The sequence below is a fragment of the Streptococcus sp. 2_1_36FAA genome (genome assembly GCF_000161955.2).
Classification (GTDB): Bacteria; Bacillota; Bacilli; order Lactobacillales; family Streptococcaceae; genus Streptococcus; species Streptococcus gordonii.
The window spans coordinates 115,344-207,123 of sequence record NZ_KI391973.1; the positions used below are offsets into that span (position 1 = coordinate 115,344).

The following is a 91,780-nucleotide window of genomic DNA, read 5'->3' on the forward strand; positions in this document are numbered from 1 at the left end:
CTTTAATATTGCCGGATTGACAGTCGGTGCCGAAGAATCTGAAATCCGAATTGATATTCGAATACCTGTTTTAGCAGACAAAGAAAAATTAGTTCAAACATTGACCAACAAGGCATCTGATTATTGCTTGGCTTATGAGGAGTTTGATTATCTAGCACCTTTATATGTACCAAAAGATAGTGAGTTGGTCAGTACTTTGATGAGTATTTATCAAGAAAAAACTGGTGACGATAGTGCAGCTATGTCATCAGGAGGAGCAACCTTTGCTCGTACCATGCCAAACTGTGTTGCCTTTGGTGCTCTTTTCCCTGGTGCTGAGCAGACGGAACATCAGGCTAATGAACGAGCTAAACTAGATGATCTTTACCGAGCGATGGATATCTATGAGGAAACGATCTTCCGTTTGGCTGGAGAATAAAAATAAAAAGGAGTTGAAATTTTCAACTCCTTTTGCTTATTTACTAAAGAAAAATGGTGGGGCAAATTCTTTAAGCTTATCAAAACATTCAATGGCAGATGAATTGTCTTCGCAGATGATCAAACAGACATCATCTCCACAGACAGTTGCAACGATTTGAGGTAATTCCAGTGCATCCAGAATCGCGCCAAAAGACTGGGCTAGTCCGGGGAGAGTTTTCATGACCACTTGATTCTGAACCGGTCGTAGCATGATGAGGGCATCTTCCATATAAAAACGCAGGCGCTTCTCCCAGCGGGAAGGAGCAATACTATTTATAACATAGTAAGAAATATTGTTCTCAGTGACCTTGACCAGGTTGAGGGCCTTCATATCACGAGACAAGGTTGATTGGGTAACAATAACGCCGTTGGCTTCAAGGAGTTCCTGAAGTTCTTGTTGAGTATGGACTTTTTTCTCCATAATCAGGGAACGAATTAAACGATGTCTACTTTCTATTTTGTTCATAAAATTACCTACTATTTGATAAACATAGCGTCTCCAAAACTGAAGAAGCGGTAACGCTCAGCAATAGCGTGTTCATAAGCCTTTAAGGTTAGGTCTCGTCCAGCAAAGGCTGAGACTAGCATAACTAAAGTTGATTTAGGTAAGTGGAAATTGGTTGAAAAGGCGTCAACAATTTGCCACTGGTAGCCTGGTTTGATAAAAATATTGGTCCACCCAGAATCAGCTTGAATGTCGCCTTGGAACTTATTTCCGATGGTTTCTAGAGTTCGGATTGAAGTTGTTCCGACAGCGATAACACGGTGACCATTTGCCTTAACCTCACGGAGGGTAGCGGCAGCTTCTTCAGACAAAGTGTAAAATTCAGAATGCATTTCGTGGTCATCTAAATTGTCAACAGAAACTGGTCGGAAGGTGCCAAGTCCAACGTGAAGGGTCAGATAAACCAACTTAACTCCCTTGGCTTCAATTTGTGCAAGCAGTTCTTTGGTGAAATGAAGTCCAGCTGTTGGGGCAGCAGCAGAGCCATTCTCTTTAGCATAGACAGTTTGATAACGTTCGCGATCTGCTAATTTTTCATGGATATAAGGAGGCAGGGGCATTTCACCCAAGCTCTCTAGCACTTCTAAGAAGATCCCTTGATAGTCAAAGCGGACAATCCGTCCACCGTGTTCTAGTTCTTCTACAACTGTAGCTGTCAGTCGACCATCCCCAAAGGAAACTTGAGCACCAACTTTCAGACGTTTAGCTGGTTTTGCTAAGACCTCCCAATGATCTCCCTCAATGTTCTTTAAAAGTAAGAGTTCAACGTGACCACCAGTCCCAGGTTTCTCACCGTAGAGACGAGCAGGCAGGACCCGAGTGTTATTCATGACAAGGGCGTCGCCAGGCTGAAGTTGATCAATAATTGAGTCAAAATGCTGGTCAGAAAATTCTCCGCTTGATCGGTCTACAATCAATAAACGGGAGGCATCGCGTTTTTCAAGAGGAGTTTGGGCGATAAGCTCCTCTGGTAAGTGAAAGTCAAAATCGGCAGTGTTCATTATTTCTCCTTAAACAGTCCATATAATCCATAAAAAGTAAGCACAACATAAAATCGGAAGGCTAGTTAGTAAAATCCCAATACAAAGAGCAATCATTCTTAATGTTTTGATGGCTCTAAAAAATAGGCTGAGTACGAGAAAGACAACACCCAGTAAAAATAAAAGTAATAAATACAGTAACATTCTTATATTATATCACGATTTTATCTTTCTTTGCTGGCAAAATTTAAAATATGAAAATTTCTATCTTGACAAAAATTGGTCTATACCATATAATAATATTAGAGAAAAGTTCAGGAGGATTCTGATGAAAATTATTCAAGTAGCTGACCAAAATGAAGGCGGGAAAGTAGCAGTAGAAATCTTAAGAAGCAAGCTAGCAGAAGGCGCTAAAACACTTGGTTTAGCTACTGGTAGTAGTCCGCTTAGTTTCTATAAGGAATTAATTGAAAGCGATATTGATCTCTCTGATTTAGTCAGTGTAAATCTAGATGAGTATGTTGGCTTAGAGGCTGATGATCCCCAATCTTACCATTACTTTATGAATGAAAACCTTTTTTCTCATAAACCTTTTAAAAAGAGTTTTTTACCAAATGGCAAAGCTGAGGATGCTGAAGAAGAGACAGCAGCTTACAACAGAATTTTAGCGGAGAATCCAGTAGATTTCCAAATTTTAGGAATTGGAACTAATGGTCACATTGGTTTTAATGAGCCAGGAACAAGTTTTGAGAGTCAAACCCACCTGGTTGATTTGACTCCATCCACAATCGAGGCAAATGCTCGTTTCTTTGAAACAATCGACCAAGTTCCGACCCAGGCAATTTCCATGGGGATTGCAAATATTATGGCTGCCAAGTCAATTGTCTTGTTTGCTTATGGGAAAGGAAAAGCTCAGGCAATTGCTGGAACAGTAGCAGGACCTGTTACTGAGGAGTTGCCAGCCAGCGTACTCCAGAGACATGAGGATGTTACGATTATTGCAGATGCAGAAGCACTTAGCCTATTAGATAACTAAAAATTCCTGCCTGTTTATCAGGTGGGATTTTTTTGAAAAAATATATCTACTTTTCAGATGTATTTTCTAAAATATTTTCTATTTTGTTTGGGAAATATGATATACTAATTAGTAACGATGAAAAATTAGGAGGCTTCTGGTGAAGAAGAAATGGTTAGCACTTGTTTGCTTGGTAACATTATTATTTGGGGCAGCCACAGTTAGTGCAGATGAGCTCATGGATATTACTCGGAAAGCTTATCCAGACGTAAAAGATATCAACCGTCCCAGATCTTCACTGATTATAGATGGGAACACGGGAGATGTCCTTTGGCAGGATAACATTGATGAAGTTCGAGATCCAGCGAGCATGAGTAAATTGATGACACTTTATCTTTTGTTTGAGGCTATGGGGCAAGGAAAGCTTTCAGAAGATACCATCATCAAAGCTAGCCAGACAGACCAGAATATTGCTGGAATTTATGAAATTTCCAATAACAAAATTGTAGCGGGTGTAGATTATACAATATCTGAGTTGATTACTATGACAGTCGTTCCTTCTTCTAATGCAACGACAGTTATGATCGCAAATTACTTATCTAATAATGATCCAGACGCTTTTTTGGACCAAATGAATAGTAAGGCTAAAGAACTTGGAATGACCAATACACATTGGTACAATGCGAGTGGAGCTGCGGCTTCATCTTTTAAAGGCTTGTATACTCCTCAACGATATGATAATAATGCGGCCAACCAGACAACAGCTCGTGATCTAGCGATCCTTGCTTATAATTTTGTTAAGAAATATCCTGGTATTCTAAAATATACAAACAAGCCAGTAGTTACTGTCAAAAAAGGAACACCTTATGAAGAAACTTTTGAGACTTACAATTACTCAGTTCCAGGAGCCAAGTATGGATTGGAAGGAGTAGATGGCTTAAAAACAGGTTCCAGTCCTAGAGGAGCCTTCAACTATATTGCAACTGTCAAACGTGGTGAACAACGTATTATCAGTGTGATTATGGGGGTCGGAGATTGGTCTGATCAGGATGGTGAGTACTATCGTCATCCATTTGGAAATGCTTTGATTGAAAAAGCCTACGCAGATTACGAATATAAGAAACTCTTGACTGCAGGAGAGCACAAAATTGATGGAAAAACCTATAAGCTTGAAAAGGATTTTTATGGGACTGTCAAAAAAGGAACAAATCCAAAGCTAGTTGTGAAGGATGGCGTTTTGGAAGTTGATAATGGACTTTTAACCCTGTCTACATTAATTAGCGATGGAATGAAAGTAGAACTGGCTGACGATGGAGACTCACCAGTTATGGATTCTAAAAATGATCAAGGAGCAAATTCTTCAAATAAGGCAAAATCTGGACTTTTATTAGATCCCAAATTGCTTTTATTAGTTCCAGTCTTGGTACTTTTTGCGATTGTTTTTCTTGAATCTGGTCGAAGAAAAAAACGGAATCGACCTCTTGCTGGACGCGATAACCTGGAAGATGATTCTCAGAATTATTCGCGTCGAAATGGGCGATAATGTATAGTGGCTGGGATTTCCCAGCCCTTTTGTAATGTTAGAAATACACTCCAATGTTTTTTAATAAGATTTAATATTAGTAAAGAATGAGAGAACGATGTTTAAAAAGTTTTATAATAGCTATCTAGCTTATGTCCTGGTTTATACTTTTTATTTTTTATCCTTTGCCTTGTTTTCAAGCTTGATTTCAGTTTATATGTTGGGGTTGGGCTTTTCAGCTGGTCAGACATCTGTGGTCGTATCGGTCGCTTTTTTTGCTTCGATGCTGGCTCAACCGGTTATGGGAATTTTGAATGACCGCTTGAGTATCAAGAAGGTGACCCTGTTTAGCTTTGGAGCCATTATCTTTATTGCAATCTATTTTATGCAAGTCAGAGATTTGTTAGGCTTAACTATTGGATACAGTTTGGTGGTTATGCTGATTAATGGTGTCAATCCAGTTATGGATGTACTTGCTGCACGAAGTCCCTATACTTATGGAAAAATTCGAATCTGGGGAACGATTGGCTATGCTTTAGGTTCTCAACTGGCTGGTGTACTGTACCAGTATGTTTCTCCTATGGCTATTTTTATTGCTTTCATCGGAGCAATGATCATTACAATTGTCGGTGTCCTTTCCATTAAAATCCGCTCTGAATCTCCCAAATCAGATGAAGCCCCAAAAACCAAGAAAGACTCTTATATCAGTCAGATTTTGACCAATAAAACCTATCTCTACTATTTACTGATTGTTGCTCTTTATTCAGGAGTTGGAAATGCAGGTCATACTTATATTCCTGCCATGTTGCAACATAGTGGTTTGAGTGTTGGAATGGCCTCAACAGTTGTATCAATTTCTGTTATCTGTGAGTCACCTCTGATCTTTTATTCTTATCTTTTTATGGATAAGCTGTCTGCTAAAAAGCTCTTATTGTGTCCTTTACTGATTATGTTAGTCCAATATACAATTTATGGACTCAATCTGGGACTAGCCTCGAAAATCATTTTGACCTTGGCTTCTAAGCATGTTTCAGGTATGCTTCTCATTATGGTCACCTTAAAGATTGTTTCAGCCATTGTGGACTCTAAGTACTTAGTGACCGCTATTGCCTTAGTACAGACTGTTAGAAGCCTTGGCTCCATTTTTATTCAACATTTTGCTGGGGCTGTTATTGATGCAGCGGGATATGAGATGATGAGCTTCTTTCTAGCAGGTTTAATGGTCTTGGTAATAGTTTTAGCTTGGTTTTTAAAGGTACCCGAAAAAGAAGACCAGAAGTTGTTTAGTTGACATTAATTTTAAAAAAATTTTTTGAGCTTTTGATTAAGCTCTTTTCTTTTACGAATAAAGGAAGTAAATGTTTTAGGAGGTATTCATGTTTTCAGCACGTGATAAGGATGGGAAGGTTCTTCATCTATTAAAGGAGTCATCCGTTTCAAAAGGAGAATATTTTTGCCCAGGGTGTGGAGGGCCTGTCCGTTTGAAGCAGGGGAAAATCATGCAACCTCATTTCGCACATATTCGTTTATCAGACTGTCATTATAGTGTTGAAAATGAAAGTAGAGAACATCTAAACCTTAAGGCGGCCCTTTTTCGTTGGGCCAATCAAGCGACAAGAGTAGATGTCGAAGTGTTTTTGCCAGACTTGCAGCAGGTGGCGGATGTCTTAGTTGATGAGCGCCTTGCTTTAGAAGTTCAGTGTAGCAGTCTTTCCCAAGATAGACTTTGGGAGCGAAGTCATAGATATCGCCAAGCTGGCTATCAAGTTCTTTGGCTCCTGGGAAAGAAACTCTGGCTCAGGCAAACTCTGACACCCTTGCAGAAGCAATTCCTATATTTCAGTCAAAACATGGGTTTTCATATCTGGGAATTGGACGAGGAAAGAAAGATATTGAGGATAAAGTATTTGATTCATGAAGACCTTCACGGGCAACTCCAGTATAAAGAAAAAGAATTTCCTTTTGAAAGAGGAAAATTATTAGATATCTTACGATTACCTTTTAGCAAGCAGGAAATGAGTAGTTTCTTAGTGAAGTCAGATTCTGATATTTGCCATTATATCCGTCAGCAACTTTATTATCGAAATCCCAAGTGGATGAAAATACAGGCCAGCTATTATCAAAAAGGAAAAAATCTTTTAACCATGTCTAGAGAAGAATTCTATCCTCAAGTGCGCCCGGTTCGTTCAGACCAGCCCTTGTGTCAGATTTCCCAAGACCTATCTGCTTATTATAAAAACTTCCAGCGCTATTATCAACATTCTCCAGATAAAAAGTACCAGATTGTCTACCCGCCAGCTTTTTACGCAAGTTTAGATCAGTCTTGCTGAAATTTGGTGTAGCACAGTTGTCTATTTTTCTTGGTCAGGAATTAGCCTCAAAGATTTTTTTATGCTTTATCTATTGAAATATACAGTCATTTTCAAACTTGAGTTTTATATAAACAAGGAATTTGTGATAAAATAAAAGGAATGGAGGATTTTTTATGGCTAAACAAAGAAATGAAATTGAAGAAAAATATACTTGGGATTTAAGTACGATTTTCCCTACAGATGAAGCCTTTGAGACTGAACTTGCACAGGTTTCTGAAGAATTAAAAAATGCAAGCAATCTAGCAGGGCATCTGCTGGATTCGGCAGAAAGTCTTTTGACAACAACGGAAATTCAATTAGACTTGATGCGCCGTATTGAGAAACTTTATTCCTATGCTCACATGAAGAATGACCAGGATACTCGTGTGGCAAAATATCAGGAATACCAAGCTAAAGGAATGACAATTTACAGTGAGTTTGGCCAAACTTTTGCTTTCTATGAGCCAGAATTCATGGAAATTACAGAAGACCAATACCAAGCTTTTTTGGCTGAAAAACTTGAACTACAAACCTATCAACATTATTTTGATAAGCTTTTGCAGAAGAAGGAACACATCCTGACCCAGCGTGAAGAGGAGTTGTTGGCTGGTGCTGGAGAAATCTTTGGTGCTGCCAGTGAAACCTTTGCTATTTTGGACAATGCGGATATCGTCTTTCCAGTAGTTCACAATGAAAAGGGCGAAGAAGTCCAGTTGACACATGGAAACTATATTTCTTTAGTAGAGTCTAAAAATCGGGAAGTTCGTAAGGAAGCTTATGAAGCTCTTTATAGCGTTTATGAGCAGTATCAGCATACTTATGCTAAGACCTTGCAGACAAATGTTAAGGTTCAAAATTACAATGCGAAAGTCCGCAAGTTCTCATCTGCCCGTGAGGCTGCTTTATCGGCTAACTTTATCCCGGAAAGTGTATATGATAGCTTGGTTTCTGCTGTAGACAAACACCTTCCTCTGTTACAACGTTATATTGACTTGCGAGCAAAGATTTTGGGTATTTCTGATTTGAAGATGTACGATTTGTACACACCTTTATCAGAAACAGATTACAAGTTCACTTATGAAGAAGCCTTGGCTAAGTCTCAGGAAGTCTTGGCAATTTTGGGTGAGGATTATTTGAGTCGAGTGAAGACAGCCTTCTCAGAGCGCTGGATTGATGTTTATGAAAATCAAGGTAAGCGCTCAGGAGCATACTCAGGTGGCTCTTATGATACCAATGCCTTTATGTTGCTCAACTGGCAGGATACACTAGATAATCTCTTTACCTTGGTGCACGAGACAGGCCACAGTATGCACTCCAGCTATACTCGTGAGACCCAGCCTTATGTTTACGGAGACTATTCTATCTTCTTAGCTGAGATTGCTTCAACGACCAATGAAAATATCCTGACAGAGAAGCTCTTGGAAGAAGTGGAAGACGATGCAACCCGCTTTGCGATTCTTAATCACTTCTTGGATGGCTTTAGAGGTACGGTCTTCCGTCAAACTCAGTTTGCTGAATTTGAGCATGCTATCCACAAAGCTGACCAAGAAGGGCAAGTTTTGACCAGCGAGTTTCTCAATGAGCTCTATGCAGACTTAAACGAGAAATACTATGGACTGAAAAAAGAAGACAATCCACAGATTCAGTACGAATGGGCTCGGATTCCACATTTCTACTATAATTATTATGTTTTCCAATACTCGACAGGATTTGCAGCAGCTTCAGCCTTGGCTGAAAAGATTGTCCATGGTAGTCAGGAAGACAAGGACAAGTATCTGGACTATCTCAAAGCTGGGAACTCTGACTATCCGCTCAATGTCATCAAAAAAGCAGGTGTGGATATGGAAAAAGAAGACTACCTGAACGCTGCCTTTGCAGTCTTCGAACGTCGATTGGATGAATTTGAAGCCTTAGTAGAAAAGTTGGGATTAGCATAAGATGGTCGATACTTATAACCAAAACTCTAATCCCAATATGCGTCGGCCAGTGGTCAAGGAAGAAATTGTAGACTTTATGAGACAGAGACTCCAGCCGGTCACTGGTGGACTCAAGGAGCTTGAGGATTTTGCTAAAGCCGAAAATGTACCCGTGATTCCCCATGAGACAGTGGCTTACTTTCGCCTGCTTCTCGAAAGTCTCCAGCCAGAGAAGATTTTAGAAATCGGGACGGCTATTGGATTTTCTGCCCTTTTGATGGCGGAGCATGCACCTCAAGCTCAGATTACGACAATTGATCGTAATCCAGAGATGATTGAGCTAGCCAAGGCTAATTTTGCTAAGTATGATAGCCGTCAGCAGATCACCTTGCTGGAAGGTGATGCGATGGATCTGCTTGAGACACTAGAGGATTCCTACGACCTTGTCTTTATGGACTCTGCCAAGTCCAAGTATGTGGTCTTTTTGCCTCAGGTCCTCAAGCGCCTCAATCCTGGCGGTCTGGTCCTCATTGATGATGTCTTCCAAGGAGGAGACGTTGCTAAGCCTTTTGAAGAAATTAAACGCGGCCAACGGGCTATTTACCGGGGTCTACATAGTCTTTTTGATGCAACTTTGGACAGCCCTGATCTGACTGCTAGCCTATTACCGTTAGGAGATGGTCTTCTAATGCTTAGAAAATCAAAATAAGCTGTAGATTTATAGGATTTTATCTAATTTTTAGAAAAATTTAAGCCATCAAATTTAATTTGTGGTACAATAGGAAAAGTGAGTAAACCAAGCTGTGCAATTCATTTTTAAAGAATAAAGAACGCAGTAACTCAATCAAGAATAGAGACAATGGAATGAATTGTTTCAAGTCTAACATTTTACAAAGGAGTTTTCATTAAAATGAAGAAAAAAATTGTCGCTGGGGCAGTAACCCTTTTGTCAGTAGCTGTTTTAGCAGCTTGTGGAAAAACATCAGGTTCTGACAAGGACATTATTACTATGAAGGGCGATACTATTACAGTATCTGAGTTTTATGATAAAGTAAAAAGCAACCCTTCTGCTCAGCAAGTTTTGTTGAATTTAACAATTAAAGAAGTATTTGAAAAACAATACGGCAAGAAAGTGACTGATAAAGAAGTCGAAGAAGCTTATGAAAAGAGCTCAAAAGCTTATGGAGATAATTTTGCTCGTGTCTTGGCTCAAGCAGGTTTGACAGAAGATGCTTATCGTGAACAAATTAGAACCAATAAGCTTGTAGAGTACGCTGTTAAGAAAGCTGCAGAAAAAGAGCTTACTGATGAAAATTATAAAGCTGCCTATGAATCTTATACACCAGAGGTAACTGCGCAAATTATCAAGGTTGACAGTGAAGATAAGGCTAAGGAAGTGTTAGCAGCTGCTAAAGCTGAAGGGGCTGATTTCGCACAGTTGGCTAAAGACAATTCAACAGATGGCGATACCAAAGATAAAGGTGGCGAAATCAAGTTTGACTCTGCAGCTACTAATGTACCAGATGCTGTGAAAAAAGCAGCTTTTGGATTAGAAGCTAATGCAGTTTCAGATCTTGTAACTGTTCGTAGCAATCAAGGACAAGCAAGCTATTATATCGTTAAGTTGGTCAGCAAGACTGAGAAGTCTTCTAAGTGGGAAGATTATAAAGACAAATTGAAGCAAGTTATCTTAACCGCTAAGCAAAACAATACAAGCTTCATCCAAAGTGTTGTAGCAAAAGAATTGAAAGATGCAAACATCAAAGTTAAAGATGCTGCTTTCCAAAATCTCTTTTCTCAATACACCCAAACAAATACTTCGTCTTCTTCATCAAAATAAGTTGACGAAGAAAGCATAAGCAAGTATAATGAAATGGTGAGAATTGATTTTTCAAGTTCTTAGTACAGAGAATTGGCGGTGCTGCAAGCCATCTGAGACGAAAAATCATGCTACTCATCCTGCAAAATTGAATATGAAATGAGAATGACAAGTTCATTGAATGAAGGTGGTACCGCGGTTTTTCGCCCTTCGTGATATGGACTTGTCTTTTGATTTTTGGTGGTGTTTATGAAGACATTTCTTGTGAAACAAAAGTTTCGTTTTGGAGGCGAACGCTTCGATATCAAAGATGATAGAGGAGTAATAAACTATCAGGTGGAGGGATCTTTTTTCAAAATTCCTAAGACCTTTACCATCTATGACGCCCATGGGGAGCAAGTCAGTGAAATCAGTAAAGAAATTTTCACCTTGCTTCCTCGCTTTAATATTCAGCTACGTGACGGTTCGAATTTCTTCATTCGGAAGAAGTTGACCTTCTTGCGTGATAAGTATGAGTTTGATAGATTAGGGCTTCGAATTGAAGGCAACATCTGGGATTTAAATTTCAAATTGTTGGATGATCGTGATCAACTTGTCGCTGAGATTAAGAAAGAGATTTTCCATTTGACCTCGACTTACACTGTAACTGTCCTTGAGGACTCTTATGCAGATCTAGTCATTTCCCTCTGTGTGGCTATTGACTATGTCGAGATGCTGGAAAGTTCATCATCATAGGAAAAATATTGAAAAGATTTAAGGAGAAAAATAAATGAAACAAATGTCAAGTGCTCAAATTCGTCAAATGTGGTTAGACTTTTGGGCAAGCAAAGGCCACTCTGTAGAACCATCAGTCAGCTTGGTTCCTGTAAATGACCCAACTCTTTTGTGGATCAACTCAGGTGTGGCAACTCTTAAGAAATATTTTGACGGAACTATCAAGCCTGAAAATCCACGGATTACCAATGCACAAAAAGCCATTCGTACTAACGACATCGAAAATGTCGGAAAAACAGCTCGCCACCATACTATGTTTGAAATGTTGGGGAATTTCTCTATCGGGGATTACTTCCGTGATGAAGCCATCACTTGGGCATATGAGCTTTTGACAAGTCCGGAATGGTTTGACTTCCCGAAAGATAAACTATATATGACTTACTATCCAGACGATAAAGACTCTTACAACCGTTGGATTGAAGTAGGAGTGGATCCAAGTCACTTGATCCCAATCGAGGACAACTTCTGGGAAATCGGTGCTGGACCTTCTGGACCTGATACTGAAATCTTCTTTGACCGCGGAGAAGCATTTGACCCAGAAAATATTGGAATCCGCCTTCTTGCAGAAGATATTGAAAATGACCGTTACATCGAAATCTGGAACATTGTCTTGTCGCAGTTTAACGCGGATCCTGCTGTTCCTCGTATCGAATACAAGGAATTGCCACACAAGAACATTGATACGGGCGCTGGTTTGGAGCGTTTGGTAGCGGTCATCCAAGGAGCTAAGACAAACTTTGAAACAGACCTCTTCATGCCAATCATTCGTGAAGTAGAGAAGCTGTCTGGCAAGGTCTATGACCAAGATGGCGACAATATGAGCTTTAAGGTCATTGCTGACCATATTCGTTCGCTTTCCTTTGCTATTGGTGATGGAGCTCTTCCAGGAAATGAAGGCCGTGGCTATGTCCTTCGTCGTCTCCTCCGTCGCGCGTCTATGCACGGTCAAAAATTGGGCATCAACGAGCCTTTCCTTTACAAACTCGTTCCAACTGTTGGAAAAATCATGGAAAGCTACTACCCAGAAGTGCTTGAAAAACGTGACTTTATCGAAAAAATCGTTAAGAGCGAAGAAGAGTCATTTGCTCGTACCCTTCACTCAGGTCAACACTTTGCCCAAGGCATCGTTGCTGACTTGAAAGAAAAAGGTCAATCTGTCATTGCTGGTTCAGATGTTTTCAAACTCTACGATACATACGGATTCCCAGTAGAATTGACTGAAGAAATCGCTGAAGAAGCTGGTATGACTGTAGACCGTGAAGGTTTTGAAGCAGCCATGAAAGAGCAGCAAGAACGTGCGCGTGCGTCAGCTGTCAAAGGTGGCTCAATGGGAATGCAAAATGAAACCCTTCAAAACATTACAGTGGAAAGTGTCTTCAACTACAATGCCAGCCAATTGCCTTCTAAGTTGGTGGCTATCGTAGCGGACAATGCTGAAGTTGAAGCTGTTTCTGAAGGAACTGCCTCTCTTATCTTTGCAGAGACACCATTCTACGCTGAAATGGGTGGACAAGTAGCTGACCATGGTCAAATCTTGGACGCTACTGGAAACGTTGTGGCTACTGTGACAGACGTTCAAAAAGCGCCAAACGGACAAGCTCTTCATACGGTTGAAGTTCTTGCACCGCTTGCTTTGAACCAAGAATACACCTTGGCCATCGATACCAATCGTCGTCACTGTGTCATGAAAAACCATACAGCAACTCACTTGCTCCATGCAGCCCTTCACAATATCCTTGGAAACCATGCGACACAAGCAGGATCTCTGAACGAAGTAGAATTCCTTCGCTTTGACTTTACGCACTTCCAAGCCGTAACTCCTGAAGAATTGCGTGCTATTGAACAGCAGGTCAATGAGAAAATTTGGGAAGCAATTGCAGTGGAAACTGTTGAGACAGATATTGACACTGCTAAAGAAATGGGAGCTATGGCCCTCTTTGGTGAGAAGTATGGTAAGGAAGTCCGCGTTGTGACCATCGGCGACTACTCAGTGGAACTCTGTGGTGGTACCCATGTTGGCAACACTTCTGAGATTGGTCTCTTCAAGATTGTTAAAGAAGAAGGGATTGGATCAGGAACTCGTCGTATCTTGGCTGTGACTGGTAAGGAAGCCTTTGAAGCCTACCGTGAACAAGAAGATGCCCTTAAAGCAGTAGCAGCAACCTTGAAAGCACCTCAACTCAAGGAAGTGCCTCACAAGGTTGAAGGACTTCAAGAGCAACTCCGTCAATTGCAAAAAGAAAATGCTGAATTGAAGGAAAAAGCGGCAGCAGCAGCGGCAGGCGATGTCTTCAAAGATGTGAAGAAAGTCAAGGGCCACCGGTATATTGCAAGCCAAGTTTCTGTATCAGACGCAGGTGCCCTTCGTACCTTTGCAGATAACTGGAAACAAAAAGACTACTCTGACGTGCTTGTCCTAGTTGCAGCTATCGGTGACAAAGTTAATGTCCTTGTAGCAAGTAAGGCCAAAGACATTCACGCGGGTAACTTGGTTAAAGAATTGGCTCCAATCGTCGATGGACGTGGTGGTGGTAAACCAGACATGGCCATGGCAGGAGGAAGCAACCAAGCGAAAATCCAAGAACTCCTGGATGCAGTAGCAGGTAAATTGTAAGAAAAAAAGATCTATCCACTTGGATAGGTCTTTTTCCGTGCTCTCAGCTTCATCACTTCTCTGTATGAGAAGAAGATATTCTGCTTTTAGGAAAGAAAGTATGAATGTTTTTTCAAAAAACAATGTTATTTTCGAAGTTTTTTTGTATAAAAATACAAAAAACACTTGACAAAGCGAAGAAATATACGTAGAATATAACGCATATTTATACGGAGGTGTTATAAAAATATGCGAATTTCGATTGTAGGAATTACTGGTTACTCAGGAATGGAACTCCTCCGTATTTTACTGCAACATCCGCAGGTGGAGGTCGTTTCCCTTCATGCCAGCCAAGATATGGAGGCCCCTGTGTCAGAGCTTTATCCTCATTTAAAGGGTATATACGACTTGAAAATAGAAGCTTTCGACAGTCAGGAAATAATGCGACGAGCAGATCTTGTTTTCTTTGCAACGTCAAGTGGAGTGGCTAAAGATTTGTCAAAAGACTTTGTAGAAGCGGGATTTCCAGTCATTGACCTATCCGGCGACCATCGTTTATCAGAGAATATTTATAAAAAATGGTATCAGAAAGAGCCAGCTGAAGACTATGTCCAAAAAGAGTTTATTTATGGGCTGTCTGAGTTTACAGATGTCAGAGGGAAGCGATTTATTGCTAATCCCGGCTGTTATGCGACAGCTACAGAGTTGGTCTTGATTCCTTTGCTACAGGCTCAGGCTATTGAGCTGGACTCCATTATTGTCGATGCCAAGAGTGGTTTGACAGGGGCAGGGAAAAATCCAGCTGCATCCAGCCATTTTGTCCATGTGCACGACAACTATGTGACTTACAAGCTGAATCAGCATCAGCATATTCCTGAGATTGTACAGCAGTTGCAGCGTTTTGATGAGGGATTGCAGCAGATTCAGTTTTCAACATCCCTCATTCCTGTCAATCGTGGCATTGTAGCGACGGTTTACAGCAAGTTGAAAGAACCTTTGACTCGAGAAGAACTGACTGCTATTTACCAAGAATGCTATCAGGACAAACCTTTTGTCCGTATCCAAGCTTCTCTGCCAAATTTGCACCAAGTTGTCGGTACTAATTATACAGATATTGGTTTTGACTATAACCCTGTGACAAATATTTTAACTGTAGTGGCTGTGCTGGATAATCTGATTAAGGGGGCTGCTGGTCAGGCGATTCAAAATATGAATCTAATGCTGGGTTTTCCTGAAACAGATGGCTTGCTCAGTCAACCGTCCTATGTCTAGATGAGAAAGGGTTAGATATGAAGATTATTGATGGAACGATTGCCAGTCCGCTAGGCTTTTCGGCTGATGGTTTACACGCTGGCTTTAAGAAAAAGAAGTTGGATTTTGGCTGGATTGTATCAGAAGTACCGGCTAGTGTGGCTGGAGTCTATACAACGAATAAGGTCATTGCTGCTCCGCTTCTAGTGACCAAAGCATCAATCCAAAAGAGCCAGAAATTGCAGGCAATAGTGGTTAATTCTGGTGTTGCCAATTCCTGTACAGGCCAGCAGGGGCTGGACGCCGCCTATGAGATGCAGCGATTGACTGCCCAAAAGCTACAGATTGAGTCCGACTTGGTTGGTCTGGCTTCTACAGGAGTCATCGGCGAGCAGCTTCCAATGGATGCTCTGAAAAATGGTCTGTCACAGATTCTGGTGAGTGGTAAGGCAGAAGATTTTGCTGAGGCTATCCTGACGACAGATACTTGTACAAAGACCTGTGTAGTCACAGAAGAGTTTGGCTCAGACCTAGTGACGATGGCAGGAGTGGCTAAGGGATCGGGCATGATTCATCCGAATATGGCAACTATGCTGGCCTTTATCACCTGTGACGCTAATATTTCTAGTGCTACCTTGCAAAAGGCTCTCAGTCAGCATGTAGAGTCAACTTTCAACCAAATCACGGTGGATGGAGATACATCTACCAATGACATGGTGCTTGTCATGGCGAACGGCTGCCAGCAAAATGAAGAAATCCTGCCAGATACGGAAGAATTTGAAAAGTTTTCTAAGATGCTCCGCTATCTTATGGCTGACTTGGCTAAGAAAATTGCCAAGGATGGCGAAGGAGCGACCAAGCTGATTGAAGTCAATGTTCGGCACGCCAAGGATGAACGGAGCGGGCGTATGATTGCTAAAAGTGTCGTTGGCTCTAGCTTGGTTAAAACCGCCATTTTCGGCCAAGATCCCAATTGGGGCCGAATCTTAGCAGCTATCGGCTATGCGGGAGCAGATGTCTCAGTGGACAATATTGATATTTGGATTGCGGGGATTCCAGTTATGAAGGCATCTTCCCCTGTGACTTTTAATCCTGAGGAGACTAGTGATGCCATGGCTGGGGAGCTACTGATCTTGACCATTGACCTGCACGATGGGGATGCTGAAGCTCAGGCCTGGGGTTGCGATCTATCCTATGATTATGTGAAAATCAATGCCCTCTATAGAACCTAAGGAGAAATGCAATGAAAGATGTAATTGTTATAAAAATTGGTGGTGTTGCTGCGCAAAAGCTGTCTGATAAGTTTATCAAGCAGATGCAAGCATGGATAGCAGCTGGTAAGAAAATCGTGGTCGTTCACGGGGGCGGTCTGGTCATAAACCAACTCATGAAAGAGCGTCATCTACCAACTCGCAAGGTTAAGGGGTTGCGTGTGACAGCCAAGTCTGACTTACCCATCATTGAGCAGGCCTTGCTAGGTCAAGTCGGACGGACGCTGACACAAGAACTGAATGAATCAGATATTGAAAGCCTTCAGCTGGTTTCACATTTGGGAAAGACAGTTTCGGCAGATTTTATTGATAAAGATCTCTATGGCTATGTCGGTCAGGTGACGGCCATTCAAACTGCTTATCTAGAGCAGTTGCTGGCTGCGGATATGGTCCCGGTGCTGGCTTCGCTAGGACAAAATGCAGCTGGCGAGCTCTTAAATATCAATGCAGACTATCTGGCAGCAGCTGTTGCCAGCAGCCTGCAGGCAGAGAAGCTGATCCTGATGACAGATATAGAAGGGGTTCTGGAGGATAAAAAAGTCCTGCCCCAGCTTCTGACCAGTCAGGTGTCCAAGAAGATTCAGACAGGTGTCATCAAGGGTGGCATGATTCCCAAAATTGAGAGTGCTGTTCAGACTGTGCTTTCCGGTGTCGGGCAGGTTTTGATTGGCGATAATCTTTTGACGGGCACCTTGATAGCAGAGGGATAACGATGACTTATTTATTTGAAAACTACAAGCGGGCACCTATTGAGTTTGTTAAAGCAGAGGGCACCTATCTGATTGACAGTGAGGGAAAGGCTTATTTGGATTTTTCATCGGGGATTGGTGTAACCAATCTTGGCTTTCACCCACAGGTCCAGCGGGCTTTGATCCAGCAAGCAGGGCGCATCTGGCACAGCCCCAATCTTTATCTTAGCTCCCTGCAAGAGCAGGTGTCTCAGGAACTGGCAGGTTCTTATGATTATTTGGCATTTTTCTGTAATAGCGGAGCGGAAGCCAATGAAGCAGCTATTAAGCTAGCCCGCAAAGCTACTGGCAAGCAAGGCATTATCACTTTTCAGCAATCCTTTCACGGTCGTACCTTTGGCGCTATGGCCGCAACAGGACAGGATAAGATCAAGAAAGGATTTGGTGATGGGGTACCCCATTTCAGCTATGCGGTTTACAATGATCTGGCCAGCGTAGAAAAGTTGGTCAATCAGGATACGGCCGCTGTCATGCTAGAATTGGTTCAAGGTGAGTCGGGAGTTCGTCCAGCAGAAGCAAGTTTTGTCAAAGACTTGGCTGATTTTTGTCAACGGAGAGGGGATTTTGCTGATTGTTGATGAGGTACAGACAGGTATAGGGCGCACGGGTCGGCTTTATTCCTTTGAGCATTATGGGATTATACCGGATATTGTGACCCTGGCTAAGGGCCTGGCCAATGGCCTGCCCGTAGGCGCTCTATTAGGAAAATCCAGCTTGGCTCCCGCTTTTGGACCTGGCAGTCATGGTTCTACCTTTGGTGGCAATAAATTAGCCATGGCAGCTGCCTTGGAGATCTTGCATATCATGAAAGAGGCGGGCTTTCTGGAAGAAGTCAGGTCTAAGAGTGCCATCTTACTGGAGCAGTTGCAGCTTGCTTTTCAGGACCATCCAAAGATTTCTGCTGTTCGCGGTCTGGGCATGATGATTGGGATTGAGACAAGCGCCAGTCTGTCAAAGATTGTTGAAGCTGCTCGTCAGAAAGGCTTGATTATCCTGACAGCCGGAGAAAATGTTATCCGTCTCCTGCCGCCTTTGACTATCAGCAAGGAGGAAATCCAGCAGGGGATTGCTATTTTAAAAGAAGTATTTTCAGAAGTAGATGAGTAAAGGAAAAGGATTCAGTTTGAGCTGGATTCTTTTTTGTCTATGATAATAGAAAATTTGACAATGATTATCGTTTTTTTGACAAAGATGCTTGTCAAAAAGAAAAGAATCTGTTACAATACTTTTGAACAGGAAATGGAGGGACGCTTATGAATGTATTCTTATGGTTCTTGTTTCCGATGACTTTTATGGTTTTTATCTTTGGGATTGATTCTTCCAATAAGTTAAAACGGATGCAGGGACGGATAAAGTCTTTAGAAAGAAATAGAAAAGGAGAGAAAACAATGTCACGATTTTTAAAAGAGATGATTGGAAAGAAACCAATGATTACTAGTGAATTGATTGGGACAAATGATTGGCTTGTAGTGGATGTGGATGAAGACTGGGTTAAGCTTAGTAAAACAGATAAAAAAGGCCAGAAAAAAACGAAGCTTATGCGCATTGAAGATATTCGGTCTGTTGAATTGCTGGAGAATTGAGAGGAAATTTCATGAAATTAAAGAATCGTCTCAAGGAGTTGCGAGCACGAGATGGCCTCAATCAGACAGAGTTAGCAAGGAGAGCAGAAGTATCCAGACAGACTATCAGTCTCTTGGAACGAGGCGAGTACACTCCCTCTATCATCATTGCGTTGAAAATTGCTCATATTTTTGGAGAAACTGTCGAGAACGTTTTTAGAATCGAGGAAGAATGAAACAACTTAGAAATAATCGTCAACTTTTGCTTTTATCTTTGTTTATTGTTTATGTCTTATCTTATGTTTTAAAAGATGCAGGGCTACTTCAAATAGAATTGCCCCTGAGGTTAGAATGGGCTGTTGTGTTTTATCTAACTCTAGCAACTATCCTAGATAAAAGAATAAGCCATAAAAGAAAAGCTAGCGGTAAGTCGAGTATAAACTCTAGATTGAGAGATAGGAAAGGAAAATCATGACAACGAAAAAAAGAATAATGAGAAATGTAATTTTCTTAATTCTAGCCATAATCATAGGAGGAGCAATCGGCTTCTTTGCTGGTCGCATTGAACATGTCTCCTGGCCAAGTTTTTTGAATGTGGAACTATTACAAACTATTGGACGTGTCTGCTTGACCATTCTTTATCCTTTAACCTTTTATTTAATCTACCAAACAAATAAGTATCATGTGTCTATGGAGAAAGAAGAGGATGAAGATAAAGAATATGAGCTTTATCGTCGAAGCTTTAAAACGTTAGAATCTGTGACGATCTTATTTAATATCACCTCCGCCTTGACGCTATTTACTTTATTTGTTGGTGTGAAGTACGCCTTTTCATCGTTAGAGGCTGATTCGGTGTTTTGGATTAATCCATATAATGGAGTTATTCTTCTGGCCCTTATAATTGGCCAAATAGTGTTGCTCAAGACGACACAAAAAATCCGAAAATATAAACTATCCATGGCACCTACCGTTGAAGAAATGAAAAAATTTGCTTTTTCCTTTGACGAGGGAGAACTACAAGCTAACTATGAACAGAGCTTTTTGATCCTCTTTAACCTAAATCAGTGGGTCATTCCTAGCCTATATGTTCTTATATGGTTGGTGGGCTTACTGACTCCGATGAATGTCGTTTCAGCTTATATCGTACTGACCATTATCTTCATTTATATCAATGTCATGTTCTATCCTATGGTTAAAAAGTACTTTAAATAAAAGAAGAGAGGATTGACTATGAAATTACTGAGAAAGATTGATTTTTTAACGGATAAGAAAACGAACCTTTGGCTTAATATAGGAGCTCTTTTATTAATCCTTCCTTTTCTCTTTTTCTTTGCTTGGGTAGCACTTGAATTGTTAGAAGAAGACGAGGGGCTGTTCGTCTTTACAGACTTTTTATACTTGTTCGTCTTGCTGGTTGTACATGAGCTGATCCATGGCTTTTTCTTCAAGATCTTTGGTGAAGAAAAAACGAAGGTCAAATTTGGTTTTAAAAACGGTATGGCCTACGCGACTAGCCCTGGGAGTTTTTATAGCAAGGGTAAGATGCTGATCATTGCTCTGGCACCCTTTGTTTTGATCAGTCTCTTTTTAACAGTCTGTTGTGAACTTGAATGGTTAACAAGTCCTTCTTACATTGCTCTGGCTAGCATTCATGCAGCTTCTTGTATCGGTGATTTTTATTTGTCTTATATCCTTATTAGTCAGAAGGAAGAAATTCTTGTTGAAGATACCGAAGTTGGTCTAAATATTTATCGAAAGGATTAGAAATATGAAGAATACAAAAAACATCAAAACATTCCTTGCCCATTTAGGACTTTATTCATTAGTTATATTGTCTTATTTTGTTATTTTTTCAAGCGTCATTTCTAGTGTTTTAGAATCTCTGATGATGGGAATCTCTCAATATATTGCTCTTCCGATCCTTTTATTCTTATCGGCTTTATATATTATTCCTTTGTGGAAATGGTATCAGCATGATTTGAAATTAGAGGTGAAAAAAACAAGGATAATCTCTTCTGTTTGGCTACCGGTCATTCTTTTGATTGCTTTTATAATTTTCCAAGAATTAATGCCCACGAATCCGTCAGAAAATCAAAATAATGTAGAAATGCTGATTGCCTATCAGCCTGCATTTGCTTTTATTTTTGTGGTTTTCCTTGCTCCGATTGTTGAAGAGCTGCTGACTCGAGGTTTTATGGCTAAGTTCTTTTTCTCAAACCAAGTGACCTCCTTACGAAAGTTACTCTATATTCTTGTCTCCTCTACTTTATTTTCTCTACTTCATAGGCCAGCAACTCCAGGCCAATTTCTAACGTATTTTATTATGGGAGTTATCTTTGCCTTAGGCTATTTATGTAGAAAAGATTTACGCTATGCGATTGCTTTGCATATGGCTAATAATTTGCTTGCCTTTCTTCTTCTCATTTTCCTTCGTTAAAAGTGAGAACCAATACTATTGAATGTCCTTTTCAAGATTTGTTATTCAAAACAGTAGATAAAAATCCCATTCCAAAATTTGGAATGGGATTTGTTTTTATAAACCGTAATCATAGTCTTCGTCTTGCATAGCTTCCACTTCACCAAGTAGGTAGCCGTTACCAACTTGGGAGAAGAAGTCATGGTTGGAAGTACCAGTTGAGATACCGTTCATAACGATAGGGTTTACATCATCAGCGGTATCTGGGAAGAGAGGATCTTGGCCTAGGTTCATCAAGGCCTTGTTGGCATTGTAGCGTAGGAAGGTCTTGACTTCCTCTGTCCAGCCAACACCGTCATAGAGTGTTTCAGTATAGCCTTCTTCATTTTCATAGAGGGTGTAGAGCAGATCGTACATCCATTCTTTGAGTTTTTCTTGCTCGTCTTCTGGTAATTCGTTAAAACCTAGCTGGAACTTGTAGCCGATGTAGGTTCCGTGGACAGATTCGTCACGGATGATTAGCTTGATAATCTCAGCGACGTTAGCCAGTTTATTATTACCCAAATAGTATAGAGGAGTGAAGAAACCAGAGTAGAAGAGGAAGGTTTCCAAGAAAACGCTGGCTACTTTCTTTTCTAAAGCTGTACCATTTAAGTATATCTCATTGATGATTTCAGCTTTCTTTTGCAAGTATGGGTTTGTATTGGTCCAAGCAAAGATTTCATCGATTTCTGACTTGGTGTTAAGCGTAGAAAAGATAGAAGAGTAAGACTTGGCGTGAACGGACTCCATAAATTGAATGTTGTTGAAGACAGCTTCTTCGTGGGCTGTACGGACGTCCTTACGCAGGGCATCTACACCAGACTCAGATTGGAGGGTATCCAGCAGGGTCAGACCACCGAAGACCTTGCCGACCAAGTCTTTTTCCTTGTGAGACAGCTTTCTCCAGTCATCCAAGTCATTGGATAGGGGAATACGTGTATCCAGCCAGAATTGCTCGGTCAGTTTTTCCCAGGTGGACTTATCAATAACATCTTCAATAGCGTTCCAGTTAATGGCTTTGTAGTAAGTTTCCATTTGAAATCTCTTTCTATGTGTTGTGATGTGATAAAGAATCATTATTATTTTATCACAATTTTATAAGGGGATCGAACAAAAAGTCGGCGAACCGACTTTTGAGTTGCTAGCTGATGATGGTAATCAAGTCAGTAAGTAAAAACGAGCTGACTGATTCCTAGAAGAATTAGATCACACAGCTTTCACATTGGTTGGCACCTACTTCGCCGCCATCGTCAGTGAAGGTGCGGACGTAGTAGATGGATTTGATACCCTTGTTGAAGGCGTAGTTACGCAGGATAGAAAGATCGCGGGTTGTCTGCTTGCTTTCTTTTTTCCACTCATAGAGACCTTTAGGAATATCACTGCGCATAAAGAGAGTCAGAGAAAGACCTTGGTCCACATGCTCGGTTGCAGCTGCGTAAACATCAATAACCTTGCGCATGTCCATGTCATAAGCGCTGGTGTAGTATGGGATAGTCTCAGTTGACAGACCAGCGGCAGGATAGTAGATCTTACCGATTTTCTTTTCCTGACGTTCTTCGATCCGTTGAGTAATTGGATGAATTGAAGCAGAAACGTCATTGATGTAGCTGATAGAGCCATTTGGTGCAACAGCTAGGCGGTTTTGGTGGTAGAGACCATCAGCCTTGACCTTGTCGCGCAACTCTGCCCAATCCTCTGCAGACGGGATAAAGATTCCTGCGAAGAGTTCTTTGACACGGTCAGACTTAGGTACAAATTCACCTGTCAGGTACTTGTCAAAGTAAGTTCCGTTAGCATAGTCAGATTTTTCAAAGTTGTGGAAAGTCACGCCACGCTCGCGAGCGATATTGCTAGACTCAACCAAGGTCCAGTAGTTCATGAGCATGAAGTAGATGCTGGTGAACTCTACAGCTTCCGCTGATCCGTAATCGATCAACTGCTGAGCTAAATAACTGTGTAGCCCCATGGCACCTAAACCAAAAGTATGAGCTAGGCTATTTCCGTGATCAATAGAAGGCACAGCTGTAATGTGTGAACTATCAGTAACGAAAGTAAGAGCGCGAGTCATAGTTCGGATGGATTTTCCAAAGTCAGGAGAAGTCATCATGTTGACAACGTTGGTAGAACCTAAGTTACATGATACATCTGTTCCCAAGTGGAGATACTCTTGTGCATCATTCAAAAGACTAGGTTCTTGCACTTGCAGGATTTCAGAGCAAAGGTTACTCATGATGATTTTACCGTCAATTGGATTTGAACGATTAGCCGTATCGATGTTTACGACATAAGGATAGCCAGATTCTTGTTGGAGTTTAGAAATTTCTGTTTCCAAATCACGAGCCTTGATCTTGGTTTTAGTGATATTTGGATTAGCGACCAACTCATCATATTTTTCAGTGATGTCAAGGTAGGCAAATGGCACTCCGTACTCGCGTTCAACAGAATATGGGCTGAAGAGGTACATTTCTTCATTTTTGCGAGCTAATTCGTAGAATTTATCTGGAATGACAACACCGAGTGAGAGGGTTTTAACCCGAACTTTTTCATCAGCATTTTCTTTTTTAGTTGAAAGGAAAGCGATGATATCTGGGTGGAAGACGTTGAGGTAAACAACTCCAGCTCCTTGGCGTTGTCCCAGCTGGTTAGAGTAGGAGAAGCTGTCTTCAAAGAGTTTCATAACAGGCACAACCCCAGACGCAGCTCCTTCATAACCCTTAATTGGTGCTCCAGCTTCCCGTAGATTGCTGAGGGAAATACCGACTCCGCCTCCGATACGAGACAATTGCAGGGCAGAGTTGATGGAGCGGCCGATTGAGTTCATATCATCTGTTACTTGGATGAGGAAGCAAGATACCAATTCACCGCGACGAGCTCGACCTGCATTAAGGAAGCTTGGTGTAGCTGGTTGATAGCGTTGGTGGATGATTTCATTGGCAATATCCTTAGCAATGGCTTCATCTCCATTGGCAAAGTAGAGGGCGTTGAAGAGAACACGCTCTTCCATGCCTTCCAGATAGTATTCACCATCATTTGTCTTTAGTGCATACTGGTTGTAGAATTTGTAGGCCGCCATGAAAGATTTAAACTTGAAATCTTGTGCATGGATAAAAGCAGCCAGCTCTTCGATGTACTCAGGAGAATAAAGCTGGATAAATTCTTTTTCTAGATAGTTTTCTTCTATTAAATATTTAATCTTTTCTGTAATCGAAGAAAATTGTTTGGTGTTCGGTTCTACATTTTCTTTAAAGAAAGCTTCTAAGGCTTCTTGGTCTTTATGAAGCATGATTTGACCGTTGACAGGACGGTTAATCTCATTGTTAAGACGGAAGTATGTAACGTCTTCTAAGTGTTTTAAACCCATAATCGTTTCCTTTATAATTCTTTTCTACAAAAGAAAGTGCTCCTATATACTATAGAAGCTCCCCTTCTTTTTTGTCTTGCTATTCTTATGACAGTTGTTTTAATTTATTTGGTTGGAAACCAGAGAAAGCATCAGTTGCTGTTTGAATAACTGGAGCAGCATTGAAGCCTAGGCTTTTGACGTGCTCGATATATTCTGGCTGTTCGTCAAGATTAATTTCTCTATATTCCACATGATTTGTATCCAAGAATCGTTTGGTCATTTTGCATTGAACACAATTATTTTTTGAGTAAATCGTTACCATAAAAGGAACTCCTGTTTATTAAAATTTAATTCTTTCTTAGTATATCTCAAAGAAAAAATCTTGTCAATGGATTAGACTAAATATTGTGTTATGTTTTATTATAACACAGTATAGAATACAAGATATGGTGTTTTGCAGTGAAGGTAAAAAGAGAGAAAGTGTCTTGAAGATTGATAAATCAAGGTTTTTACATAGGTGGTAAAATTCTTTTCTAATTTTTTTGAAAATAGAGTTAACAATTCTCAAATAAAAAGTTATCTGGAGACATAGCTAGATAGAACTTATAAAATAAGGTGTCTGATAAGATTTTAGATTGAAAAATGCTGTTGAAATTTGAAAAAACTGATACTGATTCTTGAAAAAGATTTCAAAAAATGATATAATCAGAAATTGTAAGGGTTATCAAAATATCCTAAAAAAGAATTATTTAAAGGAGAGTCTAATTATGGCTTCTAAAGATTTCCACATTGTGGCAGAAACAGGTATTCACGCTCGTCCAGCAACTTTGTTGGTTCAAACTGCAAGTAAATTTGCTTCAGATATCACTCTTGAATACAAAGGTAAATCAGTAAACTTGAAATCAATCATGGGCGTAATGAGCCTTGGTGTTGGTCAAGGTGCAGACGTAGTTATCTCTGCTGAAGGTGCAGATGCTGACGACGCACTTGCAGCTATTGCAGAAACAATGGAAAAAGAAGGATTGGCATAATATGACAGAAATGCTTAAAGGAATTGCGGCATCTGATGGTGTTGCTGTTGCTAAGGCATATCTATTAGTCCAACCGGATTTGTCATTTGAGACTGTTTCAGTCGAAGATACGAATGCAGAAGAGGCTCGTTTGGATGCAGCTCTTGAAGCTTCACAGAACGAGCTTTCTGTTATCCGCGAGAAGGCAGTAGGTAGCCTTGGTGAAGAAGCAGCCCAAGTATTTGATGCTCACTTAATGGTGCTCTCTGACCCTGAAATGGTTGGTCAGATTAAAGAAACAATCCGTACGAAAAAAGTGAACGCTGAAGCGGGTCTTAAAGAAGTAACGGATATGTTTATCACAATTTTTGAAGGTATGGAAGACAATCCGTACATGCAGGAACGTGCAGCGGATATCCGTGACGTTACAAAACGTGTTCTTGCAAACCTTTTGGGTAAAAAATTGCCAAACCCAGCTTCTATTAATGAGGAAGTGGTTGTCATTGCACATGACTTGACTCCATCTGATACAGCACAGCTTGATAAAAATTTTGTTAAGGCTTTTGTAACAAATATCGGTGGACGGACTAGTCACTCAGCAATTATGGCTCGTACGCTTGAAATTGCAGCAGTTCTCGGTACTAATAATATTACAGAATTGGTAAAAGACGGGGATATCATTGCAGCGAATGGTATCACTGGTGAAGTGATTATCAACCCAACTGAAGATCAAATTTCAGATTTCAAAGCAGCTGGTGAAGCTTATGCAAAACAAAAGGCTGAATGGGAATTGCTTAAGGATGCCGAAACTGTAACTGCAGATGGCAAACACTTCGAGTTGGCAGCTAACATTGGTACACCAAAAGACGTTGAAGGTGTAAATGCAAATGGTGCAGAAGCTGTCGGTCTTTACCGTACTGAGTTCCTCTATATGGATTCTCAAGATTTCCCAACAGAAGATGAGCAGTATGAAGCATACAAAGCTGTTCTTGAAGGAATGAATGGAAAACCAGTAGTTGTTCGTACGATGGATATTGGTGGAGATAAGGAACTCCCTTACTTCGATATGCCACATGAAATGAACCCATTCCTTGGCTTCCGTGCTTTGCGTATCTCTATTTCTGAAACTGGTAATGCAATGTTCCGTACACAAATTCGCGCTCTCTTGCGTGCTTCTGTACATGGACAATTGCGCATCATGTTCCCAATGGTAGCTCTTCTGACAGAATTCCGTAAAGCTAAAGCGGTTTATGATGAAGAAAAAGCTAAGCTGCAAGCTGAAGGCGTTGCAGTAGCAGACAATATCCAAGTGGGGATCATGATTGAAATCCCAGCAGCAGCTATGTTAGCGGATCAATTTGCTAAGGAAGTAGACTTCTTCTCTATCGGTACCAATGACTTGATCCAGTACACTATGGCAGCGGACCGGATGAATGAGCAAGTCTCTTACCTCTACCAACCTTATAACCCATCTATCCTTCGCTTGATTAACAATGTTATCAAGGCAGCTCATGCTGAAGGTAAGTGGGCAGGTATGTGTGGAGAAATGGCTGGTGATCAAACAGCTGTACCATTGCTTGTTGGTATGGGCTTGGATGAGTTCTCTATGAGTGCGACATCTGTTCTTCGGACTCGTAGCCTCATGAAGAAGTTAGATACTAAGAAGATGGAAGAATTGGCTCAACGTGCATTGACAGAATGTGCAACGTTGGAAGAAGTCTTGAAGCTTGAAAAAGAATATCTGGACTTTGATTAATTAATTTTATAGAGCGGGAAACCGCTCTTTTTTAGAACCATTTTCAAAATGGTTCTTTCTTTAAATTTCGTTCGTCAAAATAGCGACTTATATATGGATGAAAATGAATCAACAGGAAATTGGTATATAAGAAAACGGAGAGAGGTCAATCGTTCGGTTTTTGGAAAAAATTGCCAATATTTATGAAATTTACTTGAAAAAATGTCGAAATTAAGATAAAATAGAAACATAGAAAACGCTTACAAAGAGGTGATTGCATGGACAAAAACGAAGCATTAAGAACCTTTACAACTGGTGAAAACTTTCATTTGCAACACTATCTAGGAGCACATCAGGAAGAAGTAGATGGTAAGGTTGGCTACTCTTTCCGTGTTTGGGCTCCCAATGCTCAGAGTGTTCATTTGATTGGTGATTTCACTAATTGGTATGAAAATCAAATTCCTATGGCACGTAATGAAGCAGGTGTATGGGAGGTATTTACAGACCTACCCAAGGAAGGGGATATTTACAAGTACAATGTCAAACGTAGCAGTGGTCAAGAAATTTTGAAAATTGATCCACTGGCTGTATATTTGGAAGAGCGACCTGGAACTGGAGCTGTTATCCGTACGATTCCTGAAAAGAAATGGAAGGATGGTCTCTGGCTAGCCCGTCGGAAACGCTGGGGTTTCTTCTCACGACCTGTCAATATCTATGAAGTGCATGCTGGCTCATGGAAGCGTAATGAAGATGGCAGTCCTTATAGCTTTGCCCAGTTAAAAGAAGACTTGATTCCTTATCTGGTGGAAATGAACTATACGCATGTAGAATTCATGCCACTTATGGCTCACCCGCTAGGACTTAGCTGGGGTTATCAGCTTATGGGCTATTTCGCCTTTGAACATACCTATGGTACACCTGAGGAATTTCAAGATTTCGTCGAAGAGTGTCACTTGAACAATATTGGGGTCATTGTGGACTGGGTGCCAGGTCACTTCACTATTAATGATGATGCATTGGCCTACTATGATGGGACACCAACTTTCGAGTATCAGGACCACGACCGGGCCCATAATTATGGTTGGGGTGCTCTCAACTTTGATTTGGGCAAGAATCAAGTTCAGTCTTTCTTGATTTCCAGCATTAAATTCTGGATTGATTTCTATCATCTGGACGGGATTCGGGTTGATGCTGTCAGCAATATGCTCTATCTGGACTATGATAGCGGACCTTGGCAACCAAACAAAGATGGAGGCAATCGCAATTATGAAGGGTATTACTTCCTGCAACGCCTCAATACGGTTATCAAGTTAGCCCATCCTGATGTCATGATGATTGCTGAGGAAAGTTCCTCAGGCACCAAGATTACGGGTATGAGAGAGCTGGGTGGCCTAGGTTTTGACTACAAGTGGAATATGGGCTGGATGAATGATATCCTTCGTTTCTACGAAGAAGATCCGATTTATCGTAAGTACGATTTTAATCTGGTAACCTTTAGCTTTATGTACGTATTCTCTGAAAACTTCCTACTGCCGTTCTCACATGATGAAGTGGTTCACGGCAAGAAGAGTCTCATGCACAAGATGTGGGGCGACCGTTATAATCAATTTGCAGGGCTCCGCAACTTGCTGACCTACCAAATCTGCCATCCGGGCAAGAAATTGCTCTTTATGGGATCAGAATTTGGTCAGTTCTTAGAATGGAAGTCAGAAGAGCAACTTGAGTGGTCTAATCTGGACGATCAGATGAACAAGAAGATGCAGGGCTTTACTGCTGCACTCAATGCCTTCTATAAAGACAATCGTCCGCTTTGGGAGATTGATCTGAGCTATGATGGCATCGAAATCATAGATGCAGATAATGTTGATCAAAGTGTCCTCTCCTTTATTCGTAAGACTGAAAAAGGAGATATGTTAGTTTGTGTATTCAATATGGCGCCGGTAGAGCGGAAGAACTTTACCATTGGTGTTCCAGTGGAAGCCATTTATGAAGAAGTATGGAACACTGAATTAGAAGAATGGGGAGGTGTTTGGAAGGAACATAACGAAACAGTTCAGTCTCAAGAAGGACTTTGGAAGGATTATCCGCAGACCTTGACCTTCACACTGCCAGCTCTTGGAGCCAGCATCTGGAAGATTAAGCGTCGTATTAAATCAAAGTCGACTAGAAATAAAAAATAGGGTTATCCCATTTGTTGTAATTGAACTTGTATTAAAATATCGGAGAAAAATACGCAATTTGCGAAATGAAATGAGCCATAAGTTCGGATGCTGTAAGGTATAAGTCTTCCTTGGAGTACCGTTCCGTCAACACATTTCCTGTTTTTGATGTTTAATGCACTCGAACCTTAGCAAGGAGTAGTCTATGAAGAATGAAATGCTAGCTTTGATTCTTGCCGGTGGGCAAGGAACACGTCTTGGAAAGCTTACACAGAGTATTGCAAAACCTGCAGTACAGTTTGGTGGACGATATCGTATTATTGACTTTGCCCTGTCTAACTGTGCTAATTCCGGCATTCACAATGTCGGTGTCATTACTCAATACCAGCCGTTGGCTTTGAATAGCCATATTGGAAATGGGTCCAGCTGGGGATTAGATGGCATTAATACAGGGGTGTCCATTCTTCAGCCTTATTCTGCTAGTGAAGGAAATCGCTGGTTTGAAGGAACTAGTCATGCAATATTCCAAAATATTGATTACATTGACAGCATCAATCCAGAATATGTCTTGATCTTATCTGGAGACCATATCTACAAGATGGATTATGATGATATGCTCCAGTCTCACAAGGACAATAATGCCAGCTTGACAGTTGCCGTTTTGGATGTGCCACTAAAAGAAGCCAGCCGTTTTGGTATCATGAATACAGATGCTAATAATCGGATTGTTGAATTTGAGGAAAAACCAGAAAATCCTAAGTCAACTAAGGCTTCTATGGGGATTTATATCTTTGATTGGCAACGCCTGCGCAATATGCTGGTGGCAGCTGAAAAGAGCAATGTAGATATGTCCGATTTCGGTAAAAATGTTATCCCTAACTACTTAGAATCTGGCGAAAGTGTTTATGCTTATGATTTTGAAGGCTATTGGAAAGACGTTGGTACGGTTGAGTCTCTCTGGGAGGCTAATATGGAATATATCAATCCAGAAAATGCTTTGGATAGCCGTAACCGTCGCTGGAAGATTTATTCTCGTAACTTGATTTCTCCGCCAAACTTCCTCAGTGAAAATGCCAAAGTAGAAGATTCTCTGGTTGTTGATGGTTGCTTAGTTGATGGGACTGTTAAACACTCCATTCTTTCTACTGGGGCTCAAGTTAGAAAGGATGCTGTTATTGAGGACTCTGTCATCATGAGTGGTGCTATTATTGGTCAGGGTGCTAAGATTAAGCGGGCTATTATCGGAGAAGGAGCCATCATTGCTGAAGGTGTAGAGATAGATGGCACAGAGGAAGTATTTGTTGTCGGATACAACGAGAAAGTGGGGGTACCAAAAGATGAAGATTGATAAATATTCAGCGATTTTAGGAAATACAGTCGGGTTCCACGATATGTCTACTTTGACAGATCATCGTCCAGTGGCCAGCCTTCCGTTCGGTGGGAAATACCGCTTGATCGATTTCCCGCTTTCAAGTCTGGCTAATGCAGGAATTCGTAGCGTCTTTGGTATCTTCCAACAGGATAATATCAGCTCAGTATTTGACCATATCCGTTCAGGTCGTGAGTGGGGGCTATCTACTCTCTTAAGTCACTATTATTTGGGAATCTACAATACTCGTGTGGAAAGTTCTACAGTTGGTGAAGAATACTATGAACAGCTCTTGATCTATCTCAAACGTTCTGGTTCCAATCAAACGGTTGCACTTAACTGTGATATCTTGGTCAATATTGACCTCAATCAAGTTTTCCACTTGCACAATACAACAGAACAGCCGATTACAGTTGTCTATAAGAAACTGCATAAAGAAAATATTTCGGATGTGAATGCTGTCCTAGATATTGACGAAACGGACCACGTCAGAGGTCATAAACTCTTTGATGAGCGGGAAGATGCAGAACTCTTCAACATGTCTACGGATATTTTTGTAGTGGATACTCCATGGTTAATTGAAAAGTTGGAGGAAGAGGCTAAGAAAGAACATCCTCAAAAACTACGCTATGTTCTGCGTGATTTGGCGGTTGAAGAAGGTGCATTTGCCTATGAATATACTGGCTATTTGGCAAATATCTACTCTGTAGAAACATACTATAGGGCTAACATCGATATGTTAGAAAGCAAAAAATTCTATTCACTCTTTAGTCCAAATCAAAAAATATATACCAAGGTTAAGAATGAGGAACCTACCTATTATGCTCCTTCGTCAAAAGTGTCTCGCGCCCAATTTGCGTCTGGAAGTATTGTCGAGGGGGAAGTTGCTAATTCAGTGATCTCACGTAATACAAATATCAAAGCTGGTAGCCAAGTGAAAAATAGTATTCTATTTCCTCGGGCTGAAATTGGTGCAAATGCAACAGTTGAATATGCCATTCTTGACAAGGGCGTTGAGGTTGCAGAAGGTGTTGTAATACGAGGAACAGAAGATAATCCAATTGTTGTTAAAAAAGGTCAAAAAGTAACAGAGGACATAATTCGATGAAGATTTTATTTGTAGCAGCAGAAGGAGCACCATTTTCTAAGACAGGTGGTTTGGGAGACGTTATCGGCGCTCTCCCAAAATCACTTGTTAAACATGGTCACCAAGTTGGTGTTATTCTTCCTTATTATGATATGACGGATGCTAAATTCGGCGATCAAGTAGAGGATCTCTTCTACTTTGAGGTCAGTGTTGGTTGGCGACGTCAGTATGTTGGGGTGAAGCGCCTGGTCTTGAATGGCGTTTCCTTCTATTTCATTGACAATCAGCATTATTTCTTCCGAGGTCATGTTTATGGAGACTTTGATGATGGTGAGCGCTTTGCCTACTTCCAACTAGCAGCAGTTGAGTTGATGGAGCGGATTGATTTCATCCCAGATGTCCTTCACGTTCACGATTACCATACTGCGATGATTCCTTTCTTGGTTAAGGAAAAATATCATTGGATTCAAGCGTATCGGAACATTAAAACCGTCTTGACCATCCATAATCTTGAATTCCAAGGTCAATTCCCGGACAGTATGCTCTGGGAGCTCTTCGGAGTAGGCTATGAGCGCTATGCAGACGGAACCCTTCGCTGGAATGACTGCCTCAACTGGATGAAGGCTGGTATTCTCTACGCAGACAGAGTGACCACTGTATCTCCTAGCTATGCTGGTGAAATTCGGACTCCAGAATTTGGTTGCAATTTGGATCAGATTCTGCGGATGGAATCTGGTAAGCTAGTGGGGATTGTTAATGGTATTGATACAGAGATTTACAATCCTGAAACAGATCCATTGCTAGCCCATCACTTTGACAAATCTGACTTATCTGGTAAACTAGAAAATAAGAGAGCTTTACAGGAACGTGTAGGCTTGCCTGTTAGAGACGATGTTCCACTTGTTGGGATTGTATCGCGTCTGACTCGGCAGAAAGGTTTTGACTTAGTGGTTGAAGAGTTGCATAGTTTTCTTCAGCAAGATGTACAAATTGTCCTTTTGGGGACAGGTGATCCAGCTTTTGAACAAGCCTTTGCTTGGTTTGGTCAAGCTTATCCAGACAAGCTTTCGGCTAACATTCTCTTTGATGTGGGATTAGCCCAAGAGATTTATGCTGCCAGTGATATTTTCCTAATGCCTAGTCGCTTCGAACCTTGTGGTCTATCTCAAATGATGGCTATGCGTTATGGAACCTTGCCTTTGGTACATGAAGTTGGCGGTCTACGCGATACAGTAGAACCTTATAATGTTTATACAGGTCAAGGAACTGGATTTAGCTTTAATAATTTTTCTGGTTATTGGTTGAGCTGGACTTTTAAAGAAGCTCTTAACCTCTATACCCACGATAAGGAGGCATGGAAATCCATGCAAGAACAGGCCATGGAAAGAGATTTTTCTTGGGACACGGCCAGTTTGGCCTATAGTGGTTTGTACCAATCACTTCTATAACATTTACTTTGGAATCAGTATAAGCAAATCCTCTCTTGACCATGGGACAAGGGAGGATTTCCGTGAGAATTACATTTTTATATATTATCATGCTGTTTTGGAGCTTTGTTTTTGGCTTGTAGCTGAAGCGAGTATTTCCCATCTTGATTGAAAAAAGTATTTCTACATTAAAAAACTGTTTCCTGCTATCAAGAAAGGGAGATTATCGTCCACAATGGAACTGACAAAAGAGCAATTTATCCGAGATTTTAAGGATATTTTACATGAAAGACAATTAATAAAAGTAGCTGATGCAACGCCGAGAGAACTCTTCCAAGCTCTGGCTAATACTGTTCGTAAGTATATTACTCCGCTATGGTTGGAACGCCGTAAGAAGTTGGTAGAACACCGCCAAAAAACAGCTTATTACTTCTCTATTGAGTTTTTACCGGGTCGTATGTTAGAAACTAACCTACTCAATCTTGGGATCCTTGATACTGTCAAAGATGCTTTTGCAGAAATGGGCGTGGATTTTACAGCTGTAAAAAATGCTGAGCATGACATGGCTCTGGGAAATGGTGGTCTCGGTCGTTTGGCTGCTGCCTTTATGGATTCTCTTGCTACAACGGGCTATCCTGGTTTTGGAAATGGGATTCGCTATCGCTATGGTCTCTTCAAACAGCGGATCGTAGATGGATACCAGATTGAAATTCCCGATGACTGGTTTGGAAGACTGGGGAATGTCTGGGAGACTCGAAAGGATCATGATATTGTAGACGTTAAAATTTTCGGTAATGTTTATCTCCGTGCTAACGAAGAAGGAAGAATTGTACCGGTTTATGAGAATTCTAAAACCTTGCGTGCGGTGCCTTATGATGTACCTCAGATTGGTTTTGGCAATGATAATGTCAATAATCTGCGGCTTTGGGATGTTGAGATTCCAGAAGAATATGAGCTAGATTATCCGACGATCGAAGCTCGTCGCCGTGTACAGGACATTACAGCTATTCTCTATCCAGATGATTCTAGTCATGAAGGTAAAGAACTACGTTTGATTCAGGAATACTTTATGACCAGTGCAGGTTTGCAGACTATTATCACTTCTTATTTGAAGCAAGGCCTACCTTTAAAAGATATTCATGAGAAGGTTTCTGTCCATATCAACGATACCCATCCAGCTGTTGCACCAGCTGAATTTATGCGTCTTTTGATGGATGAATATGGTCTTGAATGGGCAGATGCTTGGAATGCAACGGTTAAGACCATGAGTTATACCAACCACACTATTTTATCTGAAGCTTTGGAAAAATGGGATGCTGAACTCTTTAAGAATGTCCTGCCTCGGGTCTATCAAATTATCTTGGAAATTGATAACCGCTATGTGACAGAAATGGCTAGTCGCGGGATTGCTCCGCAAATCATTGAAAATACTCGGATCGTCAAAGACAATCAAATCCACATGGCTCATTTGGCGATCATTGGTGGCCATTCGGTAAACGGGGTTGCTAAGCTTCACACAGAACTGCTCAAAGAAGACACCTTGCGTGATTTTTATAGCATTTACCCAGAGAAGTTCAATAACAAAACCAACGGAATTATCCAGCGTCGCTGGTTGCAAATTGCGGATGAGCCTTTATCAGCTGAGATTGATAAGCTAATTGGTAAGGGCTGGAGAAGTGATATCCATGAGCTGCGTAAGCTTTTGGAATTCAAGGACAATCAGCAAGTGCTGGGTGATTTCTACCGAGTGAAGCAAGAAGCCAAGACTCGTCTGGCTGACTTCATCAAGGAATCAACAGGAGTAGAAGTCTCTACAGATGCTATCTTTGATGTCCAGGTGAAACGCCTCCACGCCTACAAGCGTCAGTTGCTCAACCTGCTTCATATCATCAAGCTTTACTGGGACCTCAAGGACAATCCTGACAAGGATATGGTGCCACGTGTCTTTATTTTCGGTGCCAAGGCTGCTCCGGGCTACCACTTTGCCAAGTCTGTTATCAAGCTGATCAATGAAGTGGCCAATCTGGTCAACAAGGATGAAAGCCTGCAAGGCAAACTCAAGGTTGTTTTCCTAGAAAACTACCGGGTCAGCCTGGCTGAGCTCATCATTCCAGCAGCAGATGTGTCTGAGCAGATTTCTCTGGCTTCCAAGGAAGCTTCTGGTACTTCCAATATGAAGTTCATGATGACAGGTGCCATTACCCTAGCTACTCTGGACGGGGCCAATATCGAAATCAAGGACGAGGTCGGTGATGACAACATTGTCATCTTTGGGATGGACAAGGACCAAGTTTACAATCACTATGCTCGCCATGATTACTACTCACGCGGTGTCTATGAGAGCAATCCAGACATTCGTCGGGTGGTCGACACCTTTGTCAATGGAACGATTCCAAACGTTCGTGAAGAAGGCTCTGAAATCTACGAAGCCCTCATCACCCACAATGATGAATACTTCCTCTTGGAAGATTTCCATGCCTATGTAGAAGCTCAAGAGATGATTGATGCTCTCTATCGTGACAAAGAAAAATGGGCTCGCATGAGCTTGATCAATATCGCTACATCTGACAAGTTCACCTCAGATGATACCATTGAGCAATATGCCAAGGAAATCTGGAACTTAGAGAAGTAGTACTCTTTGGCAATTATGAATATTAAGAGATTGAGACTTTGTGCTTAGTCTCTTTTGGTATTCAACTGGGCTCTCATTTTAAACTGCCAAAATTAAAACCGAAATTAGAAAGAACATATGAGCTTAACTTATTTGAAAAACGGTGATAAGTTTTGAAAGACTACACAATCTTCTATCAACAATTAACGGCTCCCTTTCGTAGTCGTCCTCAGTGGGTGAAGGGATTTGCTTGTTTTAATCGGGCGATGACACTTTTCATGCCCTTAGTCTATGGACTAGTCCTGCTTAGTACCTATCTAAATAAAGGGTGGAAAGGACTGCTTGCTTTTTTCCTCCTACCAGCTATTGGATTTGCTCTGTTATCAGCTATTCGAAAAAGGATAAATCAGCCTCGTCCTTACGAAAAATGGGCTATTCAGCCTTTACTGGACAAGGATACATCAGGTAAGTCTATGCCCAGCCGTCATGTTTTCTCAGCAGCCTTGATTTCTATGTGTCTGCTCCGCTTTTTTTGGTTGCCGGGGCTTATCTGCCTCTTGCTTTCAGCTGGACTTGCCATAGTGCGCGTGACTGGTGGGGTGCACTATCCAAAGGATGTGCTAGTAGGCTATCTTTGTGGCATTTGCTGGGGGAGTATTCTTTTCTTATTCTAAAATATCTAAGGGGCTTTCGCTTATTCTATCGCTAATTTAACTAAAGATACTTAGTAGCGGTTGTTGATTTGTTATTATTGAATTAAAAAAGAAGAACAGTTTTAGCACTTTTGTCCTATTTAAAAGCCATCTTTCAGGAAAAAAAGAGAAAGAAATAGCGAAATATAGCGGTTTTTATTTACTATATTTAATGAAGAAAAGGGTAATAAATTAAAATCGCTTACAATGTATAAAAACATTTGACAAAACAGTTTTTTAGGACTAAACTAAGGAAGTAATTTTAAAAACACAAAAGGAGAATTCATCATGAATTTAACATTTTTAGGACTTTGTTTGGCCTGTATGGGTGTTTCGATTGCAGAAGGAATGCTTATGAGTAATCTTTTCAAATCAGCCGCTCGTCAGCCAGAGATTATTGGACAATTAAGAACTTTGATGATTTTGGGTGTTGCCTTTATTGAAGGGACTTTCTTTATAACCCTTGCAATGTCATTCTTGCTCAGATAGAAGAAAGTTATCCTTAGAAAAGGAGGTGGAGTTCGTTGGAAGAAAGTGTAAATCCAACCATTCAGTTAGGTCCTGTGACCTTTAATTTAACTCTGCTTGCTATGTCGCTTTTAGCTGTTCTTTTGGTTTTTGCCTTCGTTTATTGGGCGAGCCGCAAGATGACCCTCAAGCCGTCGGGAAAACAAAATGCCTTAGAATATCTCTACGATTTTGTGATTGACTTTACCAAGGGAAATATCGGAAGCAAATATATGAAGAATTATTCTTTGTTTTTGTTTTCACTTTTCTTGTTTTTGGTAGTAGCCAATAACCTTGGTCTCATGGCAAAATTGCAAACGACCAGCGGTGAAAACCTGTGGACATCACCGACAGCCAATATTGCTTTTGACCTTAGCATGTCTTTCTTAATTACTTTGATTTGTCATGTGGAAGGCATTCGTCGTCGGGGCTTTAAAAAATACTTAAAAGCTTTTGTGACACCGGGCTTTATGACGCCAATGAATATATTGGAAGAGTTTACCAACTTTGCTTCTTTAGCCTTGCGGATTTACGGAAATATATTTGCAGGGGAAGTCTTGTCTGGTTTGCTGGTCACTCTTTCTCATCAAGCAGTATTTTACTATCCACTAGCATTCGGATTAAACTTAGTATGGACAGCCTTTTCTGTTTTCATTTCTTGCGTTCAGGCTTATGTTTTCACTATGTTGACATCCATGTACTTGGGCAAGAAAATTAATGGTGAGGAATAAAGAGAAAGGAGTCGAATAAATGAATATAACCATAGGTGAATTGATTGGAAACTTTATCCTTGTGGCAGGTTCCTTTCTTCTTTTGATTGTCCTAATCAAGAAATTTGCTTGGGGCAATATCACCAGCATTTTTGAAGAAAGAGCAAAGAAAATTTCTGACGATATTGATAGTGCAGAATCTGCTCGTAAGAATGCAGAAGTCTTGGAGCAAAAGCGTGAAGAAGCACTGGCAGGAAGCCGTGAAGAAGCTGCTACTATTGTTGAAACAGCTAAAGAAACAGCTGAGAAAAACAAAGCGAGTATTTTAGCTGACACGACTGAAGAAGTTAGCCGATTGAAGCAAAAGGCAAATCAAGAAATTGCTCAATCAAAAGCAGAAGCTTTAAGATCAATCAAGGGTGATGTGGCAGATTTGTCAATTGATTTGGCTAGTAAGATTATTGGCCAAACCTTAGACAAGGAAGCTCAAAGTCAATTGATTGACAGTTATATCGACAAGCTAGGAGATGCCTAATGGACAAGAGAAGCGATGCGATCATTGAAAAGTATGCTGCTCCATTTGTCCAAATAGTGCTTGAAAAAAATCAGCAAAGAGATGTATTTAGAGAACTAAGTCAGATTAAGGGGATTTTTGAAGAAACCCATCTTGCTGACTTTTTATCGCATATTGGCGTCAGTCAAGCTGAAAAAAGTAAGGTTCTTCGTTTGTTTCAAACATGTGATTCGGTCTTGGTTAATAACCTGATCGAAGTCCTAATTACAAACGGACGAGAAGACTTCTTTTATCCAATCTTACTCGATATCTTGAAGAAAATCGAGAAGGAAACCAATGAATTTGAGGTAACTATCCATTCAGTAGAGGGATTATCAGAAGAGCAGAAGGCTCGGCTTATTCCTGTGATTGAGAAGAAGATGAACCTCAAGGTTCGTTCCATTAAGGAAAATTTGGATAGGAGCTTGATTGGAGGCTTTGCCATTACAGCCAATCATAAGATAATTGACACAAGCATTAAGCGTCAGTTGAAAGCAGTTAAAGAAAAATTGAAATAGAAAGTGGTGTTCTTTTGGCAATTAACGCACAAGAAATCAGCGCTTTAATTAAGCAACAAATTGAAAATTTCCAGCCGGATTTTGATGTTACTGAGACAGGTGTAGTAACCTATGTTGGTGACGGAATTGCGCGTGCGCATGGGCTGGATAATGCCATGAGTGGAGAGCTCTTAGTCTTTGAAAACGGCTCTTACGGGATGGCGCAAAACTTAGAATCAAATGATGTTGGGATTATTATTTTAGGAGATTTTACCGACATTCGTGAGGGGGATACCATCCGCCGTACAGGTAAAATCATGGAAGTTCCTGTAGGGGAAGCCTTGATTGGACGGGTTGTGGATCCTTTGGGTCGGCCGGTAGATGGTCTGGGTGATATTGCAACAGATAAAACAAGACCAGTTGAAACGCCTGCTCCAGGTGTTATGCAACGGAAATCAGTTTCTGAACCTTTACAGACTGGTCTCAAGGCGATCGATGCCTTGGTTCCGATTGGTCGTGGTCAACGGGAATTGATCATTGGGGACCGTCAGACTGGTAAGACAACCATTGCTATCGATGCGATTCTAAACCAAAAAGGCCAAGATATGATCTGTATCTATGTGGCCATTGGTCAAAAAGAATCTACAGTTCGTACACAGGTAGAAACTCTTCGTCAGTATGGTGCACTTGACTATACAATTGTTGTGACAGCTTCAGCTTCACAACCTTCTCCTTTGCTTTACCTTGCTCCTTATGCTGGTGTAGCAATGGCGGAAGAGTTTATGTACAATGGCAAGCATGTTTTGATTGTCTATGATGATTTGTCAAAACAAGCGGTAGCTTATCGTGAATTGTCCCTCCTTCTTCGTCGTCCACCAGGCCGTGAAGCCTTCCCAGGGGATGTCTTCTATCTTCACAGTCGTCTCTTAGAGCGTTCAGCTAAGGTTTCTGATGAATTAGGTGGAGGTTCTATCACAGCTCTGCCATTTATTGAAACTCAGGCGGGGGATATCTCAGCCTATATCGCTACCAACGTGATTTCAATCACTGACGGACAAATTTTCCTCAGCGACAGCCTTTTCAATGCTGGTGTTCGTCCAGCGATTGATGCGGGTTCTTCTGTATCACGGGTTGGGGGATCAGCTCAGATCAAGGCTATGAAGAAGGTAGCCGGAACCTTGCGGATTGACTTGGCTTCCTATCGCGAGCTAGAAGCCTTTACCAAATTTGGTAGCGACTTGGATGCTGCGACTCAGGCAAAACTAAACCGTGGTCGTCGAACAGTAGAAGTATTGAAACAGCCAGTTCATAAGCCGCTTCCTGTGGAAAAGCAAGTAGTCATTCTCTATGCTTTGACTCATGGCTTCTTGGACAGTGTTCCGGTTGATGACATTCTTCGCTTTGAGGAAGAATTATTTGCCTACTTTGATGCACATCAAGAAGGTATTTATGAAACAATCCGAACGACTAAGGATCTTCCGAGTGAGGAAGTTCTGGATGCCGCTATTACTGAGTTTGTCAATCAGTCTAGCTTTAAATAAGAATAGAGGTGTCAGATGGCAGTTTCATTGAACGATATCAAAAATAAAATTGCATCCACAAAAAACACCAGTCAAATCACTAATGCAATGCAAATGGTATCAGCAGCTAAGTTAGGAAAATCTGAGGAAGCAGCTAAGAACTTTCAAATTTATGCTTCCAAGGTTCGGAAACTCTTAACGGATTTGCTTCATGGACATGAGGCAGAAAATGCTAAACACCATCCAATGCTGACAAGTAGACCAGTCAAAAAAACAGGTTACATTGTTATCACATCTGACCGTGGCTTGGTTGGTGGCTACAATGCCACCATTCTCAAAGCCATGATGGAGCTGAAGGCAGAATACCATCCAAAGGGAGATGATTTTGAGATTCTCTGTATTGGAGGTGTTGGTGCGGACTTTTGTCGAGCTAGAGGGGTTCAGCCAGTTTATGAACTGCGTGGTTTACCCGATCAACCAAGCTTTGATGAGGTTCGTAAGATTATTAGCAAAGCCATCGAGATGTATCAAAATGAACTTTTTGATGAGCTCTATGTCTGTTACAACCATCATGTCAATAGTCTGACTAGTCAGATGCGGATTGAGCAAATGCTACCAATTATTGACTTGGATCCAAATGAAGCTGACGAAGATTATACCGTTAATTTGGAATTAGAATCTAGTCGGGAAGCTATTTTGGACCAATTGTTGCCTCAGTTTGCTGAGAGCATGATTTATGGGGCTATTATTGATGCTAAGACAGCTGAAAATGCTGCCGGCATGACAGCCATGCAGACAGCGACTGATAATGCTAAAAAAGTCATCAGTGATTTGACGATTCAGTACAACCGCGCTCGGCAGGCTGCCATTACGCAGGAAATTACTGAAATTGTGGCGGGTGCTAGTGCCCTAGAATAGGCCACTGATTAATTAGAAATTAAACGAGGGAAATAACATGAGCTCAGGCAAAATTACTCAGGTAATCGGGCCAGTCGTAGACGTTGCGTTTGCAGCTGGAGATAAGCTACCTGAGATAAATAATGCACTTGTAGTCTATAAAAATGATGAGAAAAAATCAAAAATCGTCCTTGAAGTAGCTCTTGAGCTTGGTGATGGAGTGGTTCGGACTATCGCCATGGAGTCAACAGATGGTTTGACACGTGGTTTGGAGGTTCTTGACACAGGTCGTCCGATTTCTGTACCGGTTGGTAAAGAAACCTTGGGTCGGGTCTTCAATGTTCTTGGAGACACTATTGACTTGGATGCACCGTTTGGGGATGATGCAGAACGTCAACCAATTCATAAGAAAGCACCGACCTTTGATGAGTTATCAACTTCATCTGAAATCCTGGAAACAGGAATCAAGGTTATCGACCTTCTAGCACCATATCTGAAAGGTGGGAAGGTTGGACTCTTCGGCGGTGCCGGAGTTGGGAAGACCGTCTTGATCCAAGAATTGATTCACAACATTGCCCAAGAACACGGTGGTATCTCAGTATTTACTGGTGTTGGAGAACGGACTCGTGAAGGGAACGACCTTTACTGGGAGATGAAAGAATCTGGCGTTATCGAGAAAACTGCCATGGTCTTTGGTCAGATGAATGAACCACCAGGAGCACGTATGCGTGTTGCCCTAACTGGTTTGACAATTGCTGAATACTTCCGTGATGTAGAAGGCCAAGACGTGCTGCTCTTTATCGATAACATCTTCCGCTTTACTCAAGCTGGTTCTGAAGTATCTGCCCTTTTGGGTCGTATGCCTTCAGCGGTTGGTTACCAACCAACACTTGCGACAGAAATGGGGCAACTCCAAGAGCGTATCACATCAACTAAAAAGGGTTCTGTAACCTCTATCCAGGCTATCTATGTGCCAGCGGATGACTATACTGACCCTGCGCCAGCAACAGCCTTCGCTCACTTGGATTCAACGACAAACTTGGAACGTAAGTTGGTACAATTGGGGATTTACCCAGCCGTTGACCCACTCGCTTCAAGCTCTCGTGCCTTGGCACCTGAGATTGTTGGAGAAGAGCACTACGCTGTAGCTGCTGAAGTCAAGCGAGTCTTACAACGTTATCACGAATTGCAAGATATCATTGCCATCCTAGGTATGGACGAATTGTCTGATGAAGAAAAGACTTTGGTTGCTCGTGCACGTCGGATCCAATTCTTCCTATCACAAAACTTTAATGTGGCCGAGCAATTTACAGGTCAACCTGGTTCTTATGTACCAGTAGCTGAAACTGTTCGAGGCTTTAAAGAAATTCTTGAAGGAAAACATGACAAGTTACCAGAAGATGCCTTCCGTGGAGTGGGTTCTATCGAGGATGTTCTTGCTAAAGCAGAAAAAATGGGATTCTAAGAGGTGAATGATGGCTCAAATGACAGTACAAATCGTTACTCCGGACGGTCTCGTTTATGACCACCATGCTGCATTTGTTTCCGTAAAGACCATTGATGGAGAGTTGGGGATTTTACCTCGTCACATCAATACCATCGCTGTTTTAGAAGTAGATCAGGTCAAGGTACGCCGGGTCGATGATGATAAACATATCGACTGGGTAGCAGTCAATGGTGGAATCATTGAAATTGCAGATAATGTCATTACGATTGTGGCGGACTCAGCTGAGCGTGAGCGAGATATTGATATCAGCCGGGCTGAGCGAGCTAAACTCCGAGCTGAGCAAGAAATCGAAGAAGCACATGATAAGCATTTGATTGACCAAGAACGCCGGGCTAAGATTGCTCTGCAACGGGCGATTAACCGGATTAACGTTGGAAGCAAATAAAAAGGAATCCAAATTTTGGATTCCTTTTTGTGTGGATCTATTGTTAACGAGCGATTGGTTGTTTGTTTTCGTCTAAAGTGAAGCCTTCTCCTAGAATCTCGTGAGCCTCAGTAATTGTGATAAAGGCGTGAGGGTCAATTCGATGGATAATTTCTTTCATCTGCTGCATTTCATTTCGAGCCAGGACGCAGTAGATGACTTTGTAATCTTGCTTTGTGTAGTAACCAGTACCATTCAGCAAGGTCACACCTCGATCTAGTTCCTCAACAACAGCCTGTGCTAATTCTTCAGATTTTCCAGTAACGACTAAGAAACCTTTACCGGCATAACCACCTTCAGCGATAAGGTCAATAACTCGGGAAGCAATAAAGACAAATACCAGTGTATAAGTTACAAGACGCAAGTCTTTAAAGACAATCACGACTAAGAAAAGAACAAAGAAGTCAACGGCAAACATGAGTTTTCCGATAGAAATATGGGTGTATTTATTTAAAATACGAGCAATAATATCGGAACCTCCGGTTGTTCCACCAGCGTTGAAAATGATTCCTAGTCCGGCTCCGAGGATGATACCAGCTATCAAAGACACAATGACCAAGTCTCCGTCTAAATCTACTACAAAAGGAATTTTTTCAAAAATGGCCAGCCAAGCTGATACAGAGAATGTTCCGATTAGGCTGTAGTAGAAAGATTGTTTCCCCAGAATCTTCCAAGCAAAGAAGAAGAGAGGGAAGTTGATCACTAGGTTCATAACGGAAACCGGAAGTTTAAATAAATAGTAGGTAATGAGGGTAACCCCAGTGACTCCACCTTCAAATAAATGATTGGGAATAGCTAAATAATTGATCCCAAAAGAAAAAAGGCCTGCACCAAATATAATCCAAAGTATGTTTTTTAATCTCAGCATAAGAATCTCCTCCAAAAACTTTCCTTTTTATATTGTATCAAATGTTTCTAACTTATGTAATGAATTTAATGATTTTTTTTGATAAAATAGTAAAAGAATTGTAAAAAAATAGAATGAGTATTGCTTTCTGGCAGTAAGGAATCTGTAAGTTTCCCACGTTTACATAAAAACTATAGGGGAGATAAATGAACTGTCAGGCAGATAAGAGCATTATAGGAGTATTCCTTGCTCTATAAGCATAGAAAAGGAACATATGAAAAGAGGATTGTTGGTTTCGCTAGAAGGTCCGGATGGAGCTGGAAAATCTAGCGTTTTAGAAGCTCTGGTACCGATTTTAGAAGCCAAAGGGCAGCAAGTAGTGACGACTAGAGAGCCTGGTGGAGTCCCTATTTCGGAAGCTATTCGAGAAGTGATATTGGATCAGAATAATACAGAAATGGATGGGAAGACGGAGCTATTACTCTACATTGCTAGTCGTAGACAGCATTTGATAGAAAAGGTCCTTCCTGCCTTAGAAGCTGGGAAATTAGTTATCATGGATCGTTTCATTGATAGTTCTGTTGCCTATCAAGGTTTTGGCCGTGGTTTAGATGTGGCAGATATTGAATGGCTCAATCAATTTGCTACGGACGGTCTTAAGCCAGATCTAACCTTGTATTTTGATTTAGATGTCGAAGAAGGTCTTGCTCGCATTGCTAAAAATAAGAATCGTGAGGTCAACCGTCTTGACTTAGAGGGACTGGAAATGCATCAACGAGTCCGTCAAGGTTATCTCTATAGCTTGGAAAAGGATCCAGAACGCCTAGTTAAAATTGATGCCAGCCAGGCTTTGGAAGATGTTGTAAAAGATAGCCTAGCTGTCTTAAACCAGCACTTAAATAGTAAATCATGAACATTAATGAATTAAAGGAACTTCAACCTAAAATTGTTGATTGTTTTGAACGAATTCTAGAGCAAGATAAGCTGAACCATGCTTATCTTTTTACAGGAAATTTTGCCAGCTTTGATCTGGCACAGAAATTAGCTCAGAGCCGTTTCTGTCAGGATAAGATGGGTGTTTGGCCATGTGGTGAATGCCGGTCTTGTCGTCTGATTGCAGAGGAAGATTTTTCAGATGTTACAGTGGTTCGACCGCAAAATCAAATCATCAAGACAGAACGTATACGGGAGCTACTCAAGAATTTTTCGCAGAGCGGAGTAGAAGGTAATGAGCAGGTATTTATCATTTGTGAGGCAGAAAAAATGCACCTGAATGCGGCAAATTCTCTCTTAAAAATGATAGAAGAACCTCAAAGTGAGGTATATATTTTCCTTCTGACTAGTGATGAAAATTTGATCTTACCTACGATTAAAAGTCGGACTCAGGTTTTTCATTTTCCTAAAAATGAAGATTACTTAGTAGCGAAATTGGAAGAGTCTGGCTTGCTTAAGGACCAGGCGCAGCTTCTTGCAGCTTATAGCCAGACTTTAGAGGAAGCTCAAAACTTGCAGACTAGCAAATCCTTCTTTGATGTAACACAAGTCTGTCAGCGCTTTGTTGACCTTTGTCTTGCTAAGAATGATTTGGCCTTTTTACAGGTTGCTAGATTAAGCAGTTTGGCTGATGATAAAGAAAAACAGGACCAAATTTTTAGAATTCTAGAGATTTTATTTTCTCAACATATAGAGAAAGAAAGTGGTCGGACTTTTTTAGATAGATTGTTTCAATCTCGAAAAATGTGGCAGGCCAATGTGAGTTTCCAAAATGCTTTGGAATATATGATCATACAGCCAGCAAAGCGTAGCTAAGGAGAAAAATAGATATGGATAAAAGAGAAATATTTGACGCTTTAGATGATTTTTCACAAAATCTAATGCTAACTCTGGCTGAAGTAGAAGCAATTAAAAAAAATCTAAAGAGTGTTATTGAGGAAAATACAGTTCTGCGCTTGGAGAATGACAAGCTACGAGAACGACTCGGAGAAGTGGAAAAAACAGGACCAAGTAAAGGTGGCGGTCAAGGACGCGAGAATCTTGAGCGAATTTATTTGGATGGTTTTCATATTTGCACAGACTTCTATGGTCAAAGACGAGATAATGACGAAGAAGAATGTGCCTTTTGTAATGAATTATTGTTCAGGGAGTAGCCATGCAAATTCAGAGAAGTTTTAAAGATACGTCATCCTATGGTAAGCTCTATCTGGTGGCGACTCCGATTGGTAATCTGCAGGATACTAGCACTCGTATGTTAGAAACTCTTGAGAAAGTGGATTATATTGCGGCAGAAGATACACGTAATACCGGTCGCTTGTTGGATTATTTCGATATCTCGACCAAGCTAATCAGTTTTCATGACCACAATTCCAGAGCCAGGATCCCAGAAATCATTGCTCTTTTAAAAGAAGGTCATGATCTTGCCCAGGTATCAGATGCTGGTCTTCCCTGTATTTCGGATCCAGGCCACGACTTGGTAAAAGCTGCCATTACAGAAAATATCATTGTCGTATCAGTGCCAGGTCCTTCGGCGGGAATTTCAGCTCTGATTGCTAGTGGTTTAGCTCCTCAACCCCACATTTTCTTTGGTTTTCTTCCTAGAAAAAAAGGCCAGCAAAAAGAATTTTTTGAAAGCAAGAAGGCTTATCCCGAGACGCAGATTTTTTATGAATCCCCTCATCGGGTCAAGTCGACTTTGGAAAATATGCTGGAAGTCTATGGAGACAGACAGGTAGTTCTAGTTCGCGAATTGACGAAGATTTATGAAGAATACCAGAGGGGACTGATATCTGAATTACTAGAAGCTATTGGTGATGAGCCACTCAAGGGCGAGTGCTTGCTAATTGTAGATGGTGCTAGTGAGGAGAAAGCTGAGAAGTCAGAAGAGGAATTATTGGCTGAAATTGATTTTCTCATTGAAACCGGCAGTCAAAAAAGCAAGGCTATCAAAGAAGTTGCGAAAAAATATGGTTTGAATAAGAGTGACTTGTACTCAACCTATCACCAGTAATCTTACAAGTGACTGAGAGCTAAAAGACAAAAAAGGAAGGGACTAGAAAAGTTGACTTATTATAAAATAATTTATCATTCTCCTTTGGGTCCTCTTTCTTTGGTGGCAGATGAAAGCGGACTGAGAGGTGCTTGGTTTGTTGGCCAGAAATATTTTGAGCGTGGTCTAAATGGACAAGTAATTGAAGCAAGCAATCCCATTCTCGAGCAGACTGCTCAGCTCCTTGATGCCTACTTTGCTAGTCAGGATGTAGATTTCTCAAGTTTGACTTTAGCAGATGCAGGGACTGATTTTCAAAAGCGCGTTTGGAGCTATTTGAGTCAGATTCCTAAAGGGAAGACAGTGACTTATGGGCAAATTGCCAGAGACCTTGGTGTTTCGTCTGCTCAAGCAGTCGGAGGAGCTGTTGGTCGGAATCCATTTTCCGTTATCATTCCCTGCCATCGCGTTTTGGGAAGTCAAGGACAAATGACAGGATATGCTGGTGGTTTAGATAAAAAGCTCTGGCTTTTAGACCATGAAGCAACAGAGATTGATAGAAAAAAATTGAGGTGAACTATGTTACAATTTATCGAATATCCCAAATGCTCTACCTGTCGTAAGGCCAAGGCTGAGCTCAATCAATTAGGAGTGGACTTTGAGGCAGTGGATATTGTCCAAAATACACCTAGCCGGGATCAACTCCTAGACTGGATCCAGAATTCTGATTTTGAGATCAAGTCCTTTTTCAATACCAGCGGACTCAAATACCGTGAACTAGGACTCAAAGAAAAAGTTCCACATATGACAGCTCAGGAAGCTGCAGATTTATTATCAACAGACGGTATGCTAATTAAACGACCACTATTGGTTCGAGATAACCAGATCTTACAGATTGGCTACCGGAAGGCGTATGAAGAGTTGGGGTTGTGATAAGATAAGGCTTGATAAAAAGGCTATTATATTCATCTGTAGTCAAATAGAACGACAAAATGAAATAGAGAACATCCAATTGTGTTAGATAATAAAAAAACAGACTGAAATCAAGAAATAGGAAAGATTTAGTCACAGGTAAAGAGGCGAATGGATTGAAAGCCTCTTTTTTCTAACATAGAATTTCTTACCAGTTTGTTGAAGCTGTGGATAAGGCTTCTAAACAATTTCATTTGATATTTTGTAAGATGATCTCCCACCTTGCCAGGAAAGTGATGTTGAAAAACATATGTAGGTAGGTAAGTCCAAGAATTTTGAGGTCTATATTATTAAAGATGAGGAAGAATTATAATGTTTCTATCTTTTAAAATACGATATCGATCTTTTAGAGAAGGTTAGTGAAAAAATATTATATTTATGTGAATTAGTTGTTGATTTAGATACAAATTAAATTGTACACCTTGATTTTCTTAATAGGTTGGAAAATATGTTTAAAATAATAAAAAAAGAATATAATCAGCAAGAGAAGTTAATATATAAAACGGATACAAAGGAATTAATAGCTACTCCAACAATAGCTAGTGATATTACTTTTAGTTTTATATATTTATTTTTAGGTTTTAATTCAGAAAATATGGAATCCACTCAATTTTGGGGGTATCATAACGACTTTTCTTGGATAAAAAGAAGTTTGGTGCCTCCTAAATTTGATAAAGGTGTTATTGTTGTTACAGATAATGATATTAATGGGGGAGATAGTTTTCGCATTGACTATGCTTACAATTGGGAAACGTATTATGATGAGCAATCAGGTTGGCTTAAAATCGGTTCTGAAATTTCAAGGGAAGATCTTAACTATGTTGAATTTTTCAGAAATACTATTGCTGGTATTGATGGGCATGGCAATATCCAAGAATTTTGGCTCAAACCTAAATTTAAATGATGTCAAACTAATATAGTGTTTCCTAGAATATGGATTTCCCTGTGACGAATATTTGATTCTCTATTTCGAACTGGTTGACAGGTTTGTCTTGGTTACAGACTGGTATCTATACTTTTATTTTCAAAGATTATGATTTCTTTTTGATTGATGATGAAGAAGAATAGTAAACCTTTAAATGGTAAGGAACTCCTTCCTGTTGGAATTAGGTATAAGGAGTACTAAGTGGGATGGAAATAATTATTATAGGTGAGGATTGTTCCATTTGGTATATTCAAGATCACTACCGATCTTTCATAAAAATAAAACAAGAGGTATATAGTGTCAAAAAAATTTAATGAAAGAACGTTTAGAAATATAGAGCAAATTTATAGAGTTTATTTACCTGACGAATTTAAAAAAGTTTATGGGAATATGACGAAACTTCCTAAAAACTGGTATGATTGGAGTGACTTTTCACCTCAGAATGTTAAAATGCTGAGCAATTACATACAAATAATCAAAGAAAATATAGCAGAAGAAATAGAATATGTTGATTGGAGTGATAATTGGGGAGAAGCTCCTAGCGATTTAGAACTTATGAAAAGAGAAATACGAAGTCGTTTAATAAATTCTCCAACATTATTTCCTATTTCTGGTCATAGGTATATTGCGTCATGTAATACTCCGATTTCGCCAGTATTTTCAATTGTTGGTTCCGATATAATTTATTATTCTAAAAGTTTAACAGATTATTTTCATGGAATTGCAATAAGCAGAGAGACAAATTTATCTGATTTACCCCAAATTTCTTTTTGGTCCGATATTGCACAGTGATAAAATTGAGATAAAAATATTTTTAGTCCCATCAACAGGAAATCTGCATTGAAAAGAGAAATATTTAGGAAAGAATATACAAGATGTCATGATTTTTCTTTTAGAGAATGTGGTTCAAGTAGATTGTATGATCGAATTTGGGTTAGAACGCGTGTCAGTTAGAAGCTCCTAATGACATTAAAAATCTTTTCATGATATAATAAATCTATCTCAATCTTAGAAAGAAGAATCATGGTTTTATCAAAAAAACGGGCTCGTCATGTGATTGAAGAGATTATTGCTCTCTTCCCTGACGCCAAGCCTAGTCTGGATTTTCGCAATCACTTTGAGCTTTTGGTTGCGGTCATGCTGTCTGCTCAGACGACAGATGCTGCTGTCAATAAGGCAACGCCAGCTCTGTTTGAAGCCTATCCAAGTCCGCAGGACATGGCTGCGGCTGGTGAAGCAGACATTGCTAAATACATCTCCCGCCTAGGGCTCTATCGCAACAAGGCCAAGTTTTTGAAGAAATGCGCCCAACAGCTTTTGGACGACTTTGATGGTCAAGTACCACAAACTCGGACGGAATTGGAAAGTCTAGCTGGTGTTGGTCGCAAGACGGCCAATGTTGTCATGAGTGTAGGATTTGGCATTCCAGCCTTTGCTGTCGATACACATGTGGAGCGAATTTGCAAGCATCATGATATTGTTAAAAAGTCGGCAACGCCACTGGAAGTAGAAAAGCGAGTTATGGATGTCCTTCCACCGGAACGTTGGCTGCCAGCCCATCAGGCCATGATTTACTTTGGTCGTGCCATCTGCCATCCTAAAAATCCCGAGTGCGAACACTATCCGCAACTCTATAACTTTAACGACATTTAAAAAGCGAGGTCTAATGACTTCGCTTTCTTATTCACTAAATCTTAAAAAATAACCATCTGGATCCAAAATCGCAAACTCATGAGGATAGATAAAGTTATCTCCCACTCGAAATTCTCTTTTTGTCAGCGGACGATGGATAGGATAGTCAGCTTCCAGCAGTTTTTGGTGGAGCTGAGGGACATCTTCAATGCCGAAGGAAATATTGACACCACGTCCGAAAGGATAGGTCAGTTGGGCTAATTCTTCTACGCTGCCTTCTTCTAGCATAAGTTGGCAGTCTTCAAGCGAGAGGAAGAGAAATTTCTCCTCTGGACGCTCGTATTCAATAGAGAATCCCAGCAAGTCGCAGTAGAAGTGGCGTGACTTTTCGATGTCAGATACCACAAACTCAGGAATGACAGCTTGATAGTCCATTTGTTTTCTCCTTAGAGTTCAATCTCCATGACAATGGGTGTGTGGTCTTGGCGCGCACCGGAGTCAATCATATCAGACTTGGTCACCTTGTCAGCTACACGGTTGCTGGTCAGCCAGTAGTCAATTCTCCAGCCTGTGTTGTTGATTTTAGAAGTCTTGCTACGTTGCGCCCACCAGGTGTATTGGTTAGGGATATCGCCGTGCAAGTGACGGAAGGTATCAGTGAAGCCTTTAGCCAGCAGGTTGGTGAAGCCGGCACGCTCTTCATCAGTAAAGCCTGGTGAACGGCGGTTGCTGGCTGGATTGGCCAAGTCGATTTCTTTGTGGGCTACATTGTAGTCGCCAGTAGCGAGGACTGGTTTTTGTTGATCTAGTGTTGCCAAGTATTCAGCGTATTTAGCATCCCAGACTTGACGGTCATCCAAGCGTTTGAGGCCGTCACCAGCATTAGGCGTATAGACCTGAGTGACGAAGAAGTCGTCAAATTCCAGCGTAATGATGCGACCTTCGACATCCATGGTTGATGGAGCACCGATTTCTGGGAAGGTTACGGTTGGCGTCAGTTCTTTTTTGTAGAGGAACATGGTTCCTGCATAGCCCTTGCGAGCCGGCTCTTGGGAGGAACGCCAAGTGTTTTCGTAGCCTGGGAAAAGATTTGCCAAAATCTCCAAGTGCTTTTTAGTCGGACCTGTCGCAGACAGTTTTGTTTCCTGAATGGCGATGATATCTGCATCTTCTGCTTGCAAGGTCTGAAGAACAGCCTGAGAGAGCTGAGCGCGGGCAGAGTCACTAGTCAATGCAGCATTGAGAGAGTCAATGTTCCAAGAGATGAGTTTCATAAAATTTCCTTTTCTAGTAGAAGTTTGCTGAGTTTATTATAACAAAATTCAGGACTGATTTATAGCAAAGTGATTGCAAGAGGTTTGGGAAGTTAGAAAGATTTTCTATGCTTATGTTTATGTTTTGAGTCAGACCAGTCAGAAAAACGGGGTTTCGCTTGCATCTTCTAGCACTAGCAAGTCAATCGGATCTGTCTGGTACGAAACATCTAACTCATCGTCGAATAAAGAGGTGAAGAAAACCATAAATATCCCTTATCACCAAATAATCTTGTCTAGATTGATATTCTGAAGTCTATTGACAAAACAGAAGAATGGCTGGTGGAGAGACTGGCTAAAGATGGCTATACTGATATTTCAAATATCTTCATCTCAGAATATGAGAGTGGAAATTTGAATGTTGTGACCTATTAAACCTAGAATAATTTCTGTTTTTTTAATTATATTTACTGTGGGTGACTGTCTTTTCTCAAACCTTGCAAAATATGGTATAATGAAGTGTTATCAAAAAAGGTTTCATTAGCCTTGAAAGGATTAAAAAATGACTGAAAAACAATCGTTTTATATTACAACCCCTATCTACTATCCGAGTGGTAAACTCCATATCGGTTCTGCCTACACAACCATCGCCTGTGATGTTCTAGCTCGCTACAAGCGTCTTATGGGCTACGATGTTTTCTATTTGACAGGTCTAGATGAGCATGGTCAAAAGATTCAGCAAAAAGCTGAAGAAGCTGGTATCAGTCCGCAAGCTTATGTTGATGGCATGGCAGTTGGGGTCAAGGAACTCTGGAAACTGCTGGATATTTCTTACGATAAATTTATCCGGACGACAGATGACTACCACGAAAAGGTTGTAGCCGATGTCTTTGAACGTCTCCTAGCTCAAGACGATATCTACTTGGGTGAATATTCAGGATGGTATTCTGTATCAGACGAGGAATTCTTCACAGAAAGCCAGCTGGCTGAAGTCTTCCGTGATGAAAATGGAAAAGTAACCGGCGGAATTGCTCCGTCTGGCCATGAAGTGGAATGGGTATCGGAAGAGTCTTACTTCCTTCGTCTCAGCAAGTACCAAGACCGCTTGGTAGAATTTTTCAAATCTCATCCTGACTTTATCACGCCAGACGATCGTCTCAATGAAATGCTGAAAAACTTCATTGAGCCAGGTTTGGAAGACTTAGCGGTTTCTCGTACAACCTTTACCTGGGGTGTGCCAGTCCCATCTAATCCAAAACACGTTGTCTATGTTTGGTTTGATGCCCTGCTTAACTATGTGACAGCTCTTGGCTACGGTCAAGACGAACACGCTAACTTTGACAAGTTCTGGAACGGAACCGTCTTTCACATGGTCGGAAAAGACATTCTTCGTTTCCACTCAATTTACTGGCCAATCCTTCTCATGATGTTGGATATTAAATTGCCAGAACGTTTGATTGGTCATGGTTGGTTTGTCATGAAAGACGGCAAGATGTCTAAGTCTAAAGGGAACGTTGTCTATCCTGAAATGTTGATAGAGCGTTTTGGACTAGATCCCCTTCGTTACTACCTCATGCGTAGTCTTCCAGTCGGTTCAGACGGAACTTTTACACCTGAGGACTATGTAGGTCGTATCAACTACGAGTTAGCCAATGACCTTGGAAACCTCCTCAACCGTACTGTTTCCATGATTAACAAGTATTTTGACGGTCAAGTGCCTGCCTACGAAGAAAATGTGACAGACTTTGATGGAGCTCTAGCTCAGGTGGCAGCTGAATCTATCGCTGACTACTACAAATACATGGACGCAGTGGACTACCCACGCGCCCTAGAAGCAGTCTGGACGCTTATCTCTCGTACTAATAAATACATTGATGAAACTGCTCCTTGGGTCTTGGCTAAGGATGAAGCCCTCCGCAATCAACTTGCAAGTGTTATGAGCCACTTGGCAGCTAGCCTTCGTGTTGTGGCGCACATGATTGATCCTTTCATGATGGAAACGAGCAAGGCTGTCCTCAGTCAATTAGACTTGCCTCAAGCCACGTCTCTGGAAAATCTAGCAATTGATCAGCTTCCAGCAGGTCTGACAGTCGTAGAAAAAGGAACACCAATCTTCCCACGTCTGGATATGGAAGAAGAAATTGCCTATATCAAAGAACAAATGGAAGGCAACAAACCTGCGGTTGAAAAAGAATGGAATCCAGAAGAAGTCGAGCTCAAACTTAACCGCAAGGAAATCAAGTTTGACGACTTTGATAAGGTAGAAATCAGAGTTGCTGAAGTCAAAGAAGTGTCTAAAGTTGAAGGCTCAGATAAGCTTCTTCAATTCCGCTTGGATGCTGGTGACGGTGAAGACCGTCAAATCCTCTCTGGTATTGCGAAATACTATCCAAACGAGCAAGAACTGGTCGGTAAGAAAGTCCAAATCGTTGCCAACCTCAAGCCACGTAAAATGATGAAAAAATATGTCAGCCAAGGGATGATTCTCTCAGCCGAACACGGTGACCAACTGACTCTTCTTACTGTGGATGAGAAGGTCCCAAATGGAAGTTTGATTGGATAGAAAGATTGAGTACTAACTGATACTTGTCTTATCTATTGTGGATATAAGAAAGACCGCGAAGGCGGTCTTTTATTCTCTTCCCAGATATAATAAGTTTTCTATACTAGAAGATATTTCTTTGATTAGGTCGGTTTCATCCTAGGATTTTACCAAGATGAAGAATTAAGGTATACTAGGTGTAAGATTTTTTATTGGAGGTATGAGTAATGATAAAAAAATGGGACAGAAAAACAAGTCTTAACCTTACTATATAGTTTTGTAGCACTGGCTTTAGCGGTGACAGTTTGTTTTCTTCTTATGTCTAAGTTTAGTCATAAGGAGCAGCCAAAACAAGCGAGTTCTTCTACATCAGTTTCGACATCTAAGTCTGACAGCTCAGAGCAAAAAGTTAGTATTTCAGGTGAATATGTAGCGAATACGGGTGATAAAGCTAAAATTGACGGTGGCAATAAGGAATGGAAGATTAATTACCAAACTCCTGATGGTGCTGTTTCAGCAGAATTTACGACAGAATGGAAATCTGAAGGAGAAACTTTAATAGCGACTGATAAGATGAGAAAGTCAGATGGCAATAGCGACTTTACCATTACTGTCCGTATTTTCAAGTATAAGACCGCCAAGCAACCTCTCATAACGATTACCATGTCAGACGGCAATCCTGCCCATGAAATGGTTTTTGCCAATCAAAAAGATTTTTTTGAACCGAGCGATGAGAATGGTGAAGGAACACAGACTACAGAATAAATTGATTGAGAGATAGAATTACGAGAGAAGATTTAATTTGTGTTGGTGGAAAAGTGAATAACACTAAGCTCCTCTCACCTAATTCTCATTCTAGCAGTCAATTTCCTACCCTAAATGTTCGGTCTGGGAATACGGGATATCTAATTGCTCTATTAAAAATTGGATTTCCTAATCTTTATGGAGACCTTTCAGATTCAAGTAAAGCTAGATTGGCACTGGGGCAAAACATTGGAAATATTCCTGCTAATCAGTATTATTATAGACAATAGAAGAGTAAAAGACGAGAAGGGAGTATAACTCTATTCTCGTTTTTTTAGTTAACAAGACAAAAAAATGTTTGAAATAAACAGAAATATGTGGATAAAATGAGAGAAATGAGTTATAATGAACAAAACCAAGCTAGAGAGGATGGAGTATGGGTAAGAATCAAAGACAAGATGAAATTCTTAAATTTGTGGATCGAGCTGGAACTGTAACGGTTGCTGAGATCATGGAGACCATGAAGGTTTCAGATATGACAGTTCGCCGTGATTTGATAGAGTTGGAAAACCAAGGAAAGCTTACGCGAGTATTTGGTGGGGCGAAGAGTAATAAGGTGCAACAATATCGAGAGCTTCCACATGAAGAAAAGCTTTTTAAAAATATTGAGGCCAAGCGAACTGTTGCCAAGAAAGCTGTCCAGCTTATCGAGGAGGGAGACACTATTTTTCTAGGTCCTGGAACATCGGTAGAGGTGCTAGCTGAGGAAATATCAAATCAACATCTGCGCGTGATTACAAACTGCTTGCCTATTTTTAATGACTTACTCAAGAAAAAATCAGATACCTTTAAAGTTTTTCTGTTAGGTGGAGAAATGCGTGATGCTACTCAAGCTTTTGTCGGTGAAATGACCAATGCTCTTATGGATCGTATGTATTTTAGTAAGATGTTTTTCAGTGGAAATGGCATCAAAGATGGTCAAATTATGACATCTTCCTTTGAGGAAGCTTATACTCAGAAGCTAGCATTAGAACGTTCGAAAGAAAGCTATCTTCTTATCGATTCATCTAAAGTTGGCAAGGAGGACTTTACGGCTATCTGCTCCTTATCGGAGATAACAGCCTTAATCACGGATCAGACTTCAGAAGCTGTTCAGGGAGAGTTGGAAGTTTATACAAAAGTAATTTTCTAGTTTAACCTAATTTAATAAACAGTTAGTCAAAAGCTCTTCAAAGGGCTTTTTTTGTTTATTTTAATCAACAGGTAGAATTTCTATGAAAAAAACAAACAAATAATGTTGACAAAAAACGATAATTTTAGTATATTGTTAATATATTAAAAGAAAGCGTTTTACTAAAATTCTTTCTGATATATTTAACAAAGGAGAATGCTCATGGCAATTATTATAGGTGCAGATGCTGCTGGAAATAAGCTGAAAGATGTGGTTAAAGATTTTCTCGTCGGAGAAAACTTTGAAGTAGTGGATGTGACGAAAGAAGGTCAGGATTTTGTTGATGTGACATTGGCAGTTGCGGCTGAAGTGAACAAAGAAGAACAAAATCTTGGTATCGTGATTGATGCTTATGGTGCTGGTCCATTCATGGTCGCAACTAAAATCAAAGGAATGGTTGCAGCAGAAGTATCAGATGAACGTTCTGCTTACATGACTCGTGGTCACAACAACTCTCGTATGATCACAATGGGAGCTGAAATTGTTGGAGAAGGCCTGGCTAAGAATATTGCCAAAGGCTTTGTCAATGGTAAATACGACGGCGGACGTCACCAAATCCGGGTCGACATGCTCAACAAAATGTGCTAAGAAAAGGAGAAGTCAAATGAAAATTGCAATTGGATGTGACCATATCGTTACCAATGAAAAAATGGCGGTTTCAGATTTTTTGAAATCAAAAGGCTATGAAGTCCTTGACTTTGGTACTTATGACCATACTCGTACTCACTACCCAATCTTTGGTAAAAAAGTAGGGGAAGCTGTAACTAGCGGTCAAGCTGATCTTGGGGTATGTATCTGTGGTACTGGTGTTGGCATCAACAACGCTGTCAATAAAGTTCCTGGTGTTCGTTCTGCCTTGGTTCGTGATATGACAACAGCTCTTTACGCTAAAGAAGAACTCAACGCCAATGTTATTGGTTTTGGTGGTAAAATCACTGGTGAATTGCTTATGTGTGATATTATTGAAGCTTTCATCAATGCTGAATATAAACCATCAGAAGAAAACAAAAAATTGATTGCGAAAATTGAGCACATTGAAACTCACAATGCTCATCAAGCAGATGCAAACTTCTTTACAGAATTCCTTGAAAAATGGGATCGCGGTGAATACCACGACTAAGAGGTGACGCATGATTTTAACAGTCACAATGAATCCATCCATTGATATTTCTTATCCTTTGGATGAATTGAAAATTGATACTGTCAACCGTGTGGTGGACGTGACCAAGACAGCTGGTGGAAAGGGACTCAATGTTACACGAGTTCTTTCAGAATTTGGTGATTCTGTTGCTGCTACTGGTTTAGTTGGGGGTAAACTTGGTGAGTTTTTAGTAGAGCATATTGACGATAAAGTAAGGAAACGTTTCTTCTCGATTAAAGGAGAGACTCGAAACTGTATCGCTATTCTACATGGTGACAACCAAACAGAAATCCTTGAAAAAGGTCCTGAAGTATTGGAACAGGAAGGACAAGATTTCTTGGTTCATTTCAAAAATCTCCTTGACACTGTTGAAGTAGTTGCCATCTCAGGTAGTCTTCCAGCAGGTCTTCCAGTTGATTATTATGCGAGCTTGGTAGAGCTTGCTAATCAAGCAGGGAAACTAGTTGTTCTGGATTGCTCAGGTGCAGCTCTTCAGGCAGTTCTTGAATCACCCCACAAACCAACAGTAATCAAACCAAATAACGAAGAATTATCTCAGCTTCTTGGGAAAGAAGTTTCTGAGGATTTGGATGAATTAAAAGAAGTTCTTCAAGAGCCTTTATTTGCAGGTGTTGAGTGGATCATTGTTTCACTTGGTGCAAATGGTGCTTTTGCAAAACATGGTGATACTTTCTACAAGGTAGATATCCCTAGAATTCAGGTAGTTAATCCTGTTGGATCTGGAGATTCTACTGTGGCAGGAATTTCATCAGGACTTCTTCATAAGGAATCTGATCAAGAACTTCTCATCAAGGCCAATGTCCTTGGTATGCTCAATGCTCAAGAAAAGATGACAGGTCATGTCAATATGGCTAACTATCAAGCTCTATATGATCAATTAATAGTAAAAGAGGTATAAAATGGCTTTAACAGAACAAAAACGCAAATATATGGAAAAACTTTCTGATGAGAATGGTATCATCTCAGCTCTCGCATTTGACCAACGAGGTGCTTTGAAACGCCTCATGGGTCAATACCAAACTGAAGAGCCAACAGTGGCTCAAATGGAAGAACTCAAAGTCTTGGTAGCAGATGAATTGACCAAATACGCATCTTCTATGCTTCTAGACCCAGAGTATGGTCTTCCAGCTACAAAAGCGCTTGATCCAAATGCTGGTCTTCTCCTTGCTTATGAGAAAACTGGCTACGACACAACAAGCACCAAACGCTTGCCAGACTGCTTGGATGTTTGGTCTGCAAAACGTATCAAGGAACAAGGCGCTGACGCTGTTAAGTTCTTGCTTTACTATGATTTAGACAGCTCTGACGAACTCAACCAACAAAAACAAGCCTACATCGAACGCATTGGTTCTGAATGTGTGGCGGAAGACATTCCATTCTTCCTTGAAATCCTCGCTTACGATGAAAAAATCGCTGACGCAGGTTCTGCAGAATACGCCAAAGTAAAACCACACAAGGTTATCGGTGCTATGAAGGTCTTCTCAGATCCACGCTTCAACATCGATGTCTTGAAAGTGGAAGTTCCAGTCAACGTCAAATACGTTGAAGGTTTTGGTGATGGTGAAATCGTTCATACTCGTGAAGAAGCAGCAGCCTTCTTCAAAGCACAAGATGAAGCGACTAACTTGCCATATATTTACTTGAGTGCGGGTGTATCAGCTAAACTCTTCCAAGAAACCCTTGTCTTTGCCCACGAATCAGGCGCAAACTTCAACGGTGTTCTTTGTGGCCGTGCAACTTGGGCTGGATCAGTTGAAGCTTACATCAAAGATGGTGAAGCAGCAGCTCGTGAATGGCTTCGTACTGAAGGACGTCAAAACATTGAAGAATTAAATCAAGTTTTAAAGAGCAGTGCAACCTCTTGGAAATAGAATCATAGATTATATTTTAAAGAGAAAATCAATATATGTCTTAGCATAATTTGTAGGCTTTTATTTATAAATAGTAGATTGATTTTATATTGAGATAAAGATATATTAAATATAGAAAGGGGTGAAGTATTATGGGACTTAATCAATTGTTTGATAAGAACTTGGTCTTCTGCCTACAAGCAGATAATCAAGAACATCTTTTTAATCAAGTCGCTAACCTTCTTGAAGAAAGAAAGATTGTAACTCCTTCTTATAGGACTGCATTAATCGAGAGAGAAAAGTCATTTCCAACTGGATTGGACATGGAGTTTCTAGGAAAAGACTTACCGAATGTAGCAATCCCTCATACAGATATTGAACATAACTTAGCTGAAAAAGTTGTTGTAGTACGCTTAAATCAAGCTGTGACTTTTCACAACATGATAGCACCTGATAAAGAAGTAGAAGTTTCACTTTTGTTCTTTATCATTAACAATTCAAGTTCTAGTCAGACGAATATTCTGGCACAATTGATGGATTTCTTTACTAAGAATGGAAATTTAGATAATTTATCTAAGTTGGCAAATGAAGATGAATTATATGACTATATAACAAAAGAAATCGGATAAAATAATCAAGAAAATATATAAAACGGAGGAAATCCAAATGATTAAAATTTTAGCAGCCTGTGGGGCTGGTGTTAATTCAAGTCACCAAATTAAGAATGCGGTAGAAGAAGAATTATCTAACCGTGGTTATGATGTTCGCTGTGATGCAGTGATGGTTAAAGATGTCAATGAAGATTTGATTAAAGGCTATGATATTTTCACACCAATTGCTGCGACAGATTTAGGTTTTGATCCTGGTATTCCAGTTGTAGAAGCTGGACCAATCTTGTTCAGAATTCCAGCAATGAGCGCTCCAGTGTTTGATAATATTGAAGCAGCCATCAAAGAGCATGGCCTGAGTTAATTTTTTTAAAGTGTATGAAAGCGCTGTCTAAAGAGTGCGCTGGAGTTCTCATATTATAAACAATATATAAATTAATATAAATCGGGAGGATTTATTATGGATGGCATTATTAAATTAGCCAACGATATTTTTAAGCCAATTTTGGCGATGGGTGGTCCAATCATCATGTTAATCATTTTGACGGTCCTAGCCCTCTTGTTTGGGGTTAAATTCTCCAAAGCCCTCGAAGGTGGTATTAAATTAGCGATCGCCTTGACAGGTATTGGTGCAATTATTGGAATGTTGAATGGAGCTTTTTCATCTTCATTAGAAAAATTTGTAACCAATACAGGGATTCAACTTAATATTACAGACGTAGGTTGGGCACCACTTGCAACGATTACTTGGGGTTCTGCTTGGACTCTGTATTTCTTGCTTGTTATGTTGATCGTCAATGTCGTGATGCTATTGATGAAGAAAACAGATACACTCGATGTAGATATCTTCGACATCTGGCACTTGTCAATCACAGGTCTCTTGATTAAATGGTATGCAGATAAAAACGGAGTAAGTCAAGGTGTTTCTCTTTTTGTAGCAACTCTTGCAGTCGTACTAGTAGGAATCATGAAGATTATCAACTCTGACTTGATGAAACCAACTTTTGACGACCTCCTAAATGCTCCAAGTTCATCTCCAATGACCTCTACTCACATGAACTACATGATGAACCCTATTATCATGGTGTTGGATAAGATCTTTGATAAATTCTTCCCTGGACTTGATAAATATGACTTTGATGCCGCTAAACTAAATAAGAAAATTGGTTTCTGGGGTTCTAAATTCTTTATTGGTTTCCTTCTTGGTATTGTAATCGGAATTATGGGAACACCACATCCAGAAGCGAATGTGGAAGACTTAAAAACATGGGAATTGGTTATTAAATCTTGGTTGAGCCTTGGTTTAACAGCTGGTGTCTCCTTGGAATTGTTCTCGTTAATCGGTTCATGGTTCATTGCAGCGGTAGAACCACTTTCACAAGGTATTACAAACGTTGCTACTAAACGCCTTCAAGGACGTAAATTCAATATCGGTCTTGACTGGCCTTTCATCGCTGGTCGTGCTGAAATCTGGGCTTGTGCTAATGTACTTGCACCAATCATGTTGATCGAAGCAGTGCTTCTTTCTAAAGTTGGTAATGGTATCTTGCCACTTGCTGGTATCATTGCGATGGGTGTAACTCCAGCTCTCTTGGTTGTTACTCGTGGTAAATTGATCCGTATGATTGTTTTTGGAAGTCTTCTCTTGCCACTCTTCCTTCTTTCAGGAACTCTGATTGCTCCATTTGCAACTGAGTTGGCTAAGAGTGTTGATGCCTTCCCTAAAGGGGTAGCTTCTACTCAATTGATTACTCACTCAACTCTTGAAGGTCCAGTTGAAAAACTCTTGGGTTGGACAATTGGTAACGCAACAACCGGCGATATTAAAGCTATTCTTGGTGTTGTAGCCTTCCTTGTATTCTATATCGGTATCTTTGCTTGGTACAGAAAACAAATGATCAAACGTAATGAAGAGTACGTAGCTCAAGGTAAAAACTAATAGGTAGTTCTTTTGAGAAAAGAATGAAAACATAATAAGTTTGTTTATTCTTAGATAGAAATAGATTAAATTGAAGATAGAAGAGACCTAAAATCAAGGGAATAATGAATATGAACTTGCTGACGGTCTCTTTCTAAATAGAATTGACTAGTTAGCTTCTAGATTTTTATGAGCTGTCTTAGTATGATAATCTTGAATAGGACACTAGTAATTTATTCTTATATTTTGTCCCCCTCCCATTTCTGTTTATCAGATTTGGGATTTTTTATTTGCAATCAGACCTTCAAGAAGACAAAAGATTGTTTTATTTCACTTCTTTTAGCTTAGTTTATGCATAGAGTTTTTAATAAATAAATTGGTTTAAGATGTTTTTATACTTATTTAAAGATAATTGGTAAAAATAGAGATGTTATTCCTTATTTTTTCTTGAATATGTAAGAACCATTAAGTTTGTTTAGAGAACCCTTGTTTATTTTCATCATTTTTTAAAAAGATATGATGAAAATAAACAAGAAAGTGTTGACAATAAACTAAATATGGTGTATAGTATGAGTATAAGAAACAGATGGTGTTTTTTATAAACAATAATCTGTGCAAAAAATCAAACAAAGGAGAATGCTCATGGCAATTATTATTGGTGCAGACGCTGCTGGAAATAAGCTAAAAGATGTAGTTAAGGACTTTCTCATTGGAGAAAACTTTGAAGTAGTCGATGTGACAGAAGAGGGCAAGGATTTTGTTGATGTGACATTGGCGGTTGCGGCTGAGGTGAACAAAGAAGAACAAAATCTTGGTATCGTGATTGATGCTTATGGGGCTGGTCCATTCATGGTAGCGACCAAAATCAAAGGTATGGTTGCGGCAGAAGTCTCAGACGAACGCTCTGCTTACATGACTCGTGGTCACAACAACTCTCGTATGATCACAATGGGAGCTGAAATTGTTGGAGAAGGCCTGGCTAAGAATATTGCCAAAGGTTTTGTCAATGGTAAATACGACGGCGGACGTCACCAAATCCGGGTCGACATGCTCAACAAAATGTGCTAAGAAAAGGAGAAGTCAAATGAAAATTGCAATCGGATGTGACCATATCGTTACCAATGAAAAAATGGCGGTTTCAGATTTTTTGAAATCAAAAGGCTATGAAGTCCTTGACTTTGGTACTTATGACCATACACGGACTCACTACCCAATCTTTGGTAAAAAAGTAGGGGAAGCAGTAACTAGCGGTCAAGCTGATCTTGGGGTATGTATCTGTGGTACTGGTGTTGGTATCAACAATGCTGTCAATAAAGTTCCTGGTGTCCGTTCTGCCTTAGTTCGTGATATGACAACAGCTCTTTACGCTAAAGAAGAACTTAATGCCAATGTTATTGGTTTTGGTGGTAAAATCACCGGTGAATTGCTCATGTGCGATATAATTGAAGCTTTCATCAATGCTGAATACAAACCATCAGAAGAAAACAAAAAATTGATTGCGAAAATTGAGCACGTTGAAACTCACAATGCTCATCAAGCAGATGCAAACTTCTTTACAGAATTCCTTGAAAAATGGGATCGCGGTGAATACCACGACTAGTGAGGTAGCCAGATGATTCTTACAGTGACCATGAATCCTTCTATCGATATTTCCTATCCCTTAGAAGAATTGAAAATAGATACTGTTAATCGTGTTGCAGAAGTCAGTAAAACAGCAGGCGGAAAGGGTCTCAACGTAACCAGGGTCTTGGGAGAAATTGGAGACAATGTTGCTGCGACGGGCCTGATTGGTGGGACTAATGGAGAGTTCTTATTACAAAACCTTCATCCTAATGTTAGACAATGCTTTTATAACATTTCGGGAGATACGAGAAACTGTATTGCTATCTTACACGAAGGTAAGCAAACAGAAATCCTGGAAGCCGGTCCGACTATTACAGCGGATGAGGCAAATGGTTTTTTACATCATTTTAAATCATTAATGGAATCAGCTGAGGTAGTTAGTATCTCGGGAAGTCTACCAGCCGGTTTACCAGTTGAATATTATATTCAATTGGTTGAAATGGCTAATCAAGCTGGCAATAAGGTGGTGCTGGATTGCTCCGGAGCAGCTCTGGAAGCTGTACTCAAATCAGATGTGAAACCAACTGCCATCAAACCTAATAACGAAGAACTTTCTCAGTTGTTGGGTCGCGAGGTTTCAAAAGATTTGGATGAGTTAAAAGCTGTCCTTTCAGAACCGCTATTTGAAGGAATCGAGTGGATCATCGTATCACTCGGTGCAGATGGAGCTTTTGCTAAGCACTGGGATACTTTCTATAAAGTAGATATTCCTAAAATCCAAGTAGTCAATCCAGTTGGCTCTGGAGACTCAACTGTTGCAGGGATCTCTTCAGCCTTGAGTCATCAAGAAGATGATGTCTCTCTGCTCAAAAAAGCAAATGTTCTGGGCATGCTCAATGCCCAAGAAAAAATGACTGGTCATGTCAACGTTGAAAACTACGATGGCCTATACAATCAAATCACAGTAAAAGAGGTATAAAGAATGGTATTAACAGAACAAAAACGCAAGTACATGGAAAAACTTTCTGATGAGAATGGCATCATTTCTGCTTTGGCATTTGACCAACGCGGTGCTTTGAAACGCCTTATGGCTCAACACCAGGAAGCAGAACCAACAGTAGCTCAAATGGAAGAACTGAAAGTTTTGGTCGCAGAAGAGCTAACTCCTTATGCCTCATCTATGTTGCTGGATCCTGAGTATGGACTGCCTGCTACTAAGGCTTTGGACAAGAATGCTGGCTTGCTATTGGCCTATGAAAAGACAGGCTATGATACTTCAAGCACCAAGCGCCTGCCAGACTGTCTGGATGTTTGGTCTGCAAAACGCATCAAAGAACAAGGTGCGGATGCAGTGAAATTCCTTCTTTACTATGACGTAGACAGCTCCGAAGAACTTAACCAACAAAAGCAGGCTTATATCGAGCGTGTGGGTTCTGAGTGTGTGGCAGAAGATATTCCATTCTTCCTTGAAATCTTGGCTTACGATGAAAAGATTGCGGATGCTTCCAGCGCTGAGTATGCTAAAGTCAAGCCTCATAAGGTTATCGGAGCTATGAAGGTCTTCTCAGACCCACGTTTCAATATTGATGTCTTGAAAGTGGAAGTTCCAGTCAATGTTAAATATGTTGAAGGCTTTGGCGATGGTGAAGTGGTGTATTCTAAAGAACAAGCAGCTGCCTTCTTCAAGGAACAAGATGAGGCAACCAACCTTCCATACATTTACTTGAGCGCAGGTGTATCTGCGAAACTTTTCCAAGAAACACTTGTGTTCGCTCATGAGTCAGGTGCAAACTTCAACGGAGTTCTTTGCGGACGTGCGACTTGGGCTGGCAGTGTCAAAGACTACATTGAGCAAGGTGAAGAAGCAGCTCGCAAGTGGCTTCGTACAACAGGATTCGAAAATATTGACGAACTCAACAAAGTTCTTCAAAAAACAGCTACCTCTTGGAAAGAAAGAGCCTAAAATTTGTTAAAAAATAAATAAAGTAAGGGTTTACATTCTGAGACTGATATGCTATAATGAAGTCAGAAATTGAATAGGGTGAGCGTTACTAAGCTAGATTAGGCGTGACCGCAAATAAATTGAGGGAAGATATAGCCTTAGTTTGTTTGTGGTCTTTTTGTTTTGCCAGAACCCTAGAAAATGAAGAGGAGGAGATATGTATCGAATCATACATCCTATGAACAACAATGTTGCTCTAGCCAAACATGAAAATGGTGAAGAGGTTGTTCTGATTGGCAGTGGCATAGCTTTTAATAAAAAGAAGGGTGATATCGTTCTTGAAAGTAAGATTGAGAAAATCTTTCGCCTAAGAACGGAAGAGTCTAAAGAAAACTTTGTGGCCTTGCTCAAAGATGTTCCGCTGGACTTTATCACAGTGACTTATGATGTGATTGATACCCTTTCTAAGAAGTATGATTATCCTGTACAGGAGTATATCTATGTCACGCTGACGGATCACATCTACTGTTCTTATCAGGCTGTGCAGCAGGGCAGATACAAGGAGAGTGACCTGCCGGATGCTTCGGATAAATACCCTGTTCCTTATCAGATTGCTCAGGAAGCCTTAGCGATATACCGCGAGAGGTTGTTGGATAATTTACCTAGCGACGAGGTCAATCGCATTGCTTATCACTTTATCAATGCTGAAGGGGAGACCAATCTAGAGGGGCAAAGCCACTTAGGCAGACGAAAAGATATTCTGGCTGCTGTTGAGGCAGAGCTGAAGAAAAATGGTATTAAAAGAAGTGCAGAAAACAGCAACTTTTATGACCGTTTTATGATTCACCTGAACTACTTTTTGGACTATCTGGACAGAAGCCGTGATGACAATGTTTCCCTGCTGGAAATGGAAAGTCAGATTCAAATGACATACCCTCAAGCCTATCAGGTCGGAAGTGATATTTACCAAATCATTGCCCAGAAGACGGGAATTGATCTCTACCGCAGCGAACGGGTCTACCTGGTGTTGCATATTCAACGTCTTTTATAAATAGAAAACAATAATAACATTTTACATAAGAATACAAGGAGGATCTCTCATGAATAGAGAAGAAGTAACATTGCTCGGTTTTGAAATTGTGGCCTACGCTGGTGACGCTCGCTCCAAGCTCCTGGAAGCATTGAAAGCTGCAGAGGCTGGGGATTTTGCTAAGGCAGATGCCTTAGTAGAAGAAGCCAATGGCTGCATCGCTGAAGCTCACCACGCTCAGACCAGTCTCTTGACAAAAGAAGCTGCTGGTGAGGACTTGGCTTACAGTGTAACCATGATGCACGGCCAAGATCACTTAATGACTACCATCTTGCTAAAAGACATGATGCACCATTTGATTGAACTATACAAAAGAGGAGTAAAATAATGAACAAACTCATCGGACTTATTGAGAAAGGGAAGCCTTTCTTTGAGAAGATTTCTCGGAATATCTATCTCCGAGCTATTCGGGATGGCTTTATCGCTGGTATGCCAGTCATCCTCTTCTCATCTATCTTTATCTTGATTGCCTATGTGCCAAATGCATGGGGCTTCCATTGGTCTAAGGACATTGAAACTTTCCTAATGACCCCCTATAGCTATTCGATGGGGATTCTGGCTTTCTTTGTGGGTGGGACCACTGCAAAGGCTTTGACAGACTCTGTCAACCGCGGCCTGCCTGCGACAAACCAGATTAACTTCTTGTCTACTATGCTGGCATCTATGGTCGGCTTCCTCCTCATGGCAGCTGAGCCTGCCAAGGAAGGTGGCTTCCTGACTGCCTTCATGGGAACCAAAGGTCTTTTGACAGCTTTCATCGCAGCCTTTGTTACGGTTAATGTCTACAAGGTTTGTGTGAAAAATAATGTCACTATTCGCATGCCAGAAGAAGTTCCACCAAATATCTCGCAAGTATTTAAAGACTTGATTCCATTTACTGTCTCAGTCGTTTTGCTCTATGGTTTGGAACTGCTTGTTAAAGCAAGTCTGGGAGTAACCGTTGCGGAATCCATCGGAACGCTTCTTGCTCCGCTCTTCTCAGCGGCAGATGGCTATCTGGGAATTACTCTTATCTTTGGTGCTTATGCTTTCTTCTGGTTCGTGGGAATTCACGGTCCGTCTATCGTTGAGCCTGCCATTGCTGCCATTACTTATGCTAATATCGATGCCAACTTGGCTTTGGCACAAGCTGGTCAACATGCGGATAAGGTCATTACTTCTGGTACTCAAATGTTCATCGTTACCATGGGTGGTACTGGTGCGACCTTGATTGTTCCATTCCTCTTTATGTGGATCTGTAAGTCAGAGCGTAACCGTGCAATTGGGCGGGCATCTGTTGTCCCAACCTTCTTTGGTGTCAATGAGCCCATTCTCTTTGGTGCTCCAATTGTACTGAATCCGATTTTCTTTATTCCATTTATCTTTGCTCCTATCGCAAACGTATGGATTTTCAAATTCTTTGTTGATGCGTTAAACATGAACTCCTTCTCAGCAAACCTTCCTTGGGTGACACCTGGACCTCTGGGAATCGTGCTGGGCACCAACTTCCAGCTTCTGTCCTTTGTTCTTGCAGTCCTTCTTGTCGTAGTAGATGTGATTATTTACTATCCATTTGTCAAGGTTTATGACGAACAAATCCTAGAAGAAGAACGTTCTGGTAAAGCCAACGATGCTCTCAAAGAAAAAGTAGCAGCTAACTTTAACACTGCTAAAGCAGATGCTATCCTTGAAAAAGCAGGAGTGGATGAAGAAGCTCCAGCGCAAAACAATATTAGCGAAGAAACCAATGTTCTGGTGCTTTGTGCAGGCGGTGGTACTAGCGGATTGCTGGCCAACGCTTTGAATAAAGCAGCAGCTGAATACAATGTTCCTGTCAAAGCAGCAGCGGGTGGCTATGGTGCTCACCGTGAAATGCTGCCTGAGTTTGACCTGGTTATCCTGGCTCCTCAAGTTGCTTCAAACTTTGAAGACATGAAGGCAGAAACTGATAAATTGGGTATCAAGCTAGCTAAGACTGAAGGTGCCCAATACATCAAATTAACCCGTGATGGCAAAGGAGCACTGGCCTTCGTGCAGGAGCAATTTCACAACTAATTTGTTAGTTCATTTGAGGTGAAGCAAAGTTCAATTCCCCTGTTACTAACCTACTTACTTGTTTCACCTCAAAGGCTATTGAAAGGAAAATAAGATGACAAAAAGCTTACCTAAAGATTTTATTTTCGGTGGTGCAACAGCGGCCTATCAAGCTGAGGGAGCAACCCACACAGATGGAAAAGGACCAGTTGCCTGGGATAAGTACCTAGAGGATAACTACTGGTACACGGCAGAACCTGCCAGCGACTTTTACCACAAATACCCTGTGGATTTGAAATTGGCTGAAGAATATGGTGTCAATGGTATTCGAATCTCCATTGCTTGGTCACGGATTTTCCCGACAGGCTATGGAGAGGTCAATCCAAAAGGTGTGGAATTTTACCATAATCTTTTCGCAGAATGCCACAAACGTCATGTAGAACCTTTTGTGACCCTTCACCACTTTGATACACCAGAGGCACTTCATTCAAATGGAGATTTCCTCAATCGGGATAATATTGAGCACTTTGTGGACTATGCAGCTTTCTGTTTTGAAGAATTTCCAGAAGTTCGCTATTGGACGACTTTCAATGAAATTGGTCCTATTGGTGATGGTCAGTACTTAGTCGGAAAATTCCCTCCAGGTATCCAGTATGACTTGGCCAAGGTTTTCCAATCCCATCACAACATGATGGTCTCCCATGCCCGTGCCGTTAAGCTCTATAAGGACAAGGGTTACAAGGGTGAAATTGGTGTCGTTCATGCACTTCCGACAAAATATCCTTACGATCCAGAAAATCCAGCAGATGTCAGAGCGGCAGAGTTGGAAGATATTATTCATAACAAGTTTATCTTAGATGCGACTTATCTGGGGCACTATTCTGATGTAACTCTGGCAGGTGTAAATCACATCCTTAAGGTTAATGGTGGCCAGCTGGATCTGCGAGATGAAGACTTTGCGGCTCTAGAAGCAGCTAAAGACCTCAATGATTTCCTTGGCATCAACTACTATATGAGTGATTGGATGCGCGACTTTGATGGTGAAACAGAAATTATCCATAACGGAAAAGGCGAAAAGGGAAGCTCCAAGTACCAGATTAAGGGTGTAGGGCGCAGAGAATCTCCAACCCATATACCAAAAACTGATTGGGATTGGATTATCTATCCGCAAGGTCTCTATGACCAGATCATGCGGATTAAGAAAGATTATCCAAACTACAAGAAGATTTATATCACAGAAAATGGTCTGGGTTATAAAGATGAATTTGTGGACAATACTGTTTACGACGATGCTCGGATTGACTATGTCAAGCAGCATCTGGAAGTTTTATCCGATGCGATTGCGGACGGGGCTAATGTCAAGGGTTACTTTATCTGGTCTCTGATGGATGTCTTTTCTTGGTCTAACGGTTATGAAAAACGCTACGGCTTATTCTACGTAGACTTCGAAACGCAGGAACGCTATCCGAAGAAATCCGCTCACTGGTATAAGAAACTAGCTGAAACACAAATGATTGAATAAAAAGTAAAGCCGTTAGAGTTGAACTCTTTCGGCTTTTCGAAAAGAGGGAAGCCATGCTTGAAAAAAACAAAGAGTTTGCTAAAAGCAGTATCGGGTTCTCTATATAAACAAGTTTAAATTATTAATTTTGAACGATGTTCTCAAGCACCTCGGATTAAAAAAACGGAGCTTATTCTTATTGGAGATTGGTTCGTATCAGAAGGTTTAGAAGGGATTTGCCATTCTAAGTTGACTATTGATAGTTTTGAGTACATGTTTCTAAGTTTGGTTGAGGAATCTGATAGAAGTTTGGGTAGTTTTGATGTAGATATAATACCTTATGAAAAGGATAAATAGTAAAAAGAGAGGTAAAAATATGGTACTAGAGTTATCTAATGATTTTCTAATAGTTCAATTTAAGGAAAAGGGTGGAGAATTATCTTCTATAAAAGATAAGGATGGCGTGGAATATTTATGGCAGGGAAATCCTGAATATTGGGGAGGACAGGCTCCTGTCTTGTTTCCTAACTGTGGTAGTGTCCGTGATGATGCTCCTCTCTTTATTATGGGAGATGAAGGAGTTATAGAAGGCCATCTTCCTCGTCATGGTTTAGTTAGAAAGAAAGATTTTGAGCATAAGATAATAAATGACCATCAAATTATGTTTTCAATTGAGAGTAATTCGGAAATGTTAAAACAATATCCTTATCCTTTTCGTTTAAGTATATTTTATACTTTAGATAAATCTAAGATTGAAGTAGAATACATAGTTGAGAACTTAGGATTAAATCAAGATATGCCTTATTTCATAGGCGCACATCCGGGTTTTAATTGTCCCTTGTTTGAAAATGAACGGTATGAAGATTATTATCTCGAATTTGAAAAAGAAGAAAATTGTAGTATTCCAGCATCATATCCCGAGACGGGATTGCTTGATATAAAAAGCCGTTCACCTTTTTTAAATAAAGAAAAAGTATTAGCTTTAGATTATGATCTATTTTCAAAGGATGCAATTACTTTGGATAAGCTGGTTTCTCGTTCGGTAACATTAAAGTCTAAAAATCATAATAAAGCAGTAAAAATTGATTTCCAAGATTTTCCATATTTAATTTTGTGGTCTACTGCGAATAAGGGGCCGTTTATTGCAATTGAACCATGGGGCGGCTTATCTACATCAAAAGAAGAATCTGGATTTTTTAATTACAAGGAAAATGTAACTTTTATCGAGCCTGAAATGTCTGATTATAAAACTTATTCCATTGAGATAACAGGAATTTAAATGAATAATTGATAAAAAGTAGTTGCTTTATTAGATTAGTAGGTAAAAATCTGTAAAGGTATCGTTGGGAGGGGGATTATTATGTCGTTTCAAAAGTTACTCCAAGATACTATTTATAATGCATTATTTGCCAAGATAAGCTCGTATATTTATGAATGTAGAGAATCATTGGACGTATCCACGTATTTGATTCAAAAACCAAAATATATTAGGTCGGATGATTTTACTATTAAAAGCATACCTATAAGTAATAAAAGATGAGGATTTCATTGTTTCGGATTTACTTGTAATAGGTTATTTAGAGATTGCTGGATATTCTAAATATGGCGTAGACCTCCCAATCTGTATCTTGATTCAGCTCCATCCATTACTAGACAATAAAACATCAGGAGCAACCTTGTTGTTGCTCCTGATGTTTTATATTCTTTATTTAAATTTAAAGCCTTCATAGACCAGATCTGCTTTAGGATTGGTCTTTTTAAATTCGTTGGCTAGTTTATCCATCATCTTGACAGGTCCGCACATGAAGACCGTAGTTTTGTCGTCCAGAGGATAATTCTTGAAGTCCAAATAGCCAGAAACCTTGCTATCGACCAAATGAAGGTCAAATTGCGGATTCTTAGTTGCGTAATCCTTGAGTAGATCTAGGTAAACAGCATTTTCTGCTCCGGTATAAGCATAGTAGAAGCTGACTGGACGATCCAGATTAGGATTTTCACGGATATAGGAAATGAAGGGTGTAATGCCAATCCCACCAGCAATCCAGATTTGTTTTTCCTGCCCTTGGTCAAGAATCATGTGGCCATAAGCTCGGTCAATGGTGATTTTGGTTCCCTCTTGGATTTTGTTATACAGTTTCTTAGTGTGATCGCCAGAGTTTTTGATAGTAAAGTAGACAATGTTGTCATGTCCACCAGAGATAGAGAAAGGATGTGGCGCTTTTTCAAATCCTTCTTGGAAAATCTTGACAAAGGCAAACTGCCCATACTGGTAGTCTAGCTTTTGACTGAGTTGGATCTTCAGCTCCACGGTATCGTGGTTTAGGCGTTTGACTTGCAAGATTTTCCCCAGATGGCGAAAGGCCAAACTTTGATAGAGGAAGATGATGTAAAAGCCAGAAGCCAAACCGGTGATAGCGTAGAATCCGACTACGAAGCCCAGCAAGGTCGGTGTCAGGAGTCGACCGCCCATCAGCATATAGGCGTGGAAGAGACCAAAGATATAAGCCAGATACACAAAACGGTGAATCCAGCGCCAAGCCTCATACTTGATGTGCTTGCCAAGATAGGCCACCAGAACAATGCTGACAAAGAGATAGATGCCGACATTACCAAGCTGGGCTGCCAGATGAGAGCCCCAGAGACTGCCACCCATGGCAACATTGTGGAGAGCGAGCAGAACGACGGAAAAGATAGCTGTAAACTTATGATAAGCGTACATCTTTTCGATGCCATGGAACCATTTTTCCAATAGGGCGTTCCGAGTCGCAAGTAAAAAGGTCAAGGAAAGGGTTGTTAAGGCCAGACCGGGTACGATAAAGTTGGTCATCCCAGCTGAAGCCCAAGCATAGATAGTCAAGAGTATGCTGACAGTAATAAGGGCAAGTCCTTTGATAGATTTCATAGTTTGTGTCCTTTCTAAAAATATCACTAATTAGTTGTAATGTATTTTGTTACATTTTAACAAAGAAAAAACAAGCTGTCAAGGACAAGCTTGTTTCGTTTTTAGGATGGATAGGTCAAGTCTATTGTTAGATAAGATAGAGAGCACTTTTGCGATGTTACTCTTGAACATCTGAGGTGGTGTCTTCCGTTTTGTCAGTATCAGACTGGCCGAAAGGAAGCTGCTTACTCCAGCGTGATAGATTTTCTCGGATATCTTTGCCAATTTCAGAAAGGTTAGGTAGGCTAATATCGTCCTTCCAGCTTTGGACTCGCATATCTACTAAAAGACTAGTGAGTCGTGTCAGCATTTCTCTTTCCTCATCCGATAATGCGTTGGCGTTTTTAAAAATCTCTAAAACTTTTCTAACGTTTGAAATCTTAGAGAAATCATCAATAGAAGTGATACCGGCATCTAGTACAAGTCCGAAGAACAAATCAAAGAAATCTTTTAATTCTTCATCAGATGTACTTCTTACCCAATTCTTCAATGTTTTATCCGTCTGAAGACTATCTGGATTTAAGCTGTCTAGGAGGACAAAACTGTCTCCCTCAATCTGCCATGAAAAAGTATCGTGTTGAGCTAGACCTCCTAGGGCAGTACTTTTGACAATTGCCATCTGTTTAGGAATTTCTAACATCATGCCCACAATAGAACCTTGAGGAATGTAATGCTGGATTTTATTAGCAATCGCTTTATAACCATCGCTTTCAATGATTGCTTTGTTTAGTCCAGGGGCATCATAACTATAGATTTTTTTAATACGCTCCTGCAAGAGAGGATTAACTTGACTAGCAGCATAAGCAGCCAAGTTCCCTCCCTTGGAGTGCCCAGTCAAAATAAAGTCTCCATCGAGTTCGCTGAGAACTTCCTTTAAGTATTTCTTGGCATTTTTTTGGGCTGGAACCCGATCCATATAGGTCATATGAAAGTCTTCTTTCCAGCCAATGATAGAGTCATCGGTTCCTCTGTAGGCTAGGACATAGGTAGCAGGTTTAGACTGAATACAGTATACTAGGGCAGCAAATTGTTTTTCAATCTCCAAGTCAATGTCGTTTATAAAGCCCATCAGTTTAATATTCTTAAAACGTTTAGTTTGGGAGGCTTTTTCAAGTAGTTTAAGACGATTGCGGGTATGCATCATAGATTGTTCTTGAGGGTAATTTTCAGCAATGTCTTGTAGCCGCTTGCTTTTATCTAGATCCAGGTCGCTAGCGACAAGTCCGTCAAAAGAAAGGTAGGCTAATTCTGTTAGGATGAGCAGGTCAAGTTCATTAAAGGGACGGTCATAGATATTATCATACTGCGTATCATCTAGGTACTTAAAAATATTTTCCATTTGTCTATCTCCTAGGAATCGATATATAGATAGTATATCATAAGCTAGTACGGTTTGCTGGAAGAAGACAAAAAAGAACAGAGGACAAAAGCTTAACTTTTGAGCCATCTGCTCTTTATTTTATTAGTAGGCTTTACCAATCACTAATGCGTAGATGAAGAAGAAAGCAAAACCAAAGAGGAAAATAAGACCGAGGATAGAGAGTGCTTTCAACCATTTTGCTAGGTTTTTATTTTCACCAGTAACTAGAAGGTAGTTCAATAGGGCAAAAAATGGAGTAGTTAAGAAGGATGCAATCATAGCAAATCTTAGCATAGGTGCAACGCTTCCTTGGAAGAAATATATGATGATACCACCAATGATAGAAGTAGCAGTCATCCAAATATTCAGCTCTTTTTGTGAGATTTCTTTTTTCTTGAAAAGAAGGCGAAGAGACTCAGCATTGACGCGAGAGTAGCCGTCAATGACTGTGATTACAGTTCCAAATATACACAGAAAAGCGATAAAGGTAATCAAGAAGCGTGACCAATCCCCAAGAACAGAAGCGTACATTCCCACGAATTGTTGGATGTAGGCTGCTCCAGCTGCTTGGACTTCCTGCCCAGTTGGGTATTGGATTAAAGCGCCCATGGCGACGAAGAAAACGGCTAAAATAGCAGTCCCGATGAAACCAACGTTGAAGTCAAAGAGACCATCCTTGATAGAGATGTCAACTGTTTTTCCTTTTTCGGCAGTCCAGAGAGAATTGATGGCAGAGATTTCAATTGGAGCTGGCATCCAACCCATAAGAGATACGATAAATGGTAAAGCAGTCATTTGCCAAGGAGTTTTTTCAACAAAATCTGCCCCATATTCTGGATGCTCAATGATTGCAACAATGACAGCTAGGACAGTAGCGAGAGTCAAAGCAGACATAATCCATTTGGCCAGCCCGTCGAGGAATTTGTAGCCTCCAAAGAGAAGCATAGCCCAAATGATAACGATCAAAATTAGGGACCATTGGGTGATGCTGAGGCCTAGAGCATTAGGAAAGGCACTTGCTACGATAGCAGCACACAAAATCCCAACGGCAGCAGTGTTGACTAAGGCAGAGAAAACATTGAGGATAAAGAAAATACCCAAGTAGACCTTTCCTTTTTCAGCGTAGCCTTCTACCAAGTTTTTTCCTGTTTCTAGCGTATACTCAGCACCAAACCGGAAAAATGGATACTTAAAAAGGTTGGCAAGAATGACGAGCAAGAGAAGGGACCAGCCATACATAGCGCCTGCTTGAGCAGATGAAACGATATGAGAGCCACCAACAGCAGCAGAAGCCATAAGGATCCCTGGCCCTAAGGCTTTTATTTTTGACTGCCAGGTAGATGTTTGAGTTTGTTCAATCATAATAATCTCCTTTTCTTACAAAGAATGAATTTTCAGATAATTCCGAATGTTCTGTTATTCTATCAATTTATAAAGAAAATGTCAACAAATTTTCGGAAAATGCTTGAAATTTCATGAAAACGTCTGATTTTTGTCTCATCAAGAGAACTTCTGTGAATTGCTAAAGAATTTGGTATAATAGCTATAAATAATTTTGAGCGAGGCGAAAATGCATAAGATTATGTTAGTAGAGGATGATCCAGTCATCCGTCAAATGATTAAAAAGATGTTGGAACAATGGGGCTATCAAGTTTTTGCGGTTGAAGATTTTATGGAGGTTTTATCTCTTTTTGTTAAGGAGGAACCTCAGCTGGTCTTGATGGATATTGGTCTGCCCCTCTTTAATGGCTATCATTGGTGCCAGGAGATTCGCAAGATTTCAACGGTTCCAATCATGTTTTTATCTTCACGAGATCAGGCTATGGATATCGTCATGGCTATCAATATGGGTGGTGATGACTATGTGACCAAGCCTTTTGACAATAATGTCTTTCTGGCTAAGGTTCAAGGACTGTTGCGCCGCTCTTATGAGTTTGGTACAGATCAAAATCTCCTAGAACACAGAGGCGTGATTTTAAATCTCAAGTCTATGGACTTGATGTATAATGGTCAGGTCATTACGCTGACTAAGAATGAATTCCAGATTTTACGTGTTTTATTTGAGCGAGCAGGAAGTATAGTTGAGCGGGAAGATTTGATGAAAGAGCTATGGAACAGCGATTTCTTTATTGATGATAATACCCTATCTGTCAATGTCGCTAGGCTCCGGAAAAAACTGGAAGAAACGGGTCTCAAGAACTTTATTGAGACGAAAAAAGGGATTGGATACGGTCTGACAAATGGACACACGGAATAAGTTTTTCTTTATCAAATATTACATTTACTCAAGACGCTATTTTTTATTGCAGTTCTTATTGTTTTTTTGCTTGCTACTATTTTTCAGTTTTATATTTGAAGATAGTCGGGTAGTTCTTCAGTATATTTTTACTCTTTTACTGGTTTTGGGGATTCTGTCTCTTTCTATAGATAGCTTGATAGCCTATAAGAACTATCACAATCAGCTACTTTATGGACAAGAACAGGCTCAAACAGCTGTAGAAGCTCTGCTATTTGATAAGATCCAAAAAATGGAAGCTGAAAAAAAGAGTCAATCAGTCCTAGAACGAGAGCGTTACAACGACTTGATGGACTACTATACCCTCTGGGCCCACCAGATTAAGACACCAATCGCTGCTGGATCTTTGCTGGTGCAGGACTTGACAGATCCAGATGCCAAGAAGCAACTGGGGCAAGAGTTTTTCAAAATCGAATCTTATGTCAACCTAGTCCTTCAATATCTACGCTTGGAAAGTTTCCATGACGACCTCGTCTTGAAGAAGGAAAATCTGGAAGATTTGGTCAAGGAAGTGGTCAAAAAATATGCTATTTTCTTTATCCAGAAAGGTTTGACACTGAACCTGCACGATTTGGATCGAACCATTGTGACAGACAAAAAATGGTTTATGATTATCTTGGAGCAGGTCCTGTCTAATAGTCTCAAGTATACCAAAGAAGGTGGAATTGAAATCTTCTGCCAAGATGATGTCCTCTATTTGAAAGATACTGGTTTGGGGATTAAGGACAGTGATATTTTGCGGGTCTTTGAAAGAGGTTTTTCAGGCTATAATGGTCGCCTGACTCATCAATCATCTGGTTTAGGCCTCTATTTATCAAAAAAAATATCCGATCAACTGGGTAATTCCTTGTCCTTAGATTCCCAAGTCGGTCAAGGCACTACAGTAAAAATCGGACTAGCAGAAAAACGCTTGGCGATTGATTGAGTATAATCCCTAGTAGAAAGTTCTAACTGAAAGGTAAGTGAAAATGTGAAGTCAATCATTAATTTAGGAATCTGGAATAATAAAAAATACCATTTTGATTGGGAAAATAAGATCCTAATGGAGGAGACTTCTACTCCAAGTAACTGGTATTACATCTGGGTCCCCATCACTTTATTCCTTATAGATAAAATTTCTGCTCTGATCACTCAAATTGGTTTATTGGAAAATATGTGGACCAGAGTATTTTTGGTCATTTTCCTGAGTCTACCAGCTTATTTTTCAGCAAAGTTAATAATCCGCTATTATCATTCTAGTCTAAAATTAAAAAGATCAGAGTTAGAAGGTGCTCAAAAAGAAGCATTTATTAAGGGATTAAAAAGACGAAAAGTTTTTTTGCAACTTATACTATCTTTTTTCATCATCGCAACTCCATTTTCCGTAGCTTTATTTATTATAGAGAAAGAAGTCAAGGCAGTGATTTTTTGCTTCCTCTGTCTGTTAGTAATCTTCATGTTCAGATTTGACTATCAATTTAGAAAATGGTCAGAGATTATGCAGTTACTTGTGGAAGAAAAGAAGGCTAGTGAGAGAAACGTTTCATAAGAGAAAGAACTGGGGGAGTGGTAGTATGAATCAAATAAAAGCAAATGGACTTATCATAACTGAAGAAAATGGTTGTTATACAATGTCCTGGATGACAGGGGGACTTCAAGAAAGAGAAGTTACTTATCCAGTTAGTAAAGAATTAGTAGGCAAGGCTTTGAGATCCGAACAAGATGCTTATGAGGTGGAACTATTCTTAGAAACTGGAGAATGGGTGACTAAGGAAAGTACGGAAATCGCTAGACAAAATTATTTTAGATCAACCCCTACTCGTATTTTAGTAAATCCGTCGTCAGTGAAACGGTTGTTTTCTAATCAAGAATTTGGAGAATTGTTAAACAAAGCCATCTTTTCAGAATTAAATTCAACTGAACTTGATGCTATTGGTAGAGTTGATAATCATTTGGAGCTTCTCCTAGTGGATCCAGTTGGCTGGCAGGAAGAAATAGAGGCAGTCCATCTGGAAATTCTGCAAGAAAAACTCAATAATTATATCTACTTCCTCGAAAGCAAACAGTATGTGGAACGATACGGTGATAAGTTTGATAAAAAAGTCATCCATATCACATTCCAGTATTCCCCATCTGATAATGGTCTAGCCTTTCTAGCGGCAGTTCAGAAAGTGTTACAACCTACAGATATGAGCTTGAAGGTAGAATTGCCGGAGTAAAAAAGAGAGCGAGGAATACGGTCTGTCAAGTCCAAGGCACACATTCTTTCGAGAAAGCAGAAATTTTCCTCCACATCATAACTTTCTCCTAACCTTACAAATTTGTAAGGTTTTTCTTTTGAATTGAAAGGTTATGTTATGGCAGGTGTTCTTTAATTTTTATAAGATAAGACTATAAAAGAAAAAGGAGAAGGAAAATGAAAAAAGGGAATGGCCTCAATGGCTTTCAAATAAAACTAATCATGGCACTTTTAATGGTTTTGGATCACGTTGATAAGATTCCTGGCTTGCTACCAGCTGGATGGGATGGTATTTTTCATGCAGTGACCCGCTGTGTAGGAGTTTGGTTTGCCTTTGCGGCAGTAGAGGGTTTTATTCACACGCGCAACCGCATTACATATAATCTTCGTCTCTTTTTCTGGGCGGGGCTCATGTTCTTTGGAAATGTAATTTTAAATTTTCTTTTACAGTCAAAAGAAATACACAACTCCAATAATATATTTTTAACACTAGCTTGTGGTGTTTTGAGTTTGGGGATTTTCTTTGGATTTTCTAAAGAGAAACTTGAACTTAATGGGTGTGATAAATGGATCCGTTATGGCTTAGGCGCAGTAGTCTTTCTAGTAGCTGCTTTCTTGACAGAAGGTGGTATGGTCATGATCCCCTTTATGCTTATCACCTATGGGTGCAGAAAGAACAAAGTTTTACGTAATCTACTTTACCTTGCTCTAGCTTTTCTGCTGTTTGTCATGAGTATCGAAGTTTATCCAAGCTTGTCAGAAACCCTTTCGATGATGCTCTATAATTCGGACTGGCTCTTTATCACTGTCTTACCTTTTCTTTATCTCTACAATGGCGAGCGCGGTTATACCAGTAAGTGGAGCAAATATTTCTTCTACATTTTCTATCCAGCCCATCTGTGGCTGATTGCTTTGATAGCCTTTTGGGTAAAATAGGGCTCATTCTATCTTACAAAAGTGTAAGATTCCTTTCTGGATTGTAAGGTTAGGTTATGGAAAGCCGAGTGCAAATTCGGTAGAATAAGATTATAAAAAGAAAGAAGTGTTTAGAATGAAAGTATTTAAAATCAGCCAAAAGAAAGACAGATCTTCCATTCGTCCAAGTCAAAAAGAAATTGAATGGACGAAATTCGGATGCCAAGCCAATCAGGCAGCTCAAGAAATGTACTTAGGATTTTAAAGGAGAAGTTATGAGTTTATTAGATGTACAACATGTAAAAAAGATTTACAAGACCCGTTTTCAGGGCAATCAAGTAGAAGCGCTCAAGGATATCCACTTCACAGTGGATGAGGGCGACTATGTGGCCATCATGGGAGAGTCTGGCTCAGGTAAGTCAACACTCCTCAATATCTTGGCCATGCTAGATAAGCCAACAGAAGGCCAAGTCTTTCTGAATGGAACAGATACAGCGACCATCAAAAATAGCCAAGCATCCAGCTTCCGAAGAGAAAAGCTAGGCTTTGTCTTTCAGGACTTTAACCTGCTGGATACCTTGTCAGTAAAGGACAATATCCTCTTGCCTTTAGTGCTTTCTCGACGCCCCGTCACCGAGATGATGCAAAAGCTAGTCACCACTTGTACTGAATTAGGTATTAACAAGCTGCAAGAGAAGTTTCCTTATGAGATTTCCGGTGGTCAGAAGCAGCGGGTTGCGGTGGCGCGTGCCATCATCACTGAGCCAGAGATTTTATTAGCGGATGAGCCAACAGGGGCACTGGATTCCAAGTCATCGGCTGCGCTTTTAGATGTTTTTGACGATATTAATGATCGGGGTCAGACCATTCTCATGGTGACCCACTCGACATCAGCAGCCAGCCGTGCCAAGCGGGTACTCTTTATCAAGGATGGCATTCTTTATAATCAAATTTTCCGTGGTGACAAGACCGAACGTCAGATGTTCCAGGAGATTTCTGATACTTTGACTGTCATGGCAAGTGAGGTGGGTGATTATGTTCAAACTAACCAGTAAACTAGCTCTTTCAAATCTTATTAAGAATCGCAGTCTTTATTATCCATTTATCCTATCTACATTTGTGGCAACCGCTATTCTCTATAGTTTTATTTCCTTGACTTATAGTGGTAATATGGAGACAACTTATGGTGGAACAGCAGCTCGTATGACCCTGCAATTTGGGATTTGGGTTATTCAAATTGCGGTATTGATTCTTGTGACTTATGCTAATAGCTTTGTCATGAAAAATCGTTCCAAAGAGCTGGGAATTTATAGTATACTTGGTATGGAAAAAAGGCACCTACTCACTATGACGTTCATAGAGCTGTGTCTTTTATATACTGGGGTTGTCGGACTGGGGATTATCTGTGGGATGCTACTAGATAAGCTCCTTTATGCCCTGCTCTTAAAGTTTATGGGGATGCCTGTTGTGTTGACCTCAACCTTCCAATGGTCTAACATTTGGTTGACTTTAGTCAGTCTGGGACTAGCTTTTGTTATCATTCTTTTTCTTAATTCTATGAGGCTTTTGCGCTATAGCTCGCTCCACCTGATGCGAGAAAAGAAAGCAGGAGAAAAGAAAGGAAAATTCTTAGGTTTGCAGACTCTTTTGGGCGTCATTCTCATGGGAGTTGCTTATTATATAGCCTTGACAGTTACAAAGCCTGTTGCGGCTATTGCCAATTTCTTTCTTGCGGTCCTCATGGTTGTTGTAGCGACCTATTTGCTCTTTAATGCTGGATCAATTACACTTTTAAATTTTCTAAGAAAACGTAAAAGTTACTATTACAAGCCTCAGAACTTTATTTCAGTATCTAACTTGATTTCTCGGATGCGTAAAAATGCTGCAGGCCTGGCTACGATTTCCATCCTTTCAACCATGCTTCTGGTGACCATGGTAGGAACAATTAATATCTATGTAGGCGGCAAAGACTATATTGATACTCTCTATCCAAAAGACTATAATGTCACAGTATCCTTGCCAGATACAGTAGATAGAAATGAACCTCTACTAGAAAAAGTGAAACAAATCGCTCAAGAGACTGGACTGAAAAATCCGATTTACTCAGACTATCTCTATCAAACGTCTATGCTTTCTAAGATATCAGGAAATGAAGTAACTGTTGGCGACCGTAACTTTATGCAAGCACCTCAATCTTTCAGCAAGGCAGTAGGTAGCTTTATGCTTGTAAGCCGTCAGGATTATGAGAAGATGACAGGAGAAACATTAGACTTAGCTGATGGTGAAACACTTATCTATGGTAGAAACTTATCTTTAGATAAAAATCAACCCTTACGTATCAATGGCAAGGATTGGAAAATCAAGCAAATTTCCTCACAAGATTTTACTCATGGACACTTGCCCAATGGGCATATCATGGTTGGGGGTGCTATGCTAAACATGGTTGTCAATGATATAAAAGAAGTCGGTTTGGACGCTTTGCATGAATATTATATTGGTATCTCCAGTAACACGAAGAGCAACCGGGAGTTTTCTGATAAAGTACAAAAAGCAGTAACAGAAGAAATGGACCGTCTGCAAGTTGGTGGTTATACTGTAACTACTAATAAAGAAGAAGCTAAGCAAAACCAAAAACAGGTGACAGGTACCTTACTCTTTATAGGTCTGTTTCTCTCAGTCATTTTCTTATTGGGGGCTGTTCTGGTAATTTACTACAAGCAGATTTCTGAAGGCTATGAAGATCGTGATGGATTTGTCATCTTGCAAAAAGTTGGTCTTGATGAGAAGCAAACCAAGCGCACTATACGTAAGCAAATCGTAACTGTGTTCTTCTTGCCACTTATTTTTGCTTTCTGCCATGTTGCAGCTGCTTTTCATATGCTTAGTTTGATTGTGGCGCTTTTAGGTGTGACCAATACGCCCTTATTAATTCAGACAACGATCATAACCTGTAGCGTCTTTTTACTAGCCTATATTTTAGTGTTCTTATTAACTTCACGTAGCTATCGAAAGATTGTTACACGCTAGTCTATTATCCCTGACCTTTGGTCGGGGCTTTTTAATGTCTGGATTTTTACCTCTTGTCTCCCTCATTTTACCGCTTGTCCAAAAAGCTGAGATTTTTCAAAAAAGACTTGCTATTATAGTCTCAGAAGTTAAGGACAGGAGAAAATATCATGTTAGTAGAAACAAAAAATCTTAGCAAGCTTTATGGCGATAAGGTGGCAGTCAATGGCCTTGATATTCAGATTGAGAGAGGCAGTTTTACAGCTATTCTAGGACCTAATGGAGCAGGCAAGTCTACGACTATCCAGATGCTGATAGGTCTCTTGAAGCCAACGTCCGGGCAGATTTGCTATGCTGAAAAGCTTAGACTGGGTGTGGTTTTCCAAAACAGTGTGTTGGACGCTCGGCTGACAGTTTTGGAAAATCTGACCATCAGAGCCCAGCAGTACAAGGAGATGCCGGCAGGTAGAATCGAACGCTTGGTCTCTCAGCTTGGCTTATCAGCCTTTGTCAAGCAACCGTATGGGACGCTGTCTGGTGGTCAAAAGCGTCGTGTGGACATTGCGCGAGCCTTGCTCAATAGTCCAGACCTGCTTTTCCTAGATGAGCCTACAACGGGGCTGGATATTCAGACTCGGGAGAGTATTTGGAGCCTACTCAAGCAAATTCAGAAAGAAGAGCAGATGACCATTGTTCTGACAACCCACTATCTCAATGAAGCAGACGATGCGGATAAGATTTATATCGTAGATCATGGTCAGGTTATTGCTCAAGGCTCTGCAGACCAGATTAAGGGAAACTACGCCCGCAATATCTTACGGATTTTGAGTCAAGATGCAACAGGTTTAGAGAAAAGTTTGCCAAAAGACTGTGCTTGGGAGCAAGTCAAGGAAGGGGAATTTATCCTTCATCCTAAAACGACTCAAGAAGCACTGGCCTTATTGGCTCAGGCAGGTCCCTATATTGAACAATTTGAATTCCAACCCGGAACCATGGACGATGCTTTTATGGCACTGACAGGAAGAGAGGTACGCTAATATGCTCGCTTTGATTAAACGCAATTTTTTACTTTATTTTCGCAACCGCAGTGGGGTAATTTTGTCCCTCTTCGGAGCCATTATTCCCTTTGTGCTTTATATCGTTTTTTTGAAAAGTAATTCTGGAGGCTATTCCAGCCAACTGATGGACTTGTGGCTGATTGGTGGTGTGTTGGCAGTTACAGCATTAACAACCACATTGGCAGCTTTCTCACGGCAGGTCGAAGACCGGGAGCGGATGGTAACAGACGATCTTTTTATCACGGACTTAGGACCGTGGGGCTTGCAGCTTAGTTATCTTATCAGCTCTATTATAATCGGCTTTTTGATGCAGGTCATTATGTTTACCTTTATGCTCAGCTATTTTATGCAGGCGGATAAAATTTCCTTTGAATGGGGAAATCTTTCTTACCTGGTGCTTCTGATGATCTTGAACAGCCTCTTGGCCACACTGATAAACGCTCTGATTGTTCAACGCTTCAAATCAGTGGATAGTCTAGGTAAATTAGCGACAGTAGTCGGAGCGACCTCTGGTTTTCTAGTGGGAACCTATATCCCTATTGGAAACTTGCCGAACATGGCACAAAACCTGATGAAGCTTACGCCTTCTAACTACATGGCATCTCTTTTCAGACAGCTTCTCATGAAGGAAAGTCTAGCAGACACTTTTGCCAATAACAGCCAGTCACGAGTAGCTTTTGAAAAAACAATGGGAATTCGCATTGAATGGCAGGAGCTCTTGACAAGGACAGAAACTTTCTATATAGTTGGAATAGTTTTAGTTGCAATAGCGCTTATTTGGATAGTGCAAAATATGATTGTCATCCGCCGGCTGAAACTACAATAGAATGTGAATAGGGAGCTTCCTCTTGCAAGCAAAATTTGAAACAGATCCAACCATTTCATCCAAGGATCCGCTGGTTGTGGTCAAGGCAGACCAGCTAGCGGCAGAAGCCAAGGCCATCTTAGATTATTTAGAGCAGTACAAGGCTGGGCCAAGTGGTGTCCTGCCTATCAAGTCGGACGATAAGCTTATCATGCTGAAGACTGAAGATATTATCCTAGCAGACATCAACCAGACAACTTTGATGATTTACAGCAGAGAAGGCATTTATCAGACGACAGAGACATTGACTCGCTTTCAGCAGCGGATTAGCAGCTCGAACTTTATCCAGGTTTCCCGGCATGCTGTCATCAATATTGACCATTTGGAGTCTTTGTCTGACAGCTTTTCTGGCAATATGACGGCCAAGCTGACCAATCAAATCAAGACCGAAGTCAGCCGTCGGTATGTCAAGCTCTTGATGGAATATCTGGGAATCTAGGAGGTAAGTGATGAGTATAAAAAAATGTCTACATGCTATATTAATGGGCATCCAGACAGGGAGTGCAGTCTATCTGATTGTCCTTGCTTTCTCTATTCAAAAACATCCGCCCACAACTAGTAATATCATCAGTGTCATGGTGATGAGCGGTTTGATTGGGATTGTCAGTTCAATTTTAAAAACTCTTGAAGACCGATTCTCTTTTTTAGTCTCGATTTTACTGCATTTTGTCGCTGTCGCAGTCTTAGCATGCTGTTTCATGGTCTACAATAACTGGGGATTTTTAATTGCCAACTGGCATTTCTGGCTAGATTTTATTCTGATTTATCTCTTTGTATGGCTCTTTCTTTACTTGGATACAAATCTTAAGACCAAGAAGATTAATAGTGCCTTGGACAAACGCAGAAGGGAAAAAGAAGGCAAGTAATCTACTGAAAAACGTTCTGACAAGCATATCTTAAAAAAAAGGAGCTGGGATTGTATCCTGCTCCTGTTTTTATATATAAAAAACTCAAGCTGGAAAATCTAGCTTGAGTTTTATGTGACATTACACTCCCAATTTGATATGAGGGAAGTAATTGTAGAGATAGTCAAAAGTAGACCGAAGTTGAATATCTGTCGTTTTGCCAATATTTCGAATAGGCATCTGATATTTCTTGTTATTTGATCGAACAGCAATCAGAGTAGAATTTCTGTTGGATGCAAAGCCTCGATGCATGGTGAAAATATGGTGGTAGAGGTGGATAACCTGTTTTAGGTCAACAGTTCTTACACCACGATAATAAGTGATCAGGTGATCTTTATAGATGATGATTTTCAATTCTTCGTCATGGAAGGAAGCTTGTTCTAGTAAGAGATTAAGATTTCCTTGGACTTCTGGATAAATTGAATAAATTTCATTATAAGCTTGCACATTCTTTCTGCGGTTGAAGAGTCCAGTTCCGATAAAAATGGCAGATAAACCGACTAAGAATAGGACATAAAAGATGAATTTAGAATGATCAGAGTCAAACTCAGAAAGAGAGATATAAGAGCTGGTTGCAATTTTGGCCGAGATATCTCCAACTTCATTTCTTAGACTAAGCATCAAGCTAGAAAAGTTGGAAATATATGATTGGTCCTTCTTTTGAACGCTTGTATTTATGTAAGTACCGACAAGTCGTGCGGGATTTTTCTTTAGCTCTCCTTTATTTGCTTGCTCCACTAGCTTGGCGATCTGCTTGTCACCTTTTTTTGCTTGAACACCAACATATCCATCCTTATATTGAACCAGCCAAACCTCAGTTTTATCATTTACCGGGAAAATAGGTTCTGGAGAGATATCATAAACTTCAGTATAAACTGTTTCAGAAGAAACTTTAGCGGTGTCTGCTGAGTAGGCAATTTTAGGATTAGCCTTTTGGTACTGTATAAAGGCCATGGCGCCAGCTATTCCAAGAAAAATTAGAGTAATAAATAGTAGGCCAATCATTCCCTGATTGCGTTTTTCTTTAAGCATTACTAAACCTCCAATAAAATTCGGTATAATAATTTGATATTCAAAGAATATCTAGACTGTAGTATAGCAAAATACTTGACTTTTGTAAAACAAGTGTTAAAATATGAATGAATATAAAATGAAATTCATTCACAAAAGAGACAGGAAAATGAATAAAAAAAATGAGCTCCTGGCTGCGGCTAGAGAAGTCTTTGCAGAAAAAGGCTATAAGGCAGCTGGAATTTCTGATATTGCTAAGAGAAGCCAGATGGCTGTCGGATCCTTTTATAAGTATTATGAGTCTAAGGAAGCTATCTTCTTGGAAGTTTATATAGCTGAAAATAGCCGTATACGCGAGGAAACTATGCGACGTGTGGACTGGCAGGGCGAGCCCGAGGCAATCGTTGAACAACTTTTTGCAGTCACTTTTGAGTTGATTTCGCCCAATAAAATTTTAGCCGAGTGGAACAAGCCAGGCATTTCTCAGATTCTGCACAATTACTATAATCAAGATTCCGGCCGAGCGTACAATGCCTTTCATCAGTTTCTTATTCAGACTTTCAGCCAGCGCTTGCAGGAAGAGGGGTTTTCGGAGGAAAAAGTTGCTGAGATCATGAAGGTTTATGACTTGATATACTACATAGACATGCATGTCACAGAGCAGGAATTTTCAGGCTACTTCGATAGTCTTGAGACTTTAGTGAAATATTTTGTTAAGGGAATTTTTTCCAAATAGAGGAAATTCCTTTTCTTAGAAGATAGCATGAGTGAATATAAAAAAATACTCATTCATAAATAAAGGAGGTGATGAGCTATCTATGGTGATGCGGAAATGGAAAGGAACATAGTTAGATAAAGTGTATTATTTTTTAGAAAGTTTTGAATGAATATTAAAAATTGTTCATTCAAAAGTAGAAAGTGAGGAAAAGTATGAATAAGCAAGGAGGATTTGCTATGAGTGGATTGGCTATTTTGGGTGTCTGTCTGGTGCTGATTGGTTTTTTGACCATTGGCTACGGCGGTGTAACAGTTGGTTTTAATTTTAGTTTGGATTTTCAGTCATTCTTAGTCGGAGGTCTCATCCTTGTCCTAATTGGAGCAGCTTTGATTCCGGGATTGCCAGTAGTTGCGAAGCTGACGGCGCTGGCTTTAGCAACGTTGTCATTGCTGATGTATATTCACATGATGCCGGATTTGGAGTTTATGCTTATGCTCATCTCAGATGTCGTGGTTTTAGGCTTTGCGGCTTGGTTTGCCATCCTTTTTTTAAGAAAGTAGGTGATGAAGATGATTGTAGTTTATGATTCTAATACTGGTGTTGGTAAACGATTTGCAGAATCACTGGGCTATCCGACCCAGAGCATCAAGGAGAAACTAGAAGAGCCCTGTATTCTCATTACTCGAAATGCTGGTGCTGGGAAAATTCCTTGGTCTACCAAACGCTTTATCAAGAAACATCCTGGGCTGATTAAAGGTTTTGTTAACAATGGTGACTCTGTTAAACATGGCCGGACCTTCTGTGGGGCGACTACCTTGATTATCGAAAAATATGGGCTCCAGCATATCTGTGATATTGACCGAGGCGGTAGCCCAGAAGATGTCAAGGCTGTGCAGGAGTTTTTGGCGGAGTGCTAGTCTCAACAAGCTTTGCCTAAATGGAGAACTCCTATGTCTAGGTCCAAGAAAATTGGGGCATCTGACTGGCTCTGATTTCCGTTCTTATCCTAAGGGATCGAGGGCTTGCATAGAAATAGTACGACACCTCAGATAAGGCGGAAAGAAAATCTTCCAAACAAAAAGAACCAAGTAAGAAACAGGTTAATGCAACTTCAAGTTTGGAAGAACACGGATTGATTGGACAAAAAGTGCTGAAAGCAGAAAAATTTAGACTCTTTTGTATAAAATTCGTTTCTTCTTCTGCAACTTGTTAAGAGATTTCTTCCGGTTGCTAACGCTGGGTAGCCACTTGCTGAAAATCTCTTGTTTTTGTTTCAGAATTCTCTATAATAATTGTCAAATAGAAAAAGGAGGCAAGAAACATGATGAAAACAAAGATACAAGAGAAACTGAAGTCAGGCTTGGAGGTGGATGATTTTCAAAAAGATGGAGACATCTACCTGGCTCTGAATCCAGACTATATCTCTGGCGACAATGCTAAGTATATGACCATGTATAATCGCTTCGCTCGCTGGTATGATTTGAGCGAAAAATGGCTGGGTGGCTTTCTCTATGGAAAGGCAGTCGATAAGCTGAGAAGGGAGCTAATGGCAGAAATAGAATGGAAGGACCATCTGTCAGTTCTTTATGTTTCTATTGGAACAGGCCATGATCTATGCTATATTCCTAAGGATGTTGATCTGAAAAGCTTAGACTTTTTTGGAGCGGATATTTCTATAGGCATGTTGAAGAAATGCCAAAAATCTTGCTCCAAGAAGACCAATCTGCAACTCTTTCAGGCCTGTGCGGAGGATCTGCCCTTTGCGGATAATAGTTTTGATATCGTCTATCATATCGGTGGAATCAATTTCTTTAGCGATAAGACCAAGGCCATGCAGGAAATGCTAAGGGTGGCTAAACCAGGGACTAAGATTTTGATTTCAGATGAGACGGCAGACTATGTAGAACAACAGTATAAAAAGAACCATTTCAGCAAGGACTATTTTAAGGATGCTACTGTTGATCTTGGAGAAATTGAAGCAGCAGTTCCAGCGGGCGTCAAAGAGAAAGAGTTGAAATTCCTCTGGGATGGTAAATTCTACGCCTTGACTTTTAGGAAATAAATCAGAAGAACCGGACTTTGTTTCCGGTTTTTTGTGGTATGTCAGACACAAAAAAGTAAGAAAAGATTGGATTTGGTAGCGCCGGATTTAATTTGAAAGTTAATGTAATTATTTGTTCAATGCTAGCAAGTTAATGAAATTAGAATAAATATTTAAAAAAAGGCTTATAACATATGGTCTTTTTATTGATAGTATGGTAGAATGAAGGCGTAATGTATCTATAAAAAATGTTTACTTTTTTGTAAAGGTAAACACTGATAAGATGGGGAAATCAGTTAGTATACAATTACATTGTACATTCAAAACTGAATATTATGAGAAAGGAAGATTGCATGAACAAAAGAATTAGAACTTGGCTTCACGTCATTATTCTTTGTTTAGGAGTGGTTTTGCCATCATTAACTCCTCTTGCCCAAGTGCAGGCGGCCGAATTTAATGATGTCATTACTGAGATGAGTCTCAAAAATTCTTCTGGAGGAGACTTAACACAAGGGATTGATATTTGGCAAGATTTCCGCGTTTACGCAAAATTTGTATTGCCTGATAACCAAGTACATCAAGGAGATACGACGACAATCACCTTGCCACCAGAGTATGCTTTTGCGAACTCTTCAGCCATTGAGCTTAAGGACGAGTCAGGTAATCTTGTTGCAAATGGATTTTTGGATTCTGCAAACAAAACGATTACCTTAACATATACAAATTATGTTGAGCAAAAATCTGGTGTCCGTGGAGAATTTTTCTTCTATGCTCGGGTTGACCATGATGTAGTGAGTCAAGAAGGTGACTTGAATGCTGGATTTACAATAGGAACACGGACATTAGTTCCAGGAACTGTTCATTATAATGGACCTCCTAAACAGTATGACTCTAAGATTGAAAAGAGTTCCTTCCAGTATAAGGATGACGAGAAAAATGTCATTCGTTACAATATTACTGTAAACCGCAATATGGCCAACTATAGTGATATAACCATCAAGGATGCGTTCTCGTCTCCAAATTTCACCTTCTTACCAGATACTTTTCGTATTTATAAAGTAGATTGGCGTTGGAATAACGGAGATTGGAAATGGTCTAATGCTCAGGATATGACAGAAACATTTAAGAAACAAATGACTGTAAATCCGGGCGGAGATGGATTTACTTTACCTCTAGGAGATACTAATGGCTTTGGTTATATGATTGAATATAGGGCTAAAGCAAATTATGATTTAGTTGATGGCGAAAAAATTACGAACGTAGCCAAGATGAATTATAATGGTGGCTTGACTGAACAATCAACTAGCACTCGTACCTATCAGATTGCTGGTGGTGTAGCCGAAGGATATGTATTCTCTATTAAGATCCATAAGGTAAATGAGGCGGGTGAAAATCTTCAAGGCGCTGAATTTGAAGTGGTTCGTGACAGTACTGGGGCAGTAGTTGGCAAGTTGACAACAGATGCTGATGGTAATGCGAGCGTAGGAGAGTTGTTGAGAGACAACTATACTATCCGAGAAGTGCAAGCACCAGAAGGATATGACAAATCAACTGAGGAAATCAAGATTGGTTCACAAGATTTCGGAACTGATAAATCGGTATCTCGTGATATTGTCAACAAGAAGACACCAACTGAAAAAGCGATTACTTTCAGTAAAGTAAACCTTGGTGGTACTGAAATCGCAGGTGCTCAAATTAAGATCTACAAGGGCGATAAGGCAGAAGGCACAGCAGTAGAAAGCTGGACATCTGAAGCTGGTAAGTCTAAAGAATTGAACTTAGCACCAGGTACATACACTTTCCATGAGGAAGCAGCTCCAACAGGTTACCTCAAGGTGACTGACATCACATTCCAAGTCAAACATGACGGTACAGTGGAAGTGACCAATGTTGGAGAGAAAGACTCTAAGGGTGAAGACAACCGTGTTGTAGCTAATGGTGCAACTCTAACTGTAACCGATAAAGACGATGACAGTCCCAAAGCCATTACTTTCAGTAAAGTTAACCTTGGTGGTACAGAAATCGCAGGAGCTCAAATCAAGATCTACAAGGGCGACAAGGCAGAAGGTCAAGCAGTAGAAAGCTGGACATCTGAAGCTGGTAAGTCTAAAGAATTGAACTTAGCACCAGGTACATACACTTTCCATGAGGAAGCAGCTCCAACAGGTTACCTCAAGGTGACTGACATCACATTCCAAGTCAAAACAGACGGCACAGTGGAAGTGACCAATGTTGGTGAGAAAGACTCTAAAGGTGAAGATAACAAGGTCGTTACCAACGGTTCAACTGTGACTGTAACCGATAAAGACGATGACAGTCCCAAAGCGATTACTTTCAGTAAAGTAAACCTTGGTGGTACTGAGATTGCTGGTGCAGAGATCAAGATCTTCAAAGGCG

General features: G+C 40.4%; 92 protein-coding genes and 4 pseudogenes (1 of these 96 running past the window's edge). 84 read left to right on the forward strand and 12 right to left on the reverse strand.

The window, feature by feature from the left end; translation table 11 throughout:
* Positions 1-418: the 3' end of a dipeptidase gene (locus HMPREF0847_RS00570; RefSeq protein WP_008809515.1), read on the forward strand. It extends 917 nt beyond the left edge of the window; the window shows 418 of its 1,335 coding nt (coding positions 918-1,335); its start codon lies beyond the left edge, outside the window; it ends in the stop codon at positions 416-418.
* A gap of 36 nt (positions 419-454) precedes the next feature.
* On the opposite strand, the gene HMPREF0847_RS00575 is transcribed toward HMPREF0847_RS00570, so the two are convergent.
* Together HMPREF0847_RS00575 and queA are read right to left on the reverse strand one after the other, a co-directional pair.
* A complete protein-coding gene (locus HMPREF0847_RS00575) occupies positions 455-925 on the reverse strand; it encodes an arginine repressor (protein WP_008809514.1) in 471 nt (156 codons plus the stop codon).
* An 11-nt stretch (positions 926-936) separates the two neighbouring features.
* Positions 937-1,965 carry a tRNA preQ1(34) S-adenosylmethionine ribosyltransferase-isomerase QueA gene (gene queA / locus HMPREF0847_RS00580; RefSeq protein WP_008809513.1) on the reverse strand — a complete coding sequence of 343 codons (1,029 nt, stop codon included), beginning with the start codon at positions 1,963-1,965 and terminating at the stop codon, positions 937-939.
* A gap of 307 nt (positions 1,966-2,272) precedes the next feature.
* Here queA and nagB point away from each other — a divergent pair, with 307 nt between their 5' ends.
* From nagB to HMPREF0847_RS00675, 19 genes and pseudogenes are all read left to right on the forward strand, one after another.
* Positions 2,273-2,980, forward strand: a complete 708-nt coding sequence (gene nagB / locus HMPREF0847_RS00585; protein ID WP_008809512.1) for a glucosamine-6-phosphate deaminase — start codon at positions 2,273-2,275, stop codon at positions 2,978-2,980.
* Positions 2,981-3,119: 139 nt separating this feature from the next.
* Positions 3,120-4,502, forward strand: a complete 1,383-nt coding sequence (locus HMPREF0847_RS00590; RefSeq protein WP_020992583.1) for a DUF1958 domain-containing protein — start codon at positions 3,120-3,122, stop codon at positions 4,500-4,502.
* A 97-nt stretch (positions 4,503-4,599) separates the two neighbouring features.
* Positions 4,600-5,772: an MFS transporter gene (locus tag HMPREF0847_RS00595; RefSeq protein WP_008809510.1), complete on the forward strand. Its 1,173-nt coding sequence runs from the start codon at positions 4,600-4,602 to the stop codon at positions 5,770-5,772.
* An 85-nt stretch (positions 5,773-5,857) separates the two neighbouring features.
* Positions 5,858-6,811, forward strand: coding sequence for a competence protein CoiA (locus HMPREF0847_RS00600; protein WP_008809509.1), 954 nt, complete (start codon positions 5,858-5,860; stop codon positions 6,809-6,811).
* 155 nt (positions 6,812-6,966) lie between these two features.
* Entirely contained in the window at positions 6,967-8,769 is a 1,803-nt protein-coding gene (gene pepF, locus HMPREF0847_RS00605) for an oligoendopeptidase F (RefSeq protein ID WP_008809508.1), read from the forward strand.
* A 1-nt stretch (position 8,770) separates the two neighbouring features.
* Complete coding sequence (locus tag HMPREF0847_RS00610; RefSeq protein ID WP_008809507.1) at positions 8,771-9,457, forward strand: O-methyltransferase; 687 nt, start codon at positions 8,771-8,773, stop codon at positions 9,455-9,457.
* A gap of 201 nt (positions 9,458-9,658) precedes the next feature.
* Positions 9,659-10,588: a peptidylprolyl isomerase PrsA gene (gene prsA / locus HMPREF0847_RS00615; RefSeq protein ID WP_008809506.1), complete on the forward strand. Its 930-nt coding sequence runs from the start codon at positions 9,659-9,661 to the stop codon at positions 10,586-10,588.
* Between the two features lie 228 nt (positions 10,589-10,816).
* A complete protein-coding gene (locus tag HMPREF0847_RS00620) occupies positions 10,817-11,302 on the forward strand; it encodes an LURP-one-related/scramblase family protein (protein WP_008809505.1) in 486 nt (161 codons plus the stop codon).
* Positions 11,303-11,336: 34 nt separating this feature from the next.
* Positions 11,337-13,955, forward strand: a complete 2,619-nt coding sequence (gene alaS, locus HMPREF0847_RS00625) for an alanine--tRNA ligase (protein ID WP_008809504.1) — start codon at positions 11,337-11,339, stop codon at positions 13,953-13,955.
* 228 nt (positions 13,956-14,183) lie between these two features.
* The gene (gene argC, locus HMPREF0847_RS00630) at positions 14,184-15,206 is read left to right on the forward strand and encodes an N-acetyl-gamma-glutamyl-phosphate reductase (protein ID WP_008809503.1); all 1,023 of its coding nucleotides are present in this window, start codon (positions 14,184-14,186) and stop codon (positions 15,204-15,206) included.
* A 17-nt stretch (positions 15,207-15,223) separates the two neighbouring features.
* Complete coding sequence (gene argJ / locus HMPREF0847_RS00635) at positions 15,224-16,417, forward strand: bifunctional glutamate N-acetyltransferase/amino-acid acetyltransferase ArgJ (RefSeq protein WP_008809502.1); 1,194 nt, start codon at positions 15,224-15,226, stop codon at positions 16,415-16,417.
* A gap of 11 nt (positions 16,418-16,428) precedes the next feature.
* Positions 16,429-17,166, forward strand: coding sequence for an acetylglutamate kinase (gene argB / locus HMPREF0847_RS00640; RefSeq protein WP_008809501.1), 738 nt, complete (start codon positions 16,429-16,431; stop codon positions 17,164-17,166).
* A gap of 2 nt (positions 17,167-17,168) precedes the next feature.
* Positions 17,169-18,312, forward strand: a pseudogene (locus HMPREF0847_RS00645) (acetylornithine transaminase).
* A 146-nt stretch (positions 18,313-18,458) separates the two neighbouring features.
* Positions 18,459-18,788, forward strand: a complete 330-nt coding sequence (locus tag HMPREF0847_RS11540; protein ID WP_008809498.1) for a hypothetical protein — start codon at positions 18,459-18,461, stop codon at positions 18,786-18,788.
* Between the two features lie 11 nt (positions 18,789-18,799).
* On the forward strand, positions 18,800-19,003 hold the full coding sequence (locus tag HMPREF0847_RS00655; RefSeq protein ID WP_008809497.1) for a helix-turn-helix transcriptional regulator: 204 nt from the start codon (positions 18,800-18,802) through the stop codon (positions 19,001-19,003).
* Entirely contained in the window at positions 19,000-19,242 is a 243-nt protein-coding gene (locus HMPREF0847_RS00660; RefSeq protein ID WP_037622209.1) for a hypothetical protein, read from the forward strand. The genes HMPREF0847_RS00655 and HMPREF0847_RS00660 overlap by 4 nt, the downstream gene beginning before the upstream one ends.
* Entirely contained in the window at positions 19,239-19,979 is a 741-nt protein-coding gene (locus HMPREF0847_RS00665) for a DUF3169 family protein (RefSeq protein ID WP_008809496.1), read from the forward strand. Before HMPREF0847_RS00660 ends, HMPREF0847_RS00665 begins: the two co-directional genes overlap by 4 nt.
* Positions 19,980-19,997: 18 nt before the next feature.
* Positions 19,998-20,531, forward strand: coding sequence for a DUF3267 domain-containing protein (locus HMPREF0847_RS00670; protein WP_008809495.1), 534 nt, complete (start codon positions 19,998-20,000; stop codon positions 20,529-20,531).
* Between the two features lie 4 nt (positions 20,532-20,535).
* The gene (locus tag HMPREF0847_RS00675) at positions 20,536-21,204 is read left to right on the forward strand and encodes a CPBP family intramembrane glutamic endopeptidase (protein WP_008809494.1); all 669 of its coding nucleotides are present in this window, start codon (positions 20,536-20,538) and stop codon (positions 21,202-21,204) included.
* Positions 21,205-21,300: 96 nt separating this feature from the next.
* Here the strand turns inward: HMPREF0847_RS00675 and nrdF are convergent, their stop codons facing one another.
* The 3 genes from nrdF to nrdH all read right to left on the reverse strand — a co-directional run bounded on the left by nrdF (position 21,301) and on the right by nrdH (position 24,890).
* Positions 21,301-22,260 (reverse strand): class 1b ribonucleoside-diphosphate reductase subunit beta, encoded by a 960-nt coding sequence (nrdF, locus tag HMPREF0847_RS00680; RefSeq protein WP_008809493.1) that lies wholly within the window; start codon positions 22,258-22,260, stop codon positions 21,301-21,303.
* A 166-nt stretch (positions 22,261-22,426) separates the two neighbouring features.
* Positions 22,427-24,586 (reverse strand): class 1b ribonucleoside-diphosphate reductase subunit alpha, encoded by a 2,160-nt coding sequence (nrdE, locus tag HMPREF0847_RS00685; RefSeq protein WP_008809492.1) that lies wholly within the window; start codon positions 24,584-24,586, stop codon positions 22,427-22,429.
* Positions 24,587-24,671: 85 nt separating this feature from the next.
* Positions 24,672-24,890: a glutaredoxin-like protein NrdH gene (nrdH, locus tag HMPREF0847_RS00690; RefSeq protein WP_008809491.1), complete on the reverse strand. Its 219-nt coding sequence runs from the start codon at positions 24,888-24,890 to the stop codon at positions 24,672-24,674.
* A 445-nt stretch (positions 24,891-25,335) separates the two neighbouring features.
* On the opposite strand from nrdH, the gene HMPREF0847_RS00695 reads away from it, so the two are divergent.
* From HMPREF0847_RS00695 to HMPREF0847_RS00770, 16 genes are all read left to right on the forward strand, one after another.
* On the forward strand, positions 25,336-25,599 hold the full coding sequence (locus HMPREF0847_RS00695; protein WP_006596636.1) for a phosphocarrier protein HPr: 264 nt from the start codon (positions 25,336-25,338) through the stop codon (positions 25,597-25,599).
* 1 nt (position 25,600) lies between these two features.
* Positions 25,601-27,334 carry a phosphoenolpyruvate--protein phosphotransferase gene (gene ptsP / locus HMPREF0847_RS00700; RefSeq protein ID WP_008809490.1) on the forward strand — a complete coding sequence of 578 codons (1,734 nt, stop codon included), beginning with the start codon at positions 25,601-25,603 and terminating at the stop codon, positions 27,332-27,334.
* 257 nt (positions 27,335-27,591) lie between these two features.
* A complete protein-coding gene (glgB, locus tag HMPREF0847_RS00705) occupies positions 27,592-29,493 on the forward strand; it encodes a 1,4-alpha-glucan branching protein GlgB (protein ID WP_008809489.1) in 1,902 nt (633 codons plus the stop codon).
* Positions 29,494-29,677: 184 nt separating this feature from the next.
* Positions 29,678-30,820, forward strand: coding sequence for a glucose-1-phosphate adenylyltransferase (locus tag HMPREF0847_RS00710; protein ID WP_008809488.1), 1,143 nt, complete (start codon positions 29,678-29,680; stop codon positions 30,818-30,820).
* Complete coding sequence (gene glgD / locus HMPREF0847_RS00715; RefSeq protein WP_008809487.1) at positions 30,810-31,949, forward strand: glucose-1-phosphate adenylyltransferase subunit GlgD; 1,140 nt, start codon at positions 30,810-30,812, stop codon at positions 31,947-31,949. The genes HMPREF0847_RS00710 and glgD overlap by 11 nt, the downstream gene beginning before the upstream one ends.
* Positions 31,946-33,376, forward strand: a complete 1,431-nt coding sequence (glgA, locus tag HMPREF0847_RS00720; protein WP_008809486.1) for a glycogen synthase GlgA — start codon at positions 31,946-31,948, stop codon at positions 33,374-33,376. Before glgD ends, glgA begins: the two co-directional genes overlap by 4 nt.
* Positions 33,377-33,590: 214 nt before the next feature.
* Positions 33,591-35,987, forward strand: coding sequence for a glycogen/starch/alpha-glucan phosphorylase (locus HMPREF0847_RS00725; RefSeq protein WP_008809485.1), 2,397 nt, complete (start codon positions 33,591-33,593; stop codon positions 35,985-35,987).
* A gap of 152 nt (positions 35,988-36,139) precedes the next feature.
* On the forward strand, positions 36,140-36,640 hold the full coding sequence (locus HMPREF0847_RS00730) for a phosphatase PAP2 family protein (protein ID WP_008809484.1): 501 nt from the start codon (positions 36,140-36,142) through the stop codon (positions 36,638-36,640).
* Between the two features lie 306 nt (positions 36,641-36,946).
* Positions 36,947-37,147, forward strand: a complete 201-nt coding sequence (locus HMPREF0847_RS00735; RefSeq protein ID WP_008809483.1) for a F0F1 ATP synthase subunit C — start codon at positions 36,947-36,949, stop codon at positions 37,145-37,147.
* 35 nt (positions 37,148-37,182) lie between these two features.
* Positions 37,183-37,896 carry a F0F1 ATP synthase subunit A gene (gene atpB, locus HMPREF0847_RS00740; RefSeq protein ID WP_008809482.1) on the forward strand — a complete coding sequence of 238 codons (714 nt, stop codon included), beginning with the start codon at positions 37,183-37,185 and terminating at the stop codon, positions 37,894-37,896.
* Positions 37,897-37,915: 19 nt separating this feature from the next.
* A complete protein-coding gene (gene atpF, locus HMPREF0847_RS00745) occupies positions 37,916-38,410 on the forward strand; it encodes a F0F1 ATP synthase subunit B (RefSeq protein ID WP_008809481.1) in 495 nt (164 codons plus the stop codon).
* Positions 38,410-38,946 (forward strand): F0F1 ATP synthase subunit delta, encoded by a 537-nt coding sequence (locus HMPREF0847_RS00750; protein ID WP_008809480.1) that lies wholly within the window; start codon positions 38,410-38,412, stop codon positions 38,944-38,946. Before atpF ends, HMPREF0847_RS00750 begins: the two co-directional genes overlap by 1 nt.
* Positions 38,947-38,960: 14 nt before the next feature.
* Positions 38,961-40,466 (forward strand): F0F1 ATP synthase subunit alpha, encoded by a 1,506-nt coding sequence (gene atpA, locus HMPREF0847_RS00755; RefSeq protein WP_008809479.1) that lies wholly within the window; start codon positions 38,961-38,963, stop codon positions 40,464-40,466.
* A 15-nt stretch (positions 40,467-40,481) separates the two neighbouring features.
* Positions 40,482-41,363: a F0F1 ATP synthase subunit gamma gene (locus HMPREF0847_RS00760; RefSeq protein WP_008809478.1), complete on the forward strand. Its 882-nt coding sequence runs from the start codon at positions 40,482-40,484 to the stop codon at positions 41,361-41,363.
* 37 nt (positions 41,364-41,400) lie between these two features.
* Entirely contained in the window at positions 41,401-42,807 is a 1,407-nt protein-coding gene (gene atpD, locus HMPREF0847_RS00765; protein ID WP_008809477.1) for a F0F1 ATP synthase subunit beta, read from the forward strand.
* 7 nt (positions 42,808-42,814) lie between these two features.
* Positions 42,815-43,234, forward strand: a complete 420-nt coding sequence (locus tag HMPREF0847_RS00770; protein WP_008809476.1) for a F0F1 ATP synthase subunit epsilon — start codon at positions 42,815-42,817, stop codon at positions 43,232-43,234.
* A gap of 43 nt (positions 43,235-43,277) precedes the next feature.
* Here HMPREF0847_RS00770 and HMPREF0847_RS00775 read toward each other — a convergent pair whose 3' ends face one another.
* Positions 43,278-44,141, reverse strand: a complete 864-nt coding sequence (locus HMPREF0847_RS00775; RefSeq protein WP_008809475.1) for a YitT family protein — start codon at positions 44,139-44,141, stop codon at positions 43,278-43,280.
* Between the two features lie 253 nt (positions 44,142-44,394).
* Here HMPREF0847_RS00775 and tmk point away from each other — a divergent pair, with 253 nt between their 5' ends.
* The 9 genes from tmk (at position 44,395) to nth (ending at position 50,653) form a co-directional block, all read left to right on the forward strand.
* Complete coding sequence (tmk, locus tag HMPREF0847_RS00780) at positions 44,395-45,033, forward strand: dTMP kinase (protein WP_008809474.1); 639 nt, start codon at positions 44,395-44,397, stop codon at positions 45,031-45,033.
* Positions 45,030-45,929 carry a DNA polymerase III subunit delta' gene (locus HMPREF0847_RS00785; protein WP_008809473.1) on the forward strand — a complete coding sequence of 300 codons (900 nt, stop codon included), beginning with the start codon at positions 45,030-45,032 and terminating at the stop codon, positions 45,927-45,929. Before tmk ends, HMPREF0847_RS00785 begins: the two co-directional genes overlap by 4 nt.
* A 14-nt stretch (positions 45,930-45,943) precedes the next feature.
* The gene (yabA, locus tag HMPREF0847_RS00790; RefSeq protein ID WP_008809472.1) at positions 45,944-46,267 is read left to right on the forward strand and encodes a DNA replication initiation control protein YabA; all 324 of its coding nucleotides are present in this window, start codon (positions 45,944-45,946) and stop codon (positions 46,265-46,267) included.
* Between the two features lie 2 nt (positions 46,268-46,269).
* Positions 46,270-47,124: a 16S rRNA (cytidine(1402)-2'-O)-methyltransferase gene (gene rsmI, locus HMPREF0847_RS00795; protein WP_008809471.1), complete on the forward strand. Its 855-nt coding sequence runs from the start codon at positions 46,270-46,272 to the stop codon at positions 47,122-47,124.
* Positions 47,125-47,175: 51 nt separating this feature from the next.
* The gene (locus tag HMPREF0847_RS00800) at positions 47,176-47,679 is read left to right on the forward strand and encodes a methylated-DNA--[protein]-cysteine S-methyltransferase (RefSeq protein WP_008809470.1); all 504 of its coding nucleotides are present in this window, start codon (positions 47,176-47,178) and stop codon (positions 47,677-47,679) included.
* 3 nt (positions 47,680-47,682) lie between these two features.
* Entirely contained in the window at positions 47,683-48,036 is a 354-nt protein-coding gene (locus HMPREF0847_RS00805) for an arsenate reductase family protein (RefSeq protein ID WP_008809469.1), read from the forward strand.
* Positions 48,037-48,523: 487 nt separating this feature from the next.
* The gene (locus tag HMPREF0847_RS00810; RefSeq protein ID WP_008809468.1) at positions 48,524-48,979 is read left to right on the forward strand and encodes a hypothetical protein; all 456 of its coding nucleotides are present in this window, start codon (positions 48,524-48,526) and stop codon (positions 48,977-48,979) included.
* 318 nt (positions 48,980-49,297) lie between these two features.
* Complete coding sequence (locus HMPREF0847_RS00815) at positions 49,298-49,792, forward strand: hypothetical protein (protein WP_008809467.1); 495 nt, start codon at positions 49,298-49,300, stop codon at positions 49,790-49,792.
* 231 nt (positions 49,793-50,023) lie between these two features.
* Positions 50,024-50,653 (forward strand): endonuclease III, encoded by a 630-nt coding sequence (gene nth / locus HMPREF0847_RS00820; protein ID WP_008809466.1) that lies wholly within the window; start codon positions 50,024-50,026, stop codon positions 50,651-50,653.
* Positions 50,654-50,680: 27 nt separating this feature from the next.
* Here nth and HMPREF0847_RS00825 read toward each other — a convergent pair whose 3' ends face one another.
* Positions 50,681-51,067, reverse strand: a complete 387-nt coding sequence (locus tag HMPREF0847_RS00825; RefSeq protein WP_008809465.1) for a bleomycin resistance protein — start codon at positions 51,065-51,067, stop codon at positions 50,681-50,683.
* A gap of 11 nt (positions 51,068-51,078) precedes the next feature.
* On the reverse strand, positions 51,079-51,906 hold the full coding sequence (locus HMPREF0847_RS00830; RefSeq protein ID WP_008809464.1) for an exodeoxyribonuclease III: 828 nt from the start codon (positions 51,904-51,906) through the stop codon (positions 51,079-51,081).
* A gap of 231 nt (positions 51,907-52,137) precedes the next feature.
* Between HMPREF0847_RS00830 and HMPREF0847_RS11315 the strand changes: the two are divergent.
* The 21 genes and pseudogenes from HMPREF0847_RS11315 to HMPREF0847_RS00930 form a co-directional block, all read left to right on the forward strand.
* A pseudogene (locus tag HMPREF0847_RS11315) lies at positions 52,138-52,320 on the forward strand (YetF domain-containing protein); the annotation flags it as partial.
* Between the two features lie 127 nt (positions 52,321-52,447).
* The gene (gene metG, locus HMPREF0847_RS00840) at positions 52,448-54,448 is read left to right on the forward strand and encodes a methionine--tRNA ligase (RefSeq protein ID WP_008809462.1); all 2,001 of its coding nucleotides are present in this window, start codon (positions 52,448-52,450) and stop codon (positions 54,446-54,448) included.
* Between the two features lie 297 nt (positions 54,449-54,745).
* A complete protein-coding gene (locus tag HMPREF0847_RS00845; protein WP_020992585.1) occupies positions 54,746-55,192 on the forward strand; it encodes a hypothetical protein in 447 nt (148 codons plus the stop codon).
* A gap of 415 nt (positions 55,193-55,607) precedes the next feature.
* The gene (locus tag HMPREF0847_RS00850) at positions 55,608-56,363 is read left to right on the forward strand and encodes a DeoR/GlpR family DNA-binding transcription regulator (protein WP_008809460.1); all 756 of its coding nucleotides are present in this window, start codon (positions 55,608-55,610) and stop codon (positions 56,361-56,363) included.
* Between the two features lie 201 nt (positions 56,364-56,564).
* Positions 56,565-56,990, forward strand: a complete 426-nt coding sequence (gene lacA / locus HMPREF0847_RS00855) for a galactose-6-phosphate isomerase subunit LacA (protein WP_008809459.1) — start codon at positions 56,565-56,567, stop codon at positions 56,988-56,990.
* Positions 56,991-57,006: 16 nt separating this feature from the next.
* Positions 57,007-57,522, forward strand: coding sequence for a galactose-6-phosphate isomerase subunit LacB (lacB, locus tag HMPREF0847_RS00860; protein ID WP_008809458.1), 516 nt, complete (start codon positions 57,007-57,009; stop codon positions 57,520-57,522).
* Between the two features lie 10 nt (positions 57,523-57,532).
* Positions 57,533-58,462 (forward strand): tagatose-6-phosphate kinase, encoded by a 930-nt coding sequence (locus HMPREF0847_RS00865; RefSeq protein ID WP_008809457.1) that lies wholly within the window; start codon positions 57,533-57,535, stop codon positions 58,460-58,462.
* Position 58,463: 1 nt separating this feature from the next.
* Entirely contained in the window at positions 58,464-59,435 is a 972-nt protein-coding gene (lacD, locus tag HMPREF0847_RS00870) for a tagatose-bisphosphate aldolase (protein WP_008809456.1), read from the forward strand.
* A gap of 131 nt (positions 59,436-59,566) precedes the next feature.
* A complete protein-coding gene (locus tag HMPREF0847_RS00875; protein ID WP_008809455.1) occupies positions 59,567-60,043 on the forward strand; it encodes a PTS sugar transporter subunit IIA in 477 nt (158 codons plus the stop codon).
* A 37-nt stretch (positions 60,044-60,080) separates the two neighbouring features.
* Positions 60,081-60,386: a PTS sugar transporter subunit IIB gene (locus tag HMPREF0847_RS00880; RefSeq protein ID WP_008809454.1), complete on the forward strand. Its 306-nt coding sequence runs from the start codon at positions 60,081-60,083 to the stop codon at positions 60,384-60,386.
* A gap of 96 nt (positions 60,387-60,482) precedes the next feature.
* Complete coding sequence (locus tag HMPREF0847_RS00885) at positions 60,483-61,961, forward strand: PTS galactitol transporter subunit IIC (RefSeq protein ID WP_008809453.1); 1,479 nt, start codon at positions 60,483-60,485, stop codon at positions 61,959-61,961.
* 621 nt (positions 61,962-62,582) lie between these two features.
* Positions 62,583-63,008 carry a galactose-6-phosphate isomerase subunit LacA gene (lacA, locus tag HMPREF0847_RS00890; RefSeq protein ID WP_008809452.1) on the forward strand — a complete coding sequence of 142 codons (426 nt, stop codon included), beginning with the start codon at positions 62,583-62,585 and terminating at the stop codon, positions 63,006-63,008.
* A 16-nt stretch (positions 63,009-63,024) separates the two neighbouring features.
* On the forward strand, positions 63,025-63,540 hold the full coding sequence (gene lacB, locus HMPREF0847_RS00895) for a galactose-6-phosphate isomerase subunit LacB (protein WP_008809451.1): 516 nt from the start codon (positions 63,025-63,027) through the stop codon (positions 63,538-63,540).
* Positions 63,541-63,552: 12 nt separating this feature from the next.
* A complete protein-coding gene (locus HMPREF0847_RS00900) occupies positions 63,553-64,482 on the forward strand; it encodes a tagatose-6-phosphate kinase (RefSeq protein WP_008809450.1) in 930 nt (309 codons plus the stop codon).
* Between the two features lie 3 nt (positions 64,483-64,485).
* Positions 64,486-65,466, forward strand: a complete 981-nt coding sequence (lacD, locus tag HMPREF0847_RS00905; RefSeq protein ID WP_008809449.1) for a tagatose-bisphosphate aldolase — start codon at positions 64,486-64,488, stop codon at positions 65,464-65,466.
* 196 nt (positions 65,467-65,662) lie between these two features.
* Positions 65,663-66,496 (forward strand): PRD domain-containing protein, encoded by an 834-nt coding sequence (locus HMPREF0847_RS00910; RefSeq protein WP_008809448.1) that lies wholly within the window; start codon positions 65,663-65,665, stop codon positions 66,494-66,496.
* Positions 66,497-66,545: 49 nt separating this feature from the next.
* The gene (locus tag HMPREF0847_RS00915) at positions 66,546-66,863 is read left to right on the forward strand and encodes a PTS lactose/cellobiose transporter subunit IIA (RefSeq protein ID WP_002894735.1); all 318 of its coding nucleotides are present in this window, start codon (positions 66,546-66,548) and stop codon (positions 66,861-66,863) included.
* The gene (locus HMPREF0847_RS00920; RefSeq protein ID WP_008809447.1) at positions 66,863-68,569 is read left to right on the forward strand and encodes a lactose-specific PTS transporter subunit EIIC; all 1,707 of its coding nucleotides are present in this window, start codon (positions 66,863-66,865) and stop codon (positions 68,567-68,569) included. Before HMPREF0847_RS00915 ends, HMPREF0847_RS00920 begins: the two co-directional genes overlap by 1 nt.
* A gap of 94 nt (positions 68,570-68,663) precedes the next feature.
* The gene (gene lacG, locus HMPREF0847_RS00925) at positions 68,664-70,070 is read left to right on the forward strand and encodes a 6-phospho-beta-galactosidase (RefSeq protein ID WP_008809446.1); all 1,407 of its coding nucleotides are present in this window, start codon (positions 68,664-68,666) and stop codon (positions 70,068-70,070) included.
* A 120-nt stretch (positions 70,071-70,190) separates the two neighbouring features.
* On the forward strand, positions 70,191-70,406 hold the full coding sequence (locus HMPREF0847_RS11545) for a DUF3884 family protein (RefSeq protein ID WP_225791212.1): 216 nt from the start codon (positions 70,191-70,193) through the stop codon (positions 70,404-70,406).
* Positions 70,407-70,425: 19 nt separating this feature from the next.
* Positions 70,426-71,328 (forward strand): aldose 1-epimerase family protein, encoded by a 903-nt coding sequence (locus HMPREF0847_RS00930; protein ID WP_008809444.1) that lies wholly within the window; start codon positions 70,426-70,428, stop codon positions 71,326-71,328.
* A gap of 426 nt (positions 71,329-71,754) precedes the next feature.
* Here HMPREF0847_RS00930 and HMPREF0847_RS00935 read toward each other — a convergent pair whose 3' ends face one another.
* The 3 genes from HMPREF0847_RS00935 to HMPREF0847_RS00945 all read right to left on the reverse strand — a co-directional run bounded on the left by HMPREF0847_RS00935 (position 71,755) and on the right by HMPREF0847_RS00945 (position 75,712).
* A complete protein-coding gene (locus HMPREF0847_RS00935) occupies positions 71,755-72,951 on the reverse strand; it encodes a ferredoxin reductase family protein (RefSeq protein ID WP_008809443.1) in 1,197 nt (398 codons plus the stop codon).
* A gap of 157 nt (positions 72,952-73,108) precedes the next feature.
* On the reverse strand, positions 73,109-74,329 hold the full coding sequence (locus tag HMPREF0847_RS00940) for a DUF2974 domain-containing protein (protein WP_008809442.1): 1,221 nt from the start codon (positions 74,327-74,329) through the stop codon (positions 73,109-73,111).
* Positions 74,330-74,452: 123 nt separating this feature from the next.
* Positions 74,453-75,712, reverse strand: a complete 1,260-nt coding sequence (locus tag HMPREF0847_RS00945) for an NRAMP family divalent metal transporter (RefSeq protein WP_008809441.1) — start codon at positions 75,710-75,712, stop codon at positions 74,453-74,455.
* 208 nt (positions 75,713-75,920) lie between these two features.
* On the opposite strand from HMPREF0847_RS00945, the gene HMPREF0847_RS00950 reads away from it, so the two are divergent.
* The 13 genes and pseudogenes from HMPREF0847_RS00950 (at position 75,921) to HMPREF0847_RS01000 (ending at position 85,574) form a co-directional block, all read left to right on the forward strand.
* Positions 75,921-76,607, forward strand: coding sequence for a response regulator transcription factor (locus tag HMPREF0847_RS00950; protein WP_008809440.1), 687 nt, complete (start codon positions 75,921-75,923; stop codon positions 76,605-76,607).
* Entirely contained in the window at positions 76,591-77,571 is a 981-nt protein-coding gene (locus HMPREF0847_RS00955; RefSeq protein WP_008809439.1) for a sensor histidine kinase, read from the forward strand. The genes HMPREF0847_RS00950 and HMPREF0847_RS00955 overlap by 17 nt, the downstream gene beginning before the upstream one ends.
* A 45-nt stretch (positions 77,572-77,616) precedes the next feature.
* Positions 77,617-78,174 (forward strand): hypothetical protein, encoded by a 558-nt coding sequence (locus HMPREF0847_RS00960; protein WP_008809438.1) that lies wholly within the window; start codon positions 77,617-77,619, stop codon positions 78,172-78,174.
* A 25-nt stretch (positions 78,175-78,199) separates the two neighbouring features.
* Positions 78,200-78,844 carry a DUF6572 domain-containing protein gene (locus HMPREF0847_RS00965; protein WP_008809437.1) on the forward strand — a complete coding sequence of 215 codons (645 nt, stop codon included), beginning with the start codon at positions 78,200-78,202 and terminating at the stop codon, positions 78,842-78,844.
* A gap of 197 nt (positions 78,845-79,041) precedes the next feature.
* A complete protein-coding gene (locus tag HMPREF0847_RS00970) occupies positions 79,042-79,800 on the forward strand; it encodes a TraX family protein (RefSeq protein ID WP_008809436.1) in 759 nt (252 codons plus the stop codon).
* Between the two features lie 115 nt (positions 79,801-79,915).
* Positions 79,916-80,044 (forward strand): hypothetical protein, encoded by a 129-nt coding sequence (locus tag HMPREF0847_RS11500; protein ID WP_260470082.1) that lies wholly within the window; start codon positions 79,916-79,918, stop codon positions 80,042-80,044.
* 10 nt (positions 80,045-80,054) lie between these two features.
* Complete coding sequence (locus tag HMPREF0847_RS00975) at positions 80,055-80,834, forward strand: ABC transporter ATP-binding protein (protein WP_020992587.1); 780 nt, start codon at positions 80,055-80,057, stop codon at positions 80,832-80,834.
* Positions 80,835-81,057: 223 nt separating this feature from the next.
* A pseudogene (locus tag HMPREF0847_RS11550) lies at positions 81,058-81,294 on the forward strand (FtsX-like permease family protein); the annotation flags it as partial.
* Between the two features lie 1,122 nt (positions 81,295-82,416).
* Positions 82,417-82,806: pseudogene (locus HMPREF0847_RS11555) on the forward strand (FtsX-like permease family protein); the annotation flags it as partial.
* 149 nt (positions 82,807-82,955) lie between these two features.
* Positions 82,956-83,822 (forward strand): ABC transporter ATP-binding protein, encoded by an 867-nt coding sequence (locus HMPREF0847_RS00985; RefSeq protein WP_008809433.1) that lies wholly within the window; start codon positions 82,956-82,958, stop codon positions 83,820-83,822.
* A 1-nt stretch (position 83,823) separates the two neighbouring features.
* Positions 83,824-84,669: an ABC transporter permease gene (locus HMPREF0847_RS00990; RefSeq protein ID WP_008809432.1), complete on the forward strand. Its 846-nt coding sequence runs from the start codon at positions 83,824-83,826 to the stop codon at positions 84,667-84,669.
* A 22-nt stretch (positions 84,670-84,691) separates the two neighbouring features.
* Positions 84,692-85,147: a LytTR family DNA-binding domain-containing protein gene (locus HMPREF0847_RS00995; RefSeq protein ID WP_002899836.1), complete on the forward strand. Its 456-nt coding sequence runs from the start codon at positions 84,692-84,694 to the stop codon at positions 85,145-85,147.
* 10 nt (positions 85,148-85,157) lie between these two features.
* Positions 85,158-85,574, forward strand: a complete 417-nt coding sequence (locus HMPREF0847_RS01000; RefSeq protein WP_008809431.1) for a DUF3021 domain-containing protein — start codon at positions 85,158-85,160, stop codon at positions 85,572-85,574.
* Positions 85,575-85,694: 120 nt separating this feature from the next.
* Here HMPREF0847_RS01000 and HMPREF0847_RS01005 read toward each other — a convergent pair whose 3' ends face one another.
* Positions 85,695-86,645 carry a hypothetical protein gene (locus HMPREF0847_RS01005; RefSeq protein WP_008809430.1) on the reverse strand — a complete coding sequence of 317 codons (951 nt, stop codon included), beginning with the start codon at positions 86,643-86,645 and terminating at the stop codon, positions 85,695-85,697.
* A 103-nt stretch (positions 86,646-86,748) separates the two neighbouring features.
* Here HMPREF0847_RS01005 and HMPREF0847_RS01010 point away from each other — a divergent pair, with 103 nt between their 5' ends.
* The 5 genes from HMPREF0847_RS01010 to HMPREF0847_RS01030 form a co-directional block, all read left to right on the forward strand.
* A complete protein-coding gene (locus tag HMPREF0847_RS01010) occupies positions 86,749-87,360 on the forward strand; it encodes a TetR/AcrR family transcriptional regulator (RefSeq protein ID WP_008809429.1) in 612 nt (203 codons plus the stop codon).
* A gap of 194 nt (positions 87,361-87,554) precedes the next feature.
* Entirely contained in the window at positions 87,555-87,902 is a 348-nt protein-coding gene (locus HMPREF0847_RS01015) for a hypothetical protein (RefSeq protein ID WP_008809428.1), read from the forward strand.
* Positions 87,903-88,259: a class Ib ribonucleoside-diphosphate reductase assembly flavoprotein NrdI gene (locus tag HMPREF0847_RS01020; protein WP_187364084.1), complete on the forward strand. Its 357-nt coding sequence runs from the start codon at positions 87,903-87,905 to the stop codon at positions 88,257-88,259.
* Between the two features lie 404 nt (positions 88,260-88,663).
* Positions 88,664-89,404: a class I SAM-dependent methyltransferase gene (locus HMPREF0847_RS01025; protein ID WP_020992590.1), complete on the forward strand. Its 741-nt coding sequence runs from the start codon at positions 88,664-88,666 to the stop codon at positions 89,402-89,404.
* Between the two features lie 332 nt (positions 89,405-89,736).
* The coding region (locus HMPREF0847_RS01030) for a SpaA isopeptide-forming pilin-related protein (RefSeq protein WP_020992591.1) at positions 89,737-91,780 on the forward strand (2,044 nt) is incomplete at its 3' end.

Bases quoted from the DNA above. Each gene is read 5' to 3' on its own strand.
- HMPREF0847_RS00900 (WP_008809450.1), top strand. From the start codon at position 63,553: ATGATTCTTACAGTGACCATGAATCCTTCTATCGATATTTCCTATCCC.
- HMPREF0847_RS00750 (WP_008809480.1), top strand. From the start codon at position 38,410: ATGGACAAGAGAAGCGATGCGATCATTGAAAAGTATGCTGCTCCATTT.
- pepF (WP_008809508.1), top strand. From the start codon at position 6,967: ATGGCTAAACAAAGAAATGAAATTGAAGAAAAATATACTTGGGATTTA.
- lacD (WP_008809449.1), top strand. From the start codon at position 64,486: ATGGTATTAACAGAACAAAAACGCAAGTACATGGAAAAACTTTCTGAT.
- HMPREF0847_RS00955 (WP_008809439.1), top strand. From the start codon at position 76,591: ATGGACACACGGAATAAGTTTTTCTTTATCAAATATTACATTTACTCA.
- lacB (WP_008809451.1), top strand. From the start codon at position 63,025: ATGAAAATTGCAATCGGATGTGACCATATCGTTACCAATGAAAAAATG.
- queA (WP_008809513.1), bottom strand. From the start codon at position 1,965: ATGAACACTGCCGATTTTGACTTTCACTTACCAGAGGAGCTTATCGCC.
- HMPREF0847_RS00920 (WP_008809447.1), top strand. From the start codon at position 66,863: ATGAACAAACTCATCGGACTTATTGAGAAAGGGAAGCCTTTCTTTGAG.
- HMPREF0847_RS00610 (WP_008809507.1), top strand. From the start codon at position 8,771: ATGGTCGATACTTATAACCAAAACTCTAATCCCAATATGCGTCGGCCA.
- metG (WP_008809462.1), top strand. From the start codon at position 52,448: ATGACTGAAAAACAATCGTTTTATATTACAACCCCTATCTACTATCCG.
- HMPREF0847_RS00885 (WP_008809453.1), top strand. From the start codon at position 60,483: ATGGATGGCATTATTAAATTAGCCAACGATATTTTTAAGCCAATTTTG.
- HMPREF0847_RS01005 (WP_008809430.1), bottom strand. From the start codon at position 86,645: ATGCTTAAAGAAAAACGCAATCAGGGAATGATTGGCCTACTATTTATT.
- tmk (WP_008809474.1), top strand. From the start codon at position 44,395: ATGAAAAGAGGATTGTTGGTTTCGCTAGAAGGTCCGGATGGAGCTGGA.
- HMPREF0847_RS00880 (WP_008809454.1), top strand. From the start codon at position 60,081: ATGATTAAAATTTTAGCAGCCTGTGGGGCTGGTGTTAATTCAAGTCAC.
- HMPREF0847_RS00655 (WP_008809497.1), top strand. From the start codon at position 18,800: ATGAAATTAAAGAATCGTCTCAAGGAGTTGCGAGCACGAGATGGCCTC.
- HMPREF0847_RS00975 (WP_020992587.1), top strand. From the start codon at position 80,055: ATGAGTTTATTAGATGTACAACATGTAAAAAAGATTTACAAGACCCGT.
- HMPREF0847_RS01025 (WP_020992590.1), top strand. From the start codon at position 88,664: ATGATGAAAACAAAGATACAAGAGAAACTGAAGTCAGGCTTGGAGGTG.
- argC (WP_008809503.1), top strand. From the start codon at position 14,184: ATGCGAATTTCGATTGTAGGAATTACTGGTTACTCAGGAATGGAACTC.
- HMPREF0847_RS00915 (WP_002894735.1), top strand. From the start codon at position 66,546: ATGAATAGAGAAGAAGTAACATTGCTCGGTTTTGAAATTGTGGCCTAC.
- alaS (WP_008809504.1), top strand. From the start codon at position 11,337: ATGAAACAAATGTCAAGTGCTCAAATTCGTCAAATGTGGTTAGACTTT.
- HMPREF0847_RS00985 (WP_008809433.1), top strand. From the start codon at position 82,956: ATGTTAGTAGAAACAAAAAATCTTAGCAAGCTTTATGGCGATAAGGTG.
- HMPREF0847_RS00965 (WP_008809437.1), top strand. From the start codon at position 78,200: ATGAATCAAATAAAAGCAAATGGACTTATCATAACTGAAGAAAATGGT.
- HMPREF0847_RS00805 (WP_008809469.1), top strand. From the start codon at position 47,683: ATGTTACAATTTATCGAATATCCCAAATGCTCTACCTGTCGTAAGGCC.
- HMPREF0847_RS00775 (WP_008809475.1), bottom strand. From the start codon at position 44,141: ATGCTGAGATTAAAAAACATACTTTGGATTATATTTGGTGCAGGCCTT.
- HMPREF0847_RS00945 (WP_008809441.1), bottom strand. From the start codon at position 75,712: ATGATTGAACAAACTCAAACATCTACCTGGCAGTCAAAAATAAAAGCC.
- nagB (WP_008809512.1), top strand. From the start codon at position 2,273: ATGAAAATTATTCAAGTAGCTGACCAAAATGAAGGCGGGAAAGTAGCA.
- HMPREF0847_RS00970 (WP_008809436.1), top strand. From the start codon at position 79,042: ATGAAAAAAGGGAATGGCCTCAATGGCTTTCAAATAAAACTAATCATG.
- glgB (WP_008809489.1), top strand. From the start codon at position 27,592: ATGGACAAAAACGAAGCATTAAGAACCTTTACAACTGGTGAAAACTTT.
- nrdH (WP_008809491.1), bottom strand. From the start codon at position 24,890: ATGGTAACGATTTACTCAAAAAATAATTGTGTTCAATGCAAAATGACC.
- HMPREF0847_RS00770 (WP_008809476.1), top strand. From the start codon at position 42,815: ATGATGGCTCAAATGACAGTACAAATCGTTACTCCGGACGGTCTCGTT.
- HMPREF0847_RS00830 (WP_008809464.1), bottom strand. From the start codon at position 51,906: ATGAAACTCATCTCTTGGAACATTGACTCTCTCAATGCTGCATTGACT.
- HMPREF0847_RS01010 (WP_008809429.1), top strand. From the start codon at position 86,749: ATGAATGAATATAAAATGAAATTCATTCACAAAAGAGACAGGAAAATG.
- ptsP (WP_008809490.1), top strand. From the start codon at position 25,601: ATGACAGAAATGCTTAAAGGAATTGCGGCATCTGATGGTGTTGCTGTT.
- lacG (WP_008809446.1), top strand. From the start codon at position 68,664: ATGACAAAAAGCTTACCTAAAGATTTTATTTTCGGTGGTGCAACAGCG.
- HMPREF0847_RS00910 (WP_008809448.1), top strand. From the start codon at position 65,663: ATGTATCGAATCATACATCCTATGAACAACAATGTTGCTCTAGCCAAA.
- HMPREF0847_RS00845 (WP_020992585.1), top strand. From the start codon at position 54,746: ATGTCTAAGTTTAGTCATAAGGAGCAGCCAAAACAAGCGAGTTCTTCT.
- glgD (WP_008809487.1), top strand. From the start codon at position 30,810: ATGAAGATTGATAAATATTCAGCGATTTTAGGAAATACAGTCGGGTTC.
- lacB (WP_008809458.1), top strand. From the start codon at position 57,007: ATGAAAATTGCAATTGGATGTGACCATATCGTTACCAATGAAAAAATG.
- HMPREF0847_RS00670 (WP_008809495.1), top strand. From the start codon at position 19,998: ATGAAATTACTGAGAAAGATTGATTTTTTAACGGATAAGAAAACGAAC.
- HMPREF0847_RS00875 (WP_008809455.1), top strand. From the start codon at position 59,567: ATGGGACTTAATCAATTGTTTGATAAGAACTTGGTCTTCTGCCTACAA.
- atpF (WP_008809481.1), top strand. From the start codon at position 37,916: ATGAATATAACCATAGGTGAATTGATTGGAAACTTTATCCTTGTGGCA.
- HMPREF0847_RS00710 (WP_008809488.1), top strand. From the start codon at position 29,678: ATGAAGAATGAAATGCTAGCTTTGATTCTTGCCGGTGGGCAAGGAACA.
- HMPREF0847_RS00850 (WP_008809460.1), top strand. From the start codon at position 55,608: ATGGGTAAGAATCAAAGACAAGATGAAATTCTTAAATTTGTGGATCGA.
- argJ (WP_008809502.1), top strand. From the start codon at position 15,224: ATGAAGATTATTGATGGAACGATTGCCAGTCCGCTAGGCTTTTCGGCT.
- HMPREF0847_RS00810 (WP_008809468.1), top strand. From the start codon at position 48,524: ATGTTTAAAATAATAAAAAAAGAATATAATCAGCAAGAGAAGTTAATA.
- glgA (WP_008809486.1), top strand. From the start codon at position 31,946: ATGAAGATTTTATTTGTAGCAGCAGAAGGAGCACCATTTTCTAAGACA.
- HMPREF0847_RS00725 (WP_008809485.1), top strand. From the start codon at position 33,591: ATGGAACTGACAAAAGAGCAATTTATCCGAGATTTTAAGGATATTTTA.
- prsA (WP_008809506.1), top strand. From the start codon at position 9,659: ATGAAGAAAAAAATTGTCGCTGGGGCAGTAACCCTTTTGTCAGTAGCT.
- HMPREF0847_RS11540 (WP_008809498.1), top strand. From the start codon at position 18,459: ATGAATGTATTCTTATGGTTCTTGTTTCCGATGACTTTTATGGTTTTT.
- HMPREF0847_RS00735 (WP_008809483.1), top strand. From the start codon at position 36,947: ATGAATTTAACATTTTTAGGACTTTGTTTGGCCTGTATGGGTGTTTCG.
- HMPREF0847_RS00990 (WP_008809432.1), top strand. From the start codon at position 83,824: ATGCTCGCTTTGATTAAACGCAATTTTTTACTTTATTTTCGCAACCGC.
- HMPREF0847_RS00665 (WP_008809496.1), top strand. From the start codon at position 19,239: ATGACAACGAAAAAAAGAATAATGAGAAATGTAATTTTCTTAATTCTA.
- HMPREF0847_RS00940 (WP_008809442.1), bottom strand. From the start codon at position 74,329: ATGGAAAATATTTTTAAGTACCTAGATGATACGCAGTATGATAATATC.
- HMPREF0847_RS00760 (WP_008809478.1), top strand. From the start codon at position 40,482: ATGGCAGTTTCATTGAACGATATCAAAAATAAAATTGCATCCACAAAA.
- nrdE (WP_008809492.1), bottom strand. From the start codon at position 24,586: ATGGGTTTAAAACACTTAGAAGACGTTACATACTTCCGTCTTAACAAT.
- lacD (WP_008809456.1), top strand. From the start codon at position 58,464: ATGGCTTTAACAGAACAAAAACGCAAATATATGGAAAAACTTTCTGAT.
- nth (WP_008809466.1), top strand. From the start codon at position 50,024: ATGGTTTTATCAAAAAAACGGGCTCGTCATGTGATTGAAGAGATTATT.
- HMPREF0847_RS11500 (WP_260470082.1), top strand. From the start codon at position 79,916: ATGAAAGTATTTAAAATCAGCCAAAAGAAAGACAGATCTTCCATTCGT.
- HMPREF0847_RS00660 (WP_037622209.1), top strand. From the start codon at position 19,000: ATGAAACAACTTAGAAATAATCGTCAACTTTTGCTTTTATCTTTGTTT.
- HMPREF0847_RS00865 (WP_008809457.1), top strand. From the start codon at position 57,533: ATGATTTTAACAGTCACAATGAATCCATCCATTGATATTTCTTATCCT.
- lacA (WP_008809452.1), top strand. From the start codon at position 62,583: ATGGCAATTATTATTGGTGCAGACGCTGCTGGAAATAAGCTAAAAGAT.
- HMPREF0847_RS00935 (WP_008809443.1), bottom strand. From the start codon at position 72,951: ATGAAATCTATCAAAGGACTTGCCCTTATTACTGTCAGCATACTCTTG.
- HMPREF0847_RS01000 (WP_008809431.1), top strand. From the start codon at position 85,158: ATGAGTATAAAAAAATGTCTACATGCTATATTAATGGGCATCCAGACA.
- HMPREF0847_RS00600 (WP_008809509.1), top strand. From the start codon at position 5,858: ATGTTTTCAGCACGTGATAAGGATGGGAAGGTTCTTCATCTATTAAAG.
- nrdF (WP_008809493.1), bottom strand. From the start codon at position 22,260: ATGGAAACTTACTACAAAGCCATTAACTGGAACGCTATTGAAGATGTT.
- HMPREF0847_RS00785 (WP_008809473.1), top strand. From the start codon at position 45,030: ATGAACATTAATGAATTAAAGGAACTTCAACCTAAAATTGTTGATTGT.
- HMPREF0847_RS00575 (WP_008809514.1), bottom strand. From the start codon at position 925: ATGAACAAAATAGAAAGTAGACATCGTTTAATTCGTTCCCTGATTATG.
- argB (WP_008809501.1), top strand. From the start codon at position 16,429: ATGAAAGATGTAATTGTTATAAAAATTGGTGGTGTTGCTGCGCAAAAG.
- HMPREF0847_RS00950 (WP_008809440.1), top strand. From the start codon at position 75,921: ATGCATAAGATTATGTTAGTAGAGGATGATCCAGTCATCCGTCAAATG.
- HMPREF0847_RS00825 (WP_008809465.1), bottom strand. From the start codon at position 51,067: ATGGACTATCAAGCTGTCATTCCTGAGTTTGTGGTATCTGACATCGAA.
- lacA (WP_008809459.1), top strand. From the start codon at position 56,565: ATGGCAATTATTATAGGTGCAGATGCTGCTGGAAATAAGCTGAAAGAT.
- rsmI (WP_008809471.1), top strand. From the start codon at position 46,270: ATGCAAATTCAGAGAAGTTTTAAAGATACGTCATCCTATGGTAAGCTC.
- HMPREF0847_RS00695 (WP_006596636.1), top strand. From the start codon at position 25,336: ATGGCTTCTAAAGATTTCCACATTGTGGCAGAAACAGGTATTCACGCT.
- atpD (WP_008809477.1), top strand. From the start codon at position 41,401: ATGAGCTCAGGCAAAATTACTCAGGTAATCGGGCCAGTCGTAGACGTT.
- HMPREF0847_RS00675 (WP_008809494.1), top strand. From the start codon at position 20,536: ATGAAGAATACAAAAAACATCAAAACATTCCTTGCCCATTTAGGACTT.
- HMPREF0847_RS00620 (WP_008809505.1), top strand. From the start codon at position 10,817: ATGAAGACATTTCTTGTGAAACAAAAGTTTCGTTTTGGAGGCGAACGC.
- yabA (WP_008809472.1), top strand. From the start codon at position 45,944: ATGGATAAAAGAGAAATATTTGACGCTTTAGATGATTTTTCACAAAAT.
- HMPREF0847_RS01015 (WP_008809428.1), top strand. From the start codon at position 87,555: ATGAATAAGCAAGGAGGATTTGCTATGAGTGGATTGGCTATTTTGGGT.
- HMPREF0847_RS00930 (WP_008809444.1), top strand. From the start codon at position 70,426: ATGGTACTAGAGTTATCTAATGATTTTCTAATAGTTCAATTTAAGGAA.
- HMPREF0847_RS00595 (WP_008809510.1), top strand. From the start codon at position 4,600: ATGTTTAAAAAGTTTTATAATAGCTATCTAGCTTATGTCCTGGTTTAT.